General features: G+C 58.3%; 85 protein-coding genes, 3 tRNA genes, 3 rRNA genes and 3 pseudogenes (1 of these 94 running past the window's edge). 55 read left to right on the top strand and 39 right to left on the bottom strand.

Translation table 11 applies throughout. From position 1 onward, the window contains the following. The 11 genes and pseudogenes from dnaA to PSDT_RS00070 all read left to right on the top strand — a co-directional run bounded on the left by dnaA (nt 1) and on the right by PSDT_RS00070 (nt 18988). Complete coding sequence (gene dnaA / locus PSDT_RS00005) at nt 1-1842, top strand: chromosomal replication initiator protein DnaA (RefSeq protein WP_006289989.1); 1842 nt, start codon at nt 1-3, stop codon at nt 1840-1842. A gap of 587 nt (nt 1843-2429) precedes the next feature. Further along, nucleotides 2430-3554: a DNA polymerase III subunit beta gene (gene dnaN / locus PSDT_RS00010; protein WP_006288457.1), complete on the top strand. Its 1125-nt coding sequence runs from the start codon at nt 2430-2432 to the stop codon at nt 3552-3554. A gap of 61 nt (nt 3555-3615) precedes the next feature. Then, nucleotides 3616-4833, top strand: coding sequence for a DNA replication/repair protein RecF (gene recF / locus PSDT_RS00015; protein ID WP_006288456.1), 1218 nt, complete (start codon nt 3616-3618; stop codon nt 4831-4833). Then, complete coding sequence (locus PSDT_RS00020) at nt 4826-5305, top strand: DUF721 domain-containing protein (RefSeq protein WP_006288455.1); 480 nt, start codon at nt 4826-4828, stop codon at nt 5303-5305. The genes recF and PSDT_RS00020 overlap by 8 nt, the downstream gene beginning before the upstream one ends. Before the next feature lie 213 nt (nt 5306-5518). After that, nucleotides 5519-7633 (top strand): DNA topoisomerase (ATP-hydrolyzing) subunit B, encoded by a 2115-nt coding sequence (gene gyrB, locus PSDT_RS00025; protein WP_006288454.1) that lies wholly within the window; start codon nt 5519-5521, stop codon nt 7631-7633. 109 nt (nt 7634-7742) lie between these two features. Beyond that, nucleotides 7743-10511 (top strand): DNA gyrase subunit A, encoded by a 2769-nt coding sequence (gene gyrA / locus PSDT_RS00030; protein ID WP_006289986.1) that lies wholly within the window; start codon nt 7743-7745, stop codon nt 10509-10511. Nucleotides 10512-10513: 2 nt separating this feature from the next. Further along, complete coding sequence (locus tag PSDT_RS00035) at nt 10514-11074, top strand: DUF3566 domain-containing protein (RefSeq protein ID WP_006288452.1); 561 nt, start codon at nt 10514-10516, stop codon at nt 11072-11074. Between the two features lie 342 nt (nt 11075-11416). Continuing rightward, a pseudogene (locus tag PSDT_RS08300) lies at nt 11417-14173 on the top strand (glycoside hydrolase family 3 N-terminal domain-containing protein). 331 nt (nt 14174-14504) lie between these two features. After that, nucleotides 14505-16970 carry a glycoside hydrolase family 3 C-terminal domain-containing protein gene (locus PSDT_RS00060; RefSeq protein ID WP_006288447.1) on the top strand — a complete coding sequence of 822 codons (2466 nt, stop codon included), beginning with the start codon at nt 14505-14507 and terminating at the stop codon, nt 16968-16970. After that, nucleotides 16967-17611: a GtrA family protein gene (locus tag PSDT_RS00065; RefSeq protein WP_006288446.1), complete on the top strand. Its 645-nt coding sequence runs from the start codon at nt 16967-16969 to the stop codon at nt 17609-17611. Before PSDT_RS00060 ends, PSDT_RS00065 begins: the two co-directional genes overlap by 4 nt. Nucleotides 17612-17848: 237 nt before the next feature. Beyond that, complete coding sequence (locus PSDT_RS00070; RefSeq protein ID WP_006289981.1) at nt 17849-18988, top strand: glycosyltransferase family 2 protein; 1140 nt, start codon at nt 17849-17851, stop codon at nt 18986-18988. Nucleotides 18989-19124: 136 nt separating this feature from the next. Here the strand turns inward: PSDT_RS00070 and PSDT_RS00075 are convergent, their stop codons facing one another. Both PSDT_RS00075 and PSDT_RS00080 read right to left on the bottom strand, forming a co-directional pair. After that, nucleotides 19125-19973: a zinc ribbon domain-containing protein gene (locus PSDT_RS00075; RefSeq protein WP_048349421.1), complete on the bottom strand. Its 849-nt coding sequence runs from the start codon at nt 19971-19973 to the stop codon at nt 19125-19127. An 82-nt stretch (nt 19974-20055) separates the two neighbouring features. Then, nucleotides 20056-21252, bottom strand: coding sequence for a zinc ribbon domain-containing protein (locus tag PSDT_RS00080; protein WP_006288443.1), 1197 nt, complete (start codon nt 21250-21252; stop codon nt 20056-20058). 216 nt (nt 21253-21468) lie between these two features. Here PSDT_RS00080 and PSDT_RS00085 point away from each other — a divergent pair, with 216 nt between their 5' ends. From PSDT_RS00085 to PSDT_RS00110, 5 genes are all read left to right on the top strand, one after another. Continuing rightward, entirely contained in the window at nt 21469-23511 is a 2043-nt protein-coding gene (locus tag PSDT_RS00085) for a hypothetical protein (RefSeq protein ID WP_006288442.1), read from the top strand. 695 nt (nt 23512-24206) lie between these two features. Further along, nucleotides 24207-24503 (top strand): hypothetical protein, encoded by a 297-nt coding sequence (locus PSDT_RS00095; protein WP_006292279.1) that lies wholly within the window; start codon nt 24207-24209, stop codon nt 24501-24503. Nucleotides 24504-24514: 11 nt separating this feature from the next. Continuing rightward, on the top strand, nt 24515-24937 hold the full coding sequence (locus tag PSDT_RS00100; protein WP_223293506.1) for a hypothetical protein: 423 nt from the start codon (nt 24515-24517) through the stop codon (nt 24935-24937). Between the two features lie 38 nt (nt 24938-24975). Then, complete coding sequence (locus tag PSDT_RS00105) at nt 24976-25578, top strand: NAD(P)H-dependent oxidoreductase (RefSeq protein WP_006288438.1); 603 nt, start codon at nt 24976-24978, stop codon at nt 25576-25578. A gap of 142 nt (nt 25579-25720) precedes the next feature. Further along, a complete protein-coding gene (locus PSDT_RS00110) occupies nt 25721-26053 on the top strand; it encodes a hypothetical protein (RefSeq protein ID WP_006292282.1) in 333 nt (110 codons plus the stop codon). Nucleotides 26054-26308: 255 nt separating this feature from the next. Here PSDT_RS00110 and PSDT_RS08445 read toward each other — a convergent pair whose 3' ends face one another. After that, the gene (locus tag PSDT_RS08445) at nt 26309-26461 is read right to left on the bottom strand and encodes a hypothetical protein (RefSeq protein WP_211205030.1); all 153 of its coding nucleotides are present in this window, start codon (nt 26459-26461) and stop codon (nt 26309-26311) included. Nucleotides 26462-26516: 55 nt separating this feature from the next. On the opposite strand from PSDT_RS08445, the gene PSDT_RS08450 reads away from it, so the two are divergent. After that, on the top strand, nt 26517-26732 hold the full coding sequence (locus PSDT_RS08450; RefSeq protein WP_006288435.1) for a hypothetical protein: 216 nt from the start codon (nt 26517-26519) through the stop codon (nt 26730-26732). On the opposite strand, the gene PSDT_RS08625 is transcribed toward PSDT_RS08450, so the two are convergent. Next, entirely contained in the window at nt 26729-26863 is a 135-nt protein-coding gene (locus PSDT_RS08625) for a hypothetical protein (RefSeq protein WP_006290837.1), read from the bottom strand. The genes PSDT_RS08450 and PSDT_RS08625 overlap by 4 nt on opposite strands. A 47-nt stretch (nt 26864-26910) precedes the next feature. Between PSDT_RS08625 and PSDT_RS08710 the strand changes: the two are divergent. Beyond that, nucleotides 26911-27060, top strand: a pseudogene (locus tag PSDT_RS08710) (hypothetical protein); the annotation flags it as partial. Here the strand turns inward: PSDT_RS08710 and PSDT_RS07870 are convergent. The 4 genes from PSDT_RS07870 to PSDT_RS00140 all read right to left on the bottom strand — a co-directional run bounded on the left by PSDT_RS07870 (nt 27034) and on the right by PSDT_RS00140 (nt 30857). Further along, complete coding sequence (locus PSDT_RS07870; RefSeq protein WP_036737501.1) at nt 27034-27297, bottom strand: hypothetical protein; 264 nt, start codon at nt 27295-27297, stop codon at nt 27034-27036. The pseudogene PSDT_RS08710 and the gene PSDT_RS07870 overlap by 27 nt on opposite strands. A 54-nt stretch (nt 27298-27351) precedes the next feature. Beyond that, a tRNA-Thr gene (locus PSDT_RS00130) sits at nt 27352-27427 on the bottom strand. A gap of 193 nt (nt 27428-27620) precedes the next feature. Then, complete coding sequence (locus PSDT_RS00135; RefSeq protein WP_006288434.1) at nt 27621-28619, bottom strand: DsbA family protein; 999 nt, start codon at nt 28617-28619, stop codon at nt 27621-27623. A gap of 117 nt (nt 28620-28736) precedes the next feature. Next, nucleotides 28737-30857, bottom strand: coding sequence for a serine/threonine-protein kinase (locus PSDT_RS00140; RefSeq protein WP_006288433.1), 2121 nt, complete (start codon nt 30855-30857; stop codon nt 28737-28739). Nucleotides 30858-31113: 256 nt separating this feature from the next. On the opposite strand from PSDT_RS00140, the gene PSDT_RS00145 reads away from it, so the two are divergent. From PSDT_RS00145 to PSDT_RS00160, 4 genes are all read left to right on the top strand, one after another. Next, complete coding sequence (locus PSDT_RS00145; protein WP_006288432.1) at nt 31114-32241, top strand: ABC transporter ATP-binding protein; 1128 nt, start codon at nt 31114-31116, stop codon at nt 32239-32241. A gap of 137 nt (nt 32242-32378) precedes the next feature. Then, on the top strand, nt 32379-33830 hold the full coding sequence (locus PSDT_RS00150) for a DUF4032 domain-containing protein (RefSeq protein ID WP_006288431.1): 1452 nt from the start codon (nt 32379-32381) through the stop codon (nt 33828-33830). A gap of 122 nt (nt 33831-33952) precedes the next feature. Further along, nucleotides 33953-34468: an excisionase family DNA-binding protein gene (locus PSDT_RS00155; protein WP_006288430.1), complete on the top strand. Its 516-nt coding sequence runs from the start codon at nt 33953-33955 to the stop codon at nt 34466-34468. Between the two features lie 2 nt (nt 34469-34470). After that, entirely contained in the window at nt 34471-35037 is a 567-nt protein-coding gene (locus PSDT_RS00160; protein WP_006288428.1) for a PIN domain-containing protein, read from the top strand. A gap of 50 nt (nt 35038-35087) precedes the next feature. Here PSDT_RS00160 and rlmB read toward each other — a convergent pair whose 3' ends face one another. From rlmB to PSDT_RS00205, 9 genes and pseudogenes are all read right to left on the bottom strand, one after another. Further along, nucleotides 35088-36065, bottom strand: a complete 978-nt coding sequence (gene rlmB / locus PSDT_RS00165; protein WP_036737499.1) for a 23S rRNA (guanosine(2251)-2'-O)-methyltransferase RlmB — start codon at nt 36063-36065, stop codon at nt 35088-35090. Between the two features lie 69 nt (nt 36066-36134). Beyond that, nucleotides 36135-37298 (bottom strand): CPBP family intramembrane glutamic endopeptidase, encoded by a 1164-nt coding sequence (locus tag PSDT_RS00170; protein ID WP_006288427.1) that lies wholly within the window; start codon nt 37296-37298, stop codon nt 36135-36137. 125 nt (nt 37299-37423) lie between these two features. Next, nucleotides 37424-37969: an FMN-binding protein gene (locus tag PSDT_RS00175; protein ID WP_006290832.1), complete on the bottom strand. Its 546-nt coding sequence runs from the start codon at nt 37967-37969 to the stop codon at nt 37424-37426. Nucleotides 37970-37985: 16 nt separating this feature from the next. Continuing rightward, a pseudogene (locus PSDT_RS00180) lies at nt 37986-38669 on the bottom strand (ABC transporter ATP-binding protein); the annotation flags it as partial. A gap of 132 nt (nt 38670-38801) precedes the next feature. Then, a complete protein-coding gene (locus PSDT_RS00185) occupies nt 38802-40010 on the bottom strand; it encodes an ABC transporter permease (RefSeq protein WP_006291355.1) in 1209 nt (402 codons plus the stop codon). A gap of 58 nt (nt 40011-40068) precedes the next feature. Next, nucleotides 40069-41406 carry an ABC transporter permease gene (locus PSDT_RS00190; RefSeq protein ID WP_006290830.1) on the bottom strand — a complete coding sequence of 446 codons (1338 nt, stop codon included), beginning with the start codon at nt 41404-41406 and terminating at the stop codon, nt 40069-40071. Nucleotides 41407-41415: 9 nt separating this feature from the next. After that, entirely contained in the window at nt 41416-42714 is a 1299-nt protein-coding gene (locus tag PSDT_RS00195; protein WP_006288422.1) for a DUF2318 domain-containing protein, read from the bottom strand. Between the two features lie 22 nt (nt 42715-42736). Then, on the bottom strand, nt 42737-43393 hold the full coding sequence (locus tag PSDT_RS00200) for an iron transporter (RefSeq protein WP_006288421.1): 657 nt from the start codon (nt 43391-43393) through the stop codon (nt 42737-42739). Between the two features lie 34 nt (nt 43394-43427). Continuing rightward, nucleotides 43428-45344: an FTR1 family iron permease gene (locus PSDT_RS00205; RefSeq protein WP_006290829.1), complete on the bottom strand. Its 1917-nt coding sequence runs from the start codon at nt 45342-45344 to the stop codon at nt 43428-43430. Nucleotides 45345-45615: 271 nt separating this feature from the next. On the opposite strand from PSDT_RS00205, the gene PSDT_RS00210 reads away from it, so the two are divergent. From PSDT_RS00210 to PSDT_RS00220, 3 genes are all read left to right on the top strand, one after another. After that, entirely contained in the window at nt 45616-46665 is a 1050-nt protein-coding gene (locus tag PSDT_RS00210) for an FAD:protein FMN transferase (RefSeq protein WP_006288419.1), read from the top strand. 219 nt (nt 46666-46884) lie between these two features. Further along, nucleotides 46885-49932 (top strand): cation-translocating P-type ATPase, encoded by a 3048-nt coding sequence (locus PSDT_RS00215; protein WP_006290827.1) that lies wholly within the window; start codon nt 46885-46887, stop codon nt 49930-49932. A 96-nt stretch (nt 49933-50028) separates the two neighbouring features. Beyond that, entirely contained in the window at nt 50029-51123 is a 1095-nt protein-coding gene (locus PSDT_RS00220) for a LacI family DNA-binding transcriptional regulator (RefSeq protein ID WP_006288417.1), read from the top strand. A 64-nt stretch (nt 51124-51187) separates the two neighbouring features. Here PSDT_RS00220 and PSDT_RS00225 read toward each other — a convergent pair whose 3' ends face one another. From PSDT_RS00225 to dcd, 3 genes are all read right to left on the bottom strand, one after another. Continuing rightward, nucleotides 51188-52282: an alpha/beta hydrolase fold domain-containing protein gene (locus PSDT_RS00225; protein ID WP_006288416.1), complete on the bottom strand. Its 1095-nt coding sequence runs from the start codon at nt 52280-52282 to the stop codon at nt 51188-51190. A gap of 213 nt (nt 52283-52495) precedes the next feature. Continuing rightward, complete coding sequence (locus PSDT_RS00230; RefSeq protein WP_006288415.1) at nt 52496-53290, bottom strand: phosphatase PAP2 family protein; 795 nt, start codon at nt 53288-53290, stop codon at nt 52496-52498. Nucleotides 53291-53383: 93 nt separating this feature from the next. Beyond that, nucleotides 53384-53965, bottom strand: coding sequence for a dCTP deaminase (dcd, locus tag PSDT_RS00235; protein ID WP_006288414.1), 582 nt, complete (start codon nt 53963-53965; stop codon nt 53384-53386). 148 nt (nt 53966-54113) lie between these two features. Between dcd and PSDT_RS00240 the strand changes: the two genes are divergently transcribed. The 3 genes from PSDT_RS00240 (at nt 54114) to ftsY (ending at nt 56805) form a co-directional block, all read left to right on the top strand. Further along, complete coding sequence (locus tag PSDT_RS00240) at nt 54114-54914, top strand: alpha/beta hydrolase (protein WP_006288413.1); 801 nt, start codon at nt 54114-54116, stop codon at nt 54912-54914. 70 nt (nt 54915-54984) lie between these two features. After that, a complete protein-coding gene (locus PSDT_RS00245; RefSeq protein ID WP_006288412.1) occupies nt 54985-55452 on the top strand; it encodes a hypothetical protein in 468 nt (155 codons plus the stop codon). 162 nt (nt 55453-55614) lie between these two features. Further along, nucleotides 55615-56805 (top strand): signal recognition particle-docking protein FtsY, encoded by a 1191-nt coding sequence (gene ftsY, locus PSDT_RS00250; protein WP_006288411.1) that lies wholly within the window; start codon nt 55615-55617, stop codon nt 56803-56805. A gap of 1 nt (nt 56806) precedes the next feature. Here the strand turns inward: ftsY and PSDT_RS00255 are convergent, their stop codons facing one another. Then, complete coding sequence (locus tag PSDT_RS00255) at nt 56807-58168, bottom strand: MATE family efflux transporter (protein ID WP_006290823.1); 1362 nt, start codon at nt 58166-58168, stop codon at nt 56807-56809. Between the two features lie 243 nt (nt 58169-58411). Between PSDT_RS00255 and PSDT_RS00260 the strand changes: the two genes are divergently transcribed. Beyond that, a complete protein-coding gene (locus PSDT_RS00260) occupies nt 58412-59962 on the top strand; it encodes a threonine/serine exporter family protein (RefSeq protein ID WP_006288409.1) in 1551 nt (516 codons plus the stop codon). A gap of 54 nt (nt 59963-60016) precedes the next feature. On the opposite strand, the gene PSDT_RS00265 is transcribed toward PSDT_RS00260, so the two are convergent. Then, nucleotides 60017-60403, bottom strand: coding sequence for a DUF3073 domain-containing protein (locus PSDT_RS00265; protein WP_006288408.1), 387 nt, complete (start codon nt 60401-60403; stop codon nt 60017-60019). A 238-nt stretch (nt 60404-60641) separates the two neighbouring features. Here PSDT_RS00265 and trpS point away from each other — a divergent pair, with 238 nt between their 5' ends. From trpS to pgl, 9 genes are all read left to right on the top strand, one after another. Further along, complete coding sequence (gene trpS / locus PSDT_RS00270; RefSeq protein ID WP_006288407.1) at nt 60642-61748, top strand: tryptophan--tRNA ligase; 1107 nt, start codon at nt 60642-60644, stop codon at nt 61746-61748. Nucleotides 61749-61765: 17 nt separating this feature from the next. Beyond that, nucleotides 61766-62719 (top strand): TatD family hydrolase, encoded by a 954-nt coding sequence (locus PSDT_RS00275; protein WP_006288406.1) that lies wholly within the window; start codon nt 61766-61768, stop codon nt 62717-62719. Nucleotides 62720-63092: 373 nt separating this feature from the next. Next, complete coding sequence (locus tag PSDT_RS00280; protein WP_455565825.1) at nt 63093-65546, top strand: KUP/HAK/KT family potassium transporter; 2454 nt, start codon at nt 63093-63095, stop codon at nt 65544-65546. 110 nt (nt 65547-65656) lie between these two features. Then, nucleotides 65657-67141: an NADP-dependent phosphogluconate dehydrogenase gene (gene gndA / locus PSDT_RS00285; RefSeq protein WP_006290820.1), complete on the top strand. Its 1485-nt coding sequence runs from the start codon at nt 65657-65659 to the stop codon at nt 67139-67141. A gap of 295 nt (nt 67142-67436) precedes the next feature. After that, nucleotides 67437-67775 (top strand): hypothetical protein, encoded by a 339-nt coding sequence (locus PSDT_RS00290; RefSeq protein WP_006288403.1) that lies wholly within the window; start codon nt 67437-67439, stop codon nt 67773-67775. 48 nt (nt 67776-67823) lie between these two features. Continuing rightward, on the top strand, nt 67824-68915 hold the full coding sequence (locus tag PSDT_RS00295) for a hypothetical protein (RefSeq protein WP_006288402.1): 1092 nt from the start codon (nt 67824-67826) through the stop codon (nt 68913-68915). Next, on the top strand, nt 68842-70005 hold the full coding sequence (locus PSDT_RS00300; protein WP_171820995.1) for a YdgH/BhsA/McbA family protein: 1164 nt from the start codon (nt 68842-68844) through the stop codon (nt 70003-70005). Before PSDT_RS00295 ends, PSDT_RS00300 begins: the two co-directional genes overlap by 74 nt. Nucleotides 70006-70726: 721 nt before the next feature. Next, entirely contained in the window at nt 70727-71488 is a 762-nt protein-coding gene (locus tag PSDT_RS00310; protein ID WP_223293504.1) for a Pr6Pr family membrane protein, read from the top strand. Between the two features lie 68 nt (nt 71489-71556). Further along, complete coding sequence (pgl, locus tag PSDT_RS00315; protein ID WP_006288399.1) at nt 71557-72465, top strand: 6-phosphogluconolactonase; 909 nt, start codon at nt 71557-71559, stop codon at nt 72463-72465. On the opposite strand, the gene PSDT_RS00320 is transcribed toward pgl, so the two are convergent. The 4 genes from PSDT_RS00320 to PSDT_RS00335 form a co-directional block, all read right to left on the bottom strand. Continuing rightward, nucleotides 72462-73415 carry an SDR family oxidoreductase gene (locus PSDT_RS00320; protein WP_006290813.1) on the bottom strand — a complete coding sequence of 318 codons (954 nt, stop codon included), beginning with the start codon at nt 73413-73415 and terminating at the stop codon, nt 72462-72464. The two genes, pgl and PSDT_RS00320, sit on opposite strands and share 4 nt — an antisense overlap. A gap of 63 nt (nt 73416-73478) precedes the next feature. Next, complete coding sequence (locus PSDT_RS00325; RefSeq protein ID WP_006290812.1) at nt 73479-74432, bottom strand: glucose-6-phosphate dehydrogenase assembly protein OpcA; 954 nt, start codon at nt 74430-74432, stop codon at nt 73479-73481. Nucleotides 74433-74479: 47 nt separating this feature from the next. Continuing rightward, nucleotides 74480-76048 carry a glucose-6-phosphate dehydrogenase gene (gene zwf / locus PSDT_RS00330; RefSeq protein WP_006288396.1) on the bottom strand — a complete coding sequence of 523 codons (1569 nt, stop codon included), beginning with the start codon at nt 76046-76048 and terminating at the stop codon, nt 74480-74482. 89 nt (nt 76049-76137) lie between these two features. After that, entirely contained in the window at nt 76138-76875 is a 738-nt protein-coding gene (locus PSDT_RS00335; RefSeq protein ID WP_006290810.1) for a L,D-transpeptidase, read from the bottom strand. Between the two features lie 122 nt (nt 76876-76997). On the opposite strand from PSDT_RS00335, the gene PSDT_RS00340 reads away from it, so the two are divergent. Then, nucleotides 76998-77738 (top strand): HD domain-containing protein, encoded by a 741-nt coding sequence (locus tag PSDT_RS00340; RefSeq protein WP_006288394.1) that lies wholly within the window; start codon nt 76998-77000, stop codon nt 77736-77738. An 81-nt stretch (nt 77739-77819) separates the two neighbouring features. Here the strand turns inward: PSDT_RS00340 and PSDT_RS00345 are convergent, their stop codons facing one another. The 4 genes from PSDT_RS00345 to PSDT_RS00360 form a co-directional block, all read right to left on the bottom strand. Beyond that, nucleotides 77820-79295: an L-serine ammonia-lyase gene (locus PSDT_RS00345; RefSeq protein WP_006288393.1), complete on the bottom strand. Its 1476-nt coding sequence runs from the start codon at nt 79293-79295 to the stop codon at nt 77820-77822. Between the two features lie 206 nt (nt 79296-79501). Next, the gene (gene upp / locus PSDT_RS00350) at nt 79502-80140 is read right to left on the bottom strand and encodes a uracil phosphoribosyltransferase (RefSeq protein WP_036737495.1); all 639 of its coding nucleotides are present in this window, start codon (nt 80138-80140) and stop codon (nt 79502-79504) included. 13 nt (nt 80141-80153) lie between these two features. Continuing rightward, complete coding sequence (locus tag PSDT_RS00355) at nt 80154-80810, bottom strand: NUDIX hydrolase (RefSeq protein ID WP_006290806.1); 657 nt, start codon at nt 80808-80810, stop codon at nt 80154-80156. After that, complete coding sequence (locus PSDT_RS00360; RefSeq protein WP_006288390.1) at nt 80810-82021, bottom strand: alpha/beta fold hydrolase; 1212 nt, start codon at nt 82019-82021, stop codon at nt 80810-80812. The genes PSDT_RS00355 and PSDT_RS00360 overlap by 1 nt, the downstream gene beginning before the upstream one ends. Before the next feature lie 240 nt (nt 82022-82261). On the opposite strand from PSDT_RS00360, the gene PSDT_RS00365 reads away from it, so the two are divergent. The 4 genes from PSDT_RS00365 (at nt 82262) to PSDT_RS00380 (ending at nt 90021) form a co-directional block, all read left to right on the top strand. Continuing rightward, complete coding sequence (locus tag PSDT_RS00365) at nt 82262-85036, top strand: YhgE/Pip domain-containing protein (RefSeq protein ID WP_006288389.1); 2775 nt, start codon at nt 82262-82264, stop codon at nt 85034-85036. Beyond that, complete coding sequence (locus PSDT_RS00370) at nt 85033-87333, top strand: YhgE/Pip domain-containing protein (RefSeq protein ID WP_006288388.1); 2301 nt, start codon at nt 85033-85035, stop codon at nt 87331-87333. The genes PSDT_RS00365 and PSDT_RS00370 overlap by 4 nt, the downstream gene beginning before the upstream one ends. Nucleotides 87334-87861: 528 nt before the next feature. Further along, on the top strand, nt 87862-88452 hold the full coding sequence (locus PSDT_RS00375) for an HdeD family acid-resistance protein (RefSeq protein ID WP_036737494.1): 591 nt from the start codon (nt 87862-87864) through the stop codon (nt 88450-88452). 246 nt (nt 88453-88698) lie between these two features. Further along, nucleotides 88699-90021 (top strand): ATP-binding protein, encoded by a 1323-nt coding sequence (locus PSDT_RS00380; protein ID WP_006288386.1) that lies wholly within the window; start codon nt 88699-88701, stop codon nt 90019-90021. Nucleotides 90022-90088: 67 nt separating this feature from the next. Here the strand turns inward: PSDT_RS00380 and PSDT_RS00385 are convergent, their stop codons facing one another. The 5 genes from PSDT_RS00385 to tgt all read right to left on the bottom strand — a co-directional run bounded on the left by PSDT_RS00385 (nt 90089) and on the right by tgt (nt 96048). Continuing rightward, the gene (locus PSDT_RS00385; RefSeq protein WP_006288385.1) at nt 90089-92218 is read right to left on the bottom strand and encodes an AlwI family type II restriction endonuclease; all 2130 of its coding nucleotides are present in this window, start codon (nt 92216-92218) and stop codon (nt 90089-90091) included. Beyond that, a complete protein-coding gene (locus tag PSDT_RS00390; RefSeq protein ID WP_006290804.1) occupies nt 92215-93099 on the bottom strand; it encodes a DNA adenine methylase in 885 nt (294 codons plus the stop codon). The genes PSDT_RS00385 and PSDT_RS00390 overlap by 4 nt, the downstream gene beginning before the upstream one ends. After that, a complete protein-coding gene (locus tag PSDT_RS00395) occupies nt 93092-94300 on the bottom strand; it encodes a DNA adenine methylase (RefSeq protein ID WP_006290803.1) in 1209 nt (402 codons plus the stop codon). Before PSDT_RS00395 ends, PSDT_RS00390 begins: the two co-directional genes overlap by 8 nt. Nucleotides 94301-94576: 276 nt before the next feature. Beyond that, nucleotides 94577-94659, bottom strand: a tRNA-Leu gene (locus PSDT_RS00400). Nucleotides 94660-94764: 105 nt separating this feature from the next. Next, nucleotides 94765-96048, bottom strand: a complete 1284-nt coding sequence (tgt, locus tag PSDT_RS00405; protein ID WP_006288384.1) for a tRNA guanosine(34) transglycosylase Tgt — start codon at nt 96046-96048, stop codon at nt 94765-94767. A 323-nt stretch (nt 96049-96371) separates the two neighbouring features. Between tgt and PSDT_RS08455 the strand changes: the two genes are divergently transcribed. The 7 genes from PSDT_RS08455 to PSDT_RS00435 all read left to right on the top strand — a co-directional run bounded on the left by PSDT_RS08455 (nt 96372) and on the right by PSDT_RS00435 (nt 105080). Next, nucleotides 96372-96611 carry a hypothetical protein gene (locus PSDT_RS08455; protein WP_190273302.1) on the top strand — a complete coding sequence of 80 codons (240 nt, stop codon included), beginning with the start codon at nt 96372-96374 and terminating at the stop codon, nt 96609-96611. Continuing rightward, the gene (locus PSDT_RS00410) at nt 96524-99028 is read left to right on the top strand and encodes an AAA family ATPase (RefSeq protein WP_231859827.1); all 2505 of its coding nucleotides are present in this window, start codon (nt 96524-96526) and stop codon (nt 99026-99028) included. Before PSDT_RS08455 ends, PSDT_RS00410 begins: the two co-directional genes overlap by 88 nt. A 175-nt stretch (nt 99029-99203) precedes the next feature. Then, nucleotides 99204-100850 carry an FAD-dependent oxidoreductase gene (locus tag PSDT_RS00415; RefSeq protein ID WP_006290802.1) on the top strand — a complete coding sequence of 549 codons (1647 nt, stop codon included), beginning with the start codon at nt 99204-99206 and terminating at the stop codon, nt 100848-100850. A 32-nt stretch (nt 100851-100882) separates the two neighbouring features. After that, a complete protein-coding gene (htpX, locus tag PSDT_RS00420; RefSeq protein WP_006288381.1) occupies nt 100883-101944 on the top strand; it encodes a zinc metalloprotease HtpX in 1062 nt (353 codons plus the stop codon). A 233-nt stretch (nt 101945-102177) separates the two neighbouring features. Then, nucleotides 102178-102248: transfer RNA gene (locus tag PSDT_RS00425), tRNA-Gly, on the top strand. A gap of 192 nt (nt 102249-102440) precedes the next feature. Further along, nucleotides 102441-103502, top strand: coding sequence for a class II fructose-bisphosphate aldolase (fbaA, locus tag PSDT_RS00430; RefSeq protein ID WP_006288380.1), 1062 nt, complete (start codon nt 102441-102443; stop codon nt 103500-103502). Between the two features lie 276 nt (nt 103503-103778). Beyond that, complete coding sequence (locus PSDT_RS00435) at nt 103779-105080, top strand: adenylosuccinate synthase (protein ID WP_006290801.1); 1302 nt, start codon at nt 103779-103781, stop codon at nt 105078-105080. 11 nt (nt 105081-105091) lie between these two features. Here the strand turns inward: PSDT_RS00435 and PSDT_RS00440 are convergent, their stop codons facing one another. The 3 genes from PSDT_RS00440 to PSDT_RS08305 all read right to left on the bottom strand — a co-directional run bounded on the left by PSDT_RS00440 (nt 105092) and on the right by PSDT_RS08305 (nt 108184). Next, complete coding sequence (locus tag PSDT_RS00440; RefSeq protein ID WP_006288378.1) at nt 105092-106816, bottom strand: ClC family H(+)/Cl(-) exchange transporter; 1725 nt, start codon at nt 106814-106816, stop codon at nt 105092-105094. Beyond that, the gene (locus PSDT_RS00445) at nt 106797-107696 is read right to left on the bottom strand and encodes an SIR2 family NAD-dependent protein deacylase (RefSeq protein ID WP_006288377.1); all 900 of its coding nucleotides are present in this window, start codon (nt 107694-107696) and stop codon (nt 106797-106799) included. The genes PSDT_RS00440 and PSDT_RS00445 overlap by 20 nt, the downstream gene beginning before the upstream one ends. A gap of 311 nt (nt 107697-108007) precedes the next feature. After that, on the bottom strand, nt 108008-108184 hold the full coding sequence (locus PSDT_RS08305; RefSeq protein WP_154645718.1) for a hypothetical protein: 177 nt from the start codon (nt 108182-108184) through the stop codon (nt 108008-108010). 6 nt (nt 108185-108190) lie between these two features. Here PSDT_RS08305 and PSDT_RS00450 point away from each other — a divergent pair. From PSDT_RS00450 to rrf, 3 genes are all read left to right on the top strand, one after another. Beyond that, a 16S ribosomal RNA gene (locus tag PSDT_RS00450) occupies nt 108191-109718 on the top strand. A 400-nt stretch (nt 109719-110118) separates the two neighbouring features. Then, nucleotides 110119-113189: ribosomal RNA gene (locus PSDT_RS00455) — 23S ribosomal RNA — on the top strand. Nucleotides 113190-113338: 149 nt separating this feature from the next. Beyond that, nucleotides 113339-113455: ribosomal RNA gene (gene rrf, locus PSDT_RS00460) — 5S ribosomal RNA — on the top strand. Together the 16S, 23S and 5S rRNA genes form the textbook arrangement of a ribosomal RNA operon. Before the next feature lie 501 nt (nt 113456-113956). Here the strand turns inward: rrf and PSDT_RS00465 are convergent. Continuing rightward, nucleotides 113957-114328, bottom strand: coding sequence for a phage holin family protein (locus PSDT_RS00465; protein WP_006289436.1), 372 nt, complete (start codon nt 114326-114328; stop codon nt 113957-113959). Nucleotides 114329-114596: 268 nt separating this feature from the next. On the opposite strand from PSDT_RS00465, the gene PSDT_RS00470 reads away from it, so the two are divergent. Together PSDT_RS00470 and PSDT_RS00475 are read left to right on the top strand one after the other, a co-directional pair. Beyond that, nucleotides 114597-115133 carry a fluoride efflux transporter FluC gene (locus PSDT_RS00470; protein ID WP_006289437.1) on the top strand — a complete coding sequence of 179 codons (537 nt, stop codon included), beginning with the start codon at nt 114597-114599 and terminating at the stop codon, nt 115131-115133. Continuing rightward, nucleotides 115130-115343, top strand: the 5' portion of a protein-coding gene (locus tag PSDT_RS00475) for a fluoride efflux transporter FluC (RefSeq protein WP_006289438.1). It continues 203 nt past the right edge of the window; 214 of the gene's 417 nt are visible here — the first part of the coding sequence; it begins with the start codon at nt 115130-115132; the stop codon falls past the right edge of the window. The genes PSDT_RS00470 and PSDT_RS00475 overlap by 4 nt, the downstream gene beginning before the upstream one ends.

A 115343-nucleotide genomic window follows, 5' to 3' on the forward strand; every position in this document is an offset into this window, starting at 1 on the left:
ATGGCCGATGATCAGTGGAGTGCGACTGCAGGCGCACAAGAGCTGTGGTCGGCGACCCTCTCCTACATGGACGACCAGGGCTATCTCAGCCCCCGTGACAGCCGTTTTCTGAGGTCCATCGCCGTGGTCGGTCTGTTCGATACCATGCTTATCCTGTCCGTCGCCGACGACGCCGCCCGCGCGACCTTGGAAAACAAGCTCAATGCCGACATCACCGAATGTTTGAGTCATATGGCCCAGAAGGCCATGACCTTCATCGTCAAGATCGATCAACCGGACAATCAGCCAGACAAGGGAGAGACCGAGACAAAGGAAACTGGGCCATCCATCCCCGGGTCCCCTGCGCAGCCGGAATCTGACTCCGCTTTCCCCACCAGGACGGACCAAAGCGCTCAATCACCTCAGACTTCTCAACCGCCGCGGTTTTCTCAACCCCAACCGCCGCAATCTCCACGACCCCAAAGGGAAGAGAGGGGGGAGGGAGGGGAGGGTAAAGGAGAAAAGACCAATGAAACCTATCGTTATGGGCTTGATCCTTATCAGCCGGCCAGCTACGGGATGCATCAGGACAACCGCAGCCGAGCGGATGTGGATCAGTCGGAATCCGGACCCATTTCGCAAACCGAACAGATTTCGGCTTTCACGGATTCCTCGGATAACAAAACGCAGCAAAATTCTTTCCAGGGTTCTTTCCAAGGCTCTTTCCCGTCGGAGAACCTGCCTTTCGAAGAGGTGACAGACGAGGACGAAGGTCCCAAGCTGCAGAGCGCCCAAACCGCGCGCAACGCCATCACCCATCTGAATCCTTTCGCGACTTTCGATACCTTCGTACAAGGGACCTCCAACCGATTCGCCAAATCCGCGGCCGTCATGGTGGCCGAGTCGCCGGGGACGGTGGATTACAACCCTCTTTTCATCTACGGGGAGTCCGGTTTGGGGAAGACCCATCTGCTCAACGCCATCGGCAACTACGTCCTGCGCCAAGACCCCACTATGATCGTGCGCTATGTGACCGCCGAGGAATTCGTCAACGACTTCGTTTCCGCCTTGGCTGCGGGAGCCCGCAAACAGGCGGCTTTGGCCAATTTCACCAAAAAATACAGGAACGTGGACGTCCTTTTGCTGGATGACATCCAGTTCTTCCGCGGGTCCGAGACCATGGAACAGTTCTTCCACACTTTCAACGAGCTGGTCAGCACAGGCAAACAAATCGTCATCGCGTCCGATGTGGCCCCCAACCATCTCAAAGGTTTCAACGAACGCCTGCGCACCCGCTTCAACAACGGTTTGGTCGTGGACGTGGCCCCGCCCGAAAAGGACACCCGTCTGGCCATCCTCAGACTCAAGGCCTCGAACAGCAATATCGAGGTTCCGGCGGACGTTTTGGATTACATCGCCGATAAAATCACCGACAGCGTCCGTGAACTGGAAGGAGCCCTGACCAGGGTCACGGCCATCGCCACCCTGAACAACCAGCCGGTGACCCACAGCCTGGCTGAACAGACTTTGCATGATTTCTTCAATTCCGACGTGGAAGTGACCCCGACGAACATCATCACCAACGTCGCCCAGCATTATCAGCTTACTTTCGACGACATCGTCGGCCCTTCCCGCACCAAGAACGTGGCCGAAGCGCGACAGGTCTCCATGTACCTAATCCGCGAAATGACCGGCCTTTCTTTGGTGGACATCGGAGAGGTCTTCGGCGGCCGCGACCATTCCACCGTGATGCACGCCTGCAAGAAGGTGGCCAACGAAATCAGCGAGAAACGGAACCTTTACAACAACGTCAACGAAATCACCATGCGGATCAAGCAGGCTGATTCCCCGAAGACGGTCTGATTGCCGTTTTTCTTTTCTTATTTTCTATTCTCGATTTCGACCTTCACCTAATCTATAGCCGAGAATGGTCTCCACTTGCTTCGGCGGCTTCTTTTATTGACCTTTCTTATTGGCTCTATTTCCTCGGCGATAAGTCAATTGTGAAGAAAGTTATCCACAATAGTTTCCACATATATGGAATAAGTCAGGGGATAAGTGTTTCTTTTACGTGGACAAGTCGAGGATAAAAGGTGAATGAAATCAAGGTTTTTGAGGATAATTTTTGCTCTCTCCGATGCTGGTGGATAAATCAGGAGTTATCCACAATTGATGAACGAGTTTTCCACAAGTGTCTTTTCGTCTTCACACTTGCAATTGAAGAGGAAAGACGACTTATCCACACAATCCACAGCACCTACAACGACTACTAAGTAATTTATAATATATCGTCGTTCTAGTTCTAGGATGAATCGGCAAACAGAAAACATCAGAATGAACGCTTATCGTTTCATCGTTTCCCAAGCGGTCTTCACGCACCGCCCATCCTTGCCTGAGACGGCCCACCGATTACAATGGAAGGGTAGTGATTGACAGAACTGAGGTACGACATGAAGGTTGAGGTTGACTCCGCCGCTTTTTCCGAGGCCGTCTCGTGGACGACCCGCATCATTCCCACCCGTCCCGCCACTCCCATCCTCGCAGGGGTCAAGTTGGAAGCGGCTGACGGGACCTTGCAGTTGAGCGCCTTCAATTACGAAGTCTCAGCCCGCAACCATATCGAAGCGGGGGTGGACGAGTCTGGAACCGTGGTCGTGCAAGGCAAACTCCTGGCTGATATCGCGAAGAGCCTGCCGGCAGGGAAGATCTACCTTTCCACCAGCGGGGCCAAAGTCACCATTGCAGCCGGAAAGTCCACTTTCTCCTTGCAGCTCATGCCTGAATCCGACTATCCCCAACTTCCTTCAGTCCCAGCCATCTTGGGATCCATTGACGGGGACACCTTCTCCCATGCCATTTCCCAAGCAACCGTGGCCATTTCGCGCGAAGAGACCCGGCCAGTGCTGACCGGCGTCAAAATGGTCTTCAGCGGCGACAAAGTGCAGATGACGGCGACCGACCGCTTCCGCCTGTCCCGGTCCACCTTCACTTGGAGCCCTTCAGCCGCCGATTTGGAAACTGAACTGCTGGTACGCGGGTCCCTGATGAGGGACGTGGCCCGATCCTTGGACGCCTCCCAGAACGTGGTCATCGGCTTCGACCCTGAGTCGCCCACCTTGGTCAGCTTCGACAACGCCGGCAAAGTCTCCACCGCCCAACTCATCGACGGGGAATTCCCGTCCGTGGACCGGCTTTTCGCCAGCGATTATCCCATTCATGTGGTCGTCAATAAAACCGACCTGATCGATGCCATCCGTCGCGTCTCCCTGGTGGCCGAACGCAACGCCCCGATCCGCATGAGTTTCGAAGGCAAGGAACTCACCTTATCGGCCGGATCCTCCGATGAATCCCAAGCTCAGGAGACCCTGCCCATCGATATGGACGGGGAGCCGATCACCATCGCTTTCAATCCTTCCTACCTCCTGGAAGGCCTGGGGGCGATTTACGAGCCGTATGTCCGCATGAAGATGGTGGCTCCGACCAAGGCCGTGGAATTCAACGGACAGCAAGAGCAGGACGGGGACGAGTCTTTGGACTACCGCTATCTGCTGGTCCCGGTCCGATTCGTCAACTGACCATCCGCCTAGCCGACTGCCTGCGTGGTTGGCTGGCCATCATCACCTGATTCGCTGACTCATGTACCTGTCCCGTCTCATCTTGGACGATTATCGCTCCTGGCCCCATTGTCTGGTGGATCTCACCCCTGGGGTCAATGTTTTGGTGGGCCATAATGGCCTGGGCAAAACCAACATCATGGAAGCCGTGGAATTCCTGTCCACCGGAGGCTCCCACCGGGTCCGTTCGTCCCAGCCTTTGGTAAGGCAAGGGGCGAAGGCCGCCACCATCCGGGCCAAGCTGGTCCAAGGCGATCGGGAGACCCAATACACGGTGACCATCCCCGGTCGCGGGGCCAACCGAGCCAAGATCAACAATGGGCCTTCCCTCTACATGCGGGACATCGTGGGCCAGGTGAAAACGGTCGTTTTCACCCCCGAAGACCAGCTGCTGATCTCTATGGACCCGGGCCATCGTCGTCGTTTTCTTGACGACGCCGGCGTGCAGCTGATCCGGCCTTATTACGATCTTCTTCAGCGCTACGCCCATGTGGCCAAACAAAGGGTGGCCCTCTTGAAGAGAATCTCCCAGGCCCGGTTCGGATCCAGCCCGTTCGGTGGTTTGGACGACCTTGACGCTTCATACGCCAGCCTGGAGGTTTGGACCGGCCAGCTCATCAACCTAGGGTTGGCGCTCACCCAGGAAAGGGCGGACATCTGCCAGCGGTTGTCCCCGATTTTCAACCGGACCTATCGCCATCTGGCCGGGGATGGTCAGGAGGCTCAGCTGCGTTACCTCCCCTCATTCGAGGAATTCTTGGAGATCGACCCGGCAGGGGATCAGGAGGTCGTCTTCGACCGGATCAGTCAGCACTTTCAGCGGCTTTTCGAAGGGGAGCTGGCCCAGGGTCGGAATCTGATCGGCCCCCACCGGGACGATGTGGAATTCGTCCTCAATGGCTTCCCGGCTAGGGATTACGCCTCCAACGGGGAGCTGTGGACCCTGTCTTTGGCCTTGAAGATGTCCCTTTTCCAGCTTCTCCTCAGGGTCGAGCAGGAGGGGGAGGAAGGCGAAGGCGGCGAACCGATTCTCATCCTGGATGACGTCTTCTCCCAATTGGATAACTCTCGGCGCGAGAAAATCGTGGATTTCGCCAGCAAGCAAGGACAGGTCCTCATCACCGCCGCCTCCCCGGACGACCTTCCGCGGTCTTTCATCCAGAATCAGGCTTTGCCGGTCCAGATCATCGATGTTGAAGCGGTGGCCCGCAAGGCCCAGGAGGATTTCTTCCATGCCTGACGAACCCGCGGTCGAGAAGCTGAAAATCAACCAAAGCGCTTTGCCTTCCGTCATTTACCAGCGTTACCGGAGACTTTTCAAAGTCAAGAAAGACTGGGCCGTCATCAACGAGAAGGCCAGGGACAGCTTCGGCCAAAAAGGGCGGGATCCGCAGGACTTGGCCCGCGCCTTCGACAAGCTTTTCTCATCCCAAGGCGGCGTCTGGAAGATCAATATGATGATAGCCCGCTTGCATAACCAATGGGATCAGGTGGTGGGACTCCTGAACGCCTCCCATTCCCGGGTGGCTTCCTATTCCGACGGGCTTCTGGTCGTCGCGGCGGACTCGCCGGTCTGGGCGAATCGACTGACCTACCTTGCCCCACAAATCAGGAAGAAAGTGAGAAAGAAGCTGCCTGGATTGCCGGTCGATGAAGTGAAAATCACCGGTCCTCAGGCCCGCCGTAGCCGGTATTCGCACCGGATACGGTGATTTCAAGGAATCTTCGCAAAAATGAGGCTAAATGCTTGGATAGTCCTGGATTTTTGGTATCCTATTCCTATAGTGTGTAAATGTGTTTAAGAGCCCTTTACGAGCTTTTTAGCACGGGATAGCTGGAAATTTTCCTCCGAAATGATGGTGAGCGGCCGCGAACTTGGCCGCTTCCTTCGTGTCAGGGGTCTGTGAAACCGGCTGACGCGGGATATGCGTCCGATGGGAGGTACTGTGGCGGACGGAACGCAGGACGACGAACTGAACTTGGAAGATCAAGGGGTCCAGGAGGACTCCTTGCTGTCCGGGGCTGAGCAATTGGATGACGAGATGCATCCGGACCATTATGATGCCAGCGATTTGCGGGTTCTGGAAGGCTTGGAGGCCGTCCGTATCCGTCCCGGCATGTATATCGGTTCCACTGGCCCCCGGGGCTTGCACCACTTGGTCTATGAGATCGTGGACAATTCGGTGGACGAGGCTTTGGCCGGTTACGCCACCCACATCGAGGTGACCATCCTGGAAGACAATGGCATCCGGGTGGTCGACGACGGCCGCGGAATCCCCGTGGACGAAGTGCCGGGCGAAGGCAAGTCCGGGGTGGAAACCGTGATGACCAAGCTTCATGCCGGCGGCAAGTTCGGTGGCGGCGGGTACGCCGTCTCCGGTGGCCTGCACGGGGTGGGCATTTCCGTGGTCAACGCCCTGTCCACCCGGGTGGACGTGGAAGTGCGGCGCCAAGGCTTCCATTGGACCCAGACTTACATCGACCAAAAGCCGATCGCTCCTTTGAAGAAAGGCCAGCCGATGGGGGAGGAGGAGACCACCGGCACCTCCGTCACCTTCTGGGCGGACCCGGCGATCTTCGATCAAACCGACTATGACTTCGAGACCTTGCGCGCCCGTTTCCAGCAGATGGCCTTCCTCAACAAGGGGCTGAAGATCAGCCTGACCGACCTCAGGTCCGTGGACCAGGCCGGGGACGAAGTGACCGGGGATGGCGACAATCCTTTGGAGGAACTGCATCAGACAGTCACCTACCAGTACGTCAACGGCATCGAAGATTACGTCAACTACCTGGTCAAGACCAAGAAGGCCAACCCCATCGAGGAAGACATCATCGCCTTGGACGCCGAAGACCCCCAGCAGGGGATTTCGGCCGAAATCGCCATGCAGTGGACCTCCGCCTACTCCGAATCCGTCCATACTTTCGCCAACACCATCTCCACGACCGAAGGCGGCACCCACGAGGAAGGCTTTCGCGCGGCCTTGACCAGCCTGGTCAACCGTTACGCCCGGGAGAAGGGGATCCTCAAAGACAAGGACGAGAACCTGTCCGGAGACGATGTGCGCGAAGGCCTGGTGGCCGTCATCTCCGTCAAGCTGACCGTCCCCCAGTTCGAAGGACAGACCAAGACCAAGCTGGGCAACGCCATCGCCAAGACCTTCGTCCAGCGGGTGATGACCGAGCGGATGAACGACTGGTTCGACGCCCACCCCAATGAGGCCAAGGCCATCATCCAAAAGGGGATGGAGGCCGCCCGGGCCCGGCTGGCCGCCAAGAAGGCCCGCGAGACCACCCGGCGCAAATCCATCTTCGAATCGGCCGGGATGCCTGACAAACTCAAGGATTGCCAGTCCTCCAACCCGGAGGAGTGCGAGCTTTTCATCGTGGAGGGCGATTCCGCAGGCGGTTCGGCCATTCAGGGACGCAATCCCATCACACAGGCCATCCTGCCCCTGCGAGGCAAGATCCTCAATACAGAGCGGGCCTCTTTCGACCGCATGATGAAGTCGGATACCATCGAATCCCTCATCACCGCCGTCGGCGGCGGGTATGGCGAGGATTTCGACATCAACAAGGTCCGCTACCACAAGATCATCATCATGGCCGATGCCGATGTGGACGGCGCCCACATCGCCACCTTGAACCTGACCCTCTTCTTCCGGTATATAAGGCCTATGATTTACGCCGGTTACGTTTACGTGGCCATGCCTCCGCTTTACCGGCTCAAATGGACCAAGGGGCCGCACGACTTCGTCTATACCGACGCCGAACGCGACCGGGTGTTGGAGGAAGGCCGGTCCAAAGGCCGCCAGCTGCCCAAGGGCGAAGGAATCCAGCGCTACAAGGGTCTGGGCGAGATGACCTATCAGGAGCTGTGGGAGACCACCATGGATCCCGACCACCGCATCCTCAAACAGATCCACATCGAAGACGCCGCCCAGGCAGATGAGACCTTCTCCATGCTCATGGGGGAGGACGTGGAACCCCGCCGCCTCTTCATCCAACGCAACGCCCATGACGCCCGCTTCATCGACGCCTGATCCGGCGAAAACGAAGATCGATATGAACATGAAGCTGGCCGGAAGGCGCAGGAAGACTTTCGGCCAGTCAAGAAGCAGTCATAAATCAAAGGATTAAGGAAAGACAATCGTGGCAGACGAAAACGATCAGAACGATGAGTACATGGCCGAAGCCCATGACACCGATGACGCCTTGGAGCCTTTGAGCCCCCAGGCTACGGCCGAAGATTTCGGCCTGCTCAAGGGGACCAGGATCAAATCCATGGACCTGCAGCAGGAGATGCGCGAATCCTACTTGGCTTACGCCCTTTCGGTCATCGTGGAAAGAGCCCTGCCGGACGTGCGCGACGGCATGAAGCCGGTCCACCGCCGTGTGGTCTACGCCATGTACGACGGCGGCTACCGGCCGGACAGGGGCTACAACAAGTGCTCCCGCGTGGTCGGGGACGTGATGGGTAAGTACCACCCCCATGGCGACGCGGCCATTTACGACACTTTGGTCCGTATGGCCCAATACTGGTCCATGCGTTACCTCCTGGTGGACGGGCAGGGCAACTTCGGTTCCCCTGGCGACGACCCCGCCGCCGCCATGCGTTACACCGAGTGCCGTATGGCTCCTTTGGCCATGGAATTAGTGCGCGATATCGACAAAGACACCGTCGACTTCGTCCCCAATTATGACGGCAAGACCCAGGAACCGACCGTCTTGCCCAGCCGTTTCCCCAATCTGCTGGTCAACGGTTCCGCAGGCATCGCCGTCGGCATGGCCACCAACATCCCTCCCCACAACATGAGGGAAGTAGCCCAAGGCGTGCACTGGGCCCTGGACCATCCGGAGGCCTCCCGAGAGGAATTGCTCAACAACCTGATCGCCATCATCAAGGGGCCGGACTTCCCTACGGGAGCCACCATCCTGGGGCATAAGGGGATCGAACAGGCCTACCGAACCGGTCGCGGACTCATCACCATGAGGGCCGTGGTCAATACCGAAGAAATCAATGGCCGCCTCTGCCTGGTCGTCACCGAACTGCCTTACCAGGTGAACCCGGACCGTCTGGCCTCTTCCATCCGTGAAGCCGTGCGCGATGGCAAGATCCAAGGCATCGCCGACATGCGTGACGAGACTTCCGGCCGTACCGGCCAGCGTCTGGTCCTGGTGCTTAAGCGCGACGCCGTGCCCAAGGTGATTCTCAATAACCTCTACAAGCACACCCAGCTGCAGCAGACCTTCGGCGCCAATATGCTGGCCCTGGTCGACGGAGTTCCCCGCACGCTCAGCCTGGACGCCTTCATCCGCCACTGGATCAGCCACCAGCTGGAAGTGGTCGACCGCCGGACCAAGTATCTGAAGCGGGAAGCCGAAGAGCGCGACCACATCCTGCAGGGCTACCTCAAGGCTTTGGACATGATCGAAGAGGTCATCGCCCTCATCCGCCGGTCCCCCGACGTGGATCAGGCCCGCACCGGCCTCATGGACCTGCTGGATGTGGACCAGGTCCAGGCTGACGCCATTTTGGCCATGCAGCTGCGCCGTCTGGCCGCCTTGGAAAGGCAGAAGATCATCGACGAGCATGAAGAACTCATGCGCAAGATCGCCGATTACAACGACATCCTGGCCAAGCCGGAAAGGCAGAGGGCCATCGTCGGCGACGAGATGGACGAGATCGTCGATAAATACGGCGACGACCGCCGCACCCGCATCCTGCCTTTCTCCGGCGAGATGAACGTGGAAGACCTGATCGCCGAAGAGAACGTGGTGGTCACCGTCACCCATTCCGGTTACATCAAGCGGACCAAGGCCGATGAATACCGGGCCCAGCATCGGGGCGGCAAAGGAATCAAGGGGACTCGCCTGCGCGAAGATGACGTGGTCGACCACTTCTTCCTCACTTCCACCCACAACTGGCTGCTTTTCTTCACCAACGAAGGCCGGGTCTACCGGATCAAGGGTTACGAGGTCCCTGAAGGGTCCCGTGATTCCAAAGGCCAGCATGTGGCCAACCTCCTCCAGCTTGGCCCGGATGAGAAGATTCAGCAGGTCCTGTCCATCCATGACTATGATGAAGCCAAGTACCTGGTCTTGGCCACCCGTAGCGGAAAGATCAAGAAGACCCGGCTGAACGAATACGATTCCACCCGTCAGGGCGGCTTGATCGCCGTTCGCTTGCGCGAGATCGAAGGGGCCTTCCGAACGGATGAGGAGGGCAATCAGGTGCCGGTGATCGATGAGCTCATCGGGGCCGCCCTCTGCAACGATGAGGACGAGATCATCGTCGTCTCCCAGCAGGGGATGAGCGTCAAGTTCTCCGCCGATGATGAGACCTTGCGGTCCATGGGTCGCCAGACGGCCGGCGTCCAGGCCATGAAGTTCCGCGGACAGGCGGGGGAGGACCTCCTGCTGAGCATGGACGTGGTCCCGGCCGAGTCCGATTCCGACCTGGTCGTGGTGACCAACGAAGGCTTCGCCAAGCGTACGGCCCTGTCCGAATACCGGCTCCAAGGCCGCAACGGCTATGGGGTCAAGGCTATCAACCTGGTGGAAGGCCGGGGGTCCTTGGTCGGGGCCATCGTGGTCCACGAAGACGACCAGATCATGGCCATCATGAAGTCTGGCAAGGTGATCCGGTCCGATGTGGCCGAGATCAAGCGGACCGGCCGCAATACCCAAGGTGTCACTTTGGCCAAGCCGGACAAGGGGGACGAGATCATCTCCATCGCCCGCAACGCCGAAAAGGACGATGAGGATGCGGAGGAGGACCAGGCGACCGAGGCCGTCGATGCCGCGGACGCCGCCACTGGCGCCCCCGCCGATACTGGCACGGATAATGGTACCGATGATGCTACAGTGGAGACAAAGGCTACCGAACCGGTCGCCACCAGCAAGGCTGACGAGGAGTAATCATGACGAACGCAGATCAGCAGACTAGCGACTCTCAGGCAGAGACCCAATTCACCACCCAAGACACGCAGGAAGTCGCCGCCCGGGTGACGAGCACGGGGTCGGCGGAACCCGTCGTCGCGGCCAGCCCGCGCCGGGCTTCGGCCTCGGCCCCGGTGTCAACCCCGGTCTCCCACACAGCCAGCAGCCCTCAAAAGCACAGCGTTCCCCGCGCCCGCCGCATGAACCTGTCCGTCACCCGCCTGGACCCTTGGTCGGTCACCAAGATGGCCTTCATGCTGTCCGTGGCCGGGGCCATCATCCAGCTGGTCGCCGTCACCTTGATCTGGCTCATCCTGGACGCCGTCGGCCTCTTCCAGACCGTCAGCAGCCTGGGCATGAAGCTGTCCTCCTCCTTCAACTTCACGGAAGTGTTCACCCTGCCCCGCGTCCTGGGAGCCGTGACCATCCTCTCCGTCTTCGAGATTGTCATCATCTGCGTCCTGGCGGCCATCTTCGCCTTCCTTTACAACGTCTCCTCCCGTCTGATCGGCGGGGTCCACGTGACTTTGGGCGATGACTGAGCCCACCTCTGATCGGTGATCGATTGCTTTCGTCTGTGAATCGATAGACGGAGATCGATAGACAACGATAGACAAACAGACAAGTACCCAGGCGGTCTTCGGACCGCCTTTTTTATTTTGCCATGCAGTTCGTGCCTATTTATTTGCTTTCTGTGCAGAAGAAGGGGGGATTTTCCTTCTTCCGCTGAACTTCCAGCCGTGTTTTCCCTTTTTGATGCCATAAACTGGCAGTGTTGGCTCTTCTGCGCGGACAATGATGCGCGCACTTGGGCTGCGTTTTAGAGATCCGTCGCTTATCTGTGTGGATAAGACGGGCGGAAACAGGTTAGAAAGGAAAGGATTATGCTAGGCATTAATCCCGAGGATGTCATCCGAGTTGTCAAGTCGATTCAGACCCAACTCATCGTCATCGGCATCATCCTTCTGGCTGCCATCCTCATCACCATCTTCGTGAACAAGAAGACGGTCAAGAATGTGGCAACCAAGAAGATGGTGCGGTCCCAGACATGGATCGTGGCTTTGATCGCGTCTTTCGCCGCCATCGCCTCCATGCTGTACGGACCTTTGAACACGATCGTCACTTCGGCGACGACCCCCAAGTTCACCATCACCCAGGCCTCCATCGACAAGGCCTCCAAGCTGGCTCTCGACATCCAGCGCGAAGGCATCGTCGTTCTACGCCAAATACCGCTCCGAGCGTCCGGTCGTGGGCATGATGGGCCAGGACTGGTCTTTGCCTGAGCCCCCGGTCAACACCTACAGCTCCTCCTTGCTGGACAAGGCCAAGAGCTACTCCGACACGGCCGTCGTGGTCATCGGCCGTTCCGGCGGCGAAGGGGCGGACCTGCCCACCAACATGGGCGACGTGAAGATCTCCCCCGTCGGCACCAAGCTCAAGCAGGGCCTCATGGACAGCCCTCTGGGATCCAACTACATCAACAATTCCAAGGATTACGCCGACTTCAAGGCCGGAGATTCCTATCTGCAACTCAGCCAGACCGAGAAGAACCTGATGGACTATGTGAACAAGAACTTCAAGAAGGTCGTTCTGGTTTACAACGGGGCCAATGATCTGAACCTCAGCTTCATCTCCCAGTACCCCAACATCAAGTCCGTCCTCTGGTGCCCGCCCGCCGGCCAGACCGGTTTCCAGGCCCTGGGCGAGGTCATCGCCGGAAAGGCCAATCCTTCCGGCCGCACCACGGACACCTTCGTCAAGGACTTCACCAAGACCCCTTGGTGGAACAACTTCGGCGCCTTCCAATATGACAACATGAACGAGTTCTCCTATGACGGTTGGGGCGGGGCCCATTACGTCCCCACCTACGTCAAGTACGTGGAAGGCATCTACGTCGGCTACCGTTATTACGAGACCGCCGCCACCGAAGGTTCCATCAACTATAACGACGTGGTCCAGTACCCCTTCGGCTATGGTCTGAGCTACACCACTTTCAAGCAGACCATGTCCGACCCCAAGGTCTCCGGAACCAAGGTCTCCTTTGACGTGACCGTCAAGAACACGGGCGAGAAGGCCGGCAAGGACACGGTCGAGGTCTATTACAATCCTCCTTACACCAATGGGGCCATTGAAAAGGCTTCCGTCAACCTGATCCGCTTCGGCAAGACCAAGGAGCTCAAGCCGGGCGAGTCCCAGAAGGTCCAGATCTCCTTCGATGAATCCGAGATGGCCTCCTACGACTAAAAGAACGCCAAGGCCTACGTGCTGGAATCCGGCAAGTATGGGATCTCCATCAACAAGGATTCCCATGAGAAGATCGAATCCCACGACGTGACCGTGGACAAGACCATCACTTACAAGGGTGGCAAGACCCGCGTCCTGGATAAGGAGTCCGCCAGCAACCAGTTCGACACTTCCGCCGGGGACGTGACCTACCTCTCGCGCAAGGACGGTTTCGCCAACTTCAAGGCCGCCACCGCCAAGCCCGCCTCGAACAAGATGCCGGAAGAGTCCAGGAAGCTCTTCGTCGGCGCCAAGTACAAGGCCCCTGACGAGAAGGCCACCATGCCCACCACCGGAGCCAAGAACGGGGTCTCCCTCTACCAGCTCTACGGCAAGAAGTATGACGACCCGCTCTGGAACAAGCTCCTTGACCAGATCTCCGTGGACGACATGAACAACCTCATCGCCATGGCCGGCTATAACAACGCCGAGATCTCCTCCATCAAGAAGCCCCGTCAGAATGACGTGGATGGCCCCGCCGCCCTGAACAACAACTTCACTAGCGAAGGGTCCATCGGCTTCCCCGCCTCCACCACCGTGGCCAACACCTTCAACGAGGAGCTGGCCAGCGAGTACGGCAAGATCATCGGCGAAATGGCCCAGGAGATGCGGGTGACCGGCTGGTACGCGCCAGCCATGAACACCCACCGCTCCGCCTTCGGCGGCCGCAACTTCGAGTACTTCTCCGAAGACGGCCAGCTGGCCGGGACCATCGCCGCAGCCCAGATCGCCGGGGCCAAGTCCAAGGGCGTCTACGGCTTCATGAAGCATTTCGCCCTCAACGACCAGGAAACCAACCGCATGAACATGCTCTGCACCTGGTCCAACGAACAGGCCATCCGCGAGATCTACCTCAAGCCCTTCCAGCTGTCCGCGGTCAAAGGCGGGGCCACCGCCGTCATGTCCTCCTTCAACTACATCGGGCCGCGCTGGTCCGCCTCCAACTCCAACCTGCTGAACAAGGTTCTGCGCGGCGAGTGGGGCTTCCGCGGGTTCGTGGAGACCGACTACTTCGGCGGCGGCAACATGACGGCGACGAAGCTATCCGCGGTGGTAATGACGCCATGCTTGGCACGACCAAGACATCCAACTACATCACCAACACCAACGACCCGGCCACCGTCACGTACATGCGCACCGCCACCCACAACATCCTGTATACGGCCGTGAATTCCTGGCTTTACAAGGATGGGCAGCCCAGCATGGACACCTCCACATGGAAGAACACCTTCAGAATCGCCGCGATCGTGGTCGCCGTGCTGGTGGTGCTCCTGGAGATCCTCGCCTTCCGCCGCTTCTTCCGTCGCCGCAAGGCGGCCAAGGCCGAAGCAGCCGAGACTGAGCCCAGCAAAGAGTGACCCTTAAAGGAGTCGCTCGTCAGGCTTCAGGCTGAGCCACCGGGGGATGGGCTTTCAGACCCATCCCCCGACAATCAGCCTTCTCGATCCCCTCCCGCCGAAGGCGGGAAGGGCCGATTAGGAGGACAGGGGGAGGGGAGATAAGGGGTGAGGCGCGGGACGCCTGGGTTCGGGCATCAGGACGATGAAACGTGAAATGAAAGAATGAAGCCGGCATCCTTGACATGACTCGCTCCAAGCTGTGCCGGCAGCCGGGATGACCAACAAGATCCGGACCAACAAGACCGGTGAAACAAAGACATCTGGATTTTCAACGAGAAAAGGTGAATCGATGAGTGTGAAAGCCGAAGATCTGACTTTGGTGCAGAGGGCAGCCCTGCTTTCCGGCCAATCCGAGTGGGAGACCAGGGAAATCAAGAAAGCGGGCCTCAAGCCCATCATCCTGTCCGATGGCCCCAATGGGGTCAGACGTCAGACAGGGTCGGGGGACCACTTGGGCCTGGGCGCTTCCAAGCCGGCCACCTGCTTCCCCACGTCCGGAACCGTCGCCAGCTCCTGGGACATCGCCGGAGCCGAGGAAGTGGGCAAGGCATTGGGCGAAGAAGCCAAGACCTTGGGGGTGCAGGTGTCTTTGGGGCCAGGGATCTGCATGAAGCGCAGCCCCTTGTGCGGCCGCAACTTCGAGTATTATTCGGAAGACCCCCTTCTGGCCGGCCGCCTGGCCGGGGGCTTCGTCCGCGGACTCCAGTCCAATAAGGTCAGCGCCTGCCTCAAGCATTTCGCCGTCAACAGCCAGGAACTGCGCCGCCAGGCCTCCAACTCCATCGTCGATGAGCGCACCCTGCGCGAGCTTTATCTGACCGCTTTCGAAGTGGCCATCAAGGAATCCAAGCCCTGGACCATCATGACCTCCTACAACATGGTCAATGGGGTCTACGCCCACGAGAACGAGCATCTGATCAAAGACATCCTCCGGGGCGAATGGGGCTACCAGGGCATGGTCGTCTCCGATTGGGGCGGGTCCAACGACATCGTGGAATCCGCCCGGGTCGGGTCCTCTTTGGAGATGCCCGCTTCCGGCCTGGCCTCCACCCGCGAATTGGCGGAAGCCGTCCGGTCCGGCCGCCTGAAGGAAGAGGACCTCAACGCCCGGGCCCAGGAAGTGCTGGACCTGATCGACAAGGTGCAGGTCCGCAACCCTGATGGGTCGGCTATTGACGGTTATCTGGACCAGGATCAGATCGACCGCCATCACGAGGTGGCTCGTCGCATCGCCGAGAAGTCCTTCGTCCTCTTGACCAACGAAATCGGCTCTGATGGTCGGCCCACCCTGCCTTTGAAGCAGGGCGTCCGTCTGGCAGTGGTCGGGGACATGGCCGCCACCGCCCGCTACCAGGGTTCCGGTTCCTCCAAGGTCAACGCCACCAAAGTGGATAACCTCCTGGATGAGCTCAAGGCCAGCCAGGACCTGTCCGTATCCGGCTACGCCCAAGGCTATGACCGGCAAGGAGCGCAAAACCAGGCTTTGATCGACCAGGCCGTCGCCTTGGTCAAGCGGGAGGACGTGGATGAGGTCGTCATCTGCATGGGCCTGGACGAGCGTTCCGAATCCGAAGGCCTGGACCGCAGTACTTTGAAGATCCCTCAGGTTCAGGTGGACCTGCTGGACGCCGTGAAGGCCATCGGCAAGCCGATCGTGGTGGTCCTGGTGGCCGGTTCCGCAGTGGAGACCGACTGGCTGGACGGGACCCAGGCCGCGCTCTACATCGGGCTGTCCGGCCAGGCCGGGGCGTCCGCCGCCGTCAACCTGCTCACCGGCAAGGTCAACCCTTCCGGCCACCTGGCCGAAACCTGGCCCCTCTCCTATGAAGACGTCCCTTCGGCCGGCAACTTCCCCGTCTCCGAACGGGATTCCGTCTACCGCGAAGGTCTTTTCATGGGCTACCGTTACTACACCACGGCGGATGTACCCGTCCGCTTCCCCTTCGGCTACGGCCTGAGCTATTCCACTTTCGACTACAGCATGCTGCGGGTGAATGACAACGGGGTCACCTTCGATGTGAAGAACACCTCGTCCGTCCCCGGCGACACGGTCGCCCAGATGTATGTGGGCCGCGACCAGCAGGCCTCCGGAGTGCTCCGCATCGCCCGCGAGCTCAAAGGCTTCGCCAAGGTCCATCTGGAGCCGGGGGAGACCAAGCAGGTGCGAATCGATTTCGACGAATACACCTACCGTCATTTCGACGCCGCTTCCGACTCCTGGCAGGCCGAGGCCGGGGCCTGGGACCTGTGGATCGGCACGGACGCCAACACCCTCCTCCTGCACGCCACCCACGTGATCCAAGGCACCATGGAACAAGGCAAGACCCCTGATGACCTGGGCCATTATCTTGGCGGCCACGTCAAGGATGTCACCGACGCCGAAGTGGCCAAGTTGCTGGGCCATCCGCTGCAAAAGTACGACAACGGCGGGGTTTTCCAGCCCAACGACGCCATCTCCTCATGGGTCTTCTCCCGGTCCTGGTTGGCCCGCAAGGTGGTCAAGACCCTGCAGAAGAAGGAGGATAAGGCCGTGGCCAAGACCGGTTCCCCCGACCTGAACATGCTCTTCGTCCTCAACATGCCTCCTCGCGCCATGGCCAAGATGACCGGGGGCATGATCAGCCCTGACATGGTCGACCGGGGAATCTTGGATATCCCCAACAAACATTTCTGGAAGGGCTTGGGACATGTGATTTCTGGCTACTTCCGCAACCAAAATGACAACAAAAAGACTCTGAAGGAGATTGAACAATGAGCCAGACAAGCAACAATCCCACCCCTGAAGCTCCCGCCGATTTGGTTGAGGAAGCCGCCAAGCAGGAGAAGAAAAACAGGAATCCTTTCAAGAAGCTGACCGACCGCTATCCTAACCTGTGGGAGTTCATCCTTTTCAACCTCCTGTCCAACATCTCCACCATCACCCGTTTCGCTTTGGTCTGGCTGGGGACCTGGATCTTCGTCCATCTCATGCACCTGACCCAGCCTTTCAGCTTCCTGATCTTCAACTATTCCACCCCCAAGTCCAACGGTCTGGGCGGTTTCATCACCTTCCTGATCACCGAAGTGGCAGCCCAGGTGGTCAACTTCTTCGTCCAGATGAAGTGGGTCTTCAAGTCCGACTCCTCCTTCAAGCAGGCTGCCTGGAAGTATGCTCTTCTGGCCATCCTCATCGTGGTCGTCAACCTGATCCTTCCTGGTTGGCTGACCAACCTCTTCCGCGGCTGGGGCATGAATGACGGGCTTTCCTCCACCATGGTTTCCGTGGTCAACACCCTCCTGGCCGTTATCGTCTCCTATCCTCTGCTCAAATGGTGGATCATGCCCAAAAGCAAGGAGCACGAAGCCGAAATCAAGAAGGCCAAGGAAGAGGCCAAGGCCGAAGCCGAAGCCAAGTAGGAGCCGAAGGGAATTCCGAAAGGAAACCGAGAAGGAATCCGAAAGAAAAAACCAGGCCTTCATGATGATAAGCCTCGTGGTCTCAGGGACGCGGGGCTTATCCGTCCGATCATCCTGGGGCGGTTATTTTGGGACGGTCATCTTCGGATGATCATCTTGGGAGCAATCATACTGTGGCCCGTCATCCCGAGGCCGAAGGTTTAGAATGGAAGAAGCCGATCAAGGAGAACCGCGATCATGACAGCGAAAATCGTTCACGATACCGACATTGACGCAGACGCCACCCATATGATGGAGGAGCTTGATCAGGAGGTCACGGCCCTGCCCCAGCATCCTCCCATCCCTGTAGTCAAAAGCAAGACCTTGACCGTGGTCGTGCCGTCATACAACGTGGAATCCTGCCTCAGGCGCTGCACCAATTCCCTGCTCAACTGCGAAAGCACGGCCGACCTGGAAGTCATCATCGTCGATGACGGGTCCACCGATGGCACCCCTGCCTTGGCCGATTCGATAGCCGCCATCTCGGAAGGGGTCATCCGGGTGATCCATCAGAAGAACAAAGGGCACGGGGGAGCGGTGAACGCGGGAATCGCGGCCGCCCGCGGGCTTTACATCAAGATCGTGGACGCCGACGATTGGCTGGACGCCGACGCCTACGCCAAAGTCCTCAGTTTACTGCGCACCCAGGCTGTCCAGACCAGCCCGGTGGACATGATCCTGACCAACTACGTCTACGAGAAGAAGGCGGAGGACATCCAGACGGTCATCAATTACAAGCACGCCATTCCGGCCGGTCGCGTGCTCACCTGGGACGACCTGCGGACCTTTTACGTGAACCAGTACCTGCTCATGCATGCCATCATCTACCGGGCGGACGTCATCCGCGAGTCCCGGACGGTCTTGCCCGAGCATACGTTTTACGTGGATTTCATCTACGCTTACCAGCCCTTGCCTTACGTGAAGACCATGGTCTACCTGAACGTCGATTTCTACCGGTACTTCATCGGCCGCAGCGGGCAGTCGGTGGAGAAGGAGACCATGATCCGGCGGGTGGATCAGCTGTTGAGGGTCAATGAGCTCATGGTCCACGTGACCCCGGATAAATCCACGGTCTCCCAAGGCCTGTACAAATACATGATCCACTTCCTCTCCATCAATTGCGTGGTCACCTCCCTTTTCCTCATTCTTTCGCGGCGCAAAGGGAATTACGCCCTCAAGGACAAGATGTGGGAGGACCTCTACAATTATTCCCCCCAGATCAGCCATGACGTGCGCAAGACCACCATGGCCAGGGCCATCAACATGCCGGGGCCGCTAGGCAGGAGCCTGGTGCGATGGGGCTATACGATCAGCAACCACTTCGTTGGCTTCAACTGACGCCTGATGGGCTTGCGACACACAATGGATTTACGCCAAAAAATTATGGCTACCGATGAATGCTTATCGGTAGCCATAAGGATCCGTTGCCTCCGTAAGGCTTATGAACCCTCTATTTTTCTTATTGATCCTTATTTTATTGCTGGCTGACGGGAGTTCCGCAGCTGGTGCAGAACTTGGCCCCGGGTTCCAGCAAGGCGTTGCACCGGGCGCAGCGGGCTTCATTTTTGCTGGAGGCGGGGTTTTCGCCGGGGATGGGGGTGTTCATGGCAGGTGTTTCAGGAAGGGGAGTGGAATATCCCGCAGGCTGGGTCTGCTGATTCTGATGAGCCTGGCCGGAAGGATAGGCTTGGGTCTGGGGAACCGTCGTCTGAGGGGCTTCGGCCTTCTTTTCGGCCAGGATGTTGATGACTTGCAGGGCGAGAAGCAGGGCCAGGATGATGATGAGGACGACCGGGCCCGCGGCGAATTGACGGTTGGTATCCGTTCCGCCGATGGAAGAGGCCGAGAAGAGGTCGAAAATCACGTGGATGAGGCCCAAGGCGACTGTGACGGCCGCCAGGCGATACTTACGGTAAACGTTTATGGCGCAGGCAGCGACCAGGATGGTCACCACCAGCTCGCCCTGACCGCTCTTGTAGTAGTTATAGCTGCCTGCATAGGTGGTGGGACCGTAAGAGAAGAAGGGGATGAAGGCGCAGAGGGCGAAAACGGCGACCAGGATATAGAAGAGGAGGTCGGAGATGCGAATCTGGGTCTTGCCTGCGGACATGGCCGGCATGACCATGCGATTGAGGAAACTCGTCTGGCTCTGGGCGGCCTGGCCTATCCGAGTGCCAGGGTTATAGCTCTGCTGCGCGAAGGAGGCTTGTGGAACCTGGTTTGGCTGATTCTGTTGGGTCTGTTGGGTCTGGACGGGGGCTCCGCAGCTCGGGCAGGAGGCCACTCCCGCGGGAAGGGGGGAACCGCAATGGGTGCAATTCATATGGATTCCTTTGCTTGTTGGTTTTATGGTAGACATTCTCATGGTCCATCAGTCCTCGGACCGTGGCCTTCAGCCTTCCATCTTACAGGGGCTTGTCGAAAGTGACCGCCAGCTTATCGTCTTTGCTGATGGAGAACTTGCCGCGGATGGAGAAGTCCCGATCGCTGCTGTTCGAGATCCAATGGTCCTTCTCGGTGGAGAAGCCGAACTCGTAGTCGATGGTCAGTTCCCCATCGAAATTCGTTTCGAATTCCCCTTCTTCCACGTCGTAGGACTCGAGTTTGTCCAAAGTAGGCTGTTTTTTCAGCGTGAGTTTGACGTTCCGATGCTCGTCATCATTGTACTGATCGAGATCGAAGCAGGGGTTGTTTTTCGTCCCCATCGTCGCGCAGGAACTGACTTTCTTATGCGTCTCCTGCGCGATTTCGTCCTGCAAAGGCTGCTTCGCGCTCATATCGGAGAGGTAGCCCGTCGTGGTTTCGGAGAAGGCCCAGGTGGTCACGGTCCGTTCTTTCGTCTCGACGTACTTGGAATCGACGGCGAAGGTGTAGGAGCCGGGATAGACCAGATAGCTGCGTTTATTCGTGGGAGAGGACGGCGCGGGGGTCTTGGCCCCGTTGACGACCAGAGGGAGGTTCTCCAGGACGTCCGGGATTTCCATGGAGATGATCTTGGTCAGGCCGCGGGTGACGGTGAACTTCTTGATCAGGCCGCCGGAAGCCGTCTCCTCGATGCTGCTGTTGGCCCGGGACCCGTTGAGGTTATAGCTCACATTGATCGTATAGACGTTCCCATTGTGGTTGACCGAAGTGATTTCGGACCCGGAGATCCGCTTGTCCTGCTGGGCCGCGAACTTGCTGGAAAGCAAGGGGGTGCTGGAGCTTGGGGTGGAGATGTCGCTCAAGGAAGTGGCCTTGTCATAGTTTCCGGATTCCAAAGCGGACAGATATTGCGTGGCTACGGCCTTAGGGTCGGACAGACGGGTGAGCACTATTCCGCCCACGATGGCCGCGATGACCACAATGGCTACGATGACGCTGATGGTGATGACTTTGGCCTTGTTGACCGGCTTCTTCGGCTTCTGCGGGGAGGGCGCGGAGAATTGCTGCTGACCCTGTGGAAGAGGCTGGCTCTGGTCCTGCTGAGGCTGGAAAGTCTGTTGCTCTTGGTAAACAGGCTGGGACGGTTGTGGATTGCTGTTTTGATCGAACTTATGTCCACAGTTGGGGCAGAAGACGATGCCGGCGGAAACCTCTTGTCCGCATTGAGGGCAGTGCATAGGTATAGGTGAATCCTTCTACTGAATATCTGTTTTTAAAATAAATACCTATACACTATCAGGGGAAAGAGACAGAAGCCCGTCCCCGAGGATGTGATTTCCCTTACTTTGCCGCGCTTTTCACCAAACCTGAGGCTGGACGAGGCTACAATAATCGAAGAAACGGACACGAGAACAGAAACGAGCGGAACCAATTAAGAAAAGGGAGAAGCGACAATGAAAATCGACATCGAAGGCTTGAAGAGGTCCCTGACAAGCAGCGTGTCGAACTTGAACAAAAAGGCGGACGAAGCCCAGAGTCTGGCGCAACACCTTGATGGCTTCGACCTCGAGTCGACAGGCCTGCAGGGGGAAGCCTATATGGTTGTGAACAACAAAATCAGGAACCATGCGCTTTACGCCAGAACGCAAGCCTTGTTCATGCAAACCTTATCCGCCGGATCATCAACCAATCTGAAGGCGGCGCAGGCGCTGGAACCATCGGAAAGAGACGGATCGGTGGACACGGGCCGCCTTTCCGGAGCGCGAGGCCTCGCCCTGCACGAGCGCGACGTATGGAAAGGCCGTGGGGACAATTCTTTCGCCACCCTGCTGGGAGACAGCGTACTCGGCCGCGCATGGAAGAACATGTGTGAATCCATCGCCGGTACCAAAGGCCGCGAGGCCAGGGAATACGAACGCAAAATCGACCTCGCGGAGACCTACGCGCGAAAATCCGCGACCTTCTACACACAAGCCAGCTCGCTGAAAGCCGCCCTGACATCCATGGAGCGCTCGCAGGAAGCCACCGCTCGCGGTAAGGCGGAAGATATGTCATGGGTGAACGAATTGGCGAACACCAGCGCGAAAATCCGACAAAAGCTGACGTCCTTTTATCTCAAAGGGAAGGAACTCGACGTTTACCGCAAAGCCATGGAAGACGGGAAGATAACCGCTGACGAATTGTATGATTCGCGCTCCCATAAGCCGAACCTGACCTTATTGAAGGCTCTGGCCCATCTCCCGTCCGCTCTGATCGGCCAGAACACACTGTCCGCGACATGCGACGCTTTCACCGTCATGGGGACCGACCCTGGCCTGGACGCCAGACAAAGAGCCAGGAACCTCCAAGCCGTCCTGGCTTCCCAACTGACCAAAGCCGGTTCAGGGGAAGACAAGTACACGCAATGGGTGAGAACGCAACTCCCTGAACCTGGTAGCGGTCAGGACCCTTTATTGCCTCTTCCTAGTAAATGGCCATGGGATGAGTACACGCCGTCCGCCTTCATGGGGAGAGTCAGTGATTTCATGAACAAACGCGACTCGTCGGGGAAGACGGTCGATGGGAGAAAGCTGCGGTTGGACGAGCTTGCCATGGACAGCGTATGGACGCAGGGCTACCGGCTGGTCCAAAAAGGGATAAGGGTGGACCAGGGCGACAAGCCGAGCTTTGGCGTCGAAATCATCTCCAACAATCCGAATAACAACAAGTACGGGAAGAACGACGCCCGGGGCGTCATCGTCGGAATCAATGGAGTGAAAGGGGAGAGCGAGCAGAACGCCCTGAATGAAGTGTCTTATGATCCGCCTGTCATACGAAGCTCGAGCATGAGACTGGTCGGCAATCCTTACGACTGTTATATGATGGCCGCCGACCTGGCGAATCCATTGCCGGCCAAGCCCACCTTCGGCAAAGTGCTGGCCGGTGAGGTGACAGAGGAGGTTTTAGGCGACTTTCGCGATAAGGCCTTGGAGCTGGCCAAGGCGCCCGGCGTCGTGGGAATCGTTCTGGATGGAGTGGACACTTTGACGGAAACGCTCGAAGAATACGATAAATCGTTGCAGGAATATACAGAGCAGGTGGAGGCCAACGATTTGTCGAGCATGGCGGGTGTGGTCTCTGATTATTCCATGCTGAATGACGCCCATCTGAATGTTGAAGCTGAAAGCAAAGAGGACATGGGGCAGCCCGCACGCATGAAATGGAGCATGGACTCCTCCATGCTGTCCCATTACCTGAACGAGTATAATAAATTCCATAAGACCACTTATACTGCCCGCTGGTTTCTGGGGCAGCTCAACAGTAAAGGGCTGATTGTGCACGGAAAGATCAATCCGCAGATCAAAGGCATCCTTGATTGGGGGCAGGCGCCGGCGACGGTGCGCGACGCGCACACCGGCAAGGTGTTTAAAGATCAGCAATACCTGTCTCGTTGGGATTTTGTGCGTCAGTCTCAGGATCCGGCTTCTCCGTATTTTGGTTGGGAGTTGGTGAAGTGATGATGGTGTGTTTGGTGGTTGTGTGTTTGTTGGTGAGGGGGTTGTGATGGTGTGTGGTCGTGTGTCTCGTGTGGCGCGGTGGTGTGTGGCTGTGGTCGTGGTGGCCGTGGTGTGTGCTGGGGTGTGGTGCGGTGTGGCGTCGCGTCGGCGTGCGGCGGGGCGTGCGGCTGTGCAGAGGGGGTTGGATTTGGTGGTGGCTGATGGGGGTCGTCGTTTTGATTTCGTGTATCGGGGTGGGTATCGGTGGCAGTTGAATCGGAGGGGGTCGTCGGGTGTGGCTGATGTGGTGTCGGTGCGGCGTTTCGCGTGTGGGGATGGGTTTCGTTGTCCGGGGTTTGTTTTGTCGGCTGGGGGTCGTCGGGTGGTGGCTTCCTTGGTGGCCGCGTATGGGTCGCGTGAGGTGAGTGTGTCTCGGGTGGAGGGGTGGTTGGCTCGTCCGTCGTATGATCTGGATGTGGGTTCGGCGCGTCCGGGGGGGATGGTGGTTCCCGGCTGGCTGGTCGACTTCCTTGATTGGGGGCAGGCGCCGGCGACGGTGCGCGACGCGCACACCGGCGAGGTGCATACGCTGGGTATTTCCCGGTGGGAGTTCCTGAGGGACAAGCAGGCCGGAGTCGATGATAGAGAGTTTGTTCATTAGGGAGTTGGTAAGTGATGACGTTACGGGTAGAATGCCAGTTGGTAAGGAGGTAGTGATGCCAGCGAGCAGCAGTAGACATAGAGGAACGAAAAGCACCAGCAGCGTTCTCGCTCAGGAGGCTGAAGGGGATTTGAAGAGGGAATCATCCGGTTATGACGAAATCAAGCTGGACAAACTCCATGAACTCGCCCCGGTTCCAGGAAGCACCGTCTATGATGGACTCGCCGACGATCTGAAGAAGATGATGTCTACGATGGTCCAAGTCATGGATTCCGATGGCAAAGCGATTCTGAGCGTGGATGAATCCCTGCAAGATACGGATCGATACGTCTCCCAACGCGTTTTCCAATGAAAGAGGGAAGCATGGATAAGGCATCGTATGAGCGCCGACAGGACGAGATCATCCTGCGCAAAAATAAACGGATCGAGATGCTGGAAAGGAAACAGGAGGAGAACCGAAAGACCCAGGAGAAGCTTGAGCAGGCGGCTGACCTGGCTTTCGACCAGAGCCGGCAGGAAATCGAACGGATTCGGCAAAGGATTTACGACGGGCTCCTCCCTGCCCGATTTGAGGGTGAATGCGTGGAAATAGACCATGCCTTCAAACGTTTCCAAATCGCTTATGAGGATGAATTGAACGATCTGCGGCGCCAATCCCGCGATCTCGACCGGCAAGGAGAAGAAGCGTATGCTGAATACAGGCGTCAGCTCACCCGGCTTCAGGAAGAGTATATGACGAAACCTGACGATGGGGATGAAGAAAATCAGAGAATAAACATCGAATAATAACCATAACCACTTTAATCAAGGTGATAAATAATATTATGAATATCGCAATTTTCTATGCTTATCCGAATGACCGTGGTTACAATCAAGCAATCCTGAGGTCCGTGCTCAGTGGCTTCGCTCAATCCTGCGGGAAAAAAGAAACAGAAGAGCCCAAACACGCCGTCACCCTCCTCGACCTCTATCAGGAAGGGTTCAATCCGGTCCTGTATTTCGACCAAGAACATCGCCGCCGGGATCTGAAGGACGACCCTGAAACGGCGAAATACCGGACGATCATCACCCAAGCCGACTTGCTGGTCTTCATCTATCCGATTTGGTGGTCCAGCATGCCGGCGATTCTCAAAGGCTTTATTGACAGGGTCTTCGCCAAAGGATTCGCTTATCAATACCGAGGGCTGCTGCCGCAAGGCCTGCTGAAGGGGAAGAAGGCGTGGATCATCACGACCAGTGACACGCCTGATTTTTATGCGCGCCTGTTCGAGCCGGATTACGGCAAGGTGCTCCAACACCAGATCCTGGGAATTATGTGCGGGGTCAAGACCATCAAGCATCATCAGATGAACTACCTGCGCGGCAGCAGCTTCGAGCGGCGGAAACGTTTCCTCCATGAGGTGCATGACTTCGCCGCAAAGCTTTAGCCTATAAAAGCTTGAGATAGCTACCTAGGTGGATTGAGGGGTTGTATGGTATAAGTACGATGAAATAGTTACATCATACGGTATAAAGTTAGACAACGAAATTTCATAGAGCCTGCGGGACATGTATTTCGGGAGCAGGAGAATGGTTTGGTTAAGTGGACAGCCGATAGAAGATAAAAGGAAGTTTGGCTTTCTGGCGGCCTTGACAGTCGTACTGGCGTTCTTCATGACGGGAGACGCCATTCTTCTGCAGACTCTGATTGAAGCGGTGCAGACGTCGCAGTGGAGCAGGTTTTGGGTATTGGTAGGCGTCATCGCGCTGTATCTGCCGGTGCAAGCGATTGTTTACTTCGTCTATCAGGCCCGGGCCGAGGAGTATGCGAATCTGCTGACTCGGCAGGTGCGGGAGGATCTTTTCGACAGGCTTGGAACGATCCGGCTGACGCATTTCACTCGAGAAGGGGCCGATAAGTAGTTGTCCGATCTGACCGTCCAGGTGGACTTGATCAAGCTCAATGTCATTGACGTGGCGCTTTGGGGCTCGTATCTGTTGTGTCAGTTGGTCTGCGCTATAGTCACTATCCTTTTCATCAACCCGGTGCTGGGTCTGATTGCGATCATCCTCTGCCTTCCGCTTTCCATCTCTCCTATCCTGTCGAAGAAGGCGGTCGAACGGGCGCGGAATCTCCTCGTGCGTAGCACCAACGATTTGAACGAATCCTCTTCTGATTTACTCCATGGCTTGGTGGACCGGACGACACAAGGCGCAGAGCGGTCCGTCGATCAGCGGTATTCCCAGGCTAATGAAAAGTGGATTCATGCCGCCGATCATGACGCGCGCGTGCGAAAACGGGTGGATGCCATCAATGATTTGCTGAGCCATATCCTCAATTTTTGGGGTCTGGATCGTTGGCGGAATTCTCATACTGAAATCGCAGATGTCGATTCCTCAAATCGTCGCCTTCGCTTCGCTGACGGGCAACATCTCGGTTCCCCTCTTCTACGCCTCAGGCCTGTACTCCCAATTCAATGCGGGGCGTGAGACCATGAAGGAAGTGGAATCGACTTTCGCGGTCGAACGGGCTCAGCAGGATGACGGCGATGCTCCCGTAAAGACCGTGGCGTGGTGCTTGATCCGCACAGGAAATAGCTAATCATCGGCAAGAGCGGGGCCGGAAAGTCCACCCTCGTCAAGCGGCCGGTAGGCATCGATTCGGGCAGACAGGGCGATGAACTGGTCTTCGAAGGGCCCGTGGATGACTTGCGCCTTGGCTGTATTTCTCATATATTTCTCAGCCTGGGCATATTTTCCATACTTCCATCCGCGATAATGTGACCTTGTTTGATAGCTCCCTTCCTGACAGCGTAGTTCTTGAGGCTTGTGACAAGGCGCAGATCGGGGACTGGGTCAAGGAACGCGGACTCGACTATGAGATCGACAACGCTCTTTCCTCCTTATCGGGTGGGGAGAAGCAGCGGATTCTCCTGGCCCGGTTCTTCGCCCATCGGGCGCGTTTCGGGGTTCTTGATGAAATCACCGCCGGGTTGGGTATGAAGACAGTGGCCCAAGTCGAGATAAGGATGGCGGATGAACTTGACGGTTTCGTCTACGTATCGCACCGCTTGGATTCCGGCATCATGCAGCTTGTGGATCAGGTCATCGTCGTTGACGGAATGAGGGTTGTCGACTTGTGTACCACGTGTGTCATACCCGGGCATGTCCCGGTGGTCGTCGGCGGCGTTGGGGGAGCCCTGAAGAAGTGGGATTCTTTGTGGAGCCTCCTGCCGGCTTCGGACCGACGACCTGCTGATTACAAATCAGCTGCTCTACCAGCTGAGCTAAGGAGGCAGAATCTTTCGGGAATCCGTGGGATTTCCCGGGAAGATTGACACAGTAAAGATTAGCTGAACTTATGGATAACCACAAGGACCCAGGGTCGGTTTTCCCTTGAATTGGCGACTGTTGGTGGCTGTTGGCGATCGAGAGAAGCCGAGGGGATCTGGAGAAGCTAATCAACCTCGGAGAATCGGAGAGCCTTTCTTTACTTGGAGCCGGTTGAGCCTGAGCCGGTGCCGGCGGGTCGCGAAGCGGGGTAGATCGGGGCTCCTTTTTCGCCGATGGTCGGCTTGGCCGAGGTCCCCACCTGCTGGGCCGTGAGACCGATGGCGGTCAGGAAGTTCCCCTTCCAGTCCGATCCATGCTCGTAGTCGTTGAAACGCCAGTAATTCTTATTGATACGGAAGGTGGGGGTAGTCATGCCTTCCCCGCTGGTGAGAGTGTGGTTCCACAGCTCTTTACGCAGGGGGGTGTACTTGGCCATGGCCTTGACCCAGGGGATGTAGGTGCCTTTGGTGCAGGCAGCGGCGACGGTGGAATCGACCCCGGCGGAAAGGGCGATCTTCCGGATCTGTTCGTTGGAAACCGGTTTGTAACCGCTGGCCTCAGCCGGCTGATTCTTCTGAGAGAAAAGGGCGGCGATGAATTGCAAGGCATGGTTGGGGTCGTTCTCGATCACGTAGACGACGGCAGCGGCGGCCCGGGTGGAGTACTCATCGGTGGAGGACGCGTCCAGGAAGCCCTCGGGGTGGACCTCCAGATTGATCTGTCCTGAGTTAACCAAGCTGATCAGGGTGGCATCCAGTCCGCGGTTGACGGTCCCGCAGGCGGGGCAGATGAAGTCCATGTAGTCTTCCACGGTCGGCACGGAGGAAAGGGAATCACCCACTCCATCCTTGGAGAAGACGAACCCTCCTTCCGCGGTGGCCGAGGAAGGCTTCTCTTTTACCGCCTGGACAGCCTGGTAGGCGGCCGCCTTTTGGGACTCCAGGCTGTCCGCCCGCTTCTGCAGGTGACTATGGAGCCACAGTCCCCCGATGACTAAGGCGATCACGACGACAATGGCGACGGCCACGGAGCCGATGATGGTCTGCTGCCTGCGTTCCCGCTCCTCCTTTTCCTGCTGGAGGCGGTCCTGCAAGGCTTCCTCTTCCATCCGTTTACGGCGGGAGTTCCTGCGATTGGGCTGTGTACCTTGTGCCATATGTTTTCCTTCGTTTCGGCGCGAAATCGCCATAAGACCATTGACTGCGCCCGATTATACTAGCTTTTCCTAACCTTGCCGCTTTTCATCGGCTTTCCCCCTCAATAACCTCATAGCCTAATAGCTGACAGGGAGGGGAGTCCAGTTGAGGAAGCCGGATGCGCAATAGCTGACGGTGAGGAAAATCAAAGCGACCAGGCAGAACAAGGCCGCGACCGTTTTGGGAGCCAGGCCTTCGCCGCGGGGATACCCCGGAATCTTGGCCGTCCGGGTGGATCCGAACCCCACCCGGACCATGGTCGCCGTGTGACTGAGCAGCCCGCACATCCAGGAGAAGGCGAAAGACAGACCGAGGGCGATGGTTTCGGGGGAAGTCAGGTCCCCGCTGGGCAGGGGGACGGAGAAGGTGGTGGAGAAGAGGCTGATGGTCGCGTGGACGTGACTGCCGCCGCCCGCCGATCTGATGAGGAGGACTATCAGCAGGAGGAAGGCGCTCCAGATGATCCCCATGATGACCCCGGCTCCCAAGGCGGCGGGGATCGCTTTCAGCAGGCGCAGGGGAAAGGCCAGGCCGGTGATGGCGGAGTCTGATTTCGTGAAGACGTTGCCCTTCTTCCCCCGCCTTCTCTCCCGGGCCTGGGCGTTGTAGCCGATGGCGGCGAAGACCCAGAAAAGGAGGATGGCCAGGAAGAAGGTCACCAGGGGGGCGGCCATGGCGAAGAAGGTCAGGGGGATGGTCGTAAGGATAAGGGGGAGCAGGCTATGCCGGCGATACCAGTAGAGGACGGAATCGGCGGGAACGACCGAAGGCTGGTCAGGGGCCTGCGTTTGGTTGGCGGCAGCCGCCGGGATGAAGGGCAGAGGCTGCCATGGGATGGGGGGCATCACCTGCGTCTGGGACATTGCTGGCATCGCTTGGTTTACAGGCATCACTTGCGTAGTCGGCGTCGTCCGGCCGAGGGGGGCGGCCGCGGGCATGATCCGGGTCGCGGTCAGGAGCGGCTCGGTTTCGCCAGTCTCACTGGTATCACTGGTCTCGCTGCCTGCGTCATCACAGTCGGCCGTGGAATCCTCGTCACCGGTGTCCTCATCATCGCCGTGCATCGTCATCCTTGGCCAGGCTTGGGCGGGCATGATCCGGGTGGAGCCAGGCAGGGCCGAGGAGGACAAGACGGCTGTCTGCGCATCGGAGGGCTCGTCCTCTTCATTCTCCCTTTCTGTATCGTCCCCTTCCTCATCGTCCCCTTCCTTTTCCTCTTTTTCCAGGTCTTCCAAGGAAGGAAGGGGATCGGTCCAGAGCCATCGGGGGCTTGTCTTTAAGGCCTTGGCGGCGTCACTGTGAAAAGGGGGCACCACCGGGCCCTCGGCTTCATCCCAAGCCCCGCTGGCCGCATCCATCTGGATGGCATGGAGGAGCTCCTGGGCGGAACAGCGTTTCAGCCTATCGGGATCCAAAGCCTGGCGGAGCATATAAGTCGTGCGGGGAGGCAGGCCGGCCAGATTGGCGTTTCCGGCCGCTTCCCTTTCCAAGACGGCCATCATGGGCTTGGCCCCATATATCGGCTTCCCCATGGCGGCGAAACCGATCACGCTGGCGACGGACCACCAGTCGGTCGCCTCGTCGGATTCGGCCCCTTCTATGATTTCCGGGGCTATGAAGCCGGGAGTCCCCATGACCAGGCCGGTCCTGGTCACATGGGATTCGCCTTCTCCCATGGCGATGCCGAAATCGACCAAAACAGGGCCGCGGGCGGAAATCATGACGTTGGTGGGCTTGATGTCCCGGTGGATGATCCCAGCCGCATGGACGGCGTCCACGGCGTCGATCAGCTTTTCAGCCAGACGGGCCAGATCCTGACCTATATAAGGGCCGTTCTCTTTGACGTCGTCGCGCAGGTTGAGGCCATCGACCAACTCGGTGACCAGGAAAGCCAAAGAGTCGTCCAGCTCCATGTCCACGATCTGGCAGACCCCGGTATGACGGATCTTCTGCAGGGCCAAGCCTTCCCGATGAAAGCGTTCCCGGGCCGTCGCCCTTTCCCTGGCCTCCTGCGAATCGGGCTGGGCGTTATCGGCCTCCGCGAAAGAGTCGCGCAGGATCTTCATGGCATAGATCTGACCGCCGTCGTCCTTGACGCGCCACACGGTCCCCATGGCCCCTCCCCCTAAGCGGGACAAGAGGTTATAGCCACCCACCCTGGCTCCGGGTTCCAGATTGAATGCATTGAGGTCAGTCATAATGATTCCATTCTAAAGAGAAGGAAGGAAAGGGCGGTGGGGGAGGGATAGGTGAGGAATAAGTCCGACGGCGAAATGCCTGTCTTTATCCTATGGGATGTGTATAGTTAAGTTACATGGCTCAAGGAAGAGTTTCCCGAACCACGGACCAGCGGCGTGCTCCGACAAGGTTGACGAGTATGTCTATGGTCATAACAAGAAAAATAAACCTCTCACAACGGATCGTTGGGCACGTACCGCCCATGAAAGGATAGTTATGGCAGAAGTAAAATTTGAACATGTGACCCGAATTTATCCGGGTAACACCGAGCCATCTGTCGATGATTTGAACCTTGACATCAAGGATGGCGAGTTCCTCGTCCTGGTTGGTCCCTCTGGTTGCGGTAAGTCTACGACTCTTCGTATGCTGGCCGGCCTGGAGGAAGTCAATAAGGGCCGTATCCTGATCGGTGATACCGACGTCACCAACATGCAGCCGAAGGATCGCGACATCGCCATGGTTTTCCAAAACTATGCTCTGTATCCTCATATGACCGTGGCTGACAACATGGGCTTCGCTTTGAAGATCGCCGGTACCCCCAAGGCTGAAATCCGTCAGCGCGTCGAGGAAGCGGCCAAAATCCTCGACCTGACCGAGTACCTGGACCGTAAGCCGAAGGCCCTATCCGGTGGTCAGCGTCAGCGCGTGGCCATGGGTCGCGCAATCGTCCGCAAGCCGAAGGTCTTCCTCATGGATGAGCCTTTGTCCAACTTGGACGCCAAGCTCCGCGTGCAGACCCGTACCCAGATCGCCGCTTTGCAGCGTCAGCTGGGCGTCACCACCCTCTACGTGACCCACGATCAGACCGAAGCCCTGACCATGGGCGACCGCATCGCCGTCATCAAGCTGGGCGTCCTCCAGCAAGTCGGCGCCCCCACCGAGCTCTATGATCGCCCCGCCAACGTCTTCGTGGCAGGTTTCATCGGATCTCCTTCCATGAACATCAACACCCACCCCGTGGTGGATGGCAAGGCCAAAATCGGCGATGACACCATCACTCTGCCGACCGAAGTCGTCTCCAAGCTCACCCCTGAGGACGGCGGCAAGATCGTCCTCGGCTTCCGTCCTGAAGACGCCACTCTGGCTGCCGATGCGGATCCCGACGCCTTCAAGCTCAAGGTCCTGAACGTGGAAGACCTCGGTTCCGACGGCTACATCTATGGCAACATCGTGACCGGTGACGAGGCTTCCGCCTCCGAGACCATGATGTCCGACCAGAACAAGATGACCACCGTTCGCGTGAACCCCCGTCAGCTCCCCAAGGTCGGCGACACTGTCCGCATCCACATCGATCCCATCAAGATGCACCTGTTCTCCCCGGCCACCGAGCTGCGCCTGAACTAGGATCTTGACTAGGAAGACACCGATTTTTTCCTCGTCTCCTTTCGCATGGTGATGAAGAACAGATAAATATCAAGAAAGGCCTCGACTGGATTGCCAGCCGGGGCCTTTCTTTCCCCTCGCGAAGTTAGAATGAAAGCATGACTAGTTCTTTGGACCCCCGTTTGCGTAATGCCACCTCAGTGAAGACCGGCGGCGCCATCGTCGATGCCTCCGGCAAGGCGGCCGATGTGGACGACGACAAAAGCCGGGCCGCCACCGAGCCCCAAGCGCTGACGATCACCGCGGCCACCGCCAACCCCCGCATGTTCACCATGCCTTGGTACCTTCCCCTGGCCCAATGGCCGGAAGACCTGCTGGTGAACCTGCCCCGAGGAATCTCCCGCCACGTGGTCCGTTTCGTCCGCGTGGGCGATGACATCATGGCCATGAAGGAAATCAACTGGCAGGTGGCCCAGCGCGAATACGAACTTCTGCGCAGCTTGGAAAAGCTGGACCTGCCCGCCGTCAAGCCGGTGGCGGTGGTGGCCGGTCGTCATGATTCCGAAGGGCAGCCTTTGGAAGCCATCCTGGTGACCAAACAGCAGAAATTCTCCTTGCCTTACCGGGCCCTCTTCGCCCGGAACATCCGGGTGGACACGGCCGCCCGGCTGATCGACGCCTTGGCCGTCCTCATGGTCCGCCTGCATCTGCAAGGTTTCTACTGGGGTGACGTCTCCCTTTCCAACGTGCTCTTCATGCGGGACGCCGACTCCTTCACCGCCGTCCTGGTGGACGCGGAGACCGGAGCGCTTTACGCCAAATTGACCGATGGGCAGCGTGAGTACGACATCGACCTGGCCCGGACCAACATCATCGGGGAACTGATGGACCTCCAGGCCGGCGTCCTCCTGCCCAGCGAAGTGGACGAAGTGGAAACGGGCAACCGCCTGGTCGAACGCTACCATTCCCTATGGGAGGCCCTGACCGGGACCGATACCTTCACCCCGGACGAAATGTGGAAGATCGAAAAACGGGTCAACAAGCTCAATGAACTGGGCTTCTACGTGGATGAGCTGGAAGTCAACGCCGACGCGGACGGGGCCTATGTGCATGTGCGGCCGCGCGTGGTGGACGCCGGTTACGCCTCCCGCAAGCTCCTGCGGTTGACGGGCCTGGATGTGCAGGAGAACCAGGCTTCCCGGCTTTTGAACGATCTGGATGCTTACCGGGCCTCCACCTGGCGGCAGGATGAGCCGATCGAAATCGTGGCCACGGATTGGATGCGCGAGGTCTTCGAGCCGACCGTCCGTATGATACCGCCTGAATACCGCAACGAGATCGAGCCGGCCCAGTTCTTCCATGAAGTCCTGACCCACCGCTGGTATCTGGCCGAGCAGGCCGGACATGACGTGCCCATGGGCGTGGCCGTGCAAAGCTACATCGACGAACACCTGTCGGATTACAAGATCGACACCCAGGTGATGAAAGCCATCACCGAAGACCAGGACTCAGGCGTCTTCGATGACGCTGACACGTACGGAGACGGGGGGTTCGGCGAATCAGGCTACAATCCGGAGGACGATCCCGACGCCGCCGTCTGGGCCAGCTGAGCAGGAATTCAGAGCACGCTCTTTCGAATATTTCGAATAAGTGGTATACTGATTACCCTAGGTAATCTCGAATTTCCGATGGATTCATTTAATGGTCATTTATGAGTGGAGCGTGGTGGGATATGTCTGAGAGTGGAATTTCCCAAGAAACAACCTATATCCCGGATCCGAAAGATCGGGAGCGGTATGCGGAGATAAAGCGCGCCCTGCAAATTGAGAATCAGGAAATCGAAGAACACGAACGGTTTGATCAAATCGTCCGTGAAGAGGATATGCCTCGCCTCCAAATTTCCGACACGGAATCCTATCCTCTCACTAAAAATCTCGCGAAGATCCTTCTTGATGTCACAGGGAAGATGGCGAAGAATATGCCTGTCATCTTGATTCCCGCTGACCGTCAGCTTACGACTCAAGAGTCTGCGGATCTTCTCGGGATATCCCGTCCTACTTTTGTTAAAATCCTCGAATCCGGCGGAATTCCCTTTAGCACGGTAGGACGGCATCGGCGGGTCATGCTTTCCGATCTTTTAAGTTATAAAAAGAAGCGCCATGAACAAGCTATGCGTGCTTTTCGCGATTTATCCGGTGAGGAAGACCCTCATAAGACGGAAGACAATCCTCTTATTCATCGGAGTTAGCCGTGCCCTTTCCAGTTTTCTTTGATACATGCGCTTTGTATGGCGAGACGGTTTGCGATTTAACCCTTCGCTTGGCCGAAGCGGGGATGTTCCAACCGTATTGGTTCCGCGGGGTATTGGAAGAATTGGAAAGGGTACTTGAGCCAAGGATTGGAGAAAAGCAGGTTTCAAAGCGCATCGCGACCATGGAAGGCTGTTTTCCTGACGCCTGCGTAACGAACTATGAAAGTTTGACCTCAATGATGACTTGCGACCCTAATGACAGGCATATCTTGGCTGCCGCTGTGGCTTCGCCAGCGTATACACTCGTAACCTTTAATCTCAAGGATTTCCCCGAGTCCTCGTATCGTCCCTACCAAATTGAGATCAAAGATCCGGATTGCTTTTTGTGTGATTTACTTGATTTGCATCATAGCGAAGTCGCGACTATCGCATGGGATTTGATGAACTCTTACAAAAAGCCTCCTGTGGATATTAATGAGTACTTAGGAATCCTAAGAAGAAGCGCCTTACCTCAATTTTCTCAGGAGATTGGGAAGGCGCTGCGTGATTTTTCTCAGCATCAGTGAAATCAAGTGAAGTTCATCAAGGCTTCACGGAGCACTCTGCCTGGCGGCGTTTACTCCTTCCGGGCCCGGGCCTGATGCACGCTGAAGAGGGCGATGCCGGCGGCCACGGAGGCGTTGAGCGATTCCACCAAGGAAGTCATGGGGATGGAGACGATGGAGTCGCATTGCTCCCGGACCAGGCGGCTGATTCCTTTGCCTTCGGAGCCCAAAACGACGATCAGCGGATCGGACTCGAAGCCGCTTTCGCCCACGGTGGCGGTGCCGCCTCCGTCAAGATCGATCGAGTAGTAGCCGCGTTCTTTCAGGCTTTCGATGGCTTTGGTCAGGTTGACCACCCGGGCCACAGGCAGATGGGCGGCGGCTCCGGCGGACACCTTCCAGGCGGAGGCGGTCACGGAAGCGGACCGACGTTCAGGGATGATGACCCCGTTAGCTCCGAAAGCGGCGGCTGAGCGGATGACGGCGCCCAGATTCTGCGGGTCGGTGACCCCATCCAAGGCGATGAAAAGGGGCTGGGCCAAGGCTCGGGCGGCGGGGGAGGCGGCCTTCATGGCGGAAGCTTTGGCCTCGGCCTTATCGGCCAGCTCCTGCAAGGTATGGTACTGGTAAGGGGCGGCCTTGATGATCACCCCTTGATGGTGGTCGGTGCGGGCGATCCGGTCCATCTCCAGGCGGTCGGCTTCCAGGATTTTCAACCCTTCCAAGCCGGCTAGACGGATGATCTCCCTGGTCCGGTCGTCATGTTCGATGCGGTTCAGAACATAAAGGACGCTGGCCGGGACATGGGCGCGCAAGGCCTCCAAAACGGAATTGCGGCCAATCACAAACTCGTCGCTGTCGGAAGTGAAACGGTCCACCCGGCGACGGGCTGCCAGACGCGGGTCCGCCGCCCGCCGTTTATCCGCCGCCCGGCGCTCGCGGAAAGCCTTGTGATAGACGCGGTCTTCGGCCTTGGGAGTGGGACCGTGGCCGCGAAGTTTGTTGCGGTGCTTGCCGCCTGAACCTTTAGTGGGACCTTTTTTAACCATAGTCTTCATCATACGGGCAAGACGCTATTTCAGATTTCAGGCGCGGGAAGGCTGGACCCGCCTCGCCCTTTAGCTCCTCTGATCCGGCAGGACAGCCACCGCAGGCCCGGCCGGAATCCGATAAGAATCCAACCGGTAGGGAGGGACGACGGGTTTGTAGTCGAACCAATGGCGCCATTGGCCGACGGCCAGAACGGTCAAGGCGTAAAGGATCTCTACGGTGACCGTGATGGCGACGCTGCTGGCCTTTTGGCTGAAGGATGAGCCTTTGGAGCCTGAGGTCGGATCGGACAGGCCGCAGAGGTAGGCAATGAAGATGAAAGCGTTATTGGCCGTATGCAAGGCGATGCCCGTCTCCAATCCTCCCGTGAAAAGGACCAGGTAGCCGGCGATAAGTCCCATGCAGGTCACGTCCAAGCGGCCTAGGAGGTCGTACTGGCTATGCCCCATGCCGAACATGAAAGCGGGGATGATAGGGATCAGCCAGGCGAAGCGGGGTTGGATCCAACGGCCGAAAGCTTGCAGGAGAAGGCCGCGGAAGACGTATTCCTCGGCCGCGCACTGCAGGGGGATGACGGTCAGGATGATGACCAAGGACAGGACGACGGCCTGACCGGAGCGATGGACCGGGTACGGTTTGGACGTCAGAAGAGGCAGGGAAATCGTCTCCACAGCCAGGAAGGCGGAGGCCAGCAGCATGGATTTGGCCAGCAGCTTCCATCGCATGCCCCCGTATCGATTGGTGACTGTGCTGATGGGGCGTCCGTCGACCAGGAGGCAGGTGATGATGACCGGGGGGAGGAAGGTGAGGGCGGTGAAGCCGAAATTGATGAGGATGGATATCCAGTTGGTTGGGTCGGCGGGAATGCTGCTGACAAAGGTGTGGTAGGAGTTTCCGCCTTGGATGAGGAAGGGGAAGAGGTAAGCGAAGGAGACCACTCCCAGCAGGCAGACGGAAAGGCCTTCGCATACCGCGATCCAGCCCAAGGCCACGAAAAGGGTCAGGAGCGGCCGCCACCATTGGTAGCCGGCCACGCTGCGCAGGTAAGAGGCGGCGTCGGTGACATGGAAGAAGGCCCGGTCGCCGGGGAGACGATTGGGGTCCCGGCGCTTGCGGGGCCGGGGGATGGGCAGATATGGATGAGGGAAAGCCAAGGGAGGGTAAGGTTGGCCCATGGGCTGATAGACCCCTTGAGCGGCGGGCAGCTGTGAGCCGGGCTGCTGTTGCGGCATCCCAAACTGTTGTATCCCTTGCTGCTGCTGTTGCTGCGGCCCTGTCGGGCTCTGGCTTTGATTCTGATACTGTCCTTGCATCCTCTTCGTATCCTTGCCTGAAGTGAAATCGATTCCGTTAACGCTCAGTCGCCGGTTTGCCCCGTGACCGAGGCCTCCTGACGGACCACATCCAAAGCCTTGTTGAAGGCGTCCGACGTCCAGCTGGCTCCGGCCACCTTGGTCACCTTCAAATCCTTCAGAGGCTTACCCACTATGGTACCCTTGATTTCCTTGATGAAACCCGTTTGGTATTTTTTCGATACCGGGGTCGCCGGATGAGGGGTGACCGTTACATCGGCCACCTTTTGCCCGGAAACGGTGACGGACACGTCGATGGAGTCTTCGCTGGCCGGCCCGTAGATGGCTTTGGAGGCGAACCGTCCGTCTTTGTACTTGCCGCTGTCGGTCGGCAGGGACCGGTTCGGGTCTGACCGGGGGGCGGCTGAGGCGGTCGACTGGCCTGAGCCTGACGCGGGGGAGGAGGATTCCTCGCTGACCCCGGCGAAGTCGTCCTGGGCGGGGACGGCCCGGCTTTCCCCGCAGGCCGTGAGGAGGGGGGCGGCCATCAGGATTCCGACGGCGGCCAGGGCTGTCGCCTTCCGGGCGTCTTGGTTCTTCGAATGGTTCATAGGGTTCATCCTAGCCGTTCCACTTCTCTCCGACCAATTCCCCATGGTTGAGACGGATCTCCCTCTGCCCGCAGGAGGCCACGTAGGGGTCATGGGTGACCACGATCAGGCTGGTCCCCTGCTGGTGGAGCTGGCGGAAAATATCCAGGACGATTTCCTCATTGGCCTCATCCAGGTTTCCGGTCGGCTCATCCGCCAAGACCAGTCGAGGCTGATTGATGAGGGCCCGGGCGATGCAGACCCGTTGCTGTTCGCCTCCGGAAAGCTCCTTGGGCAGGTGGTGGGACCGGTCGGTCAGGCCCACCCGACCCAAGGCGGCCAGGGCCTCCTTTTCGTCCACGACCGAATGGTAGTACTGGGCCACCATGACGTTTTCCACCGCCGTCAGATGCGGGACCAGGTAGAACTTCTGGAAAACCAGGCCGATGACGTTCTTACGGACGTCGGCCAGCTGGGATTGGTCCAGGTCAGCCACATCATGCCCTTCCAGAAGGACCTCCCCCTTGCTGGGCTGGTCCAGGCAACCGATGATGTTCATGAGGGTGGTCTTGCCGGAGCCCGAAGACCCGACGATGGAGAGCCATTGGCCTGTAGGGACGTCCAGACTCAGGTCATCCAGGGCCTTGAGGTCCCCGTAGATCTTGGACACATGTTTGAGCTGCAGGACCAGGTTTTGCTGGGGGTTCTTCTTATCAGCCATGATGGGCCTTTCTTGGTGGATGTTGGATGTCGATGGGTGAGCGGGCTGCCAGGGATCGGATTGCGAGCCTGGCCTTTGGACCGCCGGCTTGGTCTTTTGGTCGTCTGAAAATCCATTCTCATTCATAGGGCCTCACTCATCCCTGAGGACGACGGCAGGGTCTATCTGCGTGGCCCGTTTCACCGGCAGGGCCGAAGCGACTATGGCCACGAGCAGACTGGCCAGCAGGCAGACCAAGGCCAGGGGTAGGTCGAAGCCTATGGTCCTTTGGAAGACGGCCCGGGTCAGGCTCAGCGAGACGGCATAGCCGACGCCGATTCCTAGGACCCCTCCGATCAATCCGTACAAGGCGGATTCGGAGAAGAACTCCCGGGCTATGCTTTTGCTGTCCGCCCCCAAGGCCTTCCGCAGGCCGATTTCGCTGCGTCTTTGGGAGACCAGGGAGGTCATGGTGGTGGAGACGCCCACGATGGTCAGGATGAGGACGACCAGGGAGATGATCCAGAAAAGGGTGGTCAGCATGGCGATGATGGAACTGTTGGCCGTGGAGATCTTCGCCACCTTCTGGGCGGTGACGTTCATGGAGGTCATCTCATTGATACTGGCCGTCACTCGGTCCAGGGAGTCCCCCTGGGCGGAGGTGGAGTATTCCAGCAGGTCGAGGCCGCGCTCGCTGCCGGTGAGGAAAGTCAGAGCGGGGAGGGTCATGTAGATCATGGAGTCTTCGGCTCCGCCGGTATCGACGATGCCGGCTATGGAAAAGGCCTTCCCCTCGTTGGCGTTCGAAGAGTTCGAGACCTCTGGGGCGTCCAAGGAGGAGCTGGCCTGATTTTTGCCGCCTTGGTCTTTGCCGGACGGGGCCCGGTAGCTAATTTTGAGCGTGTTCCCGACGGTCACGGATAGGGTCTTGGCCACGTCCGTCCCCACCAGGATCTGGTCCTTGCCCCGGGGCCAGGATCCCTGCAGGCTCCAGTATTTGTTGAGCTGACGGGTGCGGGTCACGTCCATCCCGGCAACTTGGTAGGAGGCCGAATGGATGCGGACGGTCTCATAGCGGTAGCCGGCCCAGGTGGCGCTTTCCCCGTGGCCGGTGATCATGGAGGTGGTGTGTTCGACCAGGTCCGGGGCTATCCCCTTGGCTGTCCGTCCGGTCCCGTTGGATTTGACGATCAGATTGGCCCCGTAGGACTGCAATTCCTGGGTCATCTGACGAGGAACCAGGAGGCAGACCGACAGGAGGGTGAAGAAGGTGGCCGCTCCGACCAGGCAGGAGACGACCACCATGATCGCCCGCGAGCGCCGGCGGAAAACGGAGCTGAAAAGCATGGTCCAGAAAAACATGAAGGCCCCTCTTTGGTGTCGATTCGTATTCATCCTGCGTCTGTTCGTCATGGTCGATCTACCTGTCATGGAGGACTTGGGCCGGCTGAAGACGCAAGGTCTGCCGCAAGGCGGAGACTGATGCCAGAAGGATGGTCAGGGCCAGCAAGGCGGCCACGAGGGCGAAGACCATGGGACGCACGGCCACGTTGGCGTGGAAGACCAGTCTTTCCACCAGCTGGGACAGGCCCAAGCCGACCATCGAGCCGACGAGGGCCCCGAGGAAGGCCAGCTGGCCGGTCTCCGCCAGGATCAGGCGGGCCACCTCGGAGTTCTTGGCCCCCAAGGCCTTCAGGAGGGCGAATTCCGAAGTCCTCTGCCCCAAGGCCGCCGACATGAGGTTGGCCACGGCGATGGCGGCCGCCACCAGAGTGAGGATGGTCATGACGATCATGACCGCTCGGGTTTTCTGCAGAACCGTGCCTTCCAAGGCGGCCACCTGACGTACCTGTTTGGCCACCGACCCGGGCAGGGCCTCTTCGATCTGATAGGCGATGGAGGAGGGGTAGGCGGTGCAATACCAGGTCTCCCATTCGTCCTGGGAGAGTGCATCCGGGTTCTTGGCCGCCTTGCGGGCCAGGTCGTTCTCCGGGGTCGTCAAAGCCTTGACTTCCACGAAGTCGACCGAATCGGCCAGACCGGTCAGGCCTTGCAGGAGGTCGGACGAGGTCATGAGGGCCTTGTCGTCGTCATCATGGGACTGGTAGATTCCCACCACGGTCACCTTCAAAGGCTGTCGGGAGGCGGTCGAACGGGCAGGCGGAGTCAAAGAGACCGTATCGCCGAGGGAGAGGTTCAGGTCGCGGGCCAAGGCCGAGCCGACCATGGCCTCGGCCGACCCGTCCCGGGCCCAGCGCCCCTGGATCTTCCACCAGGACCGCATGCCGCCTTGGAGACCGGCCCAGGTGTGCTCCCCGGTGGAGATCTTCAGGTCTTTGGCGAACCAGGTGCCGACCACCGGCACGCGGTCGGCCTTCTGGCTGCTGGTCTCGTTGGTGGCGGTCAGGTGGACGTTGAGTTGGGGGGCGAAATTGGTGATGTTGTAAGCCCAGAAGATGGTTTTGATCTTCTGCAGGTCGGATTCCTTGAGGAAGGAGGCCGGATCCGTCGTCGCCGAGGAGGGGGTGTTGGCCGCGCTGGATCCGTAGAGGTCGGCCACGAGGGCGTCGGACCGGGGACGGACGGTGATGTTGGACCCGTAAGTGGACAATTCCGTGGTCAGTTTGTCTCCCACGTCGTAGACGATTCCCAGCATGGCGACGCTGACCGCCGCGGCCAGGGCCACGGTCAGACAGATCAGGGAGCGGGATTTGAGTTGGCGGCTGATGGATGTGTCGATCATTCTCAGGAAAAACATGGCAACCCCTTAGGCGTTCTTGAAGTGGCTGGAAAGGGCGTCCAGGTCGCTGGTCTTGATGGTGATCTTGCCACCTTGGGATTGGTAAGGCAGGGGGATGGGGTTGCATCCGCCTTTGAAACCGATGGTGGCCAGGTTGATGGCCACGTCGCACTTTTTGCAGATGATCTTGCCGTCTTTCTCGTAGTAGCCGGCGTCCCCGCAGTTCTCGCAAGCATCCAGGCCCACCCCGTAGGCCCCGCCGGCCTTCTTGATGATGATGAAACGCATGACCGTTCCGTCGCTGGCCTTGTACTGGAAGCGGTGAAGATGGCCGTCGGCCAACTGGGAGTAGGGGATGATGGCTGTGCCTTCGCTTTGCCGGTACTTTTCTGGAGCGGACAGGACCACCTCCTGATGGGTGAGGGAGACCCCGTAAGTGAGGCTGACCCCCACGAAGAGCAAGGCCACCAGGCACCAGGCGGCGGCCAGAAAAGCGTGGCGGCGGAATTTCCTGCCGATCCGGGCGGCTGCCGCATCCCCCGCCTGGGCCTGCCAAGTCAGGCTTTGCATCCGGCTGGATGGCAGACGGAAACCGGCGACCAGGGCCGCCGAAGCGGGCAGGAGGAAGAGGAAGACCTGGGCCAGGACCAGGGCCAGGTGGTGGTTGATCAGCCAGGCCAGGGTCACGAAGGCCGCGTCCCCCAGGAGGAGGGAGCCGGTGTTGACCAGGATCTGGACCAGGGAGGTGAGGTCCTGAAGGGTCAGCAGAAGGAGGAAGACCAGGGCGGTCAAAGCGAAAAGACGGGGGCTGACGCTGCCGCGGGTGGAGGAGAAGATCCATGCGACGAGACCGGCCCCGGCCACCCCTGTCAGGAAGCCCAAGGACCGCAGGAGCATGGCGGAAGTGAAGGCGGACTCTCCGGTGGCGACGAAGTTGGTCAGCTGGATGATCACATCGGGCAGGTGGATGAAGAAGTCCACGGCCAGACAGACCGCGGCCAGAACGGTGGCGGTGGTCATGAGGGCGGAATCGCCTTCCCTTTTGGCCAGGACCAGGATCAGGCAGACCAGAAGGAGAAGGTCGACGGTTACGCCCACGGTCAGGGCCGGCTGCAGAAGGACGGTCTGCTGGCTGATCACCGCCGTTGACCTGAGGATGGCGAAGACCACCGCCGCCCCCAGGCCCAGGCCGGCTCCACCTAGGAGCCACCGCCGCCGTAAGCGGGAGCGCCTGTCTTCCCCCCTGACCAGGACCGAATCCATGGCCATGAAAAGCAGGAAGGGGGTCAACAGGCCGGACAGGGCCGTGATGAATTGTTGAAGCACTGATATCACCGCTTATCCGCTGTCACCACTTGTGAGGGGTGTAATTCCAATCGAAGCTCGCCTTCAAAGGGGTCGTCCAGAACTCGCCGCTGACCCCCGTCTCCTTGTCCACATGCAAGGCCCAGCCTTTCTCGGCCGGGGAGTGGATGCTCAGGGTGAGGGTGTAACGGCCGGCCTGGTCCAGTTTCACATTGGCCCCGTAGTGGGGGCCGTCGGCTGCGTTCATCTGCATGAAAGTGCCGGAGGCGGCCGTCTTGCCGGTGTCTTTGCTGACGATGGAATACTGGACGGTCAGGTCGGGGACGAACTCGCCTTTGGAATAGCCCAGCTTGTTATCGGCCAAGGCGTGGATGTCCGCTTCCAGGTGGAAGGAGGCTTCGGCCGCGGACAGGCCCATTCCCGACGGTTTCATGTCGACCGGCTGGAAGTAGACCATGGCCACGTTCAAAGGGCCGACTTCCACGTCGTGCCCGATGGGGAACTCTTCAAAGCCCTTGGCCCCGTTGGACGAGCCTTGGGACGAGGATTGGCCCTGCTCCCCGCTGGCCGCGGAGCCCGAGCCTGATGCCCCGGTGGATCCGCAGGCGGCCAAGGCGAAGACCAGGAGGCCGGAGCAGAGGGCGGCGGCCGCCTGTTTCAAGGTGGTGGGGGCTTTTCCTGCTTGGATGGATCGAATCATGATGGTACCTGTATGCCTTTCCGTTTGTTTCTGTTTATGATTTCTTTGTTTTGGTGGATGGGTTTATGGATGGAGTATGGATGTTTCTTCGCCCGGTTCTTCGGCTTGGTCCGCTCTTCGTATGTCTGCGCGCTTTTCCCGATTTCCCGATTCGCCCTTCGGCTGGCCGCTCGGCCGCCTTCAGTCGGTCCCGGGAACGGCGCTGGGCCACCGAAAAACCCATGAGCAGGAGGACGACGACCCCCATGACCACTTGGAAGGCCACCGTTTCCGCATAAGGATAGATGCCCAGGAAGTCGTTGGTGATCCAAGAAGCGTGGTAGTGGCCGTCGACCAGGTCCGCCTCGATGAGCTCATGCAGGCCGCCTCCGGCGAAGATGACCACCATGACGGCCATCAGGGTCGAAGTGATGGCGAAGAAGGGCCGCAGGGGGATCTTGACCGAAGTGAAGCGGATGAGGAGGAAGACGATGACCAGGATGACGGTCGCCAGGCCGGCGCCGCCATAAAGGGCGGAATGATCCCCGTTGGAGACCATCCCGACCAAGGCTTGGTAGAAGAGGACGGTTTCGGCCCCCTCCCGGAAGACGGCCAGGAAAGACAAGGAAGCCAGGGAGAGGATGCTCCCCGAGGTGATCCCTTGTTTGGTTTGGCGTTTGATGTAAGAGTCCCACGAGCTGGTGGACGATTTGTTGAGCATCCAGTTGCTGGTGTAAAGGAGCATGACCATGGCGATGAGGGCAGTGATCCCCTCGATCAGCTCCTGGTTGGATCCGGAGGCCCCGTAAAGCAGGTTGAGGATGACGGCCATCAGGGCGGAGGCGGCCAGGCCGGCGACGATGCCCAGGTAGATCCAGCCCAGCTTGTTCCGCTGGCCGGCTTTGACCAGGTAGGCGATGATGGCGGCCACGACCAGGATGGCCTCTAGGCCTTCGCGGATCAGGATGATGAAGGCCTGCCCGAAAGCCGAAGAGAAGAAACGGGTGAAGAAAGTGGCGACCGGATTGCCCTGATCCCCGGTCCCGCCTTTGTCCAGGATGGCGGCGTCGGTGGAGAGCATGGATTTGAGGGCGTCCACGTCTTTCCTGATGACCGCCCGGCCTTTGCCGGCCACCATGTCTTTGCGGGTCTGTTTGAACTGGTACTCCACGGCCGACACCCGCGATCCGGAGATGACGCTCATGACGGTTTTTTCGAACCCGAGCTTTTCGTAATATTTATAATAAGCGTCGTTGACCAGGCCGGCCCCGGCTTCGCCGTCGCCCTGACGGATCGTTTGGTCGAAGGCTTTGTCCAAGAGGGCGTTCATCTCTTGGGCGATGGAGGACCAGGTCCTGCTTCCTTTGCCTTCGTTTTTGATGGTGGATTTCTCTTCGATCTTCTTGCGTTCGGCCCGGGTGGCGGCCTCCAGGGCCTTGCCATACTCTCGTGGGGAGCCTAGGGACCGGTCGGCGTCCAAGGCCGAGGCGGATGAGGTCAGGCTGGATTCCAAACGGCTGATGGCGGCCTTCAAGTCCGCGGACCGTTTGCCGTCAGTGGGCTGATAGGTGAGATTGATGATGGCGGTGAAGGAGCCGATCTGCCTGCCGCTTTCCGTCCCACCCTGGACCTGTTTGACCGCCCGGGACATGTTCGAGCCCATGTAGTCCCCGTTGTAGGCCTTCTGGGCGGCCGCCTGGGCCGAGGCCGGATCCCGCTTTTGGTAGGCTTTGGCCGCCTGGTCCAGGTCCGAGGAGATGAGGGAGACGACCGACGCCCAAGAAGGGTGGTCGGTGGCTTCGGCCGCCTGGGCGGAAGCGGTCAGCGGGCCAAGGAAGGGGGCGGAAGGAGAAGAAGAGATGAAGGAAAGAAAAAGGGCGATGAGGATGAGGAAGAAAGCCCTCAGCCGAAAAAGGGTCAAGCCGACCCGGGAAATCAGCTGTTTCCTGCTATCAGTGCCCTGTGCGCGCATCGGTCAATCCTCTGTGATGTCCTCGGTTTTTCCTTCCCCGGGCCCAAACCCCGGTCGATGGCCCATCAGGGGCCGGTTCTTTTGAACTTACTGGAAAAAAGCCTGTTTGTAAAGACTTTTTCCGGGGAAATCCCGCAAAGAAGAAAGCCAAGGAAGGTGCAGGAAGAGAATCGAGGCTTCCCCGGCCACGAATCCCATGGCATAATGGGGATGAATCGGCCGGGCTTCCCCGGCCTCCGGTTTCGCCTCGTGGGCGGAAGGAGTCTCTTCAGTGCAGCCAAGAAATCAGGAGATGGGAAGACAGGTCTACTCCTGGTCCCATGCCTTGGGGACCGGAATCATCCTGACCTGCCGGAAGCCCCTCAATACGGCCCAAGTCGAGTCTTTGGGCGCTTTCGTGGAGGAGTTCGAACAGGCCCTCTCCCGCTTTCGCCCCGATTCCCTGGTCTCGGCCATGGCGGACCCTCAAAAGGTCGCCTCCCGGGCGGGGGTCTTCGACTTCCCGGAGTATTGCCGCCCCCTCTTCGACCTGTACGACCGGCTTTTCGCCGCCAGTTGGGGGCGCATCGACCCGTGCGTGGGGGAAAACCTTGTCTCCCTAGGTTATACGGTCTCCTTCGAGTCCATGGACCCGCTCGTCGGGAAGCTCCCCGCCGGCCGGCCCCGGCGGACCAGGTGGGACCGGATCAGGCGGGAGGGAACCCGTTTCAGGCTGACCGGCCCGGTCCATTTGGATTTCGGCGCGGTCGGCAAGGGGTATTTGCTGGATCTTTTGGCCCGGAAACTACAGGGGATGTGTTGTGGGCCTTTCAGCCTGGACGCGGGAGGGGACCTCTGCTTTTCTCCGGATTCCGACCCCGTTTGGACTGCGGGGGAGGGGAAGGGCTCTTCCGTCTTAGTGGCTCTGGAGGACCCGGATGATGCCGACCGGGCGATCGGGCTGGCCCGGTTGGATAGGGAATACGGGGTCTCCTTGTGCGCTTCCGCCCCCAGTCGCCGCCATTGGCAGGCGAGGACGGCCGACGGCCAGCTGATCCGCCTGCACCACATCCTCGACGCCATGGATGGGCTGCCGGTTTCGACCGTCGCCGCCAGCTGGGTCTTGGTCGACGGCCGCGAACCGTATCCCACGGCCTGGGCCGATGGCCTGGCCACCGCCTTGTTCCCCTGCCCTCCCCAGGACCTTCTTGCCTCAGGGGACGAAGGCCGCCTGCCTCCTTTCGATTTCCTCCTCCTGTCCCGGGACGGCGCCGGTCATGACGCCGAATCCCTATCAATCCAGATGTCGCCTGACTTTCCGGCCGAACTTTTCCTGGAATGATCCCGTGAAGAATGACCAGTCAGAAAGGATTCCGGTAGGAAGGACTCCGTCAGGAGAGATCCATCAGGAAGGATGCGGTAAAAATCCGGTAAAATATCAGTTTATCCGCCCGTCGCTCCATCAGGGGAATTAAAATCAGTCCCACTATGTCCATAACCGCGCAACGGACCGGCAGGCGCCCGCCCGTTGACTACTCCGCGGCGCGTCCAGGAGACAACAATGGCAGTCATCCCCAGTGATGAAGACCTGATCGAAGAGACCCCCCAAGGCGACCAAGCGTCGATCGAGAGGAAGAAGCCCATGGATCAGGATCCTTCCATCAGCTCGATAGACCAAGTGGAAACAGCCCTGAAAACCGATAGGAATTTCGGCCTGACATCGACGGAAGCGGCCCGACGGTTGGAGGAATTCGGTCCCAACGAACTGGCTTCGGCTCCGAAGGATCCGGCTTGGAAGAAGTTCCTCCAGCAATTCCGCGACCCCCTGGTCTACCTCCTGCTGGCGGCGACCGCCATCTCCTTCATCGCCTGGATCGTGGAGAAATCCTCCAGCCCGGCCACGGCCGAACCCGTTCCTTTCGACTGCATCGTCATCGTGCTCATCCTCATCGTCAACGCCGTCCTCGGCTACATCCAGGAGGCCAGGGCGGAGCAATCGGTGGAAGCCCTGGCAAAGATGACGGCCCCCCAATCGACCGTCCTGCGGGATGGTCGCGTGGTCACGGTCGACACCACCAGCCTGGTCCCGGGGGACATCCTGGTCCTGGGCGAAGGGGATACGGTCTCCGCTGATGGCCGGCTTTTCGCCGCCGCCAGCCTGCGCGTGGCCGAAGCCTCTCTGACCGGCGAATCCCTGCCCATCGCCAAGAACCCGGAGACCCTCTCCCAGGTGAAGGCCCTGGGCGACCGCCTCAACATGATCTTCAATGGGACCTCGGTCACCCAAGGGACCGGCCGGGCCATCGTCACCTCCACCGGCATGGAGACCCAGGTGGGCAAGATCGCCGACATGCTTTCCCAATCGGATGGCGAAGCCACTCCTTTGGAGAAGGAGATGAACTCGGTCACCAAGATGCTGGGCCTGGCCGTCATCGCCATCGCCGTGGTGGTCCTGGTGGCCCTGTGGCTGATCGAAGGCTTCCATTCAGGCAAAGACGTCATCGACTCCCTCCTCTTGGCCGTCTCCTTGGCCGTGGCCGCCGTACCCGAAGGCCTGGCAGCCATCCTGACCGTGGTCCTGGCCCTGGGGGTCCAACGCATGGCCAAGCATCACGCCATCGTCAAGAAACTGAGCTCGGTGGAGACCCTGGGGTCCGCCTCGGTCATCTGTTCGGACAAGACCGGGACCTTGACCCGCAACGAGATGACGGTGGAGACCATCGTCACCGCTTCCGGCCAGGCCTCCCTGACCGGCACCGGCTACACCCCCGTGGGCGTGCTGGCGGCCGGGGACGGATCCGCCGTGGTCGAAGGGACGGACCTGCATCACGAAATCCTTTCCGCCCTGGCCGACGGGGCCTTGGCCAACAACGCCGCCTTGCGTCAGAACAGGCAAGGGGAGTGGGAGATCGTTGGGGACCCCACGGAGGCCTCCCTTCTGGTCGCCTCCCGCAAAGTCAAGGCCTTGGAGGGGTATCAGGGCTACGAACGCGTGGGGGAGATCCCCTTCACCTCCGAACGCAAGATGCAGACGGTCATCTATCGGGACAAGGCTTCCGACAACCAGCTGTCGGCCGTGGCCAAGGGGGCGCCCGACGTCCTCCTGGCCCATTGCTCCGCCATCCTGGTTGGTCGGGCCGTCCGCCGCCTGACGGAAGGGGACCGGCAGGACATCCTCGCCCAGGTCGAGGACCTTTCCTCCCAAGCCTACCGGACCCTGGGCCAGGCTTACTGTCCTTTGAGGGTCAAGGCTTTGTCGGATGTGGACGGGGTCATCACCGACGCTTCCGGTCGTGTGACCGACATCTCTCAACAGGCCGACGCCGTGGAGCATGACTACATCTGGGCTGGAATGGTGGGGATCATCGATCCCCCTCGCACCGAAGTCGCCGGTTCCATAGCCGAGGCCCACCGGGCCGGGATCCGCACCATCATGATCACCGGGGACCACCCGCTGACCGCCTCCCGGATCGCCACCGACCTGGGCGTCATCTCCGGCGAACCGGTCGCCGAAAAGAACCCCTTGGCTCCGGCCTCGGATTTCTCCTCCGCCCCCTTGGCCCTGACCGGGGACCAGATGGACCAACTGACCGAACGGGGGCAGGAAGCCTTCGATCAGGCGGTCTCCCAGGTGTCCGTCTACGCGCGGGTCGCCCCGGAGCACAAGCTGCGGATCGTGGAATCCCTGCAAAGGCAGGGGAACATCGTGGCCATGACCGGGGACGGGGTCAACGACGCCCCGGCCGTCAAGGCCGCCGACATCGGGGTGGCCATGGGCATCACCGGGACGGAAGTGACCAAGGAATCGGCCAAGATGATCCTAGCGGACGACAACTTCTCGACCATCGTGCAGGCCGTGCGCGAAGGCCGGGTCATCTTCGACAACATCCGCAAGTTCCTGCGTTACCTCCTGTCTTCGAACGTGGGCGAGGTCTTCACCGTCTTCTTCGGGGTGGTCTTCGCCGGCTTCCTGGGCATCACCAACCATGATTCCTCAGGGGTCGTCGTCCCTCTTTTGGCCACCCAACTGTTATGGATCAACCTCCTGACCGACGCCGCCCCGGCGCTGGCCATGGGGGTGGACGGCCAGACCGATGACGTCATGGCCCGCAAACCGCGCAAGACCAGCGACCGGGTGGTCGACGGACCCATGTGGGGGGACATCGTTTTCATCGGCCTGGTCATGGCCATCGTCACCTTGATCGGCATGGACCTCTATCTTCCCGGCGGCATCTTCACCGACACCTCCGCCTTGAAGGCGGCGGGGACCCTCCAGGCCAGCCATGACCAGCAGATGGTCATGGCTCGGACCATGGGCTTCACCATCCTGGTCTTCGCCCAGCTCTTCAACTCCCTGGCCTCCCGGTCGGCCGTGAAATCCGCCTTCAGCAAGATCTTCTCCAACGGATGGCTCTGGGGGGCCATCATCCTGTCCATCGTCCTGCAGCTATGCGTCATCTACATCCCCGCGCTCAACACCGCCTTCGGCACCACCCCTCTCCACTGGCATCAGTGGCTGGAGGCCCTGGGCCTGGCTCTGGGGGTCCTGGTTGCTTCGGAACTGTATAAGCTGGTCCTGCGGGCCTTCGGACGCAAGGCCCAGGCTTAGGCTTTTCTTTGCAAAGTCTTGCAAAACACGCCATGACGGGAGGTGTTTAAGGTCCATCTTGGTATGATGGGAGCCGTTTATCGTTGAGGAGCTGTCATGGTCAGTATTAGGGACGTCGCTAAAAGGGCGGGAGTGTCTCACCAGACGGTCTCGAACGCCATCAATTCGCCCGAGGTGGTGTCCGCTGATACCCGTGACCGCATCCAAGAGGCCATCCGGGAGCTGGGCTACAAGCCGAACGCCTCTGCCCGCCGCTTGCGTTCCGGTCATTCGGACACCATCGCCATCGGCATCTCCACGGGCGAGAACCGGGCTCCTTCCCCTATCTTCGACGCCTTCCTGCACCTGCTGGCGGAACGGGCCAACGAGCTGGACAAACAGATCGTCCTTTACGCCCGCAAGGACGAGGAAGGCGAGCTGGCCCATATCTCCGCTTTGCGCGAACAGTCCGACGTGGGCGCCGTCGTCCTGAACGAGCTGGAAATCGACGACCACCGGCCCCAATGGCTCCTGAACAACGGTCAGCCCTTCGTCCTCTTCGGCCGCCCTTGGGACCTGCCCCAGCCGATAGCCGACCGGATTCCTTGGGTGGACGTGAACGGGTATGCCGGCATCAAAAGCGTGACCAGGAAGCTCATCGATCAAGGCCGCCGCCGCATCGGCTTCATCGGCTGGGATACGGGCACCGGTACCGCGACCGACCGGGAATCCGGCTGGCGCGACGCCATCTTGGAATCCCATTTGGCCGGATGCGACCAAGATCTGGATACTTGGTCCATCGGCACCCAAGAGTCGGTTGAGGCTGGTATCGAGGCCGCTTATGAGCTTTTCAGCCGGCATGACACCCCGGACACCTTCCCGGACGCGATTGTCTGCGCTTCCGACAGCCTGGCCGTCGGCGCCCTTATCGGCCTGTCCCGGGCGGTGGAGAGGGACTACATCCTCAGGACCAACATCATCAGCCTTCCACATGCCATCCAGAGGATGATCGTCGTCACCGGCTTCGATGATTCAGCCCTGTCCCGGGTCTATTCCTTCCCTTCCGTGCATCAGCCCCTGGAAGAGGTGACCCGGCTGCTTTTGGACATGATCGTCGATATCACCACAGGCGAAAAAGTGACGGACGACCCCCGTTGGCACCGGCTCTTGGAGCCGCGCGTGGTCTGGCGGGTCCGCAAAGACATGTACTGATGTACAGATATGCGCTGATATGCACTGACACGTACTGAGGCTTGTATGCGCTGAGGCTTCGGGCCTACCGGGCCAGCTCCGAAAGCATGTCGGCCATGAGCCGGACCGCCTGCCTGCCTTGCGGCAGGGGGAGGAAGGGGTAATCGTGGAGCATGCCGGCCTCGGTGAACAGGCGGGTGGTGATTCCGGCCTGCTCGCACCGTTGGGCGTAAGAGGCCGCATCCGGGTAGAAGAGGTCGTTCTCTCCGATGAAAATCGTCAGATCATGCACCGGCGTCAGAGCGGCCAAATCCTCATCGGAAGCCAGGGACGGGCTCAGCAGGGGGTCGGCCGGGTCGTCATCCCCGGCCCAACATTCCCCATCCGCGATGAGAGCTTGGGCTGATTGGGTTTTGTCTTTCCTCTCGTATTCCTTGACCTGGGGGTGGGACATGGTCAGATCCAGCCAAGGGGAGATGAGGACGACGGAAGCCGGCAAAGGCAAGCCTTCCTTAGCCCAGATACTCATCAAACCCATGGCCAGGGCGGCGCCGGAGCTATCGGCCAGAAGGATGATGGCCCGATCGGGATGATCGGCCTGGTAATGGCGGTAGATCTCCGTCACAGAGGAGAGGCTTTCCTTGGCCGTGTGGAAAGGCATCCGGGGGAATTCGGGGACCAGGGCCTGGCCCTTGAGCATGCGGGTCAGGCGGAAAAGGAGGCGGGCCTGGTGGGGGGAGAGGGTGCTGAGGAAAGTGCCCCCATGCAGATACAGCAGGGTCAGGCCGCTGTCGGCTTCCTCTCCCCGATTCCCTTCCACTTCCTCTCCCTGGTTCTCTTCGAGGGAGCTGACTGACGACTGGGCAGGGCCGATCCGGTAGGTGACCATGCCTTCGGTGCGAGGGTCGTTGCCGTCATCGTAGACGGTGACCCGGGGGTTGCGCTGGAGGAAGCCCGGCTCCCGATAAGGCTTTTCGCCTTTGCTACGAAGGGATTCCAGGTAGGCTTTCTCCTGTTCGTAAGTGCGATGGGGGAAGAGGAGGGATTTGACGGCGACGATGGCTCCGGCTCCGGCTCCCGCGGCCAGGCCGGCCAGCAGGGCGGACTGCAGAATTTTCCTTCCATTCAAGGGATGGGACGCAAAGGGATGGGATGAAGACGGACGGGATGGCTTGCCCATGGGACCTCCTCCAAAGAGCGTTTTCCCTCATTGTAGGACCGGGGGAACCGGTTTGGAGGTCGGTGTGTTCCGGTGGACGAAAGGCCATGAAAGAAAGGCCAGAGCCCATAAGTCGGATCTCAGGGGTCGAGAGACCTGGGCCGGGGCCATAGAACCGTAGGCCCGTGGGTCCGTAGGCATGCGGCCCTGCGGAGTCGCGGAAGGGTGGAGCCGTCAGCGGTGGGAAGAGGCGACCCGGGGCCGCCGGCGCTCCTGGTGGCTCTGCCCTTTGCTCTGATGTCCCTGTTCGTCCTCGGTCTCCAGGGCCTCCTGCCTCTTATCCTTGAGGGGCCCCAGCAGATATTTGGCGGCCAGACCCACGATTCCCAGCCAGAAGATGCCCAGGATCCACCCGGCCAAGACATCGGTGGTCCAATGCTGGCAAAGGACGATACGGCTTAGGCCGACGAAGAGGGGCATGAGAACGCACAGGACGGTGGCCCAGATGCGTTGCGTGGCGGTCAGGGCCGAGTAAAGGACGATGATGGCCAAGGTTCCGTAGAGGACCGTGGAATTGACCGAATGGCCGGAAGGGAAGGAATAGGGGTCTTCGACCGTCCCCACCTGGTAGGTCGCGGCAGGCCGGGCGCGATGGACCAGATGCTTGATGATCCAGGTGATGATGGCGGAACCGATGATGGATCCGACCAAGAGGTAGGCCTGGACCTGGTGTTTGGTCAGCCAGAAGGCGGCCGCCGCCAGAATGACGATGATGACGGTCGCCACGGTGGAACCAATCGTGGTGAACAAGCGGGAGACGGCCACCATGGCCCCGGTCCTCAAAGAGGCCATGAGGGTGACTACGCTGTGATCCATGCCCGAGGCCGCCCCGGTCGCGATGAAGAGGGAATCGGCCAGGAAGAGGATCATACCCGCGATCATGAAGATCAGGGGAACGGTGGTACGCACGGGATGGTTGCTGGAATCGTGCTGGGAGAAGTAATCGTTGTAAGGGACCCGCAAAGTCATGGAAGCCTTCTTTTGGATGGAGGGGGTTGATTGATGGTCGAGCCTGCCGTCAGGATTGGCGAACGGCCGGGCTTCGGCGCGGACCGGCCGGCTTTACCGGCTGACGTCCGCCTTGTAGAAGTTCTCGTAGGAACGGGAGGGGGTCGGCCCCCGCTGGCCCTGGTAGTGGGAGCCGTTCTCGGACGTGCCGTAGGGGTGCTCGGCCGGGGAGGAGAGGTCGAAGAAGCACATCTGGCCGATCTTCATGCCCGGCCACAGTTTGACCGGCAGGGTGCTCACGTTGGAGAGTTCCAGGGTGATATGGCCTTCGAAGCCGGGATCCACGAACCCGGCCGTCGAATGGGTGAGGATGCCCAGTCGGCCCAAGGAGGATTTCCCTTCCAAGCGGGCGGCTATGGAGGAGTCCAGTTTCACGTATTCCCAGGTCGACCCCAGGATGAACTCGCCCGGGTGGAGGATCCATGGCTCGTCCGGATCCACCTCGAACTGCTCGGTCAGGTCCCCTTGGTTTTCGGCCGGATCCACATAGGTATACCTATGGCTGTTGAAGATGCGGAAGAATCGGTCCAGCCTGACGTCGATCGAGGCCGGCTGGACCATGCTGTCGGTCCAAGGCGTCAAAGAGATGCGGCCGCTGTCATGGGCCTTTTTGATGTCGCGATCGCTCAGAAGCATGAATCCTCCCTGGTATGAACTACCCGCGGATAAGGCGGACTTCTTGCTGACAAGTTTAACCAAGCGCACGGTCAAGCCCTGGCATCTGGCTTTTTCGCCTTCCCCATCATCCCTTTTTATCCACCGGGCGGGCTGCTATCCTTGAACTATGACGAGTTTTGAGGATATCGAGCCCGGGCGACCGTCGTCGGTCGTTTCCGGCCATTATGGGGACCCTGTGCGGGTGGAGGAAGCTCAATGGTCGCGCGGCCGGGGGATGAACAACCCTCGCCGCCCCCTTTTCATCCTCCTGCATGGATGGGGGTCCAACGAAGGGGACATAGCCGATTTCTTCTCTTCCTACGTCTCCCCTTTCAGCGATTTCGTCTCTTTAAGGGCCCCTCTGACCCTGCTGGATCCGTCCGACAACCCCTTCGCCGATGATCCCGCTTACGGATCAAAGCCCGGCCTCCCCCAGGCCTTCCAGACCGGGGCTTTCAGCTGGTACCACGAATCCGTCCCCCAGGGGGAGGACTTGGACCGAGACATTTACCAGGCCGCCCGGGCCGTGGACCAGTGGGTGGAGGAATCCATACCGCCGGAACGCGAAGTGATCCCCTTTGGCTTCTCCCAGGGAGGGGCCCTGGCCGTCCATCTCTTGCGGCTCAACCCAGCCCGCTACTCGGCCGCCGTCTGCCTGTCCGGCTTCCTGGCCCCGGGTTCGGTCCCCCACACCCATCCGGGGGATAAGGAGCTGACCCAACGGGCCCCGGCCGTCTTCTATGGTTACGGTTTGGCCGATGACCTGGTCGCTCGTTTCGAATCATCGGCCTTGTCCGCCTTCCTGGAAGAGAACACCTTCCTGAAAGTGAAGGAATACAGCGGCTTGGACCATGCCGTCTCCTTGGATGAATGCAACGACATCCGCCAATGGCTGATGGACATCGGCGCCTCCAGCGGGGTCATGTAGGCGGATGGCCCCGGCTCCCCGTGAACCTATGGGCCCTGGGAATTAGAGGGATTTGGATAGACTACCAAGTATGAACTTAATCGGCGTCGGCATTGTCGTTTTCTGGGTGGTCGTGGTCCTTGCCGTCTTGGGCTATGTCTTCTGGCAGGCCCAACGTGAGTCGAAGAAAAGCGGGCTTTTCTCCGGAATCGGCACAGTGGAACACGTGTCGGGTCCGGATGACGACGAAGGCAAGCCCCAGGTGGGAAGACTGGCCGGGCAACCCATGTCTTTCGCCCCCCGACCGGGAGTCCGCGAAAGGGCCATGGAGGAAAGGGAGCGGACCTCCCCCGAATCCACCATGGAATCCCCGGTCTACTTGGGCAAAGGGTCGACCGCCGTCTCCGTCAGAACCGTCCAACCCGCGCCTCAGCCAGCCCAGCAATCCCCGGATCAAGGCCCGGCTCCGACCCCGGGGGCGGAAGAGTCCGGGGACTCGGAGGAGTTCTCCAGCACCTTCGACCGGGTCATCCGCCTGGATGATGACGGCCGACCTTGAAAAGACAGGCGGGGAAGAACTAGGCTGGGAGTAACAGGCTATTCGTCCGAAGCCGGAAGCCCCCGCGGGGGCGGATATGAAAAATGTGAAAGAAGAGCGCAAGAGCCGTCGAAATCAGCGTGCAAGAGGAAATCGCACCGTGGATAGGAAAGGGATGCGATCATGAATACAACAACCATCGTGTGGATCTGCCTGGCCGTCCTTCTCGCCCTCGTGGTGGCCGGACTCATCGTCCTGGCCGTGAAGAGGTCGGGCAAAGGCAAGAGGCAAACCCCGCCGGCCGTTTCGGCCGCTCCGGCCCCGGCTCCAGCTGGCGGTGAAGAGGGGCCCAGTCACGAGGAAGAGGCCGCTTCCGCCGAAAAAGAGAAGGCCGAGGGAGAAGCGGTGGCCCCGGCCGCAGCCACCGAGACCCCGGAAGCCCCCCAATCCCGCCTGGTCCGGCTGCGTGCCAAGCTGGCCCGGTCTTCCAACCCCTTCGGCAAGGCCCTCTTCTCCATCCTTTCCCAAGACAACCTGAACGAATCCGACTGGGAGGATGTGGAAGACACCCTCCTTCTGGTTGATGTGGGGGCCGAGGCCAGCGAACGCCTGGTCTCCCAGCTGCGGACCGATGCCCGCGTCCAGGGGAGCAAGGACCCTCAGGCCGTGCACGACATGCTCCGGGCCAAGCTTCTGGATCTGGTCGACCCCGGCATGGACCGGTCTTTGGCAGCCGAGCGGCCGGAATCAGTCGGCAAGACCTCGGCCATCATCATGGTGGGGGTCAACGGGTCCGGCAAGACCACCACGTCGGGCAAACTGGCTCGGCTCTTCGTGGCCGAAGGCAAATCCGTGGTCTTGGGGGCCGCCGATACCTTCCGTGCCGCCGCGGCCGACCAGCTGGAGACCTGGGGCAGCCGGGTGGGCGTCCCCGTCGTCAGGTCCGACAAGGAGGGGGCCGACCCAGCCTCCGTCGCCTTCGAAGCGGCTCAAAAGGCCCAGGAAGCCAAGGCTGACGTGCTCATCATCGATACGGCCGGCCGCCTGCAGAACAAGGCCAACCTGATGGACGAACTGGGCAAAATCCGTCGGGTGACGGAAAAGACCTTGCCCGTGGATGAGGTCCTCCTGGTCCTGGACGCCACCACCGGTCAGAACGGAATGGAACAGGCCCGGGTCTTCGCCGAGGCTATCGGCATCACCGGCGTGGTCCTGACCAAGCTGGACGGGTCCGCCCGCGGCGGCATCGTCATCTCCGTCCAACAGGCTCTGGGCGTGCCGGTCAAACTGGTAGGCCTGGGCGAAGGCCCTGATGACCTGGCCCCCTTCGATCCCGAATCCTTCGTGGACGGCATCATCGGTGACGAGGACTGACCTACTCCTGACTTTCCAGGGCGGCGCGGATCCAGGTGTCCGTGGTCGCCCTTTTTCCGTTGGCCACGGCCCTCAGACCCATGAGGACGATGTTGAAGGTCAGCCATAAGGCGGCCACTTTGATTCCGGCCGAATCCACCCGCCAGAAGGATAGGGCCCGGGCCAGGGCGATCAAGGCCACGACATGGGCTCCGGCCGCAGCGGCGCAGGCCCCGGCCAGATAGGTGAAATCTCCGGCCCCGATCAGGATCCCGTCCAAAGCCCACATCCACCCTTGCAGGGGAAAGAAGAAGGCGACGATGATCATGGATAGGGAAATCAAGGCTTGCACCGGAGCCTGAGGCGAAAACAGGCCGGCCCCCCAGAGGCCCAGGCAGGCGAAAACCAGCCCGACCGCCAGGCCTGAAAGCGCCCCCGACCGTGCGATGAGCTTCGTCAGGAACCTGGTCTCGCCCACGTCTTTCGCCCCTAAAGCGGTGCCGACCAGGGCCTGACCGGCGATGGCCACCGAATCCAGCGTATTAAGGGCGAAATTCCAGGCGGAATTGACCGCCTGATAGGAAGCCAAAACCTGGGTGCCCATGGAAGCGGCGGCCACCACCGTCGCCACCATGGCCATGCGCAGGGCCAGGGTGCGGGCGAAAAGGGGGAGGCCTTGAAAAGCGTTCCGGGCCAGGCCTTGGCGGGAGGGGAGGAGGCTGACCTGCTGGGACCTGGCCTTGAGGAAGGCCGGGATGGCCAGGACCAGGCTCATGGCCCACTGGGCCAGACAGGTGGCCAGTCCCGAACCCAGAATCCCCATATGGGCTCCGTAGATGAAGGCGAAATCCAGGATGGTGTTCAGGCCGGCGCCGAAAACGGCCGCCCACAGGGTGATGGAAGCCTCCTGCATCCCGCGGAAAATCCCGTTGACCGCATAGACCATGAGCATGCCGGGAGCCCCCAGGACCACGGCCTTGGTATAAAGCACCGCTTGGCCCAGGGCCTCCCCTTTGGCCCCGATCGCGGAGCAGAGCGGCTGGGCGAAAAGGAAAAGCAGCAGGGAGAGGACCAGGCCGATGGCCAAAGCCAGCCAAGTGCCATCCACCCCGGACCGCAAGCCCTCCTTCTCTTTCCCGGCTCCCATGAGTTTGGCCACGTGGGCGGTGGTCGAGTAAGCCAGGAAGTTGCAGAGGCCGACGGCGGTGAGGATGATGGTGGACCCGACGGACAGGCCGGCCAAAGCGGCTGTGGAGATATGACCAACGATGGCCGTGTCGATGAGGACGAAAGCCGGTTCGGCCACCAGTTGCCCGAAAGTGGGCAAGGCCAAAGACCAGAGCTGGCGGCTGGTGGCGGCGGTGTCGAAATCCTGGCTGGTCATGAGGCTCCTTGGGGATAGGCGGGCTGTCTCCCACGATGGCACAGGCAAGGGACGGGGAAGCTCCAGGGGCCGCAGCCAGCCCTGTCAGCACCTGTCTGCCAGAAGGGCAAGAATGAAGGCGTGGCTTTTCAGGATTTTCAGAGCAAACTTCACCGGTACGAGACCAAGTATTCCCCAGAAAGCATCCATGAACGGGAGACTTTGGACAATCGCCGTTTCCATAGCCACTCCATCCCCTTGGACATGGACGATGTCCTGGAGGATCTGGACGAGCCTTTGGCCCAGGCCAATCTGGCCGCCAAAGCCAGCGTGATCGTCCGGGCCGGGGCCCTGGACCTGTCGTCGGGGACGGGGAGCTTCCGGGTGCGGGAGATGATGGACCGGATCGCCACCTCTTTGGGGATTTACGTCCGTTCCGATGTGAACCTGACTGATATCGAGGCATCCTGCTCCGATGGGGCCAACCGGGTCACCGAGGTAGTGGACCTGCCGACCGTGGGCGTGAACACCGAGCGGATCTGGCTCATGGAGCATTTCACTGACTGGCTTTGCGTCAATTTGGGCCGGGGCGGCTCCTACCATCGGGACACCCACCCGTCCAGCCAGGTGATCGGCTCCCTGCCTAATGAGAAAAAGTCAGCCGTCGCCCCCTTCCCCGACGTCATCGGGGATGCGGACGGCCAAACGCTCCCTTCCCCGCCCGAGGCCGCGGGCCAGACCGATGCCATAGGCCAGGCTGGGTCTGCAGGTCAGACCGGCGCCGGCTCGGCCTCGGGGGTGACCGTCCGACAGGCGCATGAACGCCTGGACGCCATCGAATACCGGCACAAGCTGTACAAGATCGGCATGCAGGTCTTGGCCGCGGCCGTCTCCTGCGCCTCCTTCACCTTCCTTTTGGGGGGAGGCCTCATCGACATGATCGCCGCCTTCGTCGGCGCCGGCTGCGGCCAGTTCATCCGCTCCAAATTCCTGGGCAAACACACCAACCAGTTCTTCGTGACCGCCGTCGCCGTGGTGGTGGCGGCTTTCTTATCCATCGGCACCCTGTGGGCGATCGGCTTCGCCTATCCTCCCGCCCGCCTGCACGACACGGCCTACATCGGGGCCATCCTTTTCGTTGTCCCAGGCTTCCCCCTGATCACGGGCGGCCTTGACATCGCCAAACTCGACATCTCCTCCGGCATCCAGAGAATCGTCTACTTCCTGGCCATCATCATGGCGGCGACTCTGGCCGCCTGGGCTGTGGCCGACATCGTCCACCTGAAGCCGGCCGGCTCCTTCGATACCTCCGTCATGCTTCCTTGGGTGAGGACGGCCTTAGCGAATCCCTGGATCGAGTTCTTCCTCAGGCTGCTCACGGCCTTCGGCGGGGTCTGGGGATTCTCCGTCCTCTTCAACTCCCCCCAACGCATGGCCTGCGTGGCCGCCCTGATAGGGGCCGTGGCGGACACTTTCCGCCTGGAGATCATCGATTTCTGGAACGTCCCCATCGAGGCCGCCGCCTTCTTTGGCGCCTTGCTGGCCGGCCTCCTGGCCAGCCTGTGGCGCATAGCCGTCCGGCATGGGAAAATCAAGGCCTTGCACGGCTTCCCCCGGATATGTCTGACCGTCCCTTCCATCGTGATCATGGTTCCTGGCCTCTATATGTATCAGGCCGTCTATTATCTGGGACAGTTCAATTCGGTGGACGCCCTCAATTGGATCTTCCGGTCTTTACTGGTGGTGGTCTGCCTGCCCATCGGCTTGGCGGTGGCCCGTATCCTCACCGACCGCAATTGGCGCTACGACGTCTGAGTCCGGCTCCTGGCCCAGGTCCAGGTTCGGGCTCAGCGCCTGCGGAGCCAGCGCTTACTTGGCAGGCTTGGGCTTGAGCCCGCTGGGGAAAGGCATCTTGGGGAACGGCTTATGGGGGACCGGCTTCTTCAGCGCCTGCCGGTCCGCCTTCTTGGCGGCCTCGGCCGCCCAGGCGGCGTAATCGTCCAGGTCCTCGGGCTTGTCTTCCCGCCGTCCTTTGGCCTGAAAAGCGGGCTCGAGGTCATTAAAACCGTTGGATTCCCCGGGCTCGAGAGGACTGTCCCGCCGATCGTCCGCAGGATCAGGGGAATCGTTGTCCTGGTTTTCCTCTTCCTGGGAAGCCAGCTCCCGTTCGAGCTCGTTATAGTCCGTATCCGTCTTCATATATTTGAGCTTCCGTGCCATCTTCGTTTGTTTTGCCTTCTGACGTCCGCGGCCCATAGAAGCTCCTCGCTGATCAATACGTGACTATACTTTCATCGCCAACAAGGATAGCACACCTGAGGGAAGGCGGGACGGCCGTTTCGCGGTCAAAGGGAATCCCCTCCCCCCGTCCTTTCCCTTGCTTTTCCTCATTCCCCCTGGCCTGTCCCTCCTCTATACTGAGGGATGTTCCTATGCGTAGGGTGACCAGGAAAGCCGGGATCGGCGGCGCTCGCGGCGCCAACAGGAGGATGGAATGACCAATCAGGAATCGCAACGTCTGACGGCTGCCGGCAACGAGATCAGCGCCTCTTACGAAGCCGCCAGGAAGCGGTCGGATGCCACTGTGGAAAAGCTTGACGCCCATCCGGACAAGTTCACCATGCTGACCGGGGACAGGCCCACCGGCCGTCTTCACCTGGGGCACCTTTTCGGCTCCCTGCAGGAGCGGGTCCGCCTGCAGAACTTGGGCGTGCATACCAATATCATCGTGGCCGACTATCAGGTGATCACCGACCGAGATACGACCGACCACATGGAAGACAACGTGCTCAACCTGATTCTGGACTACATGGCCGCGGGAATCGACCCCAGCAAGACCATGATTTTCACCCATTCCGCCATCCCCGCGGAGAACCAGCTCATGCTCCCCTTCCTTTCCCTAGTCACGGAAGCCGAGCTTTTACGCAACCCCACCGTCAAATCCGAAGCCGAGGCTTCCGGCCACGCCCTGACCGGGCTCTTGCTCACCTACCCCGTGCATCAGGCCTGCGACATCCTCTTCTGCAAGGCCAACGTGGTCCCCATCGGCAAGGACAATCTGCCGCATGTGGAAATCACCCGCACCATCGCCCGCCGTTTCAACGAACGGTATGCCAGGAAGAGCCCCGTTTTCGTGGAGCCCACGGCCATTTTGTCGGAAGCGTCAGAAATCCCCGGCCTGGACGGGCGCAAGATGAGCAAATCCTACGGCAATTCCATCATGTTGTCGGCCACGGTCGAAGAGACGGCCAAGCTGATCAAGAAGAGTCCAACCGATTCCGTGCGTCGCATCACCTTCGATCCGGCCAACCGTCCCCAGGTGTCCGCCTTGCTGACCACGGCTGGCCTGGTCACCGGTCGCGATCCAGCCGAGATCGCCGAAGAGATCGGCGATTCCGGGTCCGGCGCCCTCAAGAAGTATGTGACCGAGTCCGTCAACGATTTCCTGGCCCCCCACCGGCAGCGCCGGGCTGAGCTGGCTCAGGACATGGATTATGTACGGGACGTTCTGCGCGAAGGCAATCGCAAGGCCAATCAGATCGCGAACCAGACATTAGATGAAGTCCGTCAGGCCATGGGCATGGTTTATTACCAAGACTGAACGGGTGAAAGGCAAGGATGTCGAAGAAAAAGCACAGGGATCGGTCGTGGGCTCCGGCTCCGCCAGCTTTGCCTTGCCCGGTGACGGACGGCCATACTCATATCATCTCTGTGGAGGGTTTCGCGGCCGAAATGGACCGGCAGGCCCGAGAGCGGGGGATGGAGCCGGTCCCGGTTTATGATCCCGACCAGATTTTGGATCAGGCAGCGGCCGTCGGCGTCACGCGGATCATTGACGTGGGCTGCGAGCTGCCTCACCTGCAGGACGCCATCGACCTGGCCTTGGCTCATCCCGGTCAGGTCTGGGCCGGCATCGCCATCCATCCCAACGAGGCCGTTCTGCATGGGCATCGAGGGGCTGTTGGGCCGGACGGTCTGGAACTGGCGTATAAGCCTTGGCACGAGGTCCTTTTTGATGAGGCCCTGGCCCAGGTGGGAAAACTGGCGAAAGCCCATCCCCGGCAGGTGGTGGTCGTCGGCGAGACCGGCCTGGATTATTTCCGCACAGGCGAACAGGCCCGCGACTACCAACGGCAGGCCTTCCGCGACCATATAGCCCTGGCCAAAGAACTGGGCTTGCCCCTGCAGATTCATGACCGGAACGCCCATCAGGACGTGGTCGATATCCTCCTCAAAGACGGAGCCCCCCAAGGCACTGTTTTCCACTCCTACTCGGCCGGACCTGAGATCGCCGCTCTGGCCAAGGAGAAGGGTTGGTATCTGAGCTTTTCCGGCACCGTTTCCTATAAGGGCAATGACTCCATCCGCCAGGCTTTGAGAACGATTGACCTGGACCATGTCCTGGTGGAGACGGACGCCCCCTATTTGACCCCCATGCCTTACCGTGGCCGGACCAACGCCCCTTACCTGATCCCTTACACCCTGCAAGCCATGGGGCAGACGCTGGACCTGCCGGTCGGGATCCTGGCTTCACGGATCGAGGCCAACGTCCATCGCCTGTATGGGATCTGATCGGGATTTTCCCTACGGATCGGGCCCTTCCTCCCCTTTTTGTGTGTCTGTGGTGATAAGCTTGCACGTTGCACTGCCCATGCCCATGAGAGTGGACACGGAATAAGACTTGAATGCGAACGCGATACATAGTAATGACGAGAAAGGATCCACTGTGGCAAGTGGTGTGAACGACGAGTCAGGAAGTATGCACGAAGATCCCCATGCCGGCCTCAGACAGTTGGTCCAAGACACCAACCAGGTCGAGAAGGCAGCAGAGGAAGCGGCCGAGAAGGCAGCCGGGAACGTCGCCAAACAGGAATCCGACCAGATTGCGGACGGAGACAGGAAGAAGAAGATCTCTCCCGCTTCCAAGGAGGCAAAATCCCCGGAAGTGGCCGCCGCCTTGGACGAGACCGGGCCCATCATCCCGGCCGAACACATCGTGACCGGGCCGGAAGTCTCCAAAGAGGCCATTCCGGAAGAGGAGATCCTGGAAAGGCGGAAGGCCAAAGAGGAAGCGGCCAAATCCGCTCAAAAGAAGAAGAACACGGCCCGTACCCCCTTGGGTCGGTGGTGGCAGAAGATCCAATCCTCCCCCGACAAAGTGTCTTTGGGCATGTGCATCGTCACCATGGGCGTGGTCTATGGGGACATCGGCACTTCCCCCCTCTACATGGCCCAATCGTTCGTGTCCGGCCAGGGAGGGCTCAAGCATGTGGACGCCGTCTCCGTCTACGGCCTCCTGTCTTTGGTCTTCTGGTCGGTGACCCTGATCACCACCGTCAAATACGTCCTCATCGCCATGCGGATCGATAACCGCGGGGAAGGCGGCATCTTCGCCCTGTACTCCATGGTCAAGCGTTTCGCCAAATGGTTATGGATTCCGGCCATGGTCGGCGGGGCGGCCTTCCTGGCCGATTCCGTCCTGACCCCGGCCGTCTCCATCTCCTCGGCCGTTGAAGGTCTCAGGTCCCTTTCGGCCATATCCGGCATCTTCGAGGAAAGCCCCAACCTGACCTTGGTCATCACCGTGGTCATCATCGTCATCCTCTTCGCCTTCCAATCCAAGGGAACGGAACGCATCGGCCGCGTCTTCGGCATGGTGGTGGCCCTCTGGTTCACCTTCATGGCCGTGGTCGGGGTCATCGCCATCGGCAAGGACTGGTCCATCTTCCAGGCTCTGAATCCCTGGTATGGCTTGAAATTCCTCATGAACTTGGATGGCAATAACCGCGCCGGCGTCGCCATCATGGGCACCGTCTTCCTGGCCACCACCGGCGCCGAAGCCCTCTACTCCGACATGGGCCATGTGGGCCGGGGCAACATCTACGCCACCTGGCCTTTCATCTTCCTCTGCATCGTCCTCAACTACTTCGGCCAGGGCGCCTGGATGATTCGCAATCAGAACAACCAGGCCTTGTGGAACCAGCCCAACCTCAACCCCTTCTTCCAGACCATCAATCCCAGCCTGCGGTACGTGGCCGTCATCCTATCCGTAGCCGCCGGCGTCATCGCCTCCCAGGCCCTCATCACCGGCGCCTACACCATGGTCTCCGAGGCGACCGGCCTCAACTGGATGCCCCATCTGCAAGTGCGCTATCCGGCCCGGACCCGCGGCCAGATCTACATCCCCACCATCAACTTCGTCCTTTGCGTGGCGACCCTCGCCGTCCTCCTCCTCTTCAGGGATTCGGAGCATATCACCAACGCCTACGGCCTGGCCCTGACCATCACCATGATCGCCACCGTGGTCCTCCTGATGGCTTACATCTGGTTCGCCGAGAAGAGGAAGGTGGCCGCCATCGTCTTCGGTATCATCTTCCTGGCCATCCAGATCCTCTTCTTCATCTCCTCCCTGTCCAAATTCATGACCGGCGGCTGGTTCACCATGCTTTTGACCGTGGCCATCTTCACCATCATGTACACCTGGGACACCGGGACCAAGGTGGAGCGCTCGCAAAGGCGGCACATGGCCCCGGAGGACTTCCTGCCGGCCTTGAACATCCTCCATCAGGATAAGTCGGTCCCCCTGTATTCCGACAACCTGGTCTACCTGACCTCCGATGGGGAGCTGCGCCGTCTGGATACGGACATTTTCTACTCCATCTTCGGCGACCACCCCAAGCGGGCCCATGCCTGGTGGGCTGTTTCGGTCCAGGTGACCGACGACCCTTACACCCGCGAATACTCGGTGGAGAACTTCGGCACCGGTTTCGTCTTCCGCATGCGCATGCGGCTGGGCTTCAAGGTCAACCAGAACGTGTCCGCCTACCTGCATCAGATCATGCACGAGCTGATCGATTCCGGCACCCTGCCTCCGCAGGAGACCATCTATCCCAAGGTGGACAACGATCCCAGCCTAGGGACCATCTCTTACGTCCTCATCCATAAGGCCCTCATGCCTGAATCCAAGATCGACACCAAGGGGGCCGTCTCCCTGAGGCTCAAGTACGCTATCCGCCATGTGGCCGGCAACCCGGTCAAGTGGTTCGGTCTGGCCTCCTTCAATCCCCGGATCGAAGTCCAGCCTCTGTTCGTCAAGGTCCAGGCCATTCCGCCCCTGAAACACGTGGCTTTGCGCAAGACCAAGAAGCCGATCACTTTGGAGGAGATCCTCACCCGGAAGGCCGAGAAACACAAGGCCGACACGGGCGACGTCCCTCCGGTCAGGACGGATTTGGCCAAGGTCAGCACCGAGGATTATCGTCCAGAGGCCGATGAAGACATGAAAGCCTTGGATCTGGCCAATTCCCTCAGCGGCGCCTTCAACGACGGCTTCGGGGCCCAAGGCCAGGGGACGAGCTCGGAAGGAGCCGACGACGGTTCGGAAGACAGCGAAAGCTGATTTCCCCCCTAGCTGAGCTTCCAGTCAGGCCGGTATCATGGGGCCTAGGAATCGATTGGAATTCTAGAATTCACAGAGAGGTCTGTGACCCTATATCAGGAGGTTTCCACATGTCCGATTTGACAGCAACCGCATCCGGAGGCGCCAAGGCGAACATCGGCGTCATCGGTTTGGGAGTCATGGGGGCCAGCCTGGCCCGCAACCTCGCCCACCATGACAACACGGTGGCCGTTTACAACCGTCATAGCTCCAAGACCGTCGACTTCATGAAGAGTTATGGGTCCGAAGGCGCTTTCATCCCTTCCGAGACCATGGAAGAGTTCGTTGCTTCTTTGGCCAAGCCCCGCAAGGTCATCCTCATGATCACCGCCGGCCCTGCGACCGACGCCGTGATCGATGAGTTGTTGGGGGTCATGGAGCCCGAAGACATCATCATCGACGGGGGCAACTCCTTCTATGAGGACACCATCCGCCGCGAGAAGAACGTGTCCGCCCATGGCCTGCATTTCGTCGGCTGCGGCATTTCCGGCGGCGAAGAAGGCGCCCTCAAGGGACCATCCATGATGCCCGGCGGCAGCGACTGGTCTTGGGAGTACCTCAAGCCCATTTTCGAATCCATCGCGGCCAAGGCCGAAGGGGAGCCCTGCGTCACCCACATCGGCGAGAACGGAGCCGGCCATTTCGTGAAGATGGTGCACAACGGCATCGAATACGCCGATATGCAGCTGATCGGCGAGAGCTATGACCTCATGCGCCGTGGCTTGGGCATGTCCCCGACCGAAATCGGCGACGTCTTTGATGACTGGAACAAGGGGGAGCTGGACTCCTACCTGGTGGAGATCACTTCCGAAGTCCTGCATCACACCGACGCCAAGACCGGCAAGCCTTTCGTGGACGTGGTCGTGGACCAGGCGGGCATGAAGGGGACCGGCACCTGGACCGTGCAGACCGCCCTGTCCCTGGCCGTGCCCGTGACCGGAATCGCCGAAGCCGTCTTCGCCCGCGGCCTTTCCGGGCAGACCGAGCAGCGCAAGGAGAACCTGGCCAATCCTTTGGCTGGTCCTGACGGCCGCATTGACCTCTCCGCCGCCGGCATGGATAAGGCGGCCTTCGTGGAGGCCATCCGCCAGGCCCTCTACGCTTCCAAGATAGTGGCTTATGCTCAGGGATTCGACGAGATTCAGGCCGGGGCCGAAGAGCATAACTGGCATATCGATTTGGGGGCCGTCGCCCGCATTTGGCGTGGCGGCTGCATCATCCGGGCCAAGTTCCTCAACCGCATTTCCGATGCATACGATTCCGGCCGCAAGTTCAGCTCCCTCCTCTTCGCCGACTACTTCAAATCCGCCGTGGAGGACGCCCAGGCCGCCTGGCGCAAGGTGGTAGCCGCCGCCGCTCAGGCCGGCATCCCCGTGCCAGCCTTCGCCAGTTCCTTGTCTTACTATGACGGCCTGCGGTCCGGCCGCCTGCCCGCCGCCCTGGTCCAGGGCCAGCGTGATTTCTTCGGCGCCCATACTTACAAGCGCGTGGATATGCCGGGGACCTTCCACACTTTATGGGCCAAAGAAGGTCGTCAGGAAGTCAGCAGCAACTAGGCTGGTCGGGGATTCTGGCCGGGAATTTCATATCATCTAGGGAGACCCTGCCTGCCACTTACGTATTTTTATGCTAAAGTGACATACAGGGTTTGGTACAGGTTTGACAGGACAGCTTGACAGGTTGAGAGGACGGTTCGATACGATGACTACGATGAGATACACCGCCGGTAATGGTGAGATACGCCGTCTGGCCCTGTTTTTATCGTTTTCCTCAGAGAGTGGTAATACTAGCATCACTAATTTGTCGTAGTGTTCTGACCTTCAAAACCGAGAAGAGCGGAAGGAGCAAGCAATGGTTTCGTTAAGGATTGATTCCGACTCCGTGGCGACTGTTCGCAGTTCGGTCAACCATATCGGCAACGCTGTTGCCGGTATCAGCTTTGCCGGCGTTGAGTCAGATGGTTGCGGCGATTCCAAAGTAAGGCTTGACGTATCCTATTTGACATTAGGATTCAAAGCCGCGGTCACTGGTTTTGTCGACGAGTTGCAAAGGCTGAGCACGGCCATCAGCGGGATCGAGACCCGGTCGACCTCTGTCGATTCCGCTCTCGCCGCTTACCTGGATGGCCGAAAGCTGCCGGACAAGCAGGTCCATGCCGGGAAGATGACGGGGACGCCGCTAACGGAGTAACGTTGATACAAGTAAGATGAAGATTCAAGATAAGGAGGGGGAACGCTGATGGGCTATTCCCGGACCAATGACTGGAGCCTGCTTGATTTCAGCGGCGAACCGACACCCGGCAGCACGCAAATGATTTATTATGTGGAGTCGAAGTACAAGGAGCACGCTTATACTTTGAATGGCGCCGCGAAAAGCATGAAAACCGCTTTCACTGCGACAAGCGGTCTGGCGGGGAAATACGCCTCGGCCTTGGAACAGAAGACCTCTCAGATCAGTTCCTCGTTCTCTAAAATGGCTGCCGATATGGACGCCGCCGGCAGGCAAATGGCATTATGGCATACGGCCGTCAGCGATGCTCAGATGAAAATGGGCGTGATTTATGACAGGGCCGTCGACGCCAAAAGTGAGATGGTCCGTTACGCGAACCTCATCCGCGGGACCGAAGCTCAGATCAACATGCTGAAACCTCCCTCGGACCTTCATGCTCAATTCAAGCCTCCGTTGCAGAGCAAGGGGTCAGGCATTCTTAAATCCCGGCTCGAGCGCCTCCAGGACGATTCGGCTGTTTACCGCACGAAATATCACAGTGCGCAAGATGATTTGAACGCTTTGAAGAGAAGGGCCCAGGCCGTGAAAGAGGAGTATGACCAGGCGGCCAGGAGCGTTTCCTTCCACCTGGAAGGCCTGGATTATTTCAATGCCGCGCAACGGTATGAAAAGTCCGGCATTGGCATTCAGGAAGAGATGAAAGACCTTTATCTGCTGAAAGCCGGTTACACCCCGGAACAGATCGAAAAAATCAAGAGGATCCTCACCCCACAGGAATTCGACGCTTTGGCTTCCGCCTATTTTGATGGGAGGCTTGCCAGGGAAGATCTGTATCTTGACGGCAAACCGAATGAACAGTTATGGCATGCGTTTTTCCGGCTGCCGCCGGATCTGACGAACGGCAGCCAGGCTGAAACGGCCTTGGAGGCGCTTGACGCCATGGCTGATGGCATCTATACCAACGGGAACCCTGACATCGTCAGTCTGCAGAAAATCCTGAAATGGGGGGTTCCTGCGGATCACCAACGTGCATGGGATCGCAGGATTCACCAAAAATCCCGCGGGTACATTCGATTTGGGAGTGGATGGCTATGGCTATAAGAGAAGCAGCTTTCTCGACAAGATGTTTGAAGCCTCCCAGCAGGAAATGCATAATATGGCGATGCCAATGGGGGATAAGGAACCTGCGAAAGCATGGAGATGGGGGAATCGAATGATGATCAATCAGCTGCTTTATTCCCTCCATTCGTTACAGCCAACGGTGGAGCCGAATTCGGGGAGGAAAGCCATCTGGTCCCTGAACCCGGATGGTCCCGATTTCACTGTCAACATCGCCTCACACGTTGAAGGGCAAGCCTCTGCGAGAGATAAGGGGGAGGATTCCGACTGCGCGACTGCGCGATTCCTGGCTCTCAAGTCAGATTTTTACGTTTATGACCCTCGACGTCAACAAGCTTCCCCGTCTTTATACACAGTCACTAACGTTTCCGGCAGCCCAATGGATGTCAGCGATATGCTTGCCGGTTTGAAGAAAGCGGACCAGGCTGGACAATTTAATCTGTGGACAAGCGCCGGGAAGTTCGTCATGGATAAGACTCTGGGCAAGGCGGAAGATTTGGTCCTGACGGCCGTACCGGGAGCAAGTTTCGTAAAGGATCTGATCAGGACATACTGTGACGCCGATGATCACCAGAGGCTTCAACAAGCACAAGATTATTTTGATTCACTGATGGATTTTAATGCGAGAAGCGAACTGATGAAACACGGCAATTGCGCTTGCGCCTACTCTTTCCATGGCGATTCTGGAGCGCCATACCATGGATATTACGATGATTCGAATGATTATCGTTTTGTTTACAATACAACCTATAAGCAGAACATGGATAAGGCGTTACGCGCCTATGAAGCCGATTTCACCCGTGCGCATAATGGCTCATGCCTGACTGTGAATCGGGAAAGAGTAATCAGTGAGCTGCAAGACCCCAGACGGTTCACGCCAGATATCAGGAACTTCGACAAATGGTGTAGGCGGCGTGCTGATGTGGTGTGGGCTCGGGATGGTATGGGTTCGGATGGTGTGGTGCATCACCGCGGGGATGCGGTTGATTCGTCAGATGCCCCGTCGAATTATGATTTCTATGCTCTTTGTGATGACAGGTTTGAGTCGCGTTCAGATGTGGGGAGGCGGTGATGGCTGTCAGGGGTATTTCTGACCGGTGGTGGCGTCGGCGCAGGGTTGTTTTGACGGTTTTGTTTGTTGTGGTGGCTGTGATGGTGGGTCGTGGCCTGGTGTCGGTGGTGGGGTATGTGGCTGGTGCGGGGAGGCGGTTTACGGAGCAGATGAGTTGGGCGTATGAGAAGGCTGTGCCTCAGTATACGAAAGTGGGGGAGGTTTCTTTCAAGCCTGTTCCCGCTGGTTTCGCGCGGTCGGGTGATCCGGGGCGTTGGTGGAGGGATCCGTTGAGGCCGGAGGGTGTGAGGTTGCTGTCTGGCGCTGTGGCGGCGTATAACCGTTTGCATCCGAGGTATAGGACGAGTGTCGGCCGGGTTCGTTCCTTCTATGGTCCGCAGTGGGAGTGGCGTGTCAGGGAGGATCGCGTGTTCGAGGGGAATCCTCCCCGTTTCATCGCGTGGTGTAGGCGGCGTGCTGATGTGGTGTGGGCTCGGGATGGTATGGGTTCGGATGGTGTGGTGCATCACCGCGGGGATGCGGTTGATTCGTCAGATGCCCCGTCGAATTATGATTTCTATGCTCTTTGTGATGACAGGTTTGAGTTGCGTGCCGAGCATCGGGCTGGAAAATGACTGGGAAGGGTCCCCGCTAGGCTGGAAGTCATCTCACCTGAGCGTCTTTGAAGGAATCGCTTTTCAGAGACTCTCGGCGGTATCAGGGGATTCAGGAACAACAGAGGATGAACGCAATGACTGACATGCCTGCGGAAAAAGCGGAAACGACCCGATATGACGAAATCGAAACGGCCCCGCTTGTCAAAGGAACCCGCCCGGCCTTATGGGCGAACGCCATCATCGCCTGGGGCGGGGTGCTCCTGACCAACACCCTGGCCGCCTTGGGCGAATACGAGAACATCGCCACCGGCTATGGGCTTTTTGGCTCCCATCCCTCCGTGACTTCCTCCTGGTATGGACGCCTGCTCCAGCAATTGAGTTATTTCACCATGTGGTCCAACATCATGGTGGCCGTGGTCACCCTGGTCCTGGCCATCAACCCCGCCAGGCGGACCAAATGGCGCAAAGGCATACATCTGGCGGCCCTCATCATGATCCTGGTGACCGCCATCATTTACGCGACCGTCATCTCCCCTTACGTCAGACTCAAAGGGTGGGCGGTGATTACCAATCCCTGGCAGCACATCGTGACGCCCACCGTCACCTGGCTGGTCTGGCTGATCTGGGGACCGCGGGACCTTTCCGGCTCCGGGGTCATCACCCGGTGTCTGACGGTTCCCCTCGCCTGGGTGGTCTGGATGTCCCTGTACGGCATCCTGGTCCAGGAATACCCTTACGGGTTCGTCAACGTTTTGGTCCTGGGCTGGGCCAGCGTCATCCGCAACATGCTCATCGTCCTGGCCGTCTCCTTGGTCATCTGCGCCCTGATCGTCCTGCTTGACTGGATTCTCGGGAAACTGGTCTTGCGGACCAGGAAGAGGGATTGATCCACAGACCTTTCCTGTCCCCTTGACGGGTCTCCCAGTCGTCATTTAGTCCCTATAAAATTGGGGGTATGACCGTGGAAACCAAGACCTTCGGACCTAAGACAGCTCTGATTTACCCCGACCGCGACCAGGCGATCTCCGCCATCGTGGCCGCCCTCCTCGAAAAGACCAGCCAGCTTTTAGCCAGCCAGGACAGGGTGGATATCGCTTTGACGGGAGGGACCGACGGCATCGCCATGCTGGATGTGGCCCGCGCCCTCATGGAAAGCCAAACAAATCCGGAAAGCCGGACAGACAGGACGGATGACTGCCACGCCTATGCGCAGGCCCCGGCTGGCCCTGATTCCGTGGGTCTGATCCTGGATTCCCTGGACTTCTCCCGCATCCATTTCTGGTGGGGGGACGAGCGTTTCGTCGCCGCTGACGATCAGGACCGCAACGCCCTCCAGGCCCGTGACGCCTGGTTGGATGACCTGGCCGCCCACCATGGACTGCCGGAAGGGAACATCCACGAGATGCCGGCTGATCCCCGCCCCGAACAGACGATCACCTGCGAGAAGGATGACGCCGATGCCAACCTCAAGGCCCTGGTCCCGGCCGCTTCCGCTTACCAGGACGAGCTGCTCAATCAACTGGGGGACAAGGGCCACATGGATATCGCCCTCTTCAGCATGGGGCCGGACGGCCACTTCGCCTCCCTCTTCCCCGGCTATCCCCAGATTTTCGACGATGACGACTCCCACCTGGTCCTGCCGGTCGTCGATTCCCCCAAAATGCCTCCTCTGCGGCTGACCCTGACCGCCTCCTTCATTCAAGGCAGCTCTTACGTCTGGTTCATCGTCACCGGCCAGCGCAAGGCCGAGGCGGCGGTCAGAGCCCTGCATACAGTCAATGACGAAGAAGTCCCCAGCTCTTTCGGGCAGGGGACCGAGGAGACCATGTGGTTCCTGGACAGGCAGGCCGCTTCTAAGCTCTAAGCTCCAGCGGCCAGCCAGCCGATTTCGATTCTTTCCGGTTCTTCCCTTTGTTTTTCCCGCTTGACCAGGTCCTCCAGGGAGAGGGGATCCTTTCCGGTCAAGAGCCGGATGTCAGTGCTGACATGCGCGAGCCACCCCGAGGCGATGGCTGTGTATGTCGATACCCAGGCGTCCAGCATCCAGTCGGGCGCATCATAGTCACGCCGCCGAGAAGCATACGCCTCTTCGACGGTCTGGTTCCGATAAGTCACCCGGGTGCCGGTCGAAGAGGTATAGCGTCGTGCAAAGTCCTCTAGACTCAAGGCCTCCGGTCCGGTCAGGGTATACGTTTGACCGATATGGTTCCGGGGATTCCGCATGATGGCGGTAGCGGCGGCGGCCACATCCCGTTGGGAGACGGCCGACACCTTGCCATCCCCGGCTGGGCCTGCGATGACGCCCGATGAAGCCCAGTCGATCAAGGCTTCCAGATAAAAATTATCCCGAAGGAAAGTGTAGGATATGCCGGATTCTTTGATGTATTCCTCAGTCTGATAATGGTCTCTTCCCAAAGTGAAAGCGGAGTCCCGGGAAGCCCCATCGAAAGATGTGTAAACGATCTGCCGCACGCCTGCGGCTTTGGCCGCGTTCACGAATCCGCGATGCTCATCCATCCTTGTAGCGCTTTCCCGCGCGGATACCATGAAAAGAGTGTCGATTCCGCTTAAAGCCCGCCGGGTGATCGGCGAGTCGCCGTAGACGAAAGCTTCTTTGGCCATACCGGGTAATTCAGGAATCCTGATGAGTGATGATTCCCTGGCGAGGGCGCGGAAGGGAAGGTTTTCGCGGGACAATCCCCGAGCGACCAGACCGCCGATATGCCCGGTCACGCCGGTGACGGCCAGGACCGGCTGAGCGTTCGTCCGGGATGGGGGAAGCGTTTCGGATATCGTCGATTTTCCATTCATCATAGGTTTGATCCTTTCACAGGCATGTCAGGGTTGGTTGAGATCCGCGGGGAGGAGGCGTCCGGCTTAATGTCCGCCGTCACCTTCGCCGTCGTGATCGATGAGGTCCCATCCTTTCTGAAGAACGGCCGCATAAATGGAATCCGGGTCCAGCCGCCGCATTTCCTCGCTCAGGCAGTCAGCCAGAGTGCGGTGGGGGACGGGGACGATCTGCGGGGCCCGGCCAGGTTCCTGCACTTGCAGGGTGTCGGTTCCGGTGCGCACCAGGCTGGCGGTGCCGTTCTCCCTTTCCACATACACTCCGGTCACGTTGGACGCGTCCGGATCCCGGTGCACGGTCACGGGGACCTTCAGGGACCAGGCCAGCCAGGAGGCCAACAATTCCAAGGGGAGATAGCCTTCGGCCCCACGCAGGGCGACGGATTTGATGGGGCTGTGCGGGGGCTGGCCGATCAAAGCCGCCAGCTGGCTGCGCCAAATGGTCAGCCGGGTCCAGGAAAGGTCGGTGTCTTCCGAGTTCCAATGGGCGCGGACGTTTTCGAAGGTCCTGACCGGATCGGAGGAACGCAGGACGTCCGTGATCCGGCTGCGGGCCATGCGGCCGATCTGGTCGTTTGAAGGGTCTTCCGGGGCTTCGGTCGGCCACCAGGCCATGATGGGCACGTCCGGCACCAGGAGGGGGATGACCAGGGTGTCAAGGTGGCGCAGGAGGCCTCCGGCGGGGTAGAGGATGATGACTTCGCCGGCCCCGGCGTCGGCCCCGAAGCGGATTTCCGCGGTGAGCGGGGCGTCAGTGTCTTCGTCCTGCCTGCAAGCGCACGTGGCGATGGCGATGATGCGGCAGGGATGTTCGCGGCTGGCGAGGTTGACCGCGGTCAGGGCGTTCTCCAATTCGTCCTTGGTGGTGCGGATGAGCATGGTGAAGACGCGGCCGTTGGCGGACTCGCCCCTTTGCTCATGGAGGGCGTTGATCTTATCGGTGATTTGCGCCGTGGTGCAATTCTTAAGCTTGAATTTCATGATTGTTCGCTTTTCTCGCTGATGAGTGGTTTTCGCTGCCGGGAGAATCAGGGCATACGCCAGCTGTGGCCATCCACGGCCAGCATGCGGTCCGCCTGCTCAGGTCCCCAGGTGCCGGCCCGGTATGGCTCCGGCTGGCCCAGTGTGGCCCAGAATTCTTCGATGGGGTCAAGGATCTTCCAGGAAAGGTCGATCTCCTGGGAGGTGGGGAAGAGGGGCGGGTCGCCCATGAGCACGTCCAGGATCAGGCGTTCGTAAGCCTCGGGGGAGGCCTCGGTGAAGGAGGTGCCGTAGGTGAAGTCCATATTCACGTCACGGATCTCCATGGCCGTGCCGGGCACTTTGGAGCCGAAACGCAAGGTGATGCCTTCATCCGGCTGGATGCGCAGGACGATGGCGTTCTCCCCCAGTTGTTGCCCTTCGGCCGTGGTGAAGAGCTGATGAGGGGCCCGCTTGAAGTTGACGGCGATTTCGGTCACCCGCTTGCCCAGGCGTTTGCCGGTACGCAGGTAGAAGGGGACGCCGGCCCAGCGCCGGTTGTCGATGTTCAGGCGAATGGCGGCATAGGTCTCCGTGGTGGACTGAGGATCGATCCCTTTCTCCTCCAGATAGCCCACGACTTTCTCCGACCCCTGCCAGCCGGCCGAATACTGCCCCCGGGCCGTGTGCCTGGCCAGGTCTTCAGGCAGCCGGACCGAAGAGAGGACCTTGATTTTCTCCAAGGCCAGGTCATGGGCGGTGAAAGAGGCCGGCTCCTCCATGGCGGTCAGGGCCATGAGCTGGAGCAGGTGGTTCTGGATGATGTCCCGGGCGGCGCCGATGCCGTCATAATAGCCGGCGCGGCCTCCGATGCCCAGGTCTTCGGCCATGGTGATCTCCACATGGCTGACGTAGTTGGAGTTCCAGATGGGCTCGAACATCATGTTGGAGAAGCGCAGGGCCAGGATGTTCTGGACGGTCTCCTTGCCCAGGTAATGGTCGATGCGGAAGATGGAGTCGGGGTCGAAGACGTTGGCCACCACCCTGTCCAGCTCCCGGGAGCTTTCCAGGTCATGGCCGAAAGGCTTCTCGATGATGACCCGCCTCCAGGCGTCTTCCGTGGAGTAGGCCAGGCCGGAGTTGGCCAGCTGCTGGGCCACGATGGGGAAGTCCCTGGGCGGGATGGACATGTAGAAGGCGTGATTGCCTTCGGTCCCTTTGACCCGGTCCAGTTCGGCCACGGTTTCGCTCAGGCGGGTGAAGGCCTCGGAGTCGTCGAAGGTCCCTTGGACGAAGCGCAGGCAGTCGCTCAGCCGGTTCCAGGTGGACTCCAGGAAAGGAGTGCGGCAGCGTTTCTCCACGTTCTCGCGCACGAAGGCGGCGAAGTCATCGTGGGACCAGGGCCTGCGGCCGAAGCCGACCAAGCCGAACCCGGCGGGCAGAAGGCCCCGGTTCATCAAGTCATAGATGGCCGGCAGAAGTTTGCGTTTGGAAAGGTCGCCGGTGACGCCGAAGAGCACGACGGAGCAGGGTCCGGCGATCTGCTGCATGCGCAGGTCGCGGGGATCCCTCAAAGGATTGCGCCAAGGGTCGGCGGGATCGATCTCGGAATGGGTATTCGTTGTATTTGCGGACATGTCACATATTCTATCCGCAGCCAGGCTGAATCCGCCTTCTTTCCGCCTGATATCGCTAGAAGAGTGGAAAATGCGCCGACGGGAATAATTCAGTAAATCCTCACCGGAGTGCCGTCAGGCAGCTGGTCGAAGAACCATTTGCTGTCGGCCACGCTCATACGCACGCAGCCGTGAGAGGCAGGCCGTCCTAATTTCCGCGCCTCGCTGGTGATGTATGATTCTTTTTCATCGGTGGGGACCGAGTGGAAGAGGATGTCGCCCTGGATTCGGATCCAGTTCTTCGCCCCCATCTTCTCGCGGGTGTTGAAAAAGCTGGCCCCCCGAGGGGTGTCGCTATGGTCACCGGCCACGAAATGGCCGCGCGGGGTGCTCCCGTTCATGCCGGTGGAGACCACGGCCGTGTAGATCGTCTTCTTGCCCGACAGGACGTAGACCCTTTGCTTGGCCAGGTCGACCTCGACGGATAGGTTCCGGTAGGCGGCCAGATTCGGCTGTTTCCCTCCGGTGGGCTTGCGCCAGTCGATAGCTAGGGTCTGGCCCTTGTTCCCGCCCGTCTTGGATTGAGCCCGCTGGGAAGGCCGAGTAGGTTGGGATGGCTGGCTCTGTTTCCGGCTAGGCTCTCGGACGGAGCTCTTGGGCTTGAGTGGGGTCGTCGCCTCCTGCCCCATGGTCTGCGCCTGCCTCATCTGCGGGGTGTTGTCGCCGTGCGTGGTCCGCAGGCCGATGATCAGTCCCATGATCAGGCATACGGCCACCAAGGCTCCAGCGATGACGGCCTCGTAGCCGTTGCGCCGGATCCTGGAAACCGTCTGATGAACCTGATCCATGATTCGCACCCCCTCAGTCTATCGGCAAGCGGGAATGGATCGGGCTGATTCATCTCAAAGCCGTGCCGCCCTGCCACATCCACCGGCGTATGATGAGGACTGACGAACTTTCAGGAGGATGGATGGACGAGCTGACGAAGCGGGATGACTGGAACAAGAGGATTCTGAACGACCTTCTTCCCCGGCTGGACCTGGCCGGCGAAACCCTGGACTGGGCCTTGTCTTTGCACGAGGACCAGGCCCCCGGCGAGCGGGCTTTCGACCTCATCGCCTCCCACTGCGCCATCGTGGCCTATCTGACCCAGGAGATCTGCTTGGGCCTGCCCGTCAGCGACCCCGACAAGGCCACCCTTGACATCCGTCTGGCCACTCTGGGCGGTTTCCTGCATGACATCGGCACCTATCAGGTCGTGGACGACCCCGGGTCCTACGCTTCCGGCCCCGGTCTCGATGACCGCCAGGCCCGCGATTTGGGCAGGCCGGTCACCTTCCACCATAACTACATCCAGCATGGGATCCTGGGCTACCGGTATCTGCTGGATTCCGGGGCCGACGAATCCATCGCCCAATTCGCCCGGAACCACACCGGTCTGGGTCTGACCCGGCAGGCGGTGGAATCCCAGGGCTTGGACCTGCCGGTCGATGATTACCTGCCTCGTACGCGGGAGCAGGAGATCGTCATGTACGCGGACAAATTCAACAGCAAGTCGGACCCCATCACTTTCGTGTCCGTGGAGGATTACGCCCGTCGTTGCGCCCGTTTCGGAGGGGGCAACCTGGAAAGATGGCATCAGATCGTGGCAAAGTACGGAGTTCCCGATATCGACTCCCTGGCCCGGCGGTTTGAGCTGAAAATCGTCTGACCGGAAGCCGAAACATCGGACCGGAGCCGGACTAGAGTCAGGCCGGGCCTTACCGGAGCCAGAGCCGGAAGCGATCCGGCGTCAGCATTGCACGACGGCCGCCAGGCCTCCCCGCGAGGTCTCCCGGTATTTCTCCATCATGTCGTGACCGGTCTCCTTCATGGTCTCGATGGCGGAATCCAAGGAGACGATGTGGGAGCCGTCGGACAGGCGGGCCATCCGGGCGGCGTTGATGGCCGTGTTGGAGGCCATGGCGTTGCGTTCGATGCAGGGGATCTGTACCAGACCGCCGATGGGGTCGCAGGTCAGGCCTAGGTTATGCTCGATGCCGATCTCAGCAGCGTTCTCCACCTGCTGAGGGGTCCCGCCCAAGACCGCGCACAGGCCGGCGGCGGCCATGGAACAGGCGCTGCCCACTTCCCCTTGGCAGCCGACTTCGGCCCCGGAGATGGAGGCGTTGCGTTTGAAGAGATAGCCGATGGCCGATGCGGTCAGTAGGAAGTCAGCTACCCCCTTCTCATCGGCCCCGTCGATGAAATACCAGTAGTAATGCAGGACTGCCGGGATGATGCCGGCGGCGCCGTTGGTCGGGGCGGTGACGATCCGGCCCCCTCCCGCATTCTCTTCATTAACGGCCAGGGCGAACAGGTCCACCCACTCCATGACGCTGTCGCCTCTGATCGCGTCGGTCAAAGGACGCTGGATCCGTTCGGGTGCGTCCCCGTCGAAAATCCGAGTCCGCTCATTGCGGGCCAGATGCCGGTAAAGCTTGGGGGCGCGGCGGGGGACGTGAAGCCCTCCCGGCAGCATGGTGGCCTGGCTCAGGCAACCGTTGCGCACGCAATCCTGCATATGGAACCAGATCTTGCGCAGATAAGCGTCCACGTCTTCCGCCGACCGCATGGCGGTTTCATTGGCGTAAACCAACTGGGCGATGGTCTTCTTTTCTTTGTGGCACAAGCTGACTAGTTCGGAAGCTGTGCCGAAGGGGTAGGGGATGGGTCGCTCGTTGATTTTATCGGGCTCATCCGTCTCCTGGTCGGCCTCCATTGGGTCCGACTTGTCAGCCAGATTCGATTTATCGGTCAGGTCTGACTTATGAACGATGAAACCGCCGCCCACGGAATAGACGGTATCGTGATAAATACGCTGATCGGCGTCGTTAAAAGCGGAAAGACTCATCCCATTGGGATGATAAGTGAGGGTCTTCCACAAATCGAATTCCACATCGGAACGTTGGAAAGCGACCGGATGCCGGAAATCCAAAAGCAAGCTCCCCTTCCGGGAGCATTCATCCAAAACAGTCAGAACGTGGGAAGGGTCCACTGTCTCCGGATCCCATCCTTCCAAACCAGCGGTGACGGCCCTGTCGGTCCCGTGCCCCTTGCCGGTGCTGGACAAAGACCCGTAAAGGGTCGCATGGACGCGGGCGACGGAATCCATCAATCCCTTCTCCTCCAAGGCGTCCGCGAAGGATTTCCCAGCCCGCATAGGGCCGACGGTATGGGAGGAGGAAGGTCCAACGCCTACGCTGAACATGTCGAAAATACTAAGCATCATGCACCGGCCTTAGGGAAAGAATCGGAAGGAGGGGGAGGGGGGGGGAAAAAAAAGAGAAGGGAAAAGACGGGGGAAGACAATTATCGGAAAGGGAAAAGAAAAAGAAGAGGGGCGAACCAGGCGGGCTGCTCCTCTTCCCCCTTACCGTTTCGAATGTTTTTCATGCCATCGTCATCAAGACGTGGCTGGACGAGTCGAAAGGACTAGTCGACCAGGCCGTACAAACGGTCGCCGGCATCGCCCAGCCCGGGGACGATGTAAGCCTTGTCGTTCAGCTTCTCATCCACGGCGCAGACGACTACCTTGAAGTCGATGGAGGGGTCGACCTCCTTCTTCAGCCGTTCCAGGCCTTCGGGGGCGGCGATGATGTCGATGGCGGTCACGTCCTTGGCCCCGCGTTCTTTCAGGTATTGAATGGCGGCGACCAGGGTGCCGCCGGTGGCCAGCATGGGGTCCAGGAGGAAGCACTGACGGTCGGTCAGATCATCAGGCAGGCGGTTGGCGTAAGTGATGATGTCCAAAGTGCTTTCATCCCGTTTCATGCCCAGGAAACCGACTTCGGCGGTGGGCAGGAGGCGGGTCATGCCGTCCAGCATGCCCAATCCGGCGCGGAGGATGGGGATGACCATGGGCTTGGGGCCGGCCAGGTACTTGCCGACGGTAGGGGCCACGGGGGTTTCGATGGGCCGGTCTTCGATGGCCAGGTCGTGGGTCGCTTCATAGGCTTCCAAGGTGACCAGCTCGCTGACCAGTTCACGGAAGATGTTGGAAGGGGTGTTCTTGTCACGCAAAACGGTGAGCTTATGATTGACCAGAGGATGGTCCAGAACAGTAAGATGCATAGTCATGCCTCCATCATAGGCCGACCCTTAGGCCTTTGGAAGGCTTATGCGCCGTCGGCTTTCCGTCCGCTTCCTTGGCCAAAATCCGCCGGATCCGCTCATGCTGGATGGCGATGACGGAGTTGCTTGCCGTCACCCCGGCGGTCAGCAGCCATTCCCAGCTGACCCATCCCCCTTGGATGTATTCGGACTGGTCCAGATCCTGCTCGCCCTGCTTCCACCGGGTCAGGTGGATGACGGCGATATGGGCCAGTTCGTCGCTCATGCCTTCCGAGGAGTAGAAGTCCCCGGCGGGGTCGACCCAGTATCCATCCGGCTCGGGGACGACCCCGGTCTCCTCCCGGATCTCGCGCAACATGGCCGCTTCCGCCCCTTCGGAGGGGTCGATGAAGCCGGCCGGCAGCCCGGGGACGAAGCCACCGGCCCCGATCCGGTATTCGTACTGGAGGAAGTAAAGGTCCCCGGGAACGTCGTGGACCAGCATGACCACGCATGGGGCGTGTTCCACCAAGTCCCGGGTGATCACGTCCGGATGGGCCTTGGTCTCGCCAATCCCGCTCAGCTTCACTTGGCAGCGGTTGACGGAGAAGACCTTTCCGGTGAAAAGACGTTCGCTGGAGAGGATTTGGGCCTGGAAGGCGGAAGAAGGGTCGTCCCCCTCCCCGGGCATCACCGGTTCCCTTCCCGTTTGTCCGCCTCTTCCGGCTTCTCCATTCTTTCCCGTTTGTCCGTCCCGCCCAAGAAGGCGATCGACTGGCGGACCACCGGTTCCAGGATGTCATTGGTGGCCTGGGAGTAGTCGTGCTGGGCCCCGGTCATGAAGATCTTGCGGCCCGGGCCGCCCGCCGGATTGGAGGCGTTAGCCTGGTCCAGTTTGGCCAGGAATTCATCCTGCTTGGGCAGGCTCACGTAGGTGTCTTTTTCGGCTTGGAAGAGGATGAAGGGGGTCTTGATCCGGGCGATGTTGTTTTGTTCGAGCAAGGAGCGGGACATCCGCACGCTTTCCCTCACCCACTGGTAGGCGGCCGCGCTCAGCTGGTAGCCCACGTTCTGCAGGCGGGTCTGGAATTTCCAGACGACCCGGGGGTAGGAGTAGCCGTCCGGCTCGTGGCGGTCCATGGTCTGACTGAATTCGCCTTGGGCGAAGACCCGCTTTTTGCCTTGGCCGAAGAAGCAGAAGATGTTGGCCATGGCCGTGGCTTGTTTGACCGAGATCCCGCCCATCTGCGGTTCCACCATGGGGGAGGAGAAAACCGCCCGGTCGAACAGGTCCGGGTACTGCTCCAGCAGGCTCAGGCCGATGCCGCCTCCCATGGAATGGGCGTACAGCACCAGGTCCCCGTCCCCGTGGGGGCGGACGATCTCGGTGACGAATTTGGCCTGATCCAGCACGTAACGCCGCCAATCGTCGATGTAGACCACGTTGGTGTCGGGGGAGTCGTGCGGGGAGAGGCCGTGGCCGCGGTGCTCCATCATCCAGACGTCGAAGCCGGCCTGGTAGAAGTAGTAGATCAGTTCGTGGTAGCGGGGGATGGTGTCGGTGAAACCGTGGAGGATGACCAGCTGCTTGCGGTGGCAGGGGTCTGCCTGGCTTTCCTTCCCCTCAGCCGTCGGTTCCGCCGGTTCTACCTGGTCAGGCGCCTGGCCCTGGTCCTCCTTGTCATGCAGGTAGGAGGTGTAAAAAAGTCGGCCCTCATGGGACTGGGGAGGGGCTGGCAGATCGGCCAGGCCTTTATGCTGGGCGGGTTCCATCCAGCCTTCGGTCTTGACCCGGTCCAAAGTGGGTAGGACCAGGGTCCGCATGGATTGATCGTAATCTTTTTCGTCGAGGATGCGTACCGCTTCGTCGTCGATCGCGCCTTCATCATGTAAAGCTGTCATGTGGCCATTCTATCGGTTACGCTGCCGGAAGGGATTCCGGGGCGAATCTTTTGTGGATGTTCGTCCGGTTTCCGGCTTTTGACGGCTTCTTATCGTTCATCCTGCGTAGGATGGAAGTTCATTGACAGGATTTTGGCGGGATGGGGACGAAAGACAGGCCGGCGAGTCCGGCAGGCAAACGATGGACCGGCTGCCGGCCGGCGACGGATTGGATTAATTGGATCGACAGGGGAGGCGATTGTGATTTGGCGAATCTTTGCACGCGATTTCCTTCGCATCATCCGCAATCCCATCGCCCTCATCGTCACCATAGCCATCGCCTTCCTCCCCGGCCTCTATTCCTGGGCCAACATCGCCGCCAACTGGGACCCTTACTCCAAGTCGGGCAACATCAAAGTGGCCGTGGCCAATGAAGACAAGGGCTCATCCTCCTCCCTGACCGGGGACATCGACGTAGGCCGGCAAGTGGTGACCCAGCTGAAATCGAACCATTCCTTAGGCTGGACTTTCGTCGACTCCCGTCAGGCCCAGGAAGGGGTGAAATCCGGCGCCTACTACGCCGCCATCATCATCCCCTCCACCTTCAGCTCCCGCTTGATCGGGGCCTTGGAAGGGACGACCAAGCGGCCCGAACTCAAGTATTACGTGAACGAGAAGCTCAATTCCATCGCCCCTAAGGTCACCGACATAGGGGCGAACACTTTGGAAGGGAGCATCAACTCCCAGTTCACCACCCAAGTCAGCAAGGCCGTGGTCGTCCAGCTGAGGAAAGCCAAGAACAAGTTGGAAGGAGACGTGTCCGGCGCTCGCGATGACGTGATCTCCGCCACTGACGAGGCCAAGACCAACGTCGATTCCACCCAGAAGGCCCTCACCGCCCTGTCCACCAAACTGAACACCTCCCTGACCTCGTTGGACCAGGCTTCGAAGACTTTGACCGACTTGCAGACTTCGGTCGCCTCCTTGCGCCGGAGCGTGCAGGCCACCCGGAAGCTCATAGCCAACGCCCAGTCCAGCATGGTGACCTTCAACAATACGACCAGCTCTTTGCTGACTTCCGGGGCCTCCAAGCTCTCCTCCCTGGCCGTGCAGACGTCCTTCTCGGCCGCGGCCATCAACAAGGCCCTCAGTGACCTGTCCATCAACGCCACGGACGCCCAGGCCCAACTCAGCGGCATCGTCTCCCGCAACGACGCCATCGTCACCCAGCTGAACCAAGCCCTGCAAGGGTCCAACCTGAGCAAGGACTCCGACCTTTACAAACGCCTCAATCAGCAAGTGACCCAGCTGCAAGGGCAGATCACCGCGCAGAAGACGGCCTTGCAGAGTTTCTCGACCACCTCCACCAGCCGCCTGACCGCGGCCCAGAGCGGGGTCAGGAATTTCGCCTCCAACCTGTCCAACGCTGCGACGACCAGCGCCAACGCCCTCAACACGGCCAACACCCAACTGACCGGGAACATGTCGACCGCCTTGGTCTCCTCTTTGAGCTCAGCCAACGCTTTGACCGGCTCCCTGGACGGTTCCCTGGCCTCTTTGCAGACCAGCCTGGCCCAAGCCAAGGCCTTGATCGGGCAAATGAAGGGCATCCTCAAACAGACCTCTTCCACCCTGGCCACGACGGCCGGGTCCCTGGGGTCCATCAGCAAGCAGCTGACTTCCATCCATACCGACCTGGTGGCCTTGGACAGCGCCAAATCCTGGCAAAGGTTCAAGAAGATCTCTCTGGACCCCCAGGAGATCAGCCAATTCATCGCGGCCCCGGTCGCCCTGCGCACCCGGATTGTCTATCCCATCGCCAATTACGGCTCGGCCGTCTCCCCCTTCTATACCAACTTGGCCTTGTGGGTGGGGGGTTTCATCCTCATCGCCATCATCAAGATCGAGGTCGACCGGGAAGGGCTCAAACGTTTCAGGGCCCGGGACGCCTATCTGGGCCGCTTCCTCATTTTCCTCATGGTGGGGCTCATGCAAGGCCTCGTCACCGGGATCGGGGACCTCCTGCTCGGCATCCAATGCCTGCGACCGGCTCTTTTCCTCCTGGCCTGCATCTTCCTCTCCTTCGCCTACGTGAGCATCATCTACGCCCTGGCGACCTCCTTCAAACACATCGGCAAGGCCATCGCCGTCCTCCTGGTCATCGTGCAGATCCCCGGGTCCTCAGGCACCTACCCCATCGAGCTCATGCCCAAGTTCTTCCGCGACCTGGAGCCCTGGCTGCCTTTCACCTACGGGATCAACGCCTTGCGCGAGACCATCGGCGGCATGTACGACGGGGCTTACTGGAAGAACATGGCCATGCTCCTGCCTTTCATCGCCGGGGCCTTCATCCTGGGCATCTACATCCGCCCTTACCTCCTCAACCTCAACGCCCTCTTCGACCGCCGTCTGGGGGAGACCGATCTTTTCATCGCCGAAAAGAACAACCTGACCAACCCCCACTTCCGCATCTCCAACGTCCTGCAGAACCTGGTGGGCAACGAAGAGTACCGGGAGCGGGTCCGCGAGCGCACCCAGGCCTTCCTGGAGGTCTACCCGCGACTGATCGTCGCCGGCATCGTGGCCATCGTGGTCATCCCCATCGTCTTCCTGGCCCTGGCCTTCATCGTCCCGGCCAAGCTGGGCTTCCTGGTGGCCTGGATCGTTTCCATCGTCCTGATCGACCTCTTCCTCATCATCCTCGAATACGTGCATGATTCCAACATCCGCGAGTTTGGCCTGACCGAGATGACCGACGAGCGCATGCGCGACGACGTCCTCTCCCGCTTGCGCAAGCGCTGGTCCTTGGCCGACGCCACCGAAAGCTTGGCCGTGGCCGCCCACCCCCACGCCATTTCCCCTTCGGCCATCAAGGATTTGCCCCCTGCCGGGTCTGGTAAGGCCTCGGAAGGCGCGGATGGCGCTGGTTCCGCACGGTCCGCGGAGTCCTCAGAACGTGGCGAGGCCGGCGACGGCGCAAAGTCCTCGGAATCCGCGGAGGGTGGCGCGGCCGACGAGCAAGGAGGCCGGGCATGAGGCACATCTGGAACATCTTCGTGCGTGACCTGAGCAACGCCACCAAAAACGTCATCGGCATCGTCGTCCTCATGGGCCTGGTCATCGTGCCGGCCATGTACGCCTGGTTCAACATCGCCGGCTCCTGGGACCCCTATGGCAACACCAAGAACCTGAAGGTGGCCGTGGTGGACAAGGACAAGGGGTACAAATCGGACCTGGTCCCGGTCGGGATCAACGCCGGGAACACCATCGAATCCACCCTGAGGGCCAACACCCAGCTTAACTGGCAGTTCGTCGACCGGAAAACCGGACTGGATGGGGTCTATTCCGGCAAGTATTACGCCGCCATCATCATCCCCGAAAACTTCAGCAGGGATATGATGACCCTCTTCTCCACCCATGCCAAACGGGCCCGGATCGTCTACTACATCAACGAAAAATCCAACGCCATCGCCCCGCATATCACCGATCAGGGGGCGGACACCATCGTCTCTCAGATCGACGCCACCTTCTCCAAGACCATAGCCAACATCGCCCTGGAACTGGCCAATTCCGTCTCCAAGTATTCCAGCGACAGCAACGCCAACCTCTACCTGTCCAACCTGGTGACCAACCTCACCATCATGTCAGGCAACCTTTCCAACGGGGCCAACCAGCTGCGGGCCTATTCCAGCCTGCTGGGCTCGGCCGTGGACCTCATGGATTCAGCCAACTCGATCATGCAGGAGACCGGCCAGGACGCGGGCAAACTCAGCTCCTCCATCCAGGGGATGAATAAGTCGGTCCGGTCCGTCAACGACGCCCTGGCCTCGTCTTCGGCCGCCATGCAGAAAGCCTTGCAGGCCAGCGCCGCCAGCGTGAAGGCCTTGGATTCGCAGATCGACTCCTTGGCCTCCGGCATCACCAGTCAAAGCGACGCCTGGGGGGCTGAGGCCCAGAAGCTGTCCCAGGATGTGTCCACCCAGGCCGGCCGATACGATCAGGCGGCGAATTCCCTGCAGAAGCTGAGGGATTCGGTGAATCAGACCGCCACCAGCACGACCTTCGACGACCAGGCTAAGTCCCACCTCTTGGGAAGGCTGGACGCCCAGATCTCCCAACTGCGGACCGTGGCCCAGGACCATCGCCACCTCTCTACCACCTTGACCGATACCGTGAACGCCGCTTCGACCGTGAAGTCCACGGCCGCAACCCAGAAGGCCAACCTGAAGAAGCAGGTGGCTTCGGTTGCCCAGGCCATCAAATCCGCCCAGGACGATTACACCAATAAGCTCAAGCCGCAGCTGGACTCCCTGGCCGCATCCTTGTCGCAGCTGGCGACCAGCGTGTCCACCGTCAGCGTGGACCTGACCTCCTCCCTCAATGGCCTGTCCAAGATCAATTCCGACACGGACTCAAGCATGGCCGACGCCCGCAAATCCTTGGATGCCAGCGCCAAATCCCTTTCGAACATCGCCGGCAAACTAGACTCCCTAGCCACCACCGTCCGCTCGGCCAGGTCGGGCGGGCTCCTGTCCGCCCTCGGAGCCGGGAAGAACATCGACGCCACGCTCCTGGCCAACCTCTTCGCCCAACCGGTCAGCATGAAGCGAACAGCCGTCTACCCGGTGGCCAACTACGGCTCCCAGATGGCCCCCTTCTATACCGTTCTGGCCATTTGGGTCGGGTCCGTCATCCTGGTGGCCATGATGGAGGCGAAGATCTCCGACAAGGGCAAGGCCGCGGTCCTGGGTCTGGGCGAGGTGCCGGCCTTGGTGGGCAAAGGCAAGCCTTTGCGCCCGGAGACCCCCGGCAACATGAGTTATTTCGGCCTCCACTTGCGCGAGGAGTACTTCGGCCGCTACCTGGTTTTCCTGCTGCTGGCTTGGGCCCAGGCGACCCTGGTCTGTATGGGGGACCTGTGGTATTTGCGCATTCAATGCGACCATCCTTGGCGCTTTTTCTTCGTGGGCTGGATGTGCGCCTTCGTCTTCTCCAACCTGATGTACGCCCTGACAGTGTCCTTCGGGGCCGTGGGCAAGGCCATCGCCGTGATCCTCCTAGTCATGCAGGTGGCCGGCACCGGCGGCACCTTCCCCGTGCAGATGCTGCCTCAGGCCTTCCAACGCATTTACCCCCTTTTCCCCTTCACGTACGCCATGGCCGCCATGCGCGATTCCATCGCCGGCTCCTACGGCGGCGACTTCTGGGCTCAGATGGGTTACCTGGGTATTTTCGCCCTCGTCGCCCTCCTGATTGGCGTCATTCTGCGCCGGCCCTTCGTCTGGCTGACCACCTGGTTCACCCACCAAGTGGATTCCACCAAGGTGTACTAAAGGTGTACTTGGCGTGCTAAAGAAGACTGTGTTACGAGTGCGTGTTTAGCTTACATAACATGCTAAATACGCTCGGCTTCCCCCCAATTTTCTCCTCGGTTTCCCCTAGTCTCTCCTGTTTTCCCGGTCTTTTCCCAGGATTTCCCTCCGTGCCGGCGGACGTCCGCAGTCTTTTGTGGACTAACTCAATGTATAACGGAAGACCCCGCCTTTTAAGCCACTCTTTTTTTCCAACTTTGACTTAGTACACGCCGGGTGGGAGCGACCCGCCGGAAGTTTCCACTCACCCGGTAGAACTCGCCCGGAGAACTCCTCTTCCCGGTAGAACTCGCCCACCTCCGCCCCCCTCCAGAACTGCTGTCCCTCGGAGCCTCCAACCCCCGAACTCCAGAACTGCTGTCCCTCCGTCTCTCCGCGCTCCCGGACCTCCGAACCGCCGTGTTCTCCGGCAGGGGAATATCGCCCGTCCCCGGGTGGTTGGCTACATGAATGTCCTAACCGGCATAAGTGTTCAGCAAGGAGGCCGTCATGGCTCAGCAATTCGATCACATCCCGGATTTCTTTGAAATCGTTGGCGACGAGCTGGCGAAGTCCGTTCGCCGCAGTTCCATCATCATTGGCGTTCTCGGCATCGTGGCCGGGGTCTGCCTTTTGATTTGGCCCGGCAAGACCTTGGCCGTCGCGGCCGTCGTCCTGGGGATTTATTTCATCGTGGACGCCATCGTCCGCGCGATTGAGCTTTTCCGCCTCCAAGGCATTTCCGACGGCTGGCGTGTTCTGCAAATCGTGCTGAGCGTGCTTCTGCTGATCGCCGGCATCTTCGTCCTGCGCGCGCCCATGGTTTCCGGGGCTTGGCTGGCTCTTTACCTGACCATCTTCGTCGGCATTTCCTGGATCATCGAAGGCATCATCGCTTTCGCCACGGCGGCAACGTTGCTCAATCCTTTCTGGTCGGTTCTCTACGGCGTGATTTCCGTGATCGCCGGCATCTGCGTGCTGGTTTCGCCTTTGTGGAGCACTCAGGTTCTGATGCTTTTCGCCGCCATCACGGCGATTGTCCTCGGCATTTTCTCCCTGATTCGCGGCGCGACTTTCGCCAACTTCCTACAAGGCAAGTAGCTCTGACGGGCAGTTCTGGCAACTAGCTTGGTGAATCATTGAATAGGTGACTTGAATAGATGGCTTGATGCTCAGCAGCCACTAGAGCATTCTTGGGCTTTCTAGAGAGTTCAGAGCAATTTAGGATAATCTCAAGTGATTTAGGGCGATAAATTCCCCTTACCCCCATATTATGTGTTTGACTCGCACATAATACGGGAGGTAAAATGTGGTTAGCTCGCACATTTTATAGGGGGTAATGCTGATATGGAACTTACACGGTCTATCCTGAGTCGTCTCGAGGAGTGGAAGAGCGCGCCTTCCCGCAAGCCTCTCCTTCTGCGTGGCGCCCGTCAGACCGGCAAGACCTGGGTGGTGAATAGGTTCGGCCAACAGTCTTTCGCCCACATTCTTCGCATTGATTTCATGAAGGACTCCCAAGCGGCCAGTTTTTTCACGGGATCTCTTGACCCTCATGCCATTATTGAGAACCTTTCCCTTTACACGGGCATACCGGTGGATCCTTCCGATACGCTGTTGGTCTTCGATGAGATTCAAGAGTGCCCGCAAGCTCTTACTTCTCTGAAATACTTTTGCGAGGATACACCCGAGTATTTCCTGGTGGCTACGGGGTCTTACATGGGGATTTCTCTGCACGAAGGCTCGCCTTTCCCCGTGGGGAAGGTCACTATGATGACCCTGTATCCTCTGACATTCCAGGAGTTTCTTCAGAATTCCGGTCAGGAAGCCCTTGCTCAACGAATCGAAGAAGGGAATTATGCGTCAATCAACCAGGCATTTATTCCACGGCTGACTGAGCTTCTCAAAACCTACTACTTCGTAGGTGGCATGCCAGAAGCGGTCTCCACCTATTTTGACAGCAAGGATTTTGCAGCGGTCCGGGCGGTTCAGAACGACATTCTTTCCACTTATGATCTGGACTTCTCCAAGCATATTGAAATGCGGCTGCTGGAACGGACCCGGTTGGTTTGGAAGAGCCTACCGGCCCAGTTGGCGAAGGAGAACCGCCGTTTCGTTTATGGTGTTGTTCGCCATGGCGCTCGCGCTCGAGATCTCGAGGAATGCATCCAATGGCTGATTGATTATGGCATCATCACAAAAGTGCCTTGTCTGTCGACCTTTCGCTTGCCGCTTTCCGCTTATGAATCGGGATCCGCTTTCAAGATTTTCGCTTCTGATGTTGGTCTGCTCTCCGCGCAGGCGGAATTGTCTGAGTCGGTTTTGGTTGATGGGTCGCGGATATTCACCGAGTTCAAAGGTGCGCTGACCGAGCAGTATGTCTGCCAGCAGCTTCTGGCAGATGGGTATGTGCCCTATTATTGGGCCAATCCCAAGGGAAATGCCGAGATTGATTTTGTGATTGAAAGCGGTTCCCAGGTTCTGCCGATTGAGGTGAAAGCGGAGACCAACGTGCATGCGAAGAGTCTTCGTTACGTTTTCGACCATTTCCAGCTGGCGACCACGGTTCGCATGAGCCTGGCCGGCTTCCGCAAGGATGACTGGGTGCACAACATTCCCTTGTGGGGGGCCGGAGGGCTCAAGAACTATTTTGCGGACAACTTGGGCTGAGTTTTGAAAAGGTTACAATTGCGTCAGATGTTAAAGGGCAGTGATAATTTCGCTCGACTTTTTGGAATCATTCGCATGCTGTATCTAGTATCTTCTTTCTCCATGTTATATCGAAGGATTCTTCAGTTAGTGGTGCGTAGGAGCTATCAATTGCCTTAAAAAACTTTTGAGAACTAAACTGGCTATTTGAGCTAAAATCGATGAAGTCGCTTATTTGTAATGGCATTATTTTAATTGATCGCGTGAACTCACCGGGTCTATTAGATGATTCAAGTGGAACGGTAGCGACGGCTCGCCATATATTAATTGTATTTTGATCAAGGTTATTTGCGAGGAATAATGTTATGCACGGCTTAGGCGATTCAATCGCTAAATTAACGGAGTGTCGTAAGACTGGTTCCCACTCTCCGCGTTTTTGGGCTTGGGGATTCATCAGTGTGACTTCAAGCTGTAGAACTAGGTGACGATAGTCAATAACTATATCTCCTTTACCTCCGCCTGCATGAGTGAGAGGAAGGTAGCTAGAGTCAAATGTTAAGTTAAAAGAGTTTAATAAATCATAGTGTTCTTCTTTTGAAAGATAGAACCATGCAATACCTGAAATAAACTCAAAGATTGTAGGTATATCTGCTCCAGATGTAACCTCTTTTTGGATTTTTTTATCGTTTTTTCGATCGCAGAATAATTCGAGAATTTCGAACACTTTATTACGGGGGAACTCGTTCTGGATAAACTTTTCAAACTCTGTGGAACGCTGCTCTTCGAGATATTGTTCAAGCGTTTTCCCGGTATTAATTAGGTTATACGATTCTGCTACTTGCTGAATTTGCTCTTCAATATCTCTATCTTGGATGTTTAGGATTTCCATCAAAGAATTTAGTTGCCCGAAGGCACAATCATCCTTAACTTCATAGTCATCGTAGGAAGCTGTGCCAAATATATCAGTTTTAAGATTTTCCAAAATTGTCTGGTTGTTTAAAAGCGCTTTATTTTTGAGGGAAACAATGCCTGCCGTAATCTGGAAAAGCCCTGTAGATTTCAGAACGTAACGTGTGGGGCTTGCATATTCTCTCGCGATATCATAGAGCTTTGATTCGACGAAGCAATTGTAAAAAGTTAAATTAAAGCTGTCAATTTCAAAAGATAATAAGGGGTTATTATCATTGCTAATGACAAAATCTTCAAGCTTTGTGGACTGGGACTTAACATTAAAAAGTGCTTTACCGTACCCGAACGCCTTATTCAGTTCTGGCTTATTTGAATTATAAGTTTCAATAAGGCAATCAAGAGTAGCTTGACTTCGATCATGATTGAACGCGAAAAGATTTTTATAAAATCGATAGTAAACGTCTATCATCTTTTTTGATTTGCGATTAGTAAATAACTGATAAAACAAGCTTTTAGAAAATTGACCGTCACTTTGATCGATTTCATCGGACAAGCGTTGAATGTTAGCGCGAAGAAGTATATTCAGAAGGCCTGAATATCCGTTTTGTTCTAAGCATTTTACTAGTTCATCAGAGGTATAACCTAAATTTGGATTGGTAAGCTGAATAATACTAAAGAAATTTCTGTCTTCGTATAGAGCTTTATCAAAGTGATCGTCATTGAGGACTAGGTAAAGAGCAAGTTTGCCAGGGGAGTAATAATGAGTGGAGTCTGGACTATAAATTCGAATTTTTAGAAGCTGTCTAAGCATAAGTGCATTATCGGCAGGGAGACCTAGGGTTTGTTCAAGGAGATCTTTCTCGATTAATGATGGATCGAGTAGCGCACGACCCGATTGTGTCAACATGCGCTTTGGGGTAGCGAAACCTAGACTTACTAAAGAGCTTGTATAATGACGAGCTCGTTGTTCAATATTTTGGTCGAGATTGTTATATTGGCTCTCACTAGTATCTTTAAATTTTGCGTTTAGAGTAAAAAACTGCTGTTTTGCGGTGGAGTTAGTTTCAATAAATTTTTCAAAGTCATCTAGTCTTTCATGGTTCTTAAATGTATCAGGTGAATCCTCAACTGCTCGTTTATAAAAGTTAAATTGAACTAAGCTCTTCGGAAACGACTGCCACGGATTGGATGGGCTAATTCGAAAATCATCCAAGATTTTAGCATAGCTTTTATATGCATTGAGTATGTCGTTGCGCCGGCCATTAGTATCAATAAGGGAGAATACCTTTGCCTGTTTTTTAAGTTTCATTGGTTCGTCACCATAACCTCTCTACTTTTTCCGCGGTTAGTATGGTAGTTGGAATTATTGAATGAGTTGGAGAGATCAGTTACTCTATACTGACTCGCCCAATCTATTAATCGCTGATTTCGTTTTCCCTTATGCTCGAAGACATTACTAAGTATAAATGCTACTCCACTCTGGTTAGCCTTATCAAGATACTGCATGAGCTCAAGATCATCCTTGTCTGTCCATCCCCCATTTTCGTTGTAGGCGGCTGTTGTGATTAGGTACGGAGGGTCAGCGTAAATCAAATCTCCGGAAGAAGGTTTAATATTGCGAAAATCTTCTGATTTAAGTTGAGGAGAGATCTTTTGCCACGCTTTGCTAAAGTTCTGGAGCTTAGTTCGCATATTTTTATTAAAATCTCGTTTTCCAACAGGAACGTTGAAATCCCCATGACTATTAAATCGAATTTGATTATTGAAAGCGAATAGTATTAGCGCATACAAGTAGAGGGGTTTTTGGCTCGTGTCGATTAGTGAGTTGTAATAGTTACGTAGCCTTGAATATCCGATCCTATTAATGTTTGCTAGCCCTTCTTTAGATGAAGCACCATAAAAGGTATAGCCCATTTTGAATGTATTTGTCAGCTCGAATTCTCGGATGATTGAGTCAATTTCTAGCTCGACATTATTTGGTGAATTAGTCTGGATATATTCGAATAAATCGATTAGGGGCTTGTTTATATCGTTAAAAACGTAGTTTTGCGCATGGGGGTAATTTATTGTTACAACTCCGCTTCCGCCGAATAAGTCGATGAAAGTCCTGCATTTATCGGGGAATGCGGGGAGTATCTGGTCCAGAATCCGGTATTTGCTTCCGGTATAATTAAGAAAAGAGTTAATCATTTTTGTCAACTTTTAATAAATACAGTAGTTCTTTATGGTTACGGATTTGCGATTTTCCTGACGAGAATGGCTTGAATTCCTTCTCAAATACAAATGCTTGACCGCGCTGTTTAAGGGATTCCATGATTTCTTCATGAGAGATCTTTGAGTTCGACCTACCCACGCCTTTCTTTGCCATATTATTGAAGGATACAAGCACGTACTTTGCGTTAATGTGTGTTATGAGGTTATTAAATGCTGCTGGAGCACTTACTAGGTTATATTTGCTTTTGCGATCTTGGCGATCTGTACTTTTTCGAGCAACTCCAATGATTTCAGGCTTATTCCAATCTGCAATATTCTCTAAAACATGGTAAGTATCGACATACTGACGTGAATTATAGGGTGTATCAATATAAATTAAATCCGCGTAAATATGTTTAACTAGGTCGTTGGCATCTTCCTCAAAGATTTCGCTATTATAGTTTTTGTTTATAAGAGGTGGTTTGAAGAGGACAGGTGCAAAAGAGTCCATTTTTTTTCGGTATGCATCGTAGTGCCCGACGGTATTGGCAACTTTATCGCTTCCGTAAATTATTGAGGTAATAAGAATTGCGAGTTCTCTATCGTTAAATGAATTTTTGTTGTCTTCGACCCATTGCCGGGCACTGCTGATTTTGTTTGCGTTCTCTTGGCTGAAATATCTATTGCCATATGCTTTTTCTAGATATCCGTCTCCATAATCATGAAGAGAATTCATCTTGGACAATGCGGAATTAATGTGTTTTCTATTAACTTGCTCGTGACCAAAAAACGTTTTATATACTAGGTAGTTCGAGTGGAGGATGTCGTTAATTATGACATGTTTGCCTTGAGAAGCGAACATATTTGCGACGACACCCGTGCCCGCAAAAATATCGGCAACAGAGCTTACACCATTTGTATATTCTGAAACAATTTGATTAATAAAGGGTAGTAACTTTTCTTTTGAGCCAAGATAGCGGCGGTTGTTGATCTGAAAATAAGAACTTTCCCGTTTGGTTTCTTTGATGGCGAGTCTATGGTTATCAATATTATCCCTTACCCTTTTTGTCCTTTCGATATCCCAAATAAGATGGCCTCTGTCATCGCGAGGAATGCTAATGAGCCCCTGCCGTCTCCATAAGTACAGGGTTTGCCGAGAAACGCCAAGCATTTCTGCAGCCTCTTGAGTAGTCATCATATATGCATCGCTCCCACTTTACACTTTATAAGGTATATGGTAACAGGAGGCCACTCAAAATTTTAAACGGTGAGTGTGAAGTAAATTTATCTATAAACATGGTCTGAAATGTATAGAAATGAGAAATAGTGTGCTTCCCCAAAACTATTAATATCGAGATAGGGCACAGTCGAAAATTAGGTAATTGTAAGACTTAAATAAAAAGCAACGGAATATACAGGGAGAAGAACGAACCTAGCTGAATCCCGAGAGAAGGAAATCCGAAAAGAAGTAACGTGCGCGCGGGGGGAGTTGAACCCCCACGAGCTTGCGCTCACTAGCACCTGAAGCTAGCGCGTCTACCATTCCGCCACGCGCGCGTACATTGGTACACGATAGCACGGCCGGCCCCCAGACGCAATTCTTGGCGGGCTGGCCGTGTCGCGCGTAGTTTTGCGGCTGAATCCGGCTCGGCTTCGCTAGCCTCAGCCTCTGGAACCGTTAGCGTAGAAGCGAGCCAGGGTCTGGTCGCGGAAGTCATGGAAATAACCGCCATCCATGGATTCGCGGATCTCATCCAAAAGCCGGACGAAGAAACGCTCGTTGTGAATGGTGGCCAAAGTGGCCCCGACCATCTCGCCCGACCGCAGCAAGTGGCAGATGTAAGCCCGGGAATAATGCTGGCAGGTGTAGCAGTCGCAACCTTCCTCAATCGGCCGGAAGTCGGTTTTCATGGCCGACCGCTTGACGTTCCAACGGCCGTCATGGGTGAAGACGGCTCCGTTGCGAGCTGTGCGGGCGGGGGAGACGCAGTCGAAAGTGTCGCCCCCGTTCTCCACGCAGGCGAAGATGTCATCCACGGCCGCGATCCCCAGAATGTGCCTGGGCTTGTTCTCCGGCAGCTCATCGCAGGCCCAAGAGCAGATCTCTCCAATGATTCGCTTTTCCATGGCCCCGCCGATCCCAAAACCGTCAAAATCAAGAGAGCCGATGCCGGCCGCCGCCTTGTGCCGCAGATCCTCGTAATTCGCCCCCTGAACCACGCCGAACAAGGCCTGATAAGGCTTGCCCAGGCGCTCGGCCGTCAGCCTTTGATGCTCGGCCAGGCACCGCTTGGCCCAACGGAAGGTGCGCTCCACGGACTGCTCTTGGTAACGCTTGGTGTTCATGAGCGTGGTCAGTTCGTCAAAGGCGAACATGATGTCAGCCCCCAGCTTGTGTTGGATCCCCATGGAGATTTCCGCCGAAAACCGTTTCTTTTCGCCGTTGAGGGGGGAATTGAAAGTCACGCCGTCCTCGTCCACGAAGGCGAGGCGCTCCTTGCCGGAAGCGACGGCCTTGTCCGACTTGGCCGTCTCCAGGTCCATGGCCAGGGTCTTCTTGAAGCCGGCCCCCAGAGACATGACTTGGAAGCCGCCGGAATCGGTGAAAGTGGGCTTGTCCCAGTTCATGAACTCGCCCAGACCACCGGCTGCGTCCAGCACGTCTTCGCCCGGCCGCTCGAACAGGTGGAAGGCGTTGGCCAGGGTGCATTGGGCGCCTAGGTCGGTCATGGATTCGGGCAGGACCCCTTTCATAGCCGCCTGAGTGGCGACGGGCACGAAGGCCGGGGTGTGGATGTCCCCATGCGGGGTGTGGATGACCCCGGTACGGCCGTGTTTGCCTTCCAGCCGGGTGCCGGTCTCAAAGCCGAAGGCCGACCGGTCTCCCGGCTTGCCCTTCACAGCCCCCTTGGGATGCAAGGTGTGGCCGGTCGCTGTGTTGCTCATAGTCTGTCCAATCCTGTCTTGTTTTGTTCAGTTCTGTCTTTATGTTTCTTTTTTGCTGATTTGTTTTTGTCGACTGTCTCGCCGGCGAATTCCTTATCCGCAAGCTCTTTCCATCTGTCGATATTATCTGCCGATATTCTCCTGATATTCTCCCCAAACCCCTCTATAAATAAGAGAATTAGCTATATCTAGTATAGCTAGGCTCAAACTACGCATTCAGTAATGTCTATATCGGGTTCTGGCCGTAAAATCTTTATTTAGTAGAAAGTCTATTGTCTGCAGGGATAACGGATGATACCTAATGAATAAGGATGGAGAAGCTAATGTCAGATGATTTCCTTTCAAAAGTCCATGTAAGCGGAAGAGTTTTTGGGAAAGAGGGAATAGATTTAGAGCTTTTTAGAAAGAAGAAGAATAAGAAGAGGGGGGGGGTGGTGCCAGCAAGCTTCCTGTGTACCTTCCTGTACATTGGTCCGTGGTTTTTGGGAAAAATGGTTCTGGAAAATCAACGATTGCGCATGCTCTGTACCAATATAGTCAGAATGGCGTTGGCATACCTGTAACAAATGGGGAGATGCCAGTTGAAGCCAAGTTTTCATATGTCAACGAATATGGCAAAAATGATCCGTCAAATGGCGGCAATCAACAGTTGCTTCCCCAGAATTGTTTTGTATACGGAGATGACTACCGCAGGGAGAAGATTCGATTTTCCGAGTCGAATCTTGGAGCGATAGCTGTGGTAGAGGCGAATCTTATAACGAAACAGAAACTACAAGATGCTAATGCTGAGTTAGAGGGAAAGAAAGACGATTACGACAAATTTATAACGGAATTTGGCAGTGAAACGCAGGAGAGTGATAGAGTCGGCTGGCAGGGTACGAAAGGGAAAGAGGTGAATGAGAAAAGAAAAAACGTCGAGCGGTGTTTTAAGTCTGATGGTCTAGGACTTGATGATGAGAATAGTTCTTTGCCGCAAATTATAGGGAAACTTATAAATCGGAATAGCACGGCTAAACGATATCGGTTTGAAAATATTCAGAAAAAATTCGAAAGCTTTACGGATAATAGTGATTCTGGATATCTCCAAGATGAGAAAGAAAGACTAAGGACTAAACTTAAGCAGTTCTTGTCCGATAGGGGAGCCAAAGAAGCTAAGGAAAACAATGGTACCGACATACAGAAAATAGCTTTCCAGCTACAATTTGACGAACTGAAGAGACTACTGGAGCATGCTTGTCAAGAGTTATGCCGGAAGAGCGAAGTATGCTCAAACTCTCTTGCTCAGAGTATAAGCGATCCTGATAATCATGTAGATATTAAGGCTACCGAAGACTTGGTTGAAAGTGGGCAACAACTATGTAGTCTTTGTTTGCAAGAGCTTTCTGCAGAGTATCGTGAAGATTTGCGTAAAGCGCTTGATTCGATTCGTGCAGATAAGGATAATCAAAAGGCTCAAGGAAAAATCGCCAAACTGATTGACAAGATTAATTCAATCATTAATCGCATTCAAGAATGCTGTTCGGAGGTCGAACAGTTATCGCAAATCATTGAAGGGGTACAATTACAGGACTTTCAAAATACCGCTAACAATTTAGGAAACTCGCTCAAAAAGATTGCTTTGCGTTTACAAGAAAAGCTGAATAAGCCAGGATTAATTGATGATCAGGATTATTCAACTGAAATTTATTCCGAATTTGATGCTTTTTATGGCTCTATTGCGGCTGTGAATAGTAAGGTTGAAGCGTTCGAAAAGAACCAGTCACGGTTAGATCAGGAAAAGGATGAGCTGGTTACTGATCTTGAGAAATATGCTGTCAGGAAATTCCTCGTATGCTGGGAGGAGTATCAGAAGGCTCAATCTGAGTATGAAAATGGTAGGCAGCTGGTCGTGGAAGCTAAAAGAAGATTAGACGATGCCGATGGTAAGGTTCGTGAACTCGAATCAAGTTTCAAGGGTTACGGAACTGCTTTAAAAGAGATTAATAATAATCTGCAAATTGTTTTTCTTGATTCAAATCGCTTAAGTCTTGAAGACGCTGGCAATGGAGAGTACCAGATAAAGTCGAGAGGTAAAGCTGTAAGTTTATCGCAACTTTCCGATGGCGAAAAAAACGCTATCGCTCTTTCTGCCTTCTTTGCTTCTATATTCGAAAATAAACAAGAAGACTATGAATTTAATAGTGATATGTTACTCGTTCTTGATGATCCTATTAGTTCTTTTGATTTTGTCAATGAAACTGGGATTCTTGGATTAGTACAGACGCAGTGCCGAAAAATACGAGATGAGCATTGCAAGCAAAAAGAGTATTTTCACTGTATGATTTTGACACATAGTATCCCTGTACTTTACGAGTTCAATACGCTTGGTTCAAGCACTGGCGGTCTTTATAAGCAGAAGAAAGATTCATGCTGTTCATATGAGCTTAAGGTCACTAATAAGATTAGTAACAATACTAATGTCTCTATGCCCGAATCAAAAGAGCTGAACGTTGATAGCCTTAAACCTGTGTACATGATGTTAACAAGGGAAGTGTACGCATTTGTTGCTGGGAGCGGTGGGAGAAATGATCGGCTATCAGGAAATGATTTAAGACGAGCTTTTGAAGAGTATTCGTTTTTTAACTTTGATGAAGGGGCGACAGCCCTTACTTCTGACGATCAAATAATTGATAATGCGAGGCTAAGCCAAGAGATAAAACAACTTATTAAAGATACGCAGTTTCACTATTGGTTTAATGGAGATAGTCATGGGGAAACGAGTGCGAAAAGTGGAGGCGTGCCAATTCATTTTCCCACTGATGAAGGCACAGAAGAAAAGCTTGCGAAGCTTCTTCTTATTTTCTTAGACGGAATACATCCAACAGGGCTGATAGGCATACTTTGTGGTTCGAACTTTAATCAGTCTCAGTCTAAGAAGAAAAAGGAGGTGGAGGCGAATCTCAAGAAGTGGAAAAATGAATTGCTCGGAATTAGTAGCTGAAACTTTTTTCGAAAAGGTTTGCTCTGTGTTTCTGTACGAAGAATTACAATTGTCCGTAGTGAGCCTCCAGCCGTTAGGCCAATAGGTTGTTCCTTTTCTTTAGAATAATACTTTGTTAAAGATGATTTCATGACTGTTGGTTTATTGACAATGGTGTGTAACGTAAGGAGCATCTATGTCTGAAGAACTGGGAACTTTTCCTGCTTCTAGATTCGCCACCGCTGATTCCGCCCCTTTGCGGGTGGCGGTCGTGGGGGCTGGCCCTGCCGGCGTTTACACGGCTGACATCCTCATGCGGCAGATCAAGGCCCAAGGTCCCAGCATGGGTCTGCCCGCCGAGGCCCAGGTCGACCTTTTCGAGAAGCTGCCGGTGCCCTTCGGCCTGGTCCGTTACGGGGTGGCTCCGGACCATCCTTCCGTCAAATTCATCATGGGGGCTTTGGAGAAGACCCTGAACAACCCCAACATCCGCCTTTTCGCCGACGTCGAGTTTGGCAAAGACGTCACCCTGCCTGACCTGCAGCGTTTTTACGATGCCGTCATCTTCGCCACCGGAGCCGTGGACGACCGTCCTCTGCGTCTGAAAGGTCACGATTTGCAAGGTGTCTACGGGGCCGCCAAATTCGTGGAATGGTATGACGGCTATCCCGACGCCCCCCTGACCTGGCCTCTGACCGCCAGGAAGATCGCCGTCATCGGCGGCGGCAACGTGGCCATGGACGTCTCCCGCCTCCTGGTCCGCTATCCCCAGGACCTGCTGGGGACCGACATCCCCGACAACGTCTACCAGGGACTGGACGCCAATCAGGCCCAGGAAGTGCGTGTTTTCGTCCGCCGCGACGTGGCCCATGCCAAATTCTCGGTTCAGGAGCTGCGTGAGATGGAAGAGCTGCCAGGCGTGCAGATCATCACCGACGACGCCGATTTCGAGCTCTCCCAGGAGACCCTGCAGGTCGCCGCGGAAGACAAGCTGACCCGGCAGATGGTGGAGGAGCTTTTCTCCGTCCACGACCTTTCCCTGGATATGGAGGATGCCGGCGGGGCCGACTTCCAAGGCCGGCCGGCTCGCAGGAAGTACTACTTGCATTTCAACTCCAACCCGGTGGAGATCCTGGGCGAAGATGGGGAAGTGCGGTCCATCCGGATCGAGCGGACCCAGACCAGTCCTGATGGGCGTATGATTTCCACAGGCGAATTCACCGATTATCCGGTGGACGCCGTCTACCATGCGATCGGCTACAAGCCGGCCCAGGTGGCTGGCATCCCCTATGATGAGTCCGCTTACACTTTGCGGAATGAAGGCGGTCGCATCGTGACCGGCCCAAAGGATGATGGTGGCGAGGGCGGCCAGAAGGATGTTGCCGGTCAGAATGGCGATGGCAGGAATGGCGAGGGCGAGAGCATCATCCCCTTTACTTATGCGACCGGCTGGGCCAAACGCGGACCGGTGGGCTTGATCGGCTCCACCAAGTCCGACGCCCTGGACACGGTCAGCGCCATCCTCAATGATTGGGCCGTTTCGGGCAAGGCCGGTCACATCGCCGCCGAAACCGACCAGGACCCCCATGCCATCGAGCGCTTCCTGGCCGACCGCGGCATCGCCCCCATGACCTACCAGGATTGGCGTCTGGTCGACCAATATGAGCGGTCCGAAGGGGCCAAGGTCGGTCGCGAACACATCAAAGTGGTTTCCGCCGACCAGCTGCGGGCCATCGGTCATCAAACCGGCGCCGAAACCAGTGTTGAGACCGATGCCAAAACTGGCGTCGAAAATGATGCCAAAGCTAACCTCGAAACCGATGCCAAATCTGACATCGACTGATTCAGAACTGACTGCGAGATAGGACTTCTACGATGGGCAATCAAAAATTCCATGTGCACGGTCACGCTAACGGGCTGAAGACCATCATTCTCTTCGGGCTTATGTGGGCGGTCATCCTCCTGATTTGGTATTTGACCGGGGCTCGCCAATCCACCCTGGTCTATTATCTGGTCGTCGCCGTGATCATGACCTTCGGCTCCTACTGGTTCTCGGACAGGCTGGCCACCGCCTCCATGGGCGCTCGCCAGGTCTCGGAGGAGGAGGCGCCCAATCTCTATGCCATCGTGCGCGAGCTGTCCACCAAGGCCGGCAAACCCATGCCGAAGATCTACATCGCCCCGACCATGTCTCCCAACGCCTTCGCGACCGGCCGCAACGAGAGGCACGCGGCGGTCTGCTGTACCCAAGGGATCCTGCAGATGCTCAACTATCGCGAGATCCGCGGCGTCCTGGGCCATGAGCTCATGCATGTCTATAACCATGACATCCTCACTTCGTCCATCGCCTCCGCTATGTCCATGGTCATCACTTACCTGGGTTATTCCCTCATGTACTTCGGCGGCGGCCGGGATGATGACCGCCGCGGAGCCAATCCGCTGGGCGCCTTGCTGGCCATGATCCTGGCCCCCATTGGCGCCTCGCTGATTCAGATGGCCATCTCCCGCACCCGCGAGTACGACGCGGACGAAGACGGCAGCAAGCTGACCGAGGATCCGGAAGCTTTGGCGAACGCCTTGACCAAGATCGAGGCCGGGGTGGCGGCGGCCCCCATGCGGCCGTCCAACGCGACCCGGACCATGTCCGCCGTCATGATCGCCAACCCCTTCAGCGCCAAATCCGTCAGCCAGCTTTTCTCCACCCATCCGCCCACCGCCGACCGCATCGCCCGCTTAGAGGAAATGCAGGCCGAAATGTACGGGAGCGGAGGTGCGAACATGGCCGGAGCAGCGGGCGCGACCGGCGTGGCCGGCGTCATGAACCTGGCTGAGAACGAGGCCGCGAACGTGGACGGCCCCGGCGCCGGCCCCCAAATGCCGAATCAGGCATCGGGTCAGCCGTCTGGTCAAATGCCGAATTCTGGTCCTTTCGCCTAAGTCGCTGGAATCAGTAACCTCGCCATAATCGCTGACTTGTCAGAATAGCCAACCCGCCGAAGTCGCTAGCTCGCCATAATCGTTAATTCACCGGAATCGCTGACCTGTCAGAATAGCCAATCCACCGAAACCGTTAGATCACCGAACAATTCGCCACGATTTCACCCGCTGTTTGCCCCTATGTGTTACACTAGCTTCTGTTGGTTGGACGTCCTCTAATGCCAACCAACTTTGCGGATGTAGTTCATCGGTAGAATGGAAGCTTCCCAAGCTTCAGAGGCGGGTCCGACTCCCGTCATCCGCTCCCTTCAGCCCCGAATCTTACGGTTCGGGGCTTTTTCGTGGAGGTCAAAGTGACACTCAACGCATGTAGAAAAACGACTTTGGCGGAATCAAGCCAATCTCGATTTTGTACTTGCGTTCAGTGCCATTTGGGCCCCGTATATCGGGGAAATTTGCCTTGCCGGATGTAGGAAAGCCGTGTGATAATGGGTACATGACTATTGCAACACCGGAACGTTATCAGGAAATGCTCGACGCCGCGCGCAAAGGCGGTTACGCTTATCCGGCCATCAATGTGACCAGTTCCCAGACTTTGAACGCGGCCTTGCAAGGCTTCGCCGACGCTCAGTCCGACGGTATCATCCAGGTTTCGGTGGGGTCCGCGTCCTACCTGTCCGGCCAGCGCGTGACCGACCGGGTGACGGGGTCCCTAGCCTTGGCCAAGTACGCCCATGAGGTCGCCAAGCACTACCCCAACATCACCATCGCCTTGCATACCGATCATTGCGCCAAGCAGTATCTGGACGGATGGGTCCGCCCCCTGCTGGGCATCGAGGCGGACGAAGTGGCCCACGGGCAGGAGCCCACTTTCCAGTCCCACATGTGGGATGGGTCCGCCATTTCCTTGGATGAGAACCTTTCCATCGCCGAAGAGCTCTTGGAGAAGTCGGTGAAGGCCCACACTATTTTGGAGATTGAGATCGGGGCCGTCGGCGGCGAGGAAGACGGGATTACCGGGGCTATCGACGACAAGCTTTATTCCACTCCCGAGGATGCTTACAAGGTGGCTCAGCGCCTGGGCATGGGGGAGAAGGGCCGGTACATGACCGCCTTCACCTTCGGCAACGTCCACGGTTCTTATAAGCCCGGTTACGTCAAGCTGCGGCCGGGGCTCTTGGGGACCATCCAGTCCGAGGCCCAGAAGCAGATCAACAAGGGCCTGATTTCCGCCCCCACCCCCGTGGCTCCTGACGGCAAGCCTTTCCTTCTGGTCTTCCACGGCGGCTCCGGCTCTTTGCCGGCTGAGATCGCCGAGGCCGTCTCCCATGGCGTGGTCAAGATGAATGTGGATACCGACACCCAATACGCTTTCACCAGGGCCATCGCCGGCCATATGTTCGCCAACTACGACAAGGTTCTCAAGGTGGATTCCGGCATAGGCGAGAAGGCCGAGTATGACCCCCGATCCTGGGGCCGCAAGGGCGAGGATTCCATGGCCGCCCGGGTGGTCGAGGCTTGCGTCAACCTCGGTTCCGCCGGCAAAGCTTTGCGCTAGGGCTTTGTGATAAGACCTCTCGTCGGATTTCCGCCGGTGCGGTAGGCTGAAGTTTTGCGCTGATGTCTTAAGTTGAGGCTTGGGGTAGGCGCTGACTTTCTTCTGGCCCAGCCCCTCGCCTCCGGCCCGCGGCCGCCCAAGACCTTCGTCCCCTGCTTTCGTAATCCTTGCCTCGCGAGCCATCACATTGTGAGACGGTTGGGGGCTTCCTTTTTCTCCGGCTTCTTCGCGCCCTTGTAGAATGGGCACGTAATAACCGCAAAACAGGGGTCGGATATGGCAGGGATTGTGCTCATTGGCGCTCAATGGGGAGACGAAGGCAAGGGCAAGGCGACCGATTTGATCGGCACCCGAGTGGATTACGTAGCCCGGTTCAACGGCGGGAACAACGCCGGCCATACCGTGGTGGTGGATGGGCAGACGTACGCCCTTCATCTGCTTCCTTCCGGGATCATCAACCCCAACATCATCCCCGTCATCGGCAACGGGGTGGTCATCGATATGGAAGTTCTCTTCCAGGAGATCGACGCTTTGGAATCCCGCGGAATCGACTGTTCCAAGCTGCTGGTTTCCGACAGCGCCCACATCATCGCCCCTTATGACCGGGTGATAGACAAGGTGACGGAACGCTTCCTGGGCAAGCATAAGATCGGCACCACGGGCCGCGGAATCGGGCCGACTTACGCCGATAAGATCAACCGGGTGGGCATCCGCGTCCATGACCTCTTCCATCCCGATCATTTGCGGGACAAAGTGGAGGCCTCTTTGCATCAGAAGAACCAGATGCTGGTCAAGCTTTACAACCGCAGGGCCATCGATGTGGATCAGACCACGGAGGAGCTGCTGAAGCTGGGGGAGCGCCTGCGGCCGTATGTGGCCAACACCCAGAACGTCCTCAACCAGGCCTTGAACCAGGACAATACCGTTCTTTTCGAAGGCGGCCAGGCGACCATGCTGGACATCGACCACGGCACTTACCCCTTCGTGACTTCCTCCAACCCCACCGCCGGCGGCGCCTGCACGGGAACAGGGGTCGGCCCCACTAAGATCGACCGCGTCATCGGCGTGTCCAAAGCCTATATCACCCGTGTGGGCGAAGGGCCTTTCCCCACCGAGCTGGATGGGGAAGAGGGGGAGTGGCTGCGGGCCCAGGGTCACGAATACGGCGTGACCACCGGTCGCCCCCGTCGTTGCGGCTGGTTCGACGCCGTCGTCAATCGTTACGCCACCGAAGTCAATGGCCTGACCGACATCGTCCTGACCAAGCTGGACGTTCTGACCGGCCTGGAGCGCATTCCTGTCTGCGTGGCTTATCAGGTGGAGAACGCCGATGGGACGGTGACCAGGCACGACACCATGCCGACCGATCAGGAGGCTTTCGCCACCGCCCGGCCCATCTATGAGGAGCTGCCCGGTTGGAGCGAGGACATTAGCCAAGTCCGGCGTTTCGAGGACCTCCCCGTGAATACGCGGAACTATGTGCATCGTCTGGAGGAGCTGTCCGGCTGCCGGATTTCCGCCATTGGGGTCGGCGCAGCCCGTGAGCAGATCATTTCCGTCCATGACCTGCTGGATTGATTTTGGGCTAATCAAACCTGAATCAATCCAGCTTGTTCCGTTGGCCGACCGAAATCGGTCACCGGACTGTTTTCGCACAATTCGGTCATGAGCTTGCGGGCATGCCTTTCGTCGATTCCCGAGAAAAGGACGATCAGGGCGTCCCCGGCTTTCAGGAGACTGTCTTTCTGAGGGACGAACTCCTGATTTCCCCGCCGGATGGTGATGATATCGGTGTGATGGGGCCATTCCACGGATCCCAGAGGCTTGCCGGCGGCCACGCTCCCCACTTGCACGGGGATTTCGAACATGCCCGAATGGGCGGGGATGGCCGAAATGTCCGTCTTTTCGTGCTGGGCCATGTAACGGCTGAGCAGGGCCGGGTAAATCGGTTTGATATGCAAGGCGTCGGAGACCAGCAAGGAGATGAAGGCGACCGCGGCCACCGGGAACATGTGCACCAGGGAGCCGGACATCTCCATGACCAGGAGGATGGAGGTGATGGGGGCTTTCACCGCCGCCGTCAAAGCCCCGGCCATGGCCAGGACGGCGAAGACCGGAATCGTGTCGCGGCTCAGCTGGCCCGGCGCCACGAGGATGATGATCCGGGCGAAGATGCTCCCGGACAAGGCCCCAGCCGCCAGGATGGGCATGAAGATGCCGCCGGGCACGCCGGAACTGTAGCTGGTGGCGGTGAAGAGGACCTTGACCACCAAGAGGGTGCACAACAAGGCCAGGGAGCCTTGGGCCCTTTCAGCGAATTGGATGGTGTTGGCCCCACCGCCCAGGCTCAAGGGCAGAAAGAGGCCGCAAGGCAAGGCGATGACGAGGGCGACGGCGGTCCTAGCGTAAGGAGGTATCCGCCCGTAAAGGGTCTGGAAGCCCAGGAGGCACAGGTTCATGATTACCCCGACGAGGCCGGCCACCAGTCCCAAAGGCAGGAGCCAGAGGTATTTCTGCAGGGGCAATTGCTTCACCGAAGCGAAATCCAAGACGGGCTTGAGGCCGAAACAATACTTGGATACGACGTCCGACGACAGGGCGGCCGTCATGGCCGTGATCAGGACGGAGGGGGAGAAGCTTTTATGCACCTCTTCCAAGGCGAACATCATGCCGGACAGGGGGGCGTTGAAGGCCGCGGACAGGCCGGCCGCTGCTCCGCTGGTGATGAGCGTGTTCTCTTCCACGGCGTTCCTGCTCATCTTCCCGCCCACCGCTTTCGAAGCGGCGGCCCCTATCTGGATGGAAGGGCCCTCCCGCCCGAGCGACAGGCCGAAAAGGCTACATAAGAGACCGCCCACGAAGCGGACGATCAGCACCGACCACCAGCGCAGCTTCAGTCCCCAGAGCAAGGTCCCTTCGGTTTGTGGTATGCCGGACCCGGACGCCATCGGCTCCCAGGCGGTCAACCTGGTGATGATGATCGTGGCCAGGGCGACGGCCGCGGCCCATCCCAGGAAGCCCAGTGGATGCAGTTTCGACCATCCGTAGGCCTTCCCGGCGAATTGCGTCCCGTATTGAATCCCCAAGCGGTACCCGACCACCAGGACCCCCGCTAGCAGGCCGCAGACCACCCCGCGGGCGGCGGTCAGCCACCGTCGGCGGTTGGCCCCTTTCAACAGTTGGAGCGTATGCGAGTAGTGTCTCAGGCCTCGATGGGACTGGGCCAAGGGTCGGGTCGCTTCGGTTTTCTCTTCTGGGCCGTCTGCGCTTGCCGCATCGCCCGAATTTGCCGTCTTAGACTTGTCCGGATTCATTTTCGTGCCCGTTCCCGTTCATACTCCGGTTCCCATTCCTGTCCGTTTCTCTGTCTAGGCTCGCATCCTCGTTCCCGTTCATATCCGCATCGTTCCCGTGCTCGTCGATCACCTCCTGAACCAGCCGCGGCAAGGCCTCCTGGATTGGCTCATGGATCAGACGCGAAGCCAGCCCGTCGTACTGCGTCGCCCCCATGTTCATGATGGTGATCGGCACCCCGGCCCTCGCCGCCATGGGCGCCAGCAGGGCGGCCGGGAAAACCTCCAAAGTGGATCCGATCGCCCAGAATTCGTCCGCCTGCTCCACCAGGCGCTGGCTCTTCTCCATGGCCCCTTCGGGCAAGGCCTCGCCGAAGTAGGTCACGTCGGTTTTGATGATCCCGTTGCAGGGCATGTTGTTTTTGAAAGGCAGCGGACGTCGGCAGTGAGGGTCGGGGTTCTCGTCCAGATGGTCCATGATCTCGGCCGTATCGTACTTCTTATGGCAGCGCATGCAGTGGGAACTGGCGATGGTCCCATGGAGATTGACGATCACCGCCTCGCTGTTGCCGGCCTTCTCGTGCAGCCCGTCGAAGTTCTGGGTCGCCAGCAGGCTCAGAAGCCCCGCCTTCTCCAAGTCCACCAAGGCCTGATGGGCCACCCCGGGCCGCGCGTTCCACACAGGGGACTCCTTCTGCCACCGCCAGGAGTATTCGCGGTCTTCCGTGCTGGTCATGAAGGACTGGATGTCGTAAACGTTCATCTGTTCCGGGTGTTTGGTCCAGACGCCTTCCGGCCCGCGGAAATCCGGTATGCCCGCGCTGGTCGATATCCCCGCTCCGGTCAGTACGGCTATCCGATAAGGATGATGCCGGTTTTGGTTCGTATGGCTCTGGTTCATTTGTGGTGCCTCCTCTTCCATGGCGAAAGTCCCATAGCGAAAGCGATGATAAGTCCTTGCCGTCGAGCTTTGGATTGCTTTGTATTGCCTTATATCGATTTCTGTATTGCTTTTTATTGTAGGCCCACATCTGGGCGAGGCGTCTGGCCCGGGGTATCGTTGGGAATAAAGGCGACACGCCGATTGTTTGCCAGGAGTGGGCGCTTCGTGTATAGTTCTTTTTTGCTGCCTGGTGCGGTGGCTTGCTGGTTCGTCTGGTGGGTCGCTTGTTGGTGTGGTGGTGGTTTGAGAACTCAAGAGCGTGTTTTGTGCTACTTTTTATGCTTGATCGACTGGGCATTCCTGTTTGGGGGTGTTTGGTTGTTTTTGGTTATTGTTTTTTGATATGCCAGTTTGTGTGCTTCCATGGGTTCTGCCGGGTTTTCGTTTGGTGGGGTTTGTGGTTGCGCCGTTTTTTCTTGTTTTTGTTGGGCCGTTTGGCTTTCCATGAGTTTTTTGTGGAGGGTTCGATTCTGGCTCAGGACGAACGCTGGCGGCGTGCTTAACACATGCAAGTCGAACGGGATCCTCTCCAGCTTGCTGGGGGGGTGAGAGTGGCGAACGGGTGAGTAATGCGTGACTAACCTGCCTCATGGTCTGGAATAGCTCCTGGAAACGGGTGGTAATGCCGGATGGTCCAACTTTCCGCATGGTTTGTTGGGAAAGCTTTTGCGCCATGGGATGGGGTCGCGTCCTATCAGCTTGTTGGTGGGGTGTTGGCCTACCAAGGCTTCGACGGGTAGCCGGCCTAAGAGGGCGACCGGCCACATTGGGACTGAGATACGGCCCAGACTCCTACGGGAGGCAGCAGTGGGGAATATTGCACAATGGGGGGAACCCTGATGCAGCGACGCCGCGTGCGGGATGGAGGCCTTCGGGTCGTGAACCGCTTTTACAGGGGAGCAAGCTTTCGGGTGAGTTAACTTTGTGAATAAGCACCGGCTAACTACGTGCCAGCAGCCGCGGTAATACGTAGGGTGCAAGCGTTGTCCGGATTTATTGGGCGTAAAGGGCTCGTAGGCGGTTCGTCGCGTCTGGTGTGAAAGCCCGCTGCTTAACGGTGGGTTTGCGTTGGATACGGGCGGGCTTGAGTGCAGTAGGGGAGACTGGAATTCTCGGTGTAACGGTGGAATGTGTAGATATCGGGAAGAACACCTATGGCGAAGGCAGGTCTCTGGGCTGTTACTGACGCTGAGGAGCGAAAGCGTGGGGAGCGAACAGGATTAGATACCCTGGTAGTCCACGCTGTAAACGGTGGACGCTGGATGTGGGGCCCATTTCCACGGGTTCCGTGTCGGAGCTAACGCGTTAAGCGTCCCGCCTGGGGAGTACGGCCGCAAGGCTAAAACTCAAAGAAATTGACGGGGGCCCGCACAAGCGGCGGAGCATGCGGATTAATTCGATGCAACGCGAAGAACCTTACCAGGGCTTGACATGTTGACGATCGCCTCAGAGATGGGGCTTCCCTTCGGGGCGTCTTCACAGGTGGTGCATGGTCGTCGTCAGCTCGTGTCGTGAGATGTTGGGTTAAGTCCCGCAACGAGCGCAACCCTCGCTTTGTGTTGCCAGCGGGTCGTGCCGGGTACTCGCAAGGGACCGCCGGGGTTAACTCGGAGGAAGGTGGGGATGACGTCAGATCATCATGCCCCTTACGTCCTGGGCTTCACGCATGCTACAATGGCCGGTACAGCGGGATGCGATGCCGTGAGGCGGAGCGGATCCTGTAAAACCGGTCTCAGTTCGGATCGGAGCCTGCAACTCGGCTCCGTGAAGGTGGAGTCGCTAGTAATCGCGGATCAGCAACGCCGCGGTGAATGCGTTCCCGGGCCTTGTACACACCGCCCGTCAAGTCATGAAAGTGGGCAGCACCCGAAGCCGGTGGCCTAACCCTTGTGGGGGGAGCCGTCTAAGGTGAGGTCCGCGATTGGGACTAAGTCGTAACAAGGTAGCCGTACCGGAAGGTGCGGCTGGATCACCTCCTTTCTACGGAGAATTTTCAGGGCGCCTGGTTGGGCGCCTGTCGTGTGGGCCGGCGTTCCGCCGGTCGTGGTGTGGAGAATGTCAAGAGACATGAAGTGGTATGGGGCGCGCTGTTGGGTTCCCGGATCGCGACTGCGAGACGGGTAGGGCCCTCCGGTTCGGGGGCGTGGGGCGTGGTTCCTCGTCGTCGGCTGGTGTGGCGTGGTTGTTTGAGAACTGGATAGTGGACGCGAGCAGACACCGGCCTTTTTCGCGGCTGGTGTTTGTGTTGCATTTCATCAGGTTCCACGGTGTGTTTCACCGTGGTTCTTGTTTGGATGCTTTAGTTTAGTGTGATCATTTGATTTGTTGTGATGATTTGTGTTGTCTGGATTGATAGGCTGTGAGTGTTTTGGCGTTGCGTTGATTTGCTTGCTAAGGCTCATGGTGGATGCCTGGGCGCGCATTGCCGATGAAAGACGCGTGGGGCCGCGATAGGCCTCGGGGAGCCGCCGACTGGGCTTTGATCCGAGGGTGTCTGAATGGGGGAACCCGCCAGCTTGTGGCTGGCACCGCCGTTGAGGCGGGGGGTACGCAGGGAAGTGAAACATCTCAGTACCTGCAGGAAAGGATATTCCGTGAGTAGTGGCGAGCGAAAGCGGAGCAGACCAAACCGGTCGCGTGTGATAGGCTCCAGCCGTTGCGCGTCCGGTGTTGTGGGACGCTGCTGCGCCCTCCTGGAGGGGGGTGGGGCAGTGATAAAGCCGTGTGTGAGCCGAGAGCGGTTGAATACGCTGCCGGAGAGGGTGATGGCCCCGTAGGCGAAGGCGCACGGCCTGTCTTGTGGCGTTCCCAAGTAGCGCGGGACTCGTGGAATCCCGCGTGAATCCGCCCCGACCGTGGGGTAAGTCTAAATATGAGTGCGTGACCGATAGTGGACGAGTACCGTGAGGGAAAGGTGAAAAGTAGCCCGGGAGGGTAGTGAAATAGTTCCTGAAACCATGTGCTGTCAAACCGTCAGAGCCTTGAGGGGTGATGGCGTGCCTATCGAAAAATGAGTCTGCGAGTCAGTGGCGTGTAGCGAGGTTAAGCCGTGTGGCGGAGCCGTAGCGAAAGCGAGTGTGAAGAGCGCGATTTTCTAGTTGCATGTTCTGGACCCGAAGCGGGATGATCTAGCCTTGAGCAGGTTGAAGCGCGGGTGAGACCGCGTGGAGGACCGCACCCACCTAGGTTGAAAACTGGGGGGATGACTTGTGGCTAGGGGTGAAAGGCCAATCAAATTCCGTGATAGCTGGTTCTCTCCGAAATGCATTTAGGTGCAGCGTCAACGGCCGCCTGGTGGGGGTAGAGCTACTGGATGCCAAAGGGCCCGTCTGGGGTACCGATGGCAACCAAACTCCGAATACCATGCAGGTTTCGCGTTGGCAGTGAGTCAGCGGGGGATAAGCTCCGTTGTCGAAAGGGAAACAGCCCAGATCGTCGTCTAAGGTCCCTAAGCGTGTGCTAAGTGGGAAAGGATGTGGAGTCGCATGGACAGCCAGGAGGTTGGCTCAGAAGCAGCTATCCTTGAAAGAGTGCGTAACAGCTCACTGGTCTAGTGGTTCCGCGCCGACAATGTAGCGGGGCTCAAGCACACCACCGAAGACGCGGCGACCGGTATTCTTGCTGGTTGGGTAGGAGAGCGTTCCCCAGGGGGTGAAGCGGCGGTGGAAACCGTCGTGGACCGTGGGGAAGTGAGAATGCAGACATGAGTAACGAGACGCGGGGTACGATCCCGCGCGCTGGATGACCGAGGGTTCCGGGGCCACGTTCGACGTCCCCGGGTGAGTCGGGTCCTAAGGCGAGGCCGACAGGCGTAGTCGAATGGATGAACGGGTTGATATTCCCGTACCGGTTCGCAACCGTCCGATCCGAGGCGTCAGGCCTCATGGTCGGCTGGCGGCCGCCCGCCCCTTCGGGGGCGGCTGGTCCGCTTGTCTTTCCGTGATGGCGGGCGTAGTAGGGTAGCAGAGGAGTGACGCATGGGGGATGCCGCGCGGCCTGGTGGTTATGGTCGTGCAAGCAGGTAGGCCGCGGGAGAGGCAAATCCGTCCCGCTTGAGGCTGAGATGTGACGCCGTCGGCCCTTCTGGGGTCGGCGTGCGGCTGGTCCTCGTGCCGAGAAAAGCTTCGCTGCGAGGGTGCGGACCGCCCGTACCGCAAACCGACACTGGTGGTCAAGTAGAGTATACTAAAGCGTTCGAGTGAATCCTGGTCAAGGAACTCGGCAAATTGCTCCCGTGCCTTCGGCATAAGGGAGACCCCGGGGGGTGAAGCCACACGCTGGTGGAGCCTTCTGGGGTGGCACAGGCCAGGGGGTAGCGACTGTTTACCAAAAACACAGGTGCATGCGAAGACGTAAGTCGCTGTATATGCACTGACGCCTGCCCGGTGCCGGAAGGTTAAGAGGATCCGTCAACGCTTCGGCGCGAAGCGGTGAATTCAAGCCCCGGTAAACGGCGGTGGTAACTATAACCATCCTAAGGTAGCGAAATTCCTTGTCGGGTAAGTTCCGACCTGCACGAATGGCGTAACGACTTCCCCACTGTCTCGACCAGGACCTCGGTGAAATTGCAGTACGAGTAAAGATGCTCGTTAAGCGCAGAAGGACGAAAAGACCCCGGGACCTTTACTATACCTTGGTATTGTCGTTCGCTGCTGGTTGTGTAGAATAGGCGGGAGACCGTGAAGCGTGGACGCTAGTTCGTGCGGAGTCGCCAAGTGAAATACCGTTCTGCTGGCAGTGGGCGTCTAACCTGGAACAGTCATCCTGTTCAGGGACAGTGCCTGGCGGGTAGTTTAACTGGGGCGGTTGCCTCCTAAAGAGTAACGGAGGCGCTCAAAGGTTCCCTCAACCCGGTTGGCAATCGGGTGGTGAGTGTAATCGCACAAGGGAGCTTGACTGCGAGAGTGACGGCTCGAGCAGGGACGAAAGTCGGAGATAGTGATCCGGTGCCGGTGTACGGACGCGGCATCGCTCAACGGATAAAAGGTACCCCGGGGATAACAGGCTGATCATTCCCAAGAGTCCATATCGACGGGATGGTTTGGCACCTCGATGTCGGCTCGTCGCATCCTGGGGCTGGAGCAGGTCCCAAGGGTTCGGCCGTTCGCCGATTAAAGCGGCACGCGAGCTGGGTTCAGAACGTCGTGAGACAGTTTGGTCTCTATCCTCTGCGCTCGTTGGAATCTTGAGGAGCCCTGCCCATAGTACGAGAGGACCTGGGTGGACGAACCTCTGGTATGCCAGTTGTCACGCCAGTGGCACGGCTGGTTAGCTACGTTCGGAGGGGATAACCGCTGAAAGCATCTAAGCGGGAAGCCCTCTCCCAGATAAGGATTCCTTCCCACCTCGAGTGGGTGAAGCCTCCCCGCCAGAACACGGGGTCGATAGGCCGGACGTGGAAGCATGGCGACATGCGCAGCCGACCGGTACTAACAGGCGACGGCAAACACACGCATCACACACTCCTTACTGCAGCCTGCGATCCTTGACGACACAAGGAACAGCGGATTCACACGCGATCACACGCGGCGTCCACCATCCGGTCCCCCGACAACCACACAACCCCCCACCACCCGGTGGGGACGCATAACAGAAAGACTTGTGGCGGCCATGGCCCAGGGGAAACGCCCAGCACCATTCCGAACCTGGAAGCTAAGACCTGGCACGGCAATGATACTCCACCCGACAGGGTGCGGGAAAGTAGCACGCCGCCACACCACAACGCGGAAGCCCCTCCCGACGAACAACCCGGAAGGGGCCTCCCCTTATATATACACCCGCCCCCCTCGCAACAGCGTAAGACGACAACCAACAACACCGACAACCACAAAAACAACCACACACACAACCGAGCTTTACGTAAGCAGACGTGTGGGTATAGGGATTGCAGACGATTCAGCGATCAGACTTACTGTCGGTAATTGAACTGACGCCAGCAATCAATCGGCAATCAGTAAGTAATCAATTAACAATCAAGAATCAATCAGCGATCAAGCTGGTTCCAGTTATACAACTCGTTTCAGTCGCCAAATCTATTGCAGCAATCCAATTCCTGGAGCAATCGCACTTCGGAACAATCATCAATTGGAGAATTCATCAATCAAATAAATCAGGCCCCTGACTGGCATCTTTCGTCGATCAGGGGCTTTGCTTATTCAGGGGCGAGCGACAGGTATCCGCCCGAAACTCAGAACTGTAAAAGGCCGGAATTCGATCATTCAGCTCAAAGATCCCAGAAGGGAACTCAAGATATCGGAAAGGATGGCCAGGATCACGGCACCGAGCAAGGCCCACCAGAAACTCGCGAAGACCACGCCGACACCGAAAACGCCGGTCGCCATGGCCGAAGCCAGGGCAACCATGGCCACGTTGATGAGGATGGAGGCGATGCCCAGGGTGAGGAAGGTGACCGGGATGGCCAGGAACTGGATGATCGGCTTGATGGAGGCGTTGATCAAGGCCATGAAGAGGGCGAACGCCCCATAAGCCAGGAATTTGTTGGAGCCAATGACGTGCGCTCCGGGGAGGAGCCAGCACATGATGCCGCAGGCGAGTGTCATCGCCAGCCATCGTACAAAGAAACTTTTCATGTCAACATTATAACGACGACCGCTGTCCCTTTCTTGAGAGCGGTGAATAAATTCAACAGGAATAACTTAAGAGGAATAGGGCTCAGGAGCAAATTACGAGAATAAATCACAAAAATAAGGCCACATGACAATCACAAGAATGAATTCAACGGGAATGGTTCAAGAGTCTATATGCTGCCTGGCGGGTGTCGAGACAAGCTTTTCACAGGACGTTTACAAAGTCACGCCCCTGTCTAGGATAAGATAATTGCGTGGCAGGAGGCAAGGCATGACTGGTACAGGAGCGCGGGCAGGGCTCAATCCTTTGACGGACTGGTCCCTCTACGCAGCCGTCTTTTTGGGCGGCTGTCTGGGCACTGCCTTGCGCTACGGCCTGTCTTTGATACCCGGCCTCTCCGCCCATGACTTCGCTACTTTACTGGCCAATCTTCTGGCCTCGTTCATCTACGCCGCCCTGACTTCCTTCTTGGCGGGGACTCGGGCCAAGACCAGATGGCGGGATCCCCATCAAAGGGAGATTATCAACAGGACTTTCGGGATGGGCTTCTGCGGTGGCCTGTCCACCATGTCCACTTTGGCCTGGGAATCGGTCCAGGGCTTCCTCGGGACTGCTGGGGCAGGCGGAGCCATTGGTTCTGCTGATTCCGCCAGTGCCAAAGCGCTTGCTGCATCGGGTGCGGCCAAGCCGGCCGTCGCCCTCGCCCTCGCCTATCTGATCGCCACTTTCGCCTGCGGTCTGGTCTGCTCCTACATCGGCGCGTACCTCGGCGCCCGAATCGGGAAAACCTCGGGGGAGCGCGTATGAACCACGGTCTTTTGTTTTTATTCGTCTGCCTGTGCGGAGGTTCGGGCGCGGCCTGTCGCTTCATCCTGGACACGGCCATCAAAAGGGTCTGGTCCCGCTCTTTCCCGCTATCCACGACAATCATCAATCTCCTCGCCTCCCTGCTTTTGGGCCTGATCATGGGGCTGTTGGCAGGGTCGGGGACGGGCCGGGCGTCATCATCTCCCAGCG

This window comes from Parascardovia denticolens DSM 10105 = JCM 12538, from assembly GCF_001042675.1.
In the GTDB taxonomy this organism is placed as follows: Bacteria; Actinomycetota; Actinomycetes; order Actinomycetales; family Bifidobacteriaceae; genus Scardovia; species Scardovia denticolens.

Bases quoted from the DNA above. Each gene is read 5' to 3' on its own strand.
- fbaA (WP_006288380.1), top strand. From the start codon at position 102,441: ATGACTATTGCAACACCGGAACGTTATCAGGAAATGCTCGACGCCGCG.
- PSDT_RS00255 (WP_006290823.1), bottom strand. From the start codon at position 58,168: ATGACCAGCCAGGATTTCGACACCGCCGCCACCAGCCGCCAGCTCTGG.
- dnaA (WP_006289989.1), top strand. From the start codon at position 1: ATGGCCGATGATCAGTGGAGTGCGACTGCAGGCGCACAAGAGCTGTGG.
- PSDT_RS00310 (WP_223293504.1), top strand. From the start codon at position 70,727: ATGAACGCAATGACTGACATGCCTGCGGAAAAAGCGGAAACGACCCGA.
- htpX (WP_006288381.1), top strand. From the start codon at position 100,883: ATGGGCAATCAAAAATTCCATGTGCACGGTCACGCTAACGGGCTGAAG.
- PSDT_RS08625 (WP_006290837.1), bottom strand. From the start codon at position 26,863: ATGAGAAATACAGCCAAGGCGCAAGTCATCCACGGGCCCTTCGAAGAC.
- PSDT_RS00085 (WP_006288442.1), top strand. From the start codon at position 21,469: ATGAAAATCGACATCGAAGGCTTGAAGAGGTCCCTGACAAGCAGCGTG.
- PSDT_RS00375 (WP_036737494.1), top strand. From the start codon at position 87,862: ATGGCTCAGCAATTCGATCACATCCCGGATTTCTTTGAAATCGTTGGC.
- PSDT_RS00205 (WP_006290829.1), bottom strand. From the start codon at position 45,344: ATGCGCGCACAGGGCACTGATAGCAGGAAACAGCTGATTTCCCGGGTC.
- PSDT_RS00385 (WP_006288385.1), bottom strand. From the start codon at position 92,218: ATGAAACTTAAAAAACAGGCAAAGGTATTCTCCCTTATTGATACTAAT.
- PSDT_RS00240 (WP_006288413.1), top strand. From the start codon at position 54,114: ATGACGAGTTTTGAGGATATCGAGCCCGGGCGACCGTCGTCGGTCGTT.
- PSDT_RS00290 (WP_006288403.1), top strand. From the start codon at position 67,437: ATGGTTTCGTTAAGGATTGATTCCGACTCCGTGGCGACTGTTCGCAGT.
- PSDT_RS00155 (WP_006288430.1), top strand. From the start codon at position 33,953: ATGTCTGAGAGTGGAATTTCCCAAGAAACAACCTATATCCCGGATCCG.
- dcd (WP_006288414.1), bottom strand. From the start codon at position 53,965: ATGCTTCTGAGCGATCGCGACATCAAAAAGGCCCATGACAGCGGCCGC.
- PSDT_RS00135 (WP_006288434.1), bottom strand. From the start codon at position 28,619: ATGGCACAAGGTACACAGCCCAATCGCAGGAACTCCCGCCGTAAACGG.
- PSDT_RS00095 (WP_006292279.1), top strand. From the start codon at position 24,207: ATGCCAGCGAGCAGCAGTAGACATAGAGGAACGAAAAGCACCAGCAGC.
- PSDT_RS00150 (WP_006288431.1), top strand. From the start codon at position 32,379: ATGACTAGTTCTTTGGACCCCCGTTTGCGTAATGCCACCTCAGTGAAG.
- pgl (WP_006288399.1), top strand. From the start codon at position 71,557: ATGACCGTGGAAACCAAGACCTTCGGACCTAAGACAGCTCTGATTTAC.
- PSDT_RS00140 (WP_006288433.1), bottom strand. From the start codon at position 30,857: ATGACTGACCTCAATGCATTCAATCTGGAACCCGGAGCCAGGGTGGGT.
- PSDT_RS00020 (WP_006288455.1), top strand. From the start codon at position 4,826: ATGCCTGACGAACCCGCGGTCGAGAAGCTGAAAATCAACCAAAGCGCT.
- PSDT_RS00320 (WP_006290813.1), bottom strand. From the start codon at position 73,415: ATGATGAATGGAAAATCGACGATATCCGAAACGCTTCCCCCATCCCGG.
- PSDT_RS00340 (WP_006288394.1), top strand. From the start codon at position 76,998: ATGGACGAGCTGACGAAGCGGGATGACTGGAACAAGAGGATTCTGAAC.
- gndA (WP_006290820.1), top strand. From the start codon at position 65,657: ATGTCCGATTTGACAGCAACCGCATCCGGAGGCGCCAAGGCGAACATC.
- PSDT_RS00415 (WP_006290802.1), top strand. From the start codon at position 99,204: ATGTCTGAAGAACTGGGAACTTTTCCTGCTTCTAGATTCGCCACCGCT.
- PSDT_RS00470 (WP_006289437.1), top strand. From the start codon at position 114,597: ATGACTGGTACAGGAGCGCGGGCAGGGCTCAATCCTTTGACGGACTGG.
- PSDT_RS00445 (WP_006288377.1), bottom strand. From the start codon at position 107,696: ATGAACCAGAGCCATACGAACCAAAACCGGCATCATCCTTATCGGATA.
- PSDT_RS00360 (WP_006288390.1), bottom strand. From the start codon at position 82,021: ATGACAGCTTTACATGATGAAGGCGCGATCGACGACGAAGCGGTACGC.
- PSDT_RS00245 (WP_006288412.1), top strand. From the start codon at position 54,985: ATGAACTTAATCGGCGTCGGCATTGTCGTTTTCTGGGTGGTCGTGGTC.
- PSDT_RS00380 (WP_006288386.1), top strand. From the start codon at position 88,699: ATGGAACTTACACGGTCTATCCTGAGTCGTCTCGAGGAGTGGAAGAGC.
- PSDT_RS00275 (WP_006288406.1), top strand. From the start codon at position 61,766: ATGTCGAAGAAAAAGCACAGGGATCGGTCGTGGGCTCCGGCTCCGCCA.
- PSDT_RS00440 (WP_006288378.1), bottom strand. From the start codon at position 106,816: ATGAATCCGGACAAGTCTAAGACGGCAAATTCGGGCGATGCGGCAAGC.
- PSDT_RS00170 (WP_006288427.1), bottom strand. From the start codon at position 37,298: ATGCCGCAACAGCAGCCCGGCTCACAGCTGCCCGCCGCTCAAGGGGTC.
- PSDT_RS00145 (WP_006288432.1), top strand. From the start codon at position 31,114: ATGGCAGAAGTAAAATTTGAACATGTGACCCGAATTTATCCGGGTAAC.
- trpS (WP_006288407.1), top strand. From the start codon at position 60,642: ATGACCAATCAGGAATCGCAACGTCTGACGGCTGCCGGCAACGAGATC.
- PSDT_RS00215 (WP_006290827.1), top strand. From the start codon at position 46,885: ATGGCAGTCATCCCCAGTGATGAAGACCTGATCGAAGAGACCCCCCAA.
- PSDT_RS08305 (WP_154645718.1), bottom strand. From the start codon at position 108,184: ATGGAAAGCCAAACGGCCCAACAAAAACAAGAAAAAACGGCGCAACCA.
- PSDT_RS00105 (WP_006288438.1), top strand. From the start codon at position 24,976: ATGAATATCGCAATTTTCTATGCTTATCCGAATGACCGTGGTTACAAT.
- PSDT_RS00335 (WP_006290810.1), bottom strand. From the start codon at position 76,875: ATGGATCAGGTTCATCAGACGGTTTCCAGGATCCGGCGCAACGGCTAC.
- PSDT_RS00175 (WP_006290832.1), bottom strand. From the start codon at position 37,969: ATGAACCATTCGAAGAACCAAGACGCCCGGAAGGCGACAGCCCTGGCC.
- PSDT_RS00035 (WP_006288452.1), top strand. From the start codon at position 10,514: ATGACGAACGCAGATCAGCAGACTAGCGACTCTCAGGCAGAGACCCAA.
- PSDT_RS00065 (WP_006288446.1), top strand. From the start codon at position 16,967: ATGAGCCAGACAAGCAACAATCCCACCCCTGAAGCTCCCGCCGATTTG.
- PSDT_RS00190 (WP_006290830.1), bottom strand. From the start codon at position 41,406: ATGTTTTTCCTGAGAATGATCGACACATCCATCAGCCGCCAACTCAAA.
- PSDT_RS00435 (WP_006290801.1), top strand. From the start codon at position 103,779: ATGGCAGGGATTGTGCTCATTGGCGCTCAATGGGGAGACGAAGGCAAG.
- tgt (WP_006288384.1), bottom strand. From the start codon at position 96,048: ATGAGCAACACAGCGACCGGCCACACCTTGCATCCCAAGGGGGCTGTG.
- rlmB (WP_036737499.1), bottom strand. From the start codon at position 36,065: ATGGTTAAAAAAGGTCCCACTAAAGGTTCAGGCGGCAAGCACCGCAAC.
- PSDT_RS00080 (WP_006288443.1), bottom strand. From the start codon at position 21,252: ATGCACTGCCCTCAATGCGGACAAGAGGTTTCCGCCGGCATCGTCTTC.
- PSDT_RS00465 (WP_006289436.1), bottom strand. From the start codon at position 114,328: ATGAAAAGTTTCTTTGTACGATGGCTGGCGATGACACTCGCCTGCGGC.
- PSDT_RS08455 (WP_190273302.1), top strand. From the start codon at position 96,372: ATGTCAGATGATTTCCTTTCAAAAGTCCATGTAAGCGGAAGAGTTTTT.
- PSDT_RS00390 (WP_006290804.1), bottom strand. From the start codon at position 93,099: ATGATTAACTCTTTTCTTAATTATACCGGAAGCAAATACCGGATTCTG.
- PSDT_RS00220 (WP_006288417.1), top strand. From the start codon at position 50,029: ATGGTCAGTATTAGGGACGTCGCTAAAAGGGCGGGAGTGTCTCACCAG.
- ftsY (WP_006288411.1), top strand. From the start codon at position 55,615: ATGAATACAACAACCATCGTGTGGATCTGCCTGGCCGTCCTTCTCGCC.
- PSDT_RS00265 (WP_006288408.1), bottom strand. From the start codon at position 60,403: ATGGGCCGCGGACGTCAGAAGGCAAAACAAACGAAGATGGCACGGAAG.
- PSDT_RS00100 (WP_223293506.1), top strand. From the start codon at position 24,515: ATGGATAAGGCATCGTATGAGCGCCGACAGGACGAGATCATCCTGCGC.
- PSDT_RS00295 (WP_006288402.1), top strand. From the start codon at position 67,824: ATGGGCTATTCCCGGACCAATGACTGGAGCCTGCTTGATTTCAGCGGC.
- PSDT_RS00070 (WP_006289981.1), top strand. From the start codon at position 17,849: ATGACAGCGAAAATCGTTCACGATACCGACATTGACGCAGACGCCACC.
- PSDT_RS00355 (WP_006290806.1), bottom strand. From the start codon at position 80,810: ATGCCCGGGGAGGGGGACGACCCTTCTTCCGCCTTCCAGGCCCAAATC.
- PSDT_RS00225 (WP_006288416.1), bottom strand. From the start codon at position 52,282: ATGGGCAAGCCATCCCGTCCGTCTTCATCCCATCCCTTTGCGTCCCAT.
- PSDT_RS00230 (WP_006288415.1), bottom strand. From the start codon at position 53,290: ATGACTTTGCGGGTCCCTTACAACGATTACTTCTCCCAGCACGATTCC.
- PSDT_RS00200 (WP_006288421.1), bottom strand. From the start codon at position 43,393: ATGATTCGATCCATCCAAGCAGGAAAAGCCCCCACCACCTTGAAACAG.
- gyrB (WP_006288454.1), top strand. From the start codon at position 5,519: ATGCGTCCGATGGGAGGTACTGTGGCGGACGGAACGCAGGACGACGAA.
- PSDT_RS08445 (WP_211205030.1), bottom strand. From the start codon at position 26,461: ATGGCTCAGCAAATCATTGATGGCATCCACCCGTTTTCGCACGCGCGC.
- PSDT_RS00370 (WP_006288388.1), top strand. From the start codon at position 85,033: ATGAGGCACATCTGGAACATCTTCGTGCGTGACCTGAGCAACGCCACC.
- PSDT_RS08450 (WP_006288435.1), top strand. From the start codon at position 26,517: ATGTCGATTCCTCAAATCGTCGCCTTCGCTTCGCTGACGGGCAACATC.
- PSDT_RS00395 (WP_006290803.1), bottom strand. From the start codon at position 94,300: ATGATGACTACTCAAGAGGCTGCAGAAATGCTTGGCGTTTCTCGGCAA.
- PSDT_RS00325 (WP_006290812.1), bottom strand. From the start codon at position 74,432: ATGAAATTCAAGCTTAAGAATTGCACCACGGCGCAAATCACCGATAAG.
- PSDT_RS07870 (WP_036737501.1), bottom strand. From the start codon at position 27,297: ATGCCCGGGTATGACACACGTGGTACACAAGTCGACAACCCTCATTCC.
- recF (WP_006288456.1), top strand. From the start codon at position 3,616: ATGTACCTGTCCCGTCTCATCTTGGACGATTATCGCTCCTGGCCCCAT.
- upp (WP_036737495.1), bottom strand. From the start codon at position 80,140: ATGCATCTTACTGTTCTGGACCATCCTCTGGTCAATCATAAGCTCACC.
- zwf (WP_006288396.1), bottom strand. From the start codon at position 76,048: ATGTCCGCAAATACAACGAATACCCATTCCGAGATCGATCCCGCCGAC.
- PSDT_RS00260 (WP_006288409.1), top strand. From the start codon at position 58,412: ATGGACGATGTCCTGGAGGATCTGGACGAGCCTTTGGCCCAGGCCAAT.
- PSDT_RS00110 (WP_006292282.1), top strand. From the start codon at position 25,721: ATGGTTTGGTTAAGTGGACAGCCGATAGAAGATAAAAGGAAGTTTGGC.
- PSDT_RS00345 (WP_006288393.1), bottom strand. From the start codon at position 79,295: ATGCTTAGTATTTTCGACATGTTCAGCGTAGGCGTTGGACCTTCCTCC.
- PSDT_RS00185 (WP_006291355.1), bottom strand. From the start codon at position 40,010: ATGTTTTTCTGGACCATGCTTTTCAGCTCCGTTTTCCGCCGGCGCTCG.
- dnaN (WP_006288457.1), top strand. From the start codon at position 2,430: ATGAAGGTTGAGGTTGACTCCGCCGCTTTTTCCGAGGCCGTCTCGTGG.
- PSDT_RS00060 (WP_006288447.1), top strand. From the start codon at position 14,505: ATGAGTGTGAAAGCCGAAGATCTGACTTTGGTGCAGAGGGCAGCCCTG.
- PSDT_RS00075 (WP_048349421.1), bottom strand. From the start codon at position 19,973: ATGAATTGCACCCATTGCGGTTCCCCCCTTCCCGCGGGAGTGGCCTCC.